The organism is Cupriavidus sp. UGS-1 (genome assembly GCF_021213615.1).
Lineage (GTDB): Bacteria > Pseudomonadota > Gammaproteobacteria > Burkholderiales > Burkholderiaceae > Cupriavidus.
The window spans coordinates 229,198-344,540 of sequence record NZ_JAJQJF010000001.1; the positions used below are offsets into that span (position 1 = coordinate 229,198).

Below are 115,343 nucleotides of genomic sequence, written 5' to 3' on the forward strand. Positions count from 1 at the left end.
CGGCGTCTTGAACGATCGTGCGAGCCGGATTGGCGCGCAGAATCAGCGGCCGCCGGCGGCGCGCACCATGCCCAGCCACCTGGCCGGGGGAATGCCGTACGCCCTGGTGAAGTGCCGGGTCATATGGCTCTGATCGGCAAAACCGGCGGCGGCCGCGCAGTCGGCCAGCCCGACGCCGCTCTGCATCAGCCGGCGTGCCGTCTCCAGGCGCCGCATCGTCAGGTAATGGTAGGGACTGGTGCCGTAGAACGTGCGGAAATCGCGCGACAGGCTCCAGCGGTCGCGTCCGCAGGCGGCGGCCAGCTCTTGCAGCGTGACGATGCGATGCGAGGAGGCATGCAGATAGTCGCGCGCGAGCTGGGCCGCCCGGAAGTCGCAGGAGGAGCGCAGCGGCCTGGCACCGGAAGCGGCGTCGAGCGCCAGCGCAAGCTCGACCATGCCGTCGTCCTGTTCCAGCGGATCGAGCCGCGTATCCGGCTGCTGCAGCAGCGCCGCGGTGGCCGCGAACAAGCGCGGGTCGTCGCTGATGCCGCCTTCGATGAATGGCAGCGGCTTGCCGCCGAGCACCGCCTGGAATACCGCGGGCTCGATATAGAGCATCCGGTAGCGAAAGCCCTCGTCGGTACCGGCCTGTCCGTCGTGCGGCTCGTCCGGATGCAGCACGATGGTCTTGCCCGGCAGGCTTGCGCGCAGGCTGCGCCGATACTGGAAGCATTGCACGCCGGCCAGCGTGCGCCCGATCGCATAGGTATCGTGCCGATGCATCGAATAGGCATTGCCGGTGAGAAAAGCCTCGATGCGCTCGACGCCTTGCGCCGGCTCGGCGCGATGTACCCAATCGGGGCTTTCGGCGCGGCGTGTTGTCATGATTGAGAAGGGTTCCAAGCGGCAATGATGCGCAGCATTGTCTGCAGAATGTATAGCCTTGCGCCCGCACCTGCAATCCGCTGTAATCCCGGGGGCTTCCTGTTCCCGCCGCCGAATAACAACCGCATAAAGAGACAAGCGAACCCGCCATGTTGAAAACCCGAATTGGCATTCTTGCCCTGGCGATATCCGCCCATGCCGTTCCCGCCTTTGCCCAATCCGCTGTCAATCGCGACGAATTCTATTGGCTGGGCGAGATCAACAAGGCCACCACCGTCATCAATACCGATGAGGGGCTATTGGACAAGTCGCTCGCACCGCGCATTGCATCGGGCATCGTCAAGGTGCTGGAGGACGGCAATCGGCCCGGCGGCAAACGACCGTCTACGGTGATTACCTTCGAGCCCTTGCTGATCCAGGCGGCCGGCGTCGAGGTGACGCTGCTGCATGCGGGGCGGTCGAGCCAGGACATGCACGCGACCTACCGCGCGGCGATCCTGCGCGACCACCTGCTGAGCCTGGCCGACCAGTTGAACAAGACCAGCCGTTCGCTGGTGTCGCTGGCCGAGAAGCACGCCAATACCATCGTGCCGAACTACACCAACGGCGTGGCGGCGCAGCCTAACAGCCTGGGCCACTATCTGCTGGGGCATGCGGCCGGCCTGGAGCGCGACGCGCAGCGGATTCGCGAGGCCTATGCGCGCATCGACCGCTCGCCGATGGGAACCACGGTATTGAACGGCACCAGCTGGCCGCTGAATCGCACGCGGATGGCCGACTATCTGGGCTTCTCGGCGATCGTCGACAACGCCTACGATGCCGCTCAGATCTCCTCGACCGAGCAACCGGTCGAGGTTGGCGCGATCGTCACCAGCATTGCGCTGCATGCGGGCAATTTCATCGAGGACGTGATGACGCAGTATGCGCAGTCGCGTCCGTGGATGCTGTTGCAGGAGGGCGGCAGCAATACCTACGTGTCCAGTGCGATGCCGCAGAAGCGCAATCCCGGCCTGCTCAATACAACGCGCCGGCACGCCTCGACCGCGGTCACGCTGGCGATGGGACCGGTCATCCAGGCGCACAACATCACGCCCGGAATGGGCGACGCCAAGGAGGTCAAGCCCAACAGCGAAATGGTGCAGAGCGCGATTCGCGTGCTGCAGGGCTGGGACAAGATCCTGAACGCGCTGGTGATCAGCCCTGAGCGTGCGCTGGAAGAACTGAACAGCGACTGGACCGCTTCGCAGGAACTGGCCGACGTGCTGATGCGCAAATACAAGCTGCCATTTCGCGTTGGCCATCACTTCGCGTCGGAGGTCGTCGATTACGCGAAGGCGAACAATATCCGGCCCAGCGAATTTCCGTATGCGCAGGCGCAGCGCATCTATGCGGAAGCGGTCAAGGGTCAGGGGCCGGCGCAATTGCCGATCAGCGAAGCGGAATTCCGCGCCACGCTCGATCCGGTGGCGATCGTTCGCCATCGCGCCACCGTCGGCGGCCCGCAGCCCGCCGAAATGGAGCGGATGCTGAAGGCCGCGAAGCAGACGTTGGCGCAGCAGGATGCCTGGATCAAGGAAAAGCGTGGCCGGATCGATGCATCGCTGGCCCGGCTGGATCGGGATTTCGGCAAGCTGGCCAAGGCCGCGAACTAGGTTGGGGGGCGGTGTTGATCGGATGAGATCCGTTCGATCAACCGCTGCGCATCGAATGGCGCCTTGACCTTCATGTCGTTATCGAAATAGCAGTACACGTCGCGCCGCGCCGCCTTGCGTGCCTTGATGTGAGAAATACGCTTGGCGTCGTCCGGTTCTCCGCCGCCGCCCCACGCGCTCAGGCGATCGGCCCAGCGATCGAGCGCGGGATCCGAATAGGAGCCGCCATACAAGGTCTCCGTGCCGTGCAGCCGCAGATAGACGAAATCCGCGGTCACGTCCTCGACGTAGGGCCAGTCCGCCACCGCATCGGAGACCACCAGCGCCACCCGATGCTTGCGCAGCAGCGCGGGGAATTCCGGCGTGCAGAAACTGGCGTGACGGATCTCGATGGCGTGGCGCAGCCGGCGTTTGCGCGTCGGCTCGAACCACGGTTGCTTGACGCGGCCATCGTGCTCCCGGGCGAGCTTTCTCGCCTCCTCGGTATTGCGAGGCAGCATCGCCAGGAAGCGCTCCAGCCGTTCGGGTTTGAAGCTGAAATTCGGCGGGAATTGCCACAGGAAAGGCCCCAGCTTTTCCTGCAACGCCAGCACGCCGGAGGCAAAAAAATTCGCCAGGGCCGGGCGCGCCTTTTCGTCGCGGAAGCGCAGCATATGGGTCAGATAGCGCGGCCCCTTGACGGCGAAGACGAAGCCCGGCGGCGTGGCCTCGTACCAGGCACGATAACTGCCGATGGTCTGCAGCGAGTAATGCGAGCCGTTGATCTCGATGGTGTCGACCGCGCGCGCGGCGAATTCGAGTTCGCGCGCCTGGGCCAGTCCCTTCGGATAGAAGGCGCCACGCCAGCCCTCGTAGCGCCATCCCGAGATGCCGATTCGAATAGTCATCGGATTGCGCCGGCGGCGGCCGATTCGCCTTGCGTCGTGGCGATGGCCTCGCTGGGCGACGAATGATCGATATGGACGATCATAGGCCGAATGCGCGCAACCAACAGGTGCCGCGACATCCACCGTGCGCGTAGGAACCGGCCTACGCGAGTCTCCGTTGCCGACCGATCCCTGCCGCGCGGCATGGCCCCTACATTGCACTTAAGCCGCAGCCGATCACGGCAACGCGCGGCAATTGCCAGGAGCTGGGTTATGTCGTTTGCACTATTCCTGATTGGACTGTTGATCCTCGTCGGCGGCATTGCGTGGGGCCTGATCACGGCCGGCGTGCCGGAGACCTATGTGGCCATCGCCTGTGTGATCGTGCTGGGCCTTGGCATCATGGGCGCGGTGTCGCGCACCCGTACCAAGGACCCGTCATAGCGCATCAGGCGCGGCCATTCCGCGCGGATCCGTGCGATTCGGATGAATGGGGCGCCTGCCGCAACGGCGGCGCCACCGTCCGGACCGCCGCCGCGCGTTGGCTCAACCACATGCTGGCGAGCACCAGCACCATGCCGGCCAATTGCGGCGCGCTGAGCCACTGATCCAGCAAGCCCCATCCCAGCAGCACCGCGCTCAGCGGGCTGAGAAATCCCAGCGACGCTACCACCGACGGTTCCAGCCGCGCGATGCCGCGAAACCACAGCACATAGGTCAGTGCGGCGCCGATCAATCCCAGATAGAGAAAGCCCGCCACGTTGGCCTGCGTCAGCTGCCCGAGCGGTGGCTCGATCCACAGCGCCACCGGCAGCAGCAACAGGCCCCCCGCCACCAGTTGCCATGCGGTGAAGGTCAGCGCGGACACGGGCGGTTGCCAGCGGCGCGTCAGCACCGTGCCGAGCGCCATCGATGCTGCGCCCAGCAGTCCCGCGGCGACGCCGGTGGCGTCCAGCGCGGCCTTCGGCGTCAGCACCAGCAGGGCCACGCCCACCATGCCGCCGATCGCGGCGATCATGGCAACGGGCCGGATTGCGCTGCCGAGCAGCAGCCGGGAGAACAGGATCACGATCAGCGGTTGCACGGCGCCCAGCGTCGCGGCCACGCCGCCCGGCAAGCGATAGGCGCTGACGAACAGCATCGCCCAGAACACCGAGAAATTCAGTGCGCCGAGCACCAATACGCGCAGCCACCAGCCGCGCTGCGGCAACTGGCGGACCCACAGCAACAGCAGCAGGCCGGCGGGAAGGGCGCGCAGCATGGCTACCGTCAGCGGATAGCCGTCGGGCAGCAGGCCCGTCGTGACGACATAGGTGCTGCCCCAGATCGCCGGGGCCAGGCCCGTCAGCAGCAGGTCGGTGGTGCGGTTCATGGTACGTGCCTCAGGCGAAATCCAGCACTTCGGCCAGCGGCCGGCGCGGCTTTTGCGGCCAGTTGCCCGGCGCCGCGTGGCCGACCGCCACCAGAATGGCTGGCACCTCGTCCGGGGCCAGCGCGAATTCACGGGCCACGCCCTGCGGATCGAAGCCGGTCATCGGGCCGGTCGCCAGCCCCATGCCCTGGGCGGCCAGCATCAACGTCGTGGCGCCCAGCGAGGCGGTGCGGATCGCTTCGTCACGCCGGCTCTGCGGCTGCTCCAGATATTGGCCGCGCGCCGCATCGACCCAGCCCTGCACCATGCCGGCCGGCATCAGGCCAGCTTGGACCATTGGCTGCAAGCGCTGCGCCAGCGTGTCTGGATCGGCCAGCACGCCGCAGACGATAAAGACGACCGCCGCATCGGTGACCTTGGGCTGGTTCCACGCGACCGCGCGCAGCCGTGCCTTGGCCTCGGCGGACCGGACCGCAATGAAGCGCCAATTCTGCAGGTTGTAGGCGGTGGGTGCCCGCGTTGCCAGCGCGGTCAGCGCTTCGATCTGCGCGTCGGATAGCGGACGTGAGGCATCGAAGAAATTGGCGGAGATACGTTGCTCGATGGCATCGATGACGGGATGGTTCATGGTCGTTCTGGTTTCGAAAAGTTCGTTGAATGTCGGACGGCGATTTGGGCAGTCATTGGGGTGACGTTTATTCACGGTCCAAGATTAATCGCGGTCCTCCCGCGTTGAAATATGCGATATGCTCACCACAATATTTACTGGCGGTGAATAATCGGGGGCGAAATCGACCGTGGACCATTTGACGGCGCTGCGCGTATTTCGGGAAGTCGTCGAGCGCAACAGCTTTGCCGCGGCGGCGCGGCGGCTTTGCCTGTCCCCCGCCGCGGTCAGCAAGAATATCGGCGAGCTGGAAGCGCATCTGTCGACGCGGCTGCTCAACCGCACCACGCGCCGGCTGAGTCTGACCGAGGCCGGCCAGCAGTACTACACGCAGATTGCACAGATCCTTGACGACCTGGACGAGGCCGACCGCGCGCTCGGTCCGATGCAGAGCGAGCCGACCGGCACGTTGCGTGTCAGCGCGCCGATGTCGCTGACGTTGACGCAATTGGCCGATGCGATTCCGCAGTTCCTCTGTCGCTATCCGCAGCTGTCGCTTGACTTGCGGCTGGACGATCGCCGCGTCGATCTGGTCAAGGAGGGCTTCGACGTCGCGATACGAGGCACGGACAAGCTGGAGGACTCGAGCCTGGTCGCGCGCAAGCTGATGTCGATGACGCACGTGCTGTGCGGCGCGCCGGCCTATTTCGCGCGCCATGGCGTGCCCGATTCTCCCGAGGCCCTGCGCCAGCACGAATGCGTGCAGTTCAGCCTGTCCGGCCACGCGAGGCTATGGAGCTTTCGCAAGGCGGGAGGGCGGGGAGACGTCGAGGGCGGCGTCCAGGTCGACGTGCCGATCGATGGCCGCTACAAGGTCACGTCGAGCCTCGCGGTGCGCGACGCGCTGCGGGCGGGATTCGGCATCAGCCTGATTCCGCTGATCTATGTCCGCGAGGATATCGAAGCCGGGCGGTTGGTCACCGTATTGAACGAATGGACCGCCGTCGAGACGCATGTCTATGCCGTCTATCCATCCAGGCGGTATCTCAATTCGAAGGTGCGCGCCTTCGTCGATTTCTTGATCGAGACGCTCGGCTGAATGGTGGAGGACTGCCCTCCAGGCTGCCTCAAGGCTGGCGCGCGTAGCTGACGGTCAGCATTTCCCATTGGTGCCCGTCGGGCTCGTTCCAGTAGACGATGCGCCCGCCTTGCCAGGTGTCGACCGCATGATCGACCGGGCCACGGACCCTGCTGCGGTAGGCAATGCCGGCCGCCTGAATGCGCTGCAGGATGCGGTCGAATTCGTCTTCGCTGACCCGGAAGCAATAGTGAATGCGCGGAAACGGCTCGTCCCATTGATCGAAATCGAGCGTCAGGCCGTCGTTCAGGTAGACCGGGCAGAACGGCCCAATGCCGGTTTCCGACCACGGCACGCCCAGCAGCTCCGCCACTTGCTTCGCCGCCGCGATCTTGTCGCGCGCGGGCACCATCAGGTGATCCAGTTCGATCGTCATCGTGGTCTCCGTTCTGGCGCGGCACGATGGCTGCGCATCGCGCCTGCGACCCTTAACCTGCGTTCAAGGCAGCCATGCCGCGGGGGGAGGGCAAGCCGTCCTAGACTGGCTTCGTCCTGTCCGATCCCACCAGAAAAGGCTGCGCCCCATGATCCGTCTTCCTTCCTTGCGCCGGCTTTGCGCCTGCCTGGCGCTGACCGTCGTCGCGCCGCTGGCGAGCGCGCAGTCGGCATCCTCGACGAGCGCCGGCTACCCGGAACGCCCGATCCGCTTGCTGCTGGGCCAGGCCGCCGGAGGCGCCGTCGATACCATCGCCCGCATGCTGGCCGAACGCCTGGGCGCCACGCTGCGGCAGCCCGTGGTGGTGGAGAACCGGCCCGGTGCCGGCGCAATGATCGCGGCGGAGGCGGTGGCGCGCGCGCCGGCGGATGGCTACACGCTGGCGCTGCTGGACGAAGGCGCGCTGACCGTCAATCCGGTGCTGCAAAAGAAGATCGCCTACGACGTCCTCAAGGATTTTAGTTACCTCGGCACCGTTGCGCGTATCCCGCTGGTGATGGTGGCGCACCCGTCCCTGAACGTCGCGACGCCCGACGATTTGACGCGCTACAGCAAGGCAAATCCGTCGGCATTGAGCTATGCGTCGGCGGGCGTCGGCAGCCCGCCGCATCTGGCCTTCGAGGCCTACAAGCAACAGTCGGGCGCCGTCGTTGCGCACCTGCCCTACCGCGGCGGCGCACCCGCGCTGGCCGATGTGGTGGCCGGCCACGTGCATCTGACCTTTATCGACACCAATCTGGGCAGCCAGTATGCGAAGACCGGGCGCGTCAAGCCGATCGCGGTGTCGACGCGACAGCGCAGTCCCTTGCTGCCCGCCGTGCCGACGTTCGAGGAGGCAGGCCTGAAGGGATTCGAATTTGCCCCATGGGTCGGGGTCGTGGGCCCGGCCGGGTTGCCGGCCCCGGTGGTCGAGCGTATTACCCAGGCGCTGCAGACCGTGCTGGCGGACCGCGATTTGCTGGCACGCGTGCGAGGCAGCGGCTTCGAGCCCTTCGCCACCGGCAGCGCGGCGTTCGCGACGCTGGTCCGGCACGACCTCGAGGCGCGCCGCACGCTGATTCGCGAACGCCATATCCGGCTCGAAAACTGAGCCGTCGCCACCCCCGCGCCCCTCGTCAATCGTCAATCGTCAATCGTCGACTGCTCCCTCCCATGACCAAAACCCTGTTGCTCGATGCCGTCCCCGGCGCCAACGCCGGCGCCGATCTCGATACCTTCGTCGATGCCTGTCTGATCCTTGCCGCCCAAGGCCATGCCGCGGGCTTGGCCGGTCAGATCACGATGCGTGACGCCCAATCCGGCGGTATGGTCACGCTCGCGCTCGGCACAGGGATGGAAGAGGCCAGCCCGGCCAATGCGCTGCTGGTTGACGCGGAACTGAACACGCTGCAGGGCAAGGGCAGGGCCAATCCCGGCGTGCGCTTCCACAGCTGGATCTACCGGCACCATCCGCAGGTCAAGGCGATCGTCCATACCCACCCGCCCGCGCTGTCGGCGCTGTCGATGCTGGGCATCCCGATGCCGGTCGCGCACATGGATGCGGCGATGTTCCACGACGATTGCGGCTTCCTGGCGCACTGGCCTGGCGTGCCGACCGGAGACGACGAGGGAGGATTGATCTCGGCCGCGCTGGCCGGCCGGCGCACGGCCTTCCTGGTCAATCACGGCGCGGTTTGCACCGGGGCGACGCTGCAGGAGGCGGTCTACCTGAACGTGTTCGCCGAGCGCAACGCGCGCATGTGCCTGGATGCGCTGGCCGCCGGGTCGTTGCAGCCGGTCGATCCGGCCGCCGCCCGCGAGGCGCACGACTTCCTGTTGCAGCCTGCGATCGTCAACGCGACGTTTGCCTACTGGGCGCGCCAGGCGAAGGCCGCGTTGCGTCGCTGATCCGCCGTTGATCGGCGGCCGCTATCGCGTCGCGATACGCGCCGCCGCCGACTCGATCGCGCGGATCGCGCGGCTGACCGCCTGGGTCGGCGTTGCGCCGCTGCGGTGGATCAGCACCACATGGCGATGCAGATTGGCCCCTTCGATGGCAAGCCGGTGCAGCCCGCGCGCCTTGATGGCGATGTCGGGCAGATCGCGCGGCAGGATCGTGGTGCCGACGCCCTGCATCGCCAGGTCGAGCGAGACGCTGACCGAATTGCTCTCCACCGCGATCGATAGCGGCCCCGGCAATTCGCGTTCGATCACGCGCCGCAGCGCGTACGGCCGCGGCGGCACGATCAGCGGCCGCTGCGCCAGCGCGCTGACGCTTAGCGTTGCCGGGTTCGGTGCACCCGGCTCGCGGCTATAGGCGGCGATCTGTTCGATGCACAGCCGCCGCAGCGTCACGGTGTCGGTATCGACGGCGAGGTCGTAGACCAGCCCGATATCGGCATGGCCGCGCTCGACCCGCTCGACCACATCGGGCGAGCTGGCGTTGAACACGCCGAGCGTGATGCGCGGATGCGATGCGCGCAGCGATGCGACCACCTGCGGAACCAGATAGGCCGCCAGCGTATTGACGGTGGCGATCATCACGCGCCCATAGCCGCCGGCCGAGGTCTGCCGCGCGACGTCCAGCGCGCTGTCCACCATGCCGAAGCCCTGATCGATCTCGCCGACGAGGCGTTCTCCCAGCGGCGTCGGCCGCATGCCGCGCCCATGCCGGTCGAACAACGGTGCCCCGAGGAAGGATTCCAGCGCGGCTACCTGCTTGCTGACGGCGGCCTGCGTGATGCCCAGCGAAGCAGAGGCGGCGCGCAGCGATCCGGCGCGCGCAACGGCGAGAAAGGTGCGAAGCAGGCGATCTTTGTCTTGCATCGAGCGGGGGCGCTGTGAGTATCTGCCGGAGCACGTGCTCCATGGCGTCTGCATTGGAATCGATTCAACCGGCGCTGTCCATCGGGGCGCGTGCTATGGTTGCGCCAACGCTCCTTCGATCCATGCCTGCCGGCCAATTCCAGCTCCTCCCTTGTGCGCTGCCGGGCGTGCTCGCCGTCCAGGCCAGCTCGCGGCACCGCTTTGCCCGCCATACGCACGAACAGTTCGGCATCGGCGTGGTCGAGCGCGGCGCGCAGCGTTCGGCCAGCGGGCGAGGCGAGGTTCAGGCGGTGGCGGGGGACATCATCACCGTCAATCCCGGCGAGGTGCACGACGGCATGCCGCTGGACGAGGCCGGGCGCTCGTGGCGCATCCTGTATTTCGATCCCGAGGTCGTCGCGCCGGTCTGTCACGATGTGAGCGAAGGGGCCGCGCGGCTCGGGGAATTCCTGCAGCCGGTGCTCAGCGATCGGTCCTCCGCCGCCGTCTTCCTGCAATTGTTCGATGCGATGACCGGCGGCAATGCAGACGATGCGGCCTTGCGCCGCGACAGCCTGCTGCTGATGCTGCTGGCGCGGACGATGGATTGCCGGCACGGCGGGAGAGAGCACGAGGGCACCCCGGCGACCATTGCCCATGCGCTGGCACGGATCGACGACGACCCTTCGGTGCCCGTGTCGCTGGACGATCTTGCCAACGCCAGCGGCCTGAGCCGCTTCCAGGTGCTGCGCGCCTTTACCCGCGCCACCGGGCTGACGCCGCATGCCTATCTGGTACAGCGGCGGATCGATCTCGCCCGCCGCCTGATCGCGCAGGGCGAGCCGCTGGCCGACGCGGCGATCGGCAGCGGGTTTGCCGATCAGAGCCATATGACGCGCATCTTCGTGCGCAAGTACGGGCTGTCGCCCAGCGCCTATGCCGCCATCGCCACCGGGCAATCGTCGCGCTGATGGGCATCGTCTGAAGACCGGCTCCCGCGCCGCTGCAATTTCGTTCAAGACGCCTGCCATGCCGCCGCCTAGCCTTAGGCATCCAACGATGCGGAGGCGGCCATGTCCGACAAAACCGAAGGTTATTTCTATCTGGCGCTGGCCATGATCCTGGTCGGCAGTACTGTCATTGCCAGCAAGGTCATCGCCGCCGGGCTGCCGCCGTTTACGGCGACGGCGTTGCGCTTCGCCATCGCGTTGCCCGGTTTCCTGCTGCTGATGAAGCTGACCGGCACGCGCCTGCCGCCCATCGGCCGTGGCGACCGACTGCTGCTGGTCCTGCAGGCCGTCGCCGGCAGCGTCGGCTATACCACCTTGCTGATCTCCGGCCTGCGGATGACATCGGCCGCGGACGCCGGCGTGATCATCGGCACGCTGCCGGTGGTATCGGCGCTGGTGTCGATCGTCCTGCTGAAGGAGCGTCCCGGTGTCGCCTTGCTGCTGGCCATTGGGTTGGCGACCGCCGGCGTGGTGGCGGTGGCGGTGCCGGGCGGAGGCGGCGACAGCGGTCGGGGCACGTGGCTCGGCAACGCGTTGGTGATGGGCGCGGTGTTCTGCGAGAGCCTGTTCATTCTGCTGAACAAGCGGCTGCGCCAGCCGCTGCAGCCGCTGACCCTGTCGACCGTGATGACGGCAATCGGCCTCGCGGCATCGATCGTGCCCGCGCTGTTCGAGGCGCCATGGCGGCATGGGTTGCCGAGCGGCGCGCTGACCGCGGTGCTGTATTACGCGCTGGTGCCGACCGTGGCGGGCTTCGTGCTGTGGTACGCGGGCTCGGCCCGCACCAGCGGCACCGAGGCCTCGCTGTTCACGGCGCTGGCGCCGATATCGGCCGTCGCGATGGCGTTCCTGCTGCTGGGCGAGCCGGTCGGCGTCAGCCAACTGATCGGCATCGCTTGTGTGGTGGTGGCCGTGCTGAGCCTGGTGCTGGTCGGCAAGCGCAATCCCGGCAGGCCGCGCACGGTGGCGCGCCGGGAACGCGGGTTCGACCGCGATTGCGACCGCCGCTGCGACCGCAAGTGCGAGCTAGCGCAGCGGCCGTGAGCGCGCGGCGCCGTCCGCGGGCATATACGCCCGCGGCGTCGTGCCGAGGTAGCGGCGGAACATCGCGATAAAGCTGCTGACGCTGGCATAGCCCAGATCGATCGCAATCGTCGTGACGCTGTGGCCCGCCGCCAGGCGCTCCATCGCCGCCAGCAGCCGCATCTGCTGCCGCCACTGGACGATCGTCCATCCCGTTTCGGCCTGGAAGCGCCGCGTCAGCGTGCGGCGGCTCATGCCGATGCGTGCGGCCCAGCCATCGAGATCGGTGTTGTCGTCCGGCGCGGCTAGCATCCGCGCCGCCATCCGCGCGAGGCGAGGCTCGCGCGGCATCGGCAGGAACAGCGTCTGCGCCGGCTCGCGCGCGAACGCATCGGCGAACACGGCGAGGTAGTGCTCGAGGGCCGTGCCGGTGGGCGCCTCATCGCCGGTCAGCGCCGCGAGCAGCGCGTCCAGCAGCGGCGACAGCCTTGCCACCTTGACCGTGTCCGGCATCGCGGCACGGCTCCACGCGCCGTCGAAATACAGGCCGGTGCCGGCCATGCCCCCCTGCACGCTCGCGCCATGCATCATTCGCGGTGGGATCCACGCGATGCAGCCGGTCGGCATGACCCAGCGGCCGCCCTCGGCCTCGATGGCGACCACGCCGGACCCGATCGTGAACAACTGTCCTTGTTCATGCCGATGCCGACGGCGCTCGCGGATGCCGGCATGCGACAGCCGGCGGATTTGCTTCAGCGACACGATCGATCGAATGGTGGCCCGATTGGAATATCGCCTGGCATTCTAGCGTTAGCGGGCAAGATGGGTCGGCTCTAGACTGGCTGCATCGCCAATACCACGGAGCCATTCGATGTCATCTGCCACGCCATCCCGATCGCTTGTCCGCAACCGCAGAGGCCGCGCATGAAGCCGGAAACCATGCTGCCGGACCATATCGATACCGTGCAGGCCAACGGCATCACCGTACGCAAAGGCAGTGTCGGCGCGTTCCTGGCGAGCTGGCGGGTGCTGTCCAATCCGTCGCAGTCCGACGACAGCCGTGCCGCGGCGAGGGAAGACCTGGTCGCGCTCCTCCCGGCCCTGACCGCGCTGGGTCTGTTCGATGTGTTCGAGGCCCGCGATCCGCGACTGCGCGAGCTGATCGCACAAGGCCGCGGCGGCGCGTGAGCGCCCGCCGCGGCCTCATGCCCGCCGGGTGCGGATGCGGTTGCCGCTGAAGATCAGACCAGCGTCAGCCGCACGTCGATGTTGCCGCGCGTCGCGTTCGAGTACGGGCAGACCACGTGAGCCTTGTCCACCAGCGCTTGCGCGGTGTCGCGCGCGACGCCGGGAATCGCGATCTGCAGCTCGACCTCGATGCCGAAGCCGGTGGGGATCTGGCCGATGCCGACGTTGCCCGTGATCGTGGTCTCGGCGGGCAGCGCGATCTTCTCGCGGCCGGCGACGAACTTCAGGGCGCCCAGGAAACAGGCCGAGTAGCCGGCGGCGAACAGTTGCTCGGGGTTGGTGCCCGGACCGCCGGCGCCGCCCAGTTCGCGCGGCGTGCTCAGCTTGACCTCGAGCGCGCCATCGGACGAGACGGCACGGCCGTCACGGCCACCGGTGGCTTGGGCTTGGGCACGGTACAGGACTTTTTCGATCGACATGGTTGGCTCCTTCAGGTTGATGGCTGGGTTGTTACTGCAACATAGTGCGCTATTGCATAGCGCGCGATATAAATTCGTCAAGACAAGACGGCGTCGTTGCCCCTTGCGGCTCAGTCCGCCGCGCTTTGGGCGATCTTCGCCGTCACGCTATCGAGCTTGCGCTTCAGGCCGGTCAGTTCCTCGACACTGCACGCCGACGCGCACAACACCGACTCCGGCACCTTGCCGGCCTGCGTCTTCAGCGCGCGGCCGGCCTTGGTCAGGCTCACGATGACCTGCCGTTCGTCCGCTGCCGCCCGTGCCCGCGACACCAGCTGCTGGGTCTCGAGGCGCTTGAGCAGCGGCGTCAGCGTGGCCGAGTCCAGATTCAGCTGCGCGCCGATTTCCGATACCGTCAAGCCGTCCCGTTCCCACAGCACCATCATCACCAGGTATTGCGGGTAGGTCAGGCCCAGCGGCCGCAACAGCTTGCGGTACAGCTTGTTCAGCGCCAGCGAGGCCGAATAGACCGAGAAGCAGAACTGCCGATCCAGCAACAGCGCGGTGGCAGGGTCGATTCGGGAGTTGGCTGCGGTGTTCATGGAACGGAATATAGATCGTGCGCGATTGAATAGCAAGAAATTTATTTGCTGGTACCGAAACATTGTTCCAAGCGCGCATGCCAACGTCCTCGTGTCCCCGCGCAGGCGGGGACCCAGCGGCTTCGAAAGACGCTGGATTCCCGCCTTCGCGGGAATGACTCGGTGGAATGCGAGTTCGGCCAGCGCACCTCGCTCGTCTCGATTCTCTCCCGTCAGCTCGCCACCTCCATCAGCGCATCGACCACCACGACGCCATCCGGACTCGCCATCACCGGATTCAGGTCGACCGAGCGGATCGCCCCGGCGGCGGCGTGGACCATCCTGCCGACCGCCACCGCGGTGCGGCACAGCGCGGGCATGTCCACGGCCGCTTCGCCTCGTACGCCGGCCAGCAGCGGCGCGATGCGCAGGGCCTGCAGCGCGCGGGCGACGTCGTCTTCCTCGCAGGTGGCCAGCAGTACCGCGGTGTCGCGCAGCACCTCGACATATTTGCCGCCGTCGCCGACCACCAGCACGGCGCCGAACACCGGATCCCAGTGCGCGCCGATCATGCATTCGCGCTGGCCGCGCACCATCTTCGCGACGATGACACCCTCGGCCTCGACACCCATGCCGGCCAGCGTGGCCATCTGGCGATCGAATGCCGCGACAATCGAAGCGGCGTCATTGCAGCCGAGTGCCACCAGCCCGTGTTCGCTCTTGTGCGGCACCGCGGCGGCGCAGGCCTTGACCGCGACCGGCCCGCCGAGCGCCCGCCATGCCGCCACCGCATCGTCGGCGCTGCGGCACAGGCGATGTGCGACGACGGGAACGCCGGCCTGCGCCAGCCTTGCAAGGCTGGCCGCTTCGCTCAGCGTGGCCGACGGCGACGAGACATCGAGCGCGGCCGCCGCCGGCGGTGCCGGCGGACGCGCGACCAGCTCCGCCAGCCGCAACCGGTGCCTGCGCCACTGGCTCAGCGCCGGCAGCGCCTCGCCGGCATTGGCATAGACCGGTACGCCGCGCTGCCGGAACGGGGCCGCCACGCCCTGCTGCCAGGCCGCCACCACGATCGGCTTGCCGCTGGTATCGGCAAAGGCCGCGGCATCGGTGGCAAAGCGTTCGATGTCGTAGCCCATGCCGGCCACCGGGATATCGAGCAGCACCATGTCTGCCGCCGCGTCGCCGGCGATCACCGGCAACACATCGCCGAACAGCGCGCTGTTGGTCAGCAGCGCGGCGGTCACGTCGACCGGATTGGCGGTGGCGGCGAAGCCGGGCAGGCGCTCGGCCAGCGCGGACTGGGTCTGCGCCGCCAGCGGGGCCATCGACAGTCCGCAGGATTCGGCGGCATCGGCCGCCATCACGCAACTGGCGCCGGAATTGCTGACCACCACCAGGCCACGGCCTTGCGGGCGCCAATCGCGCAGATACAGCGGCGCGCAGCGCGCCAGTGCATGGGCGTCGTCGACGCGCCAGATGCCGTGATGCGCGAGAAACGCATCGACGGCGCGATCCTCGTTGGCCAGCGCGCCGGTGTGCGAGGCCGCGGCGCGTTGGCCCGCGCTGGTGCGCCCGGCCTTGACCGCGACGACCGGCACGCCGCGCGCCCGCGCTACGGCGGCGGCCTGCGCCAGCGTGGCCGGATCGTTCAGCGTTTCCAGATACAGCAGCATCAGCCGCACGTCATCATCGTGCGCGACGGCGAGCGCCAGGTCGCTGACGGTGACGTCCGCCTGGTTGCCGGTGGCATGCATGTGCCGCACGCCGATGCCCTGGTGGCGCAGCAGGCCATAGACCATCGCACCCATGCCGCCGCTCTGGCTGATCACCGCGACCGGACCATCCTGCGGCGGCACCTCGATGAACATCGTCGAGAAGCTGGCGATCGCGCCGCTGCCGAAATTGGCCAGGCCCTGGCTGTTGGGGCCCACCATGCGCAGGTCTCCCGCGCGCGCGATATCGACCATCTTCTGCTGCTGGCGCCGGCCTTCCTCGCCCGCTTCGCCGAAGCCCGAAGCGATCACGATGGCCGCCGCCACGCCCAGCCGCGCGCAATCGGCGACCGCCTGCACCGCCGCGTCGCCCGCGACCACGACGATGGCAAGTTCCGGCGCTTCCGGCAGCGCGTCGAGCGACGCGTAGCTGCGCAGGCCCTGGATCTTGTCGCGCTGCGGGTTGATCGGATACAGCGTGCCGCGGTAGCCGTGCTGCTGCATGTAGTGGATCGGCCGGCCGCCGATCTTGTGGATATGGTCCGAGGCGCCGATCACCGCGATCGATCGCGGCGTCAGCAGGGCCTGCAGGCCGCGGGGGAGGGAAGCTGCCATGTCGTTTTCCTGTCAGTCCAATGGGTAAGGCCGAGCGATGGATAAGGCGGAGCGATGGATAAGGCGGAGCGATGAGTCAATCAATGGAAGGTCAGTCGATCGTCGCCCCGGACGTCTTGACCACGCCGGCCCATTTGTCGATCTCGGCGCCGAGGAAACGGCCCGTGGCGTCGGGCGACGTCCATTCCGCGCCGAAGCCCTGCGTGGCGAAACGCGAGCGGACCTCGGCATCGTCGAGTACGGTACGCAGCGCCTTGCTCAGTGTGTCGATCACCGGAGCCGGCGTGCCGGCCGGCGCCAGCAGCGCGTTCCATGCGGTGGCCTCGTAGCCGGCCAGGCCGGACTCGGCAATCGTCGGCACGTCGGGCGCCGCGGGCGAGCGCTTGCTGCTCGTCACGGCCAGCGCCTTGAGCTTGCCGTCGCGCACGAACGGCATTGCCGACAGCATCGTGTCGAACATTACCGTTGCCTGGCCGCCGATCACATCGGTCAGCGCTGGCGCGCTGCCCTTGTACGGCACGTGGGTCATGCGCACGCCGGCCATCGCGTTGAACAGCTCGGCCGACAGATGGGTCGATTGGCCATTGCCGGAACTGGCAAAGGTGACCTGACCGGGCTTGGCCTTGGCCAGCGCGATCAATTCGGCGACATTGCGCGCCGGCGTCGACGGCGCGGTCACCAGCACCAGCGGTCCGCGCGTCAGCAGGCTGACCGGCGCGAAGTCGCGGCGCGTGTCGTAGCCCGGCTTGCGGAACAGCGTCATGTTGATCGCGTGCGCGGTGGTGGCGACCAGCACGGTGTAGCCGTCGGGCGCGGCCTTGGCGACGGCCTCGGCGCCGATGTTGCCGCCGGCGCCCGGCCGGTTCTCGACGACCACCGGTTGCCCGAGCCGCTCGCCAAGTTTCTGCCCCACCACGCGCGCGACGATGTCGGTGGGACCGCCCGGCGGATAGGGCACCACCATCCGGATCGGTTTTGCGGGCCAGGTTTCCGCATGGCCAGGCCGCGGCAACACGGCGCACAGGGTGCCAAGCGCGAGCATCGACAGCAGGGCGCGCAACGCATGCCGCCTATGCCGCATGGATAGGGAAAACGAAGGGGCGAGCGCGGCCCGCCGATGCTGCTGATTCGGCTGCATAGGTGTCTCCATGTGGTTGTTGTGCTGTGCGGGGAATCCCGCCGGCGAATCACTGCCCGCCATTCCGACCGCTATTCCGGACCGCTATTCCGGACCGCTATTCCAAGCCGCTATTCCAAGCCGCTATTCCCGCTGGAATCGCAACAGCGTGCGCTCGCCATGCCGGAAAAAGCCCGCGCGTACACGGTCGCCGATTGCCACGCCGGCCTCGGCATGGCCCATCACGCGGGGCCCTTCATCGAGCGTGGCCAGCACCAGCGTGTAGGGGACCAGCGCGCGGAAGCTGTCGTCCGGCGCGCGCGCGACCTCGGTCACCGCAAAGACGGTCGCTGCGCCGGCGGCATCGCGCCACGCGAGCCGGACGCTGCCGCAGCGCTGGCAGGCATGGCGCTCCAGCGATTGGGCCGTGCCACAGTCGCCGCAGGACTGATAGCGAACGCGGCCGGCTTCCAGACCCTCGGTATAGGGGTGACGCCCCTGGGGCAGGACGTCATCGGCGGAATTGGCTGAGCTCGGCATCACAGGGCCTCCAGCACCAGGCTGACATGGGAAGACAGCACGCCGCCATCGGCATGGAACAGCGCGCGGCGACGCGGACCGATCTGGCGGTCCCCGGCACGCCCCGCGAGCTGCCGGGTCGCCTCGGCCAGATGCATCAGCCCGCCCGCGACGCCTGAGTGGCCGAACGCCAGCAGGCCGCCATGGGTATTGAGCGGCAGCGCGCCATCGATATCGAAGTCGCCGGCCAGCAGCCGCGCATGCGCGCCGCCGCGCGGCGCCACGCCGATCTCTTCGAGCAGCATCAGCAGCGTGATGGTGAACGAGTCGTAGATCGCCAGATAGTCGAGCCGGTCGACACCGATGCCGGCCTCGGCGAGCGCACGCGTGGCCGCGTCGCCGGCGCCGGTCGTCATCACGCTGTCGATCGCGCACAGATGCTGATGGCGGTGCGCCTGCCCCGCGCCGGTGATCCGTACCGGCTGGCCGGACCCCGGTTCCGCCGACACCACCAGCGCCACCGCGCCGTCAGAGATCGGACAGCAGTCCGACAGCAGCAGCGGCGTCGCCACCGGCTTGGCGGCGCAGGCGGCGGCCGCGCTCAACGGTTCGCGCAGATGCGCATCGGGATGCGCGGCCGCATGCTTGCGCATCAGCACGGCGAAGTCCCCCAGGGCGTCGCGCGGCAGGCCGGTCTCCATCAGATAGCGCGACGCCATCAGCGCGTAGTACGCCGGCACCGAGGCGCCGTTCGGCACCTCGACCTGCGGCTCGCCGACCTGGGCCAGCGTCTGCACCGACTGGTCGCGGCTCTGCCCGCTCAGGCGGTTCTCGCCGGCCACGACCAGAACATGGCGGCAGCGGCCGGCGCGCACCAGCTCGCGCGCCAGCATCGCCATCGCTCCGCCGGTGGCCCCGCCGGCGGCCATGCCGTGCGCATAGGCGGGTTGCAGAGACGCATATTCGCAGAAGCGGTCGGCCAGCATCAGATGCGGCAACGTGGTCGCGTAACCGCACAGCACGCCGTCGATGTCGCCGCGCGACAGCTCGGCTTCCGCCAGCGCGGCGTCGGCGGCCTGCGCCATCAGCGTCAGCGGCGTGCTGCCGGCCAGCCTGCCGAAGCGGGTATTGCCGGCGCCGCGCAACCAGGCGGCGCGTTGCGTCGATTCGCTCATGTCCGGCCCATGTCAGCGCTTCAGCAGCGGGCACTTCGACTTCGACGGCGGGATGAACGCCTGGTCGCCGGGCACCGTGGCGAGGACCTTGTAGTAGTCCCACGGATACTTCGATTCGGCCTGCGTCTTCACCTCGAACAGGTACATGTCGTGCACCATGCGTCCGTCTTCCCGGATACGGCCGTTGGACGTGAAGAAGTCCTGGATCGGCATCGCCTTCATCTGCTTCATCACCGCGGCGGTCTCGTCGGTGCCGGCGGCCTGCACCGCCTTCAGATAGTGCATCACCGACGAATAGACGCCGGCCTGGCTCATGTTCGGCATCTTCTTGAGCTTGTCGAAATAGCGGCGCGACCATTTGCGGGTGGCGTCGTTCATATCCCAATAGAACGCCTCGGTCAGCACCAGGCCCGCCGCGGTCTTCAGCCCGATCGCGTGGATGTCGTTGATATACAGCAGCAGGCCGGCCAGCTTCTGCTTGTTGTCGCGCGTCAGGCCGAACTCGTGCGCGGCCTTGATCGCGTTGACGGAGTCCCCGCCCGCGTTGGCAAGGCCCACGACCTGCGCCTTGCTGGCCTGCGCCTGCAGCAGATAGGAGGCGAAGTCGCTGGCGCCGATCGGATGGCGCGCGGCGCCGAGCACCTTGCCGCCGGTTTCGTTGACCACGGTGGTGGCCGAGTCCTGCAGCGTGTGGCCGAAGGCGTAGTCGGCGGTCAGGAAATACCAGCTCTTGCCGCCGCGCTGGACCATCGCGCGCGCGGTGGTATTGGCGAGCGCATAGGTGTCATAGGCGTAGTGCACCGAGATCGGCGTGCACAGATCGTTGGTCAGCCGCTCGGTGCCGGGGCCCGAGAACACCACGATGCGGTTCTTCTGCTTGGCGACTTCCAGCACGGCGAGCGCGGGCGCGGATGCCGCGACATCGAGGATCGCGTCGACGCGGTCCGTGTCGAACCATTCGCGTGCCTTGTTGGCGGCGATGTCGGCCTTGTTCTGATGGTCTGCGACCACCAGCTCGATCTTGCGGCCCAGCACCTTGCCGCCGAAATCGTCGATCGCCATCTGCGCCGCGGTGGCGCTGCCGCGGCCCGTCACATCGGCATAGAGGCCGCTCATGTCGAGGATCAGGCCGACCTTGACCAGATCGTCGGAGAGGGCCGCTTTCGGCTGGGCCTGGGCATAGGCGGGGCCGCCGAGCGCCAGGGCGCCACTGCCGAGCATCGCGGCCAGCGTGCGGGAAACGAGGCCGGCAATGCGCCGGCGTGCGGGAAATGGCTTCATGTCGTGGGTCTCCTCCGGATCGTTGGTGTCGCCGCTCAGTGTCGCCGCTCAGACGGTGGCGATCGGTGTGGTGGGCGAACCGACCGCCCCGGGCAGGCGCAGCGGCGGCGCCGTCAGCATGAAGCGGGTGCGGCCATGCTCGCGCAGCCATTGCGCCAGCTCGCGCAGATACCAGAGCTCGCCTAGCGGCAAGCCAAGCTTGAACAGGCAGTGGTGATGCAGCGGCAGCAGTGGATGCGGGCCCGGACCGCTTGGCGGTTGCGCCGGATAGCGCTCGACCGCGTAGTTGTCGGCGATCAGCGCGGCAATGCCGGCATCGGTGATCCACTGCAGCAGCTTGTCGTCGCGCCCGTTCAGCGCGCTGCAGCTGTGGTGCAGCACGTTCTCGTCGGGCTCGCGCTGCATCGACAACACCACCTCGGCAAAACCGGTGCGCAGCAGCAGCATGTCGCCGCGCTCGACCTCGACCCGGTCCGCTTCCATCGCACGCATCAGCTCGTCGTAGCCGATATCGCGGAAGTCGGTGCCGTAGCAGTGCGCCAGGTCGACCAGCACGCCGCGGCCCTGCATGCCCTTGACGGCAAAATTTTCGATGCCGAGCGCGCGCGCCTCGCTGTGTTCGTGATTGCAGCCGTGGGCGGCGAAATGATCGTCGTCGGCGTAGTCGACCGGCCCGACGATATGTTCGTTGGCGCGATAGCCGTTGTAATAGACCCGCTCGGCGCGGCCGTCGCCGTCGGCATCGAACAGCGCGCCGACGTGGGCCAGCGAATCCCATTGCGTCGAATATTGCAGCGACAGCAGCACCTGGTCGTCGCTGATCACGTCGGTGGCCTTGGGGTCGACCTTGGCGAGCGGGAAATTGACGTAGGGCAGGTCGTCGCGGAAGGTGGGACGCAGCACCGGCGGATGGCGGCGCGGATTGAGCTTGTTGCCGCCGGGATAGTCCAGCGGCAGCGACAGGCAAAAGCTCAGGCCCGCCTGGACCTCCTGCGCAGCCTTGCGTACCTGCTCGGCGCCGATCAGATTGAGCCGCCCGATCTGATCGTCCGGCCCGAAGTCGCCCCAGGTCGAACCCTCGGGACGTTGTTTCCAGCGCATGCCTGATGTCTCCATGTCGGTGGTCCTCCTTGTTGTTGTTCGGGATGTCCTTTGCGTGGCCGGCGTTTGCGGCGGCAGCCCGCCGGCATTGCGGGGCGGACTCGATTACGGCGTATCGGCTGGCGACAGCGCTGCAGCCGCCGTGCGCGCGGCGGCGCCACGGTGCGGCCAGCGGTCGGGCTGCGACGCCTCGATGGCGCCCAGATGGGCGACGATGCCGTCGGCCTCGCGCCGCAGCGCCTTGGCCATCGCGGCCTCCCGTTCGGTGATGCGCTCGTTCAGCGCGGCGATGCTCAACGCCCCGAGCGGATAACCGTCGGGCCCGGGCAAGGCGATCGCGATGCCGCCCATGCGCTCGACGACCACATCGAGCAGCACCGCATAGCCACGCTCGCGCGTCGCCTCGACATGGCGCAACAGCGCCCCCGTGCTCAGCCGCGGATAGCGCTTGAGCGCCGGTGCCACGCAGCGCAGCACCGCATCGATTTCGTCGTCGGGAAGGGCGGCCAGCAAGGCCAGGCTGCCGGCGCCGACGCCGAGCGGGCGGCGGCTGCCGATATCGAGATAGTTGGCGCGGATCGGGAAGTTGCCGAAGCGCAGCTCGGTGCAGACCGATTCCCAGCCGCTCGGCACCGACAGGATTGCGGTGTCCTCGAACGCGCAGGCGAGGCGGATCAGCGCCGGACGGGCCAGGGGCCGCATGTCGAGGCGCCGCAGCGCGGCAGCGCGCAGCACCAGCCATTCCGGCCCGGGACTGAAGGCCTTGGTGGCCGGGTCGCGCGACACCAGGCCCTCGGCGGCCAGCGTGTCGAGCAGACGCAGCGCCGACGCCTTGTCGACGCCCGACGCCTGCGCCAGGTCGGTCAGCCGCGTATTACGCGGATCCGACAGCGCCCGTAGCAGCTGGCAAGCCTTGCGCAGCGACGATCCCTGCGTCGTCATCCGGCCGTCTCCCTGTTCTGGTCATTTCGCGGAATGAAACCGCAGATGCCGTTATAGGGCGACTACAGGGCTGCGTCATTTTGCGACGCATCAAAGTTTCGCGGCGTGAAACTCGATCGGCGGACTCGCAACGACCTCCGGGCGATGTGTCGGCCGTGTTCGCTTTACCGGACATTTACCGGCAGGGCGGAGAAATGTCCGGAATTCCGGATCCGAAGAAAGCTGGCTGGAATCATCAGGCGCAACAACGGGCCGCGGGCTCGACGGCAATCCCTATCCCGCAAACACCGGCTCATCCCGATCGACCTTCGCCGCGGCCAGCAGCGCGTTCAGTTCGGGCACGCACGAACCGCAATTGCCGCCGGCCTTGACGCAGGCGGTGATCTCGGCCGCGCTGCGCAGGCCGTGCTGGCGGATCGCGTCGCAGATGGTATTGCGGCCCACGCCGAAGCACGAGCAGACCGTTGGGCCGGCATCGACGCCGGGTTGGGCCGCCTGGCCGATCAGCAGGCCGATGCGGTCCTCGTCATCGAGCAGGCTCTTGGCGAACAGGCTGCCGAGCCAGGCCCGAGCCGGCAGCAGGTCGGACCGCGTCGAGACATAGACGCAGGCCTGCACCTTGTCGTCGACGACCAGGGCGGCGTGGTAGATGCCGGCGGAACGGTCCTCGTACTCGAGCCAGTCGGCCTCTGGATCGGCCGCGCCGAGCAACTGGCGCGCCCAGGCCGCACGATCGCCGACCGATTCTCGGCCCGCGAATTCGTAGCGCTCGAACCGTTGGCCCGTCACGCGGGTCCACCAGGTCAGCGCACCGCAGTCGAGCCGCTCGCGCGTCAGCGCGAAGCCGTGCCACGAGACCGGAAACGGATCGACGCGCACCGGCGTGTGCTTGAACTCGGGCTCGCCGGACACTGGATCGACCACCGGATTGACCAGCGCGCCGACGCGCGCATCGGAGCTGAACTGTCCGTTCCAGTGGATCGGCACAAAGACGCTGCCGCGCGGGATGCCGCCGCCATGGCGCACGCGCACCACCATCGCGCCCCAGCGGGTCGACACCCGCGCGAGCCGGCCTTCGCCGACGCCGCACAGCAGCGCGTCCTGCGGATGCATGTCGACGAAGGGCTCGGGCAGGTGTTCGGCCAGCCGCGCCGACTTGCCGGTGCGGGTCATCGTGTGCCACTGGTCGCGCACGCGGCCGGTGTTCAGGATCAGCGGGTAGTCCTCGTCGGTCGCGTGGACCGGCTTGCGCGGCGCGGTGGCGACGAAGCGGGCGCGCCGATCCGGGTGCCAGAAGCCACCTTCGCCGAACAGGCGCGCGGTGCCGCCACCGTCCCCGAGCACCGGCCATTGCACCGGTTGCAGCGCGTCGTAGCCTTGTGCGTCGAGGCCGGCGAGGCCGCCGATGTCGAAGGCGCGCGGGACCACATCGTCGCTGCCGACGTCGCTGTGGTTGCCACCCTGGTTCCGATACGCCGACAGCCGCGCATGCTCGTCGAAGATCTCGCGCGGCGAACCGTAGTCGAAGCCGGCAAAGCCCATGCGGCGCGCCACCTGGCAGACGATCCACCAGTCGGCCCGGGCCTCGCCCGGTGCGGGCAGGAAGGCGCGCTGGCGCGAGATGCGGCGCTCGGAGTTGGTCACCGTGCCGTCCTTCTCGCCCCAGCCCAGCGCCGGCAGCAGGATGTGCGCGCTGTCGTTGGTATCGGTGCGGGCCACGATGTCCGACGCGATCACCAGTTCGCAACGCTGCAGCGCGCGCCGAGCCTGGTCGGCGTCGGGCAGGCTGACCACCGGATTGGTGGCCATGACCCACACCGCCTTGATGCGGCCCTGCTCGATCGCCTCGAACAGTTCGACCGCCTTCAGCCCCGGGCGGGCGGCGATGGCCGGTGCATCCCAGAAGGTCTGCACCAGCTCGCGATGGCGCGGCTCGGCCAGCTCCAGATGCGCGGCCAGCATGTTGGCCAGTCCGCCGACCTCGCGCCCGCCCATCGCGTTCGGCTGGCCGGTCAGCGAGAACGGGCCCATGCCGGGTTGGCCGATGCGGCCGGTCAGCAGGTGGCAGTTGATGATGCTGTTGACCTTGTCGGTGCCCGCGGACGATTGGTTGACGCCCTGAGAGTACGCGGTCACGACGCGCGGCGTGCCGGCAAACCATTGGTAGAAGGTCAGCAGGTCGGCCGGATCGATCTTGCAGGCACGGGCGACGGCCGCCAGATCGGCCTCGCCCGCGGCGGCCTGCAGTGCGGCCGCGAGCGCGTCGTCGCCATCGGTATGCGCCTGCACGAACTGCGCATCGGCCACGCCTTCGCAGTGCAGATACTGCAACAGGCCGTTGAACAGCCAGACATCGGTGCCCGGCCGTACCGGCAGGTGCAGGTCGGCGAGATCGCAGGTGGCGGTGCGGCGCGGATCGATCACCACCAGCTTCATCCGCGGGCGTTCCGCCTTGGCCCTGGCCAGCCGCTGGAACAGGATCGGATGGCACCATGCCGTGTTCGAGCCGACCAGCACCACCAGATCGGCGAGCTCCAGGTCTTCGTAGCAGCCCGGCACGACGTCCTCGCCGAAGGCGCGCTTGTGGCCGGCCACCGCCGACGACATGCACAGCCGCGAGTTGGTATCGATGTTCGCCGTGCCGATGAAGCCCTTCATCAGCTTGTTGGCGACGTAGTAGTCCTCGGTCAGCAGTTGCCCGGAAACATAGAGGGCGACCGACTCCGGACCGTGGCGGGCGATGATGTCGCGCAGGCCCGAAGCCGCGCGGTCCAGCGCCTCGTCCCACGACGCCCGCCGCAACGCGCCGTCGGCCTCGCGCAATTGCGGATGCAGCAGGCGGTCGTTCAGGTCGACGGTTTCGGCCAGCGCCGAGCCCTTGACGCACAGCCGTCCCGCGTTGGCGGGATGCGATGGATCGCCGGAGACCTCGACGGTGCCGTCGGCGTGCCGCTGCGCGCGAACGCCGCAGCCGACGCCGCAGTAGGGGCAGGTCGTCTGCACGCTCGCCACCGGCTTGGACCGCGCCGCGGCGTCTTCGGCGATAGCGACTGGAATATCGGAGAGTTTCACACCTTGCCCCTTGCTACTGGATTCCATGTTGGCGCCGTGATGTCACATTCGTCCCCGCGCACGCGGGGACGACGACGGTATCGCCCACCATGTCGTCACGCGGCCACCGCCTCGCACTGCGCCTTGCCGAACAGCAGCCGATTGCGGATCGCGCCGATCGGCGTGCCGTTCTGGATCAACTCGAAATACCACGGACCGTCCTGCACGTCGCCATACAGCACCGCGCCGGCCAGGCGGCCCTGCTGCAGCACCAGGCGCTTGTAGATGCCACGGCGCGGGTCGCGCAGCACCAGGTCCTCGCTGTCCTCGCCGCCGACGATGTCGCCGGCCGAGTACAGCTCGACGCCGCTGACCTTCAGCCGCGTGGCGGTGGCCTGCTGGACATAGCGCCGGTGCCCGGCGCCGGCCAGATGCGCCGCGCAGACGCGGGCCTGATCCCAGATCGGCGCGACCAGTCCGAAGGTGGCCTGGCGGTGCTGCACGCATTCGCCGACGGCATAGATGCGCGGATCGTAGGTCTGCAGCGTGTCGTCGACGACGATCGCGCGCTCGCAATGCAGGCCGGCGGCGCGGGCGAGTTCGGCGTTCGGACGCACGCCGGCGGCCATCACGACGAGATCGGCCGGGATCTGCGTGCCGTCTGCCAGGCGCACGCCGGTAACCCGCGTCTCGCCGAGAATCTCGCTGGTATTGGCGCCGAGCAGGATCCGCAGGCCGCGCCGCTCCAGCGTGCGCTTGAGCAGGGCGGCGGCGTTGGCGTCCAGCTGGCGGTCCATCAGCGCGTCGCCAAGATGCAGCACGGTGACGTCCATGCCCTGGCGCAGCAGGCCGTTGGCCGCCTCGAGCCCCAGCAGGCCGCCGCCGATCACCACGGCATGGCGATGGGCGCGCGCGGCGACCAGCATCGTCTCGACATCCTGGATGTCGCGGAACGCGATTACGCCGTCGAGCGCGTGTCCGGGCACGGGCACGATGAACGGGCGCGAGCCCGTGGCCAGCAGCAGCCGGTCGTAACGGATCTCCTTGCCGGACCGCGAGCGCACCAGCCGGCGCGCGCGATCGATCGCCACGACCGGATCGCCGGCCAGCAGCGTGATGCCATGGCGCGCATACCACTCGCGCGGATGCAGCATGATGTCGTCGACCGTCTTTTCCCCGGCCAGCACCGGCGACAGCAGGATGCGGTTGTAGTTGCCGTGCGGCTCGGCGCCGAACACGGTGATGTCGTAAAGGTCGGGCGCGAGCGCGAGCAGCTCCTCGACGGTGCGCATGCCGGCCATGCCGTTGCCGACCACGACCAGGCGGGGCTTGCCGGTGTGGGTCATGCCGCCACCCATACCTTGCCGTCGTAGACCCGAGCGGGGTAGGCGTGCACCGAATGCTCCGGCGCCTCGAGGCATTCGCCGGTGCGCAGGTCGAAGTGCTGCTTGTAGATCGGCGAGGCCACCACCAGCCGGTCGCCGAGGTTGCCGACCAGCCCGCGCGACAGTACCGCCGCATCGGCATTCGGATCGTAGTTGTCGATCGCGAAGACCTGATTGTCCGGGCCGACGCGGAACACCGCGATCTGACGATGTCCGACCAGCGCGCAGACACCGGTATTCGGCACGATGTCGCGCAGCGCGCAGACCGCGGTCCATTGTTCGGAGGCGTGGGTGGCAAGCTGGCTCATGGATGACTCCTGGTACGGCTGGGTTTGGTACTTGTTCGGTACGCGTTCAATACTCGTCGTCCCCGCGAATGCGGGGACCCAGTGACTTCGAACGTGGACTGAAGACGCTGGGCCCCCGCTTCCGCGGGGGCGAAGACCGAGGCCATCACGCTACCGGGTCCGCCTCGGCGACCCGATCGATGCGCACCAGCGGCACCGCCACCGGGCGCTGCGCCGGCATGCCGCCGCCGGCCACGCGTTGCAGGTTCCTTTCCTCCGGCGTGGCCGGACGGATCTGGCCGCGTTCCTGTACGAACACGACATGCTCGTCCCCTCGCTCGCTGTTGACGAAATGGTGGAAGCGCTGGCGCGTCTGCGGATCGGTGACGGCCTTCTTCCATTCGCATTCGTAGGTATCGACCACCAGCTGCATCTGTGCCTCGAGCTCGGCCGCGATGCCCAGGCTGTCGTCGACGACCACGGCCTTCAGATAGTCGAGGCCGCCTTCGAGGTTGTCGCGCCAGACGCTGGTGCGCTGCAGGCGGTCGGCGGTGCGGACGTAGAACATCAGCACGCGGTCGATGTAGCGGACCAGCGTATCGCGGTCCAGGTCGCTGGCGAGCAGCTCGGCATGGCGCGGCTTCATGCCGCCATTGCCGCAGACGTAGAGGTTCCAGCCCTTGTCGGTGGCGATCACGCCGATGTCCTTGCCCTGCGCCTCGGCGCATTCGCGCGTGCAGCCCGACACGCCGAACTTGATCTTGTGCGGCGCGCGCAGGCCCTTGTAGCGGTTCTCCAGCTCGATCGCGAGACCAACCGAATCGCCGACGCCATAGCGGCACCAGGTCGAGCCGACGCACGACTTCACCGTGCGCAGCGACTTGCCGTAGGCGTGGCCCGACTCGAAGCCGGCCGCGATCAGCTCTTCCCAGATCAAAGGCAGCTGTTCGACCCGCGCGCCGAACAGGTCCACGCGCTGGCCGCCGGTGATCTTGGTGTAGAGGCCGAACTTCTTGGCCACGCGGCCGACCGCGATCAGCCCGTCTGGCGTGACCTCGCCGCCCGGCATGCGAGGCACCACCGAATAGGTACCGTCCTTCTGGATATTGGCCAGGAAGTAGTCGTTCGAATCCTGCAGGCTCGCGTGCTCGGGTTTGAGCACGAACTCGTTCCAGCAGGAGGCCAGGATGCTGGCGACGGTGGGCTTGCAGATATCGCATCCGTGGCCCTTGCCGTGCGCGCCCAGCAGCGCGTCGAAGGTGCGGAAGCCGCCGACGCGGACCAGGTGATACAGCTCCTGGCGCGAGTAGGCGAAGTGCTCGCACAGGTGGTTGTTGACCACCAGCCCCTGCTTCTTCATCTCGGCCTTCATCAGCTGCGTGACCAGCGGCACGCAGCCGCCGCAGGCGGTGCCGGCCTTGGTGCAGGACTTCAGCGCGCCGATGCTGGTGGCGCCGTCACCGACCGCGGCGCAGATCTGGCCCTTGGAGACGTTGTTGCACGAGCAGATCTGCGCGCCGTCGGGCAGCGCGTCGACGCCGAGGCCCGGCTTTGCCTTGCCGTCGGAGGACGGCAGGATCAGGAATTCGGGCGATTCCGGCAGCGGCATCCGGTTCAGCATCATCTGCAGCAGCGTGCCGTATTCGGCCGCATCGCCGACCAGCACGCCGCCGAGCAGGTAGGTGCCGCACTCGGACACCACCAGCTTCTTGTAGACCTCCTTGCACTCGTCGGCGAACTGGTAGACGCGCGCGCCTGGGGTGTGGGCGTGCGGGTCGCCGAGGCTGGCCACGTCCACGCCCATCAGCTTGAGCTTGGTGCTCATGTCGGCGCCGGTGAAGGCCGCCTCGTCGCCGAGCAACTGGCTCGCGGTCACGCGGGCCATGTCGTAGCCAGGCGCGACCAGGCCGAAGATCTTGCCCTGCCACAGCGCGCATTCGCCGATCGCGAAGATGTCCGGATCGGAGGTGCGGCACTGGTCGTCGATCACGATGCCGCCGCGCTCGCCGATCGCGAGGCCCGCGGCGCGCGCCAGTTCGTCGCGCGGGCGGATGCCGGCCGAGAACACGATCATGTCGGTGTCCAGGTGCGTGCCGTCGGCGAAGCGCATCCGGTGCGTGCCGTCCTCGCCGTCGACGATCTCGACGGTGTTCTTGCCGGTATGCGCGGTGACGCCCAGCGCCGCGATCTTCCGCCGCAGCATCTGGCCGCCGGCATCGTCGACCTGCACCGCCATCAGCCGCGGCGCGAACTCGACCACATGGGCCTGCAGGCCCATGTCGCGCAGCGCCTTCGCGCATTCGAGGCCGAGCAGGCCGCCGCCGACCACCACGCCGGTGCGCGAGCGCGCGCCGCATTCGCGCATCGCTTCCAGGTCCTCGATGGTGCGATAGACGAAGCAGTCGGCGCGATCGCGGCCCGGCACCGGCGGCACGAACGGGTAGGAACCGGTCGCCAGCACCAGCTTGTCGTAGTGCAGCGTCTCGCCGGTCGAGACGGTGACCGTGCGGGTGGCGCGGTCGATCGCCGTGGCGCGCGCGTTCAGCCGCAGCACGAAGCCGGTCTCGTCGAAGAAGCCCGGCTCGACCAGCGACAGGTCGTCGGCGCTCTTGCCTGCGAAGAATTCGGACAGGTGAACCCGGTCATAGGCGGGGCGCGGTTCCTCGCACAGCACGGTGACCTGCAGGTTGGCGCCGCTTTCTTCGCGTGCCTGCGCCAGGCATTCGAGCAGTTTGTGGCCGACCATGCCGTGGCCGATGATGACGAGCTTCATGATGCGTTCCTTGTTCGTGGGCGCCTGCGTGGGCATCTCGTGGTGCGTTGTTGTCGGCAGTGGGGCAGGCGGTATTGGCTAGCTGGCGAGCGCGTTCTCGAGCAGTGCCTGTTCGCGGGCCTTGTGCTCCGCGGAGAAGCGCACCGCCACCGCGCACAGCGCCGACAGCACCACCAGCACGCCGAGCACCATCAGGGTTTGCTGCAGGCTGCCCAGGCCCTTCATCAGCAGGCCGGCGGCGACTGCACCGACATTGCCGCCCGCGCCGATGATTCCGGACACGCCGCCCAGCGCCTTGCGGTCGATGAACGGCACCAGCGCATAGGTCGCGCCGCAGGCCATGTGCGTGAACAGGCCGAAGGCCAGCATCGCGATCACCGCCAGCACGACCGAATTCGATTGCGAGAACCACAGCAGGCCAAGACCCTCGCCTAGCATCAGCACGAACAGCAGCGTGGTGCGAGCGCTCAGGCCGTGCGTGCGCGCAACCCTGTCCGAGGCCCAGCCTCCCAGCGCGCGGGCGAACAGCGCCAGCAGGCCGAAGCTCGCCGCGGCCAGGCCCGCGGCCTTCAGCGACAGTTCGAACTTGTCGACGAAGTACATCGCGGCGACGTTGTGGATGAAGATCTCGACGCCGAAGCAGGCGCCGTACGTCACGAACAGCAGCCATACCCGGTAGTTGGCGCTGGCGGCGACGAAGCTGGCCCAGCCGCCTTTCTTGCCGCCGTCGATGGCGACGCCGCGCGCGCGCAGATCGGCGTAGTTGCCCTGCGGGCAGTCCTGCGTGAAGCGCCAGTACAGCGCGGCCATCAGCAGCATCGCAACGCCGGGAACCAGCAGCGCGACCCGCCAGCCCATCGTCTCGCTGACGCCGAGCATCAGCACGCCGGCCAGCAGCAGCGGCATCAGACCCTGGGCCGCGCCGCCGCCGGCATTGCCCCAGCCGGCAGACGCCGCATTGGCGGTGCCGACGACGTTCGGCGCGAACATCACCGAGGTGTGGTACTGCGTGATCACGAAGCTCGCGCCGATCGCGCCGATCAGCAGCCGGAAAAACAGGAAGGCCTCGTAGGTCTGCGCCATCGCCACGCCCAGCACCGGAATCGAGCCGAGCACCAGCAGGCCGGTATAGGCCTTGCGCGGCCCATAGCGGTCGCAAAGCGGGCCGATGATCAGCCGCACCAGGATCGTCACCGCGACGGCCGCGATATTGATGTTGGCGACCTGATCGGGCGTCAGTCCGAACTCGCCGCGCAGCATCGGCATCAGCGGCGCGCAGGCGAACCAGGCGAAGAAGCAGATGAAGAACGCCATCCACGTCATATGGAAGGCGCGCATCTGTGGCGTGCGGAAGGTGAACAGCGCGATGCGGGTCGCTTTGCTTTCCGCGCTGGAATTCAGGCTTGCATCCGGGCTGAGGGTCGCTGCCATGCTGGCTCCAAGAAAACAAAAGGCGTCCCGAGAGCCGATGCAGGCGATGCGATCGGTTCAGGGGACGCCGTTGTCCTGACGTGGGCGGTGAAGACCGCCGACGCGCTGTGTGTCTGGAGCGGGCCGCCGTTGGTCCGCTCGCGTCACAATTCAGCAAGCGGCATGCCAGCGGGTTTTGTGCTGTTCGATGCGGATACGACGCTGCGGCAGCGCGGCAAAGGTCACGCGATGCGCGCTGTTGGGGCGGGGCGGCACGACGATGGTGCGCCGCAATGCGCGGCGGCGGTGCGCGGGGTCAGCCGGCGCTGGCGAGGTCTGGCGCGCCAGGGGTGACGTCCGCTTGCGGGGAGGAGGGCGAAGCGTTGGACTGGTCCAGCCGGGCCGGCATCGCATGACGCGATCGCACGGTCTTCAGTTCGTTCAAAGGCACTTCGTTGCCAGCCTCGTCGACCAACGCGGCATGGACCTTGAGACCACTGGTGGCCGAGCGCACCTCCACCAGGCCGCAGCCATCCCGCAGATGGCGGTCGCCCCACTGCATCAAGCCAATCAGCACGGGCAGCAGTTCGACGGCGGCGCGCGTAGGCCGGTAGGCGAAGCGCTCCCTCGCCCCCGGCTCGCGGTAGCTGACCCGCCGCAGCAGGCCGGCCTCGGTCAGCGTCTTGAGCCGGGCGGACAGCACGGCCGGGGAGCATTGGAGCCGGGACAGGAAGTCGTCAAAGCGGCTGACGCCGCTCAGCACGTCGCGAAGGATCAGCATCGACCATTTCTCGCCGATCAGGGCGAGCGTGCCGGCGATCGAACAATGACGGAGGTCTTCGGAGGTCGGTTCCATGATCGCAGCATAGCAGGCTGACTTCATTTGCAAAAGTCAGGATCTCGCCTATACTCTGGCTACGATAAATGAAGTCAGGATGCCAGCCATGCCCGCCGTCTTGCGTGCCGCCGAGATCGCTCCCTTCCTGTTTGCCAGGCCCTGGTCTTCGGCGACTTTCCGCAGACCTGGACCGTCAAGAGTGGCCAGATGCTGACGGCGCGCGCAGTACGTCTCGATGACTTCGTCCGCCAGCGGGCCTTCGTCGACGGCCTGTCGCGCGAAAGCCGCTACTACCGCTTCCTGACCGGTGGGTTGGTGTCGGACGACTTGATCGGGCAGTTCGTCCGCAGCCGCTCCGCGCTTGTGGTCACGGCCCGCGGCGATGGCGATGGCGGCGGCGAGGAAATCATCGTCGCGAATGGGGAATACGCGGTGGGGGAAGCGGGCGTCGCCGAACTTGCCCTCGTCGTCACCGACCGCTGGCAGGGGCGCGGCATCGGCCGCCGGCTGGTGCAGACCCTGGTGCAGGGCGCCAGCGCGCAACGCCTGCGTGCGCTGCGGGGTGAGGTATTGAGCGAGAACCGCCGGATGCTGGCGATCCTGCGCGAGCACGGTTTCTCGGTGCGGCTGCATCCGGACGACGCGTTACTGCACGAGGCCACGCTGACGCTGAATCCGCCGGCCCGGCACGCCACCGAGTGGCTGCCGGAGGACTGGTTCTCGATGCGCTGAGCCGCGGCGGCGCGTTCAGCCTTCAGCGCCTTCGGGGCCTTCAGCGAGGATCTGCCGGATCGCCTGTTCGAACGCTTCCGCCGGCTGACCGCCGGTGACCAGATAGCGATCGTTGAAGATGATCGAAGGCACCGATTGGATGCCCATCGACTGGTATTCCCGTTCCTCGGCGCGGACCTCGTCGGCATAGTCGCCGTTCTCGAGCACGCGGCGCGCCGCGGCACCATCGAGGCCCGCCGATTGCGCCGCCTCGACCAGCACGCCATGGTCGCTCGGATCCTTGCCGTCGCCGTGATAGGCCTGCAGAAGCGCCAGCTTCAGCGGCAACTGCCTGCCTTCGAGCCGGGCCCAATGCAGCAGGCGATGCGCGTCGAAGGTGTTGTAGACGCGCTCGCGCGGACCGAACGAGAACCCGACGTCGGCGCCGCGCTCCCGGATCATCGCCTGCGTCTCAGCGATCTGCGCCGGCGTGCGGCCGTACTTCTTGCCCAGATAAGTGACGATGGCCTCGCCACCGGGTCCCATGTCGGGGTTCAATTCAAACGGGTGCAGCACGACCTGGGCATCGACCTCGTCGCCAAGACGGGACAGCGCCAATTGCAGCGAGGAAAGGCCGATCGCACACCAGGGGCAGGCGATGTCGGAGACGAAATCGATTTTCAGCGGTTGGGGTTGGGGCATGTGGGGATTCCCGACAGAGGGATTGGATCCGAACGACGGTCGGAATCTTCAATTGGAGCGCGACAGGGTAGCGTGAATATCCGGACCCTGCAGGAGCGGCTCGCATGGAGCCATTCAGGTGCTGCTCCAACCCTGGACCTTCGCGGGAGGCGCAATCAAGCGCAATTCCAATGGTTGCTGCGTCTGTTCTGCTCGTGCAACGGCAAGCTCGCGCCAAGCCTTGGCGATGGCTTGGTACTGTACTTTTAGCGCTGCAGCACACCAGAAGTCATAAGGATCCTTCGCTAGTTGTTCCTCTGTTTCCCGGGCAACCGCAATCAAAGCCTTTACATGCTGTTCAAGAAATTCCGCGCTCACAATGCGATCTCCACGAATCCTTTCGCTGTAATCCGATCATGGCAAAAGCCAAAAACGCCAGACCAGTAAGCCTCTCGCTGGAAACGGTCGCCGCTCCAGGGTCCCTCCATAAAAAAATCCAGCCCAAACTCACTGTCTACATGGTTCTTGTCGATTAGCGGCGCAAGGAGTTCTTTTGTACCCTCCGTCATCTCGCCATCCACTCGGGGATTCCAAAGGATGCAATCGACGTCACGGGGGCCGGGTTTTTCCGTGGCGAACGACCCGTCGAGCCAGAGTGTTGCCTTGACACCGAGGGACTGAAGCTTCTTTATCCAGGCTTCCAACCGAAGATACAACTCTCGCCGCCGCCCGTCGCGCGGGAACCGTTCCACCGCGACGGCGCGAAAGTCCGAAAGCGTGATCCTGTGACGGCCGGGAGGCCACAACGGCGGATAGTCCTGCTTGGGCACGGTTTGGTCCCTTACCAGCGAGTGTCTGGGAGTTCGCGCGGTTGGGCACGGTTTGTACAGACGGAGCCATTTGCAACCCCTTCATTAGAGAAGGGAGGTCACGAATATACTGTGCATCCATACAGCTAGTGCGGCGCATCGGGACAAAAGCGAACAAGAATGCCGATTCGCAAAACTACCGACCTTCACCCTCCGGCGTCCGCTACTAGACGACCGGTCTAATTCTGGTATCATCGACCCCATGCCACCCTCCACCACCGCTGACGTCCGCCAGCACATCCTCGACACGGCCAAGCCGATCATGCTCCGCAAGGGATTTTCGGCGGTGGGGCTGAACGAGATCTTGCAGGCCGCAGGGGTGCCAAAGGGCTCGTTCTATCACTATTTCGGCTCGAAGGAAGCGTTCGGCGAGGCCTTGCTCGAATCCTATTTCACCGACTATCTGACGCACCTGGAGCAAATGCTGGTGCGCGGAGAGGGCGATCACGGCCAGCGGCTGTTGCGCTACTGGACCGTGTGGCAGAACGCGCAGAAGGCGGACGACCCGGAGGGCAAGTGCCTGGCGGTGAAGCTTGGCGCAGAGGTGTGCGACCTGTCGCAGGCGATGCGCGGCGTGCTGGAACGCGGCACCGGGCAGATCGTGCAGCGGTTGGGCGCCTGTATCGAGGCGGCCTTGCGCGATGGCTCGCTGCGTGGGATCGACGATCCGTACGAACTGGCGGCCACGCTGTACCAGTTGTGGCTCGGCGCCACGCTGTTGGGGAAATTCCGGCAGGACGGCAAGCCGTTCGCGCTAGCAATGGCCGCGACGCGGCAATTGTTGAAGCTGTCGTAGCAGAGCACGGCTGGCGGAAAGACACCGCCAGTGGCGACGCGGAAGGCGCGTCGCTTTTTTTGGATTCGTTACTAGACGACCGGTCTAATTCTCGGTCGCCGTTCGATTGAACCGACAAGGATTCGCATCATGAAACTGCTGATCGTACTGACCTCGCATGACCGTCTTGGCGACACCGGCCAGAAGACCGGCTTCTGGCTGGAGGAACTGGCGGCGCCGTACTACGTGTTCCGCGACCAGGGCGTCGATATCACGCTGGCCTCGCCGCTAGGCGGACAGCCGCCGCTGGATCCGAAGAGCAGCGACCCGGCCTCGCAGACCGACGCCACCCGGCGTTTCGAGGCCGATGCCGAGGCGCGCGCCGCGCTGGCATCGACGCGCAAGCTGGCCGACGTGTCGATCGACGATTTCGACGCCGTGTTCTACCCGGGCGGCCACGGCCCGCTGTGGGACCTTGCCGAAGACGGGCACTCGATCGCGCTGATCGAACGCGCTGTTGCCACCGGCAAGCCGGTCGCGGCGGTGTGCCACGCGCCGGGCGTCCTGCGCCATGTCAAGGGACCGGACGGCAAGCCGCTGGTCCAGGGCAAGACGGTGACGGGCTTTGCCAATACCGAGGAAGCGGCGGTCGGCCTGACCGACGTGGTGCCGTTCCTGGTCGAGGACATGTTGAAGGCCCATGGCGGCCGCTACGAAAAGGCCGCGGATTGGCAGCCGTATGCCGTCACCGACGGCCTGCTGATCACCGGTCAGAATCCGGCCTCCTCGGAGGCGGTCGCGCACGCGCTGCTCGGCGCCGTGGCGGCACGGGACCATTGAGCCCGCCGCGCGCTGCCGCCTTGCCACCTTGCCACTTGGCTTTACCGCTGTTTCGATCTCACTGAAGGAAAACGATAGATGTCCGCGCTGTTCCAACCGTTCCAACTGAAAGATGTCACGCTGCGCAACCGGATCGCGGTGCCGCCGATGTGCCAGTACGTCGCCGAGGATGGCGTCATCAATGACTGGCACAAGGTGCACCTGGCCGGCATCGCGCGCGGCGGCGCCGGTCTGGTGATCGCCGAGGCCACCGCCGTCTCGCCGGAGGGCCGCATTACCCCGGGATGCGCCGGGCTGTGGAATGACAAGCAGGCCGAGGCCTTCGCCCCCGTGGTCGGTGCCATCAAGGCCGCTGGCGCGGTGCCCGGCATCCAGATCGGCCACGCGGGACGCAAGGCGAGCGCGAACCGGCCGTGGGAAGGCGATGACCACATTGCCGAAGACGATCCGCGCGGCTGGCAGACGATCGCGCCTTCGGCGATCCCCTTCGGTGCCGGCCTGCCCAAGGTGCCGCGCGCGATGACGCTCGACGATATCGCCCGCGTCCGCGCGGACTTCGTCGCGGCCGCCGAGCGGGTGCGCGACCTCGGCATTGAATGGCTGGAATTGCATTTCGCGCATGGCTATCTGGCGCAGAGCTTCTTCTCGCCCCACTCCAACGAGCGCGACGACGCCTACGGCGGCTCCGCGGAGAACCGTGGCCGCTTCCTGGTCGAGACGCTGGCGGCGGTGCGCAAGGTCTGGCCCGAGCGCCTGCCGCTGACCGCGCGTTTTGGCGTGATCGAATACGACGGCCGCGACGAGGAAACGCTGAGCGAAGCCATCGCGCTGACGCAGCGGCTCAAGCAGGAAGGGCTGGACATGCTCAGCGTCAGCGTCGGCTTTTCGACGCCGGAGGCGAACATTCCGTGGGGCCCGGCATTCCTCGCGCCGGTGGCCGAGCGGGTCCGTCGCGAGACCGGCTTGCCGGTGGCTTCGGCCTGGGGCATCGATACGCCGCAGCTCGCCGAACGCGTCGTCGCCCAGCAGCAGCTGGATCTGGTGATGGTCGGTCGCGCCCATCTGGCCGATCCGCATTGGCCGTACCACGCCGCCAAGGCGCTCGGCGTGGACCGCCCTTCGTGGACCCTGCCCGCGCCGTACGCGCACTGGCTCGAGCGCTACAAGGTCGCCTGAGCGTGACCGAGGCCCCGCCACGGCGGGGCGTCGCGCGTGCTCAAGCGGCGGTGCCTGTGCCGCGCGCGTCCGTCTTGGCCGGGCGGCGCGCACCGGCCGTCGCGGTACAGCCGATCGAAGCGACGATGATGCAGCCGATCGCCAGCCATTGCGTGGCGCTCAGCTGCTCGTGCAACATCACCAGCCCCGCCAACGCACCCATTGCCGGCTCCATGCTGAGCAGGATGCCGAAGGTCCGCCGCGGCAGCCGCTTGAGCGCGACCATCTCCAGCGAATAGGGAATCGCGCTGGACAGCACGCCGACGGCCAGCCCCGCCAGCAGCAACGGCGGGCTGAACAGTGCCGTGCCCGCATGGGCGAGGCCAAACGGGAATACCACCAACGACGCCATCAGCAAGCCTAGCGAAGTCGCCTGGCCCCCATGCGCATTGCCGGCGCGTTGGCCGAAGATGATATAGAGCGCCCAACCGACCCCGGCGGCGAGCGCGTAGCCGATGCCGACGGGATCGAGATTGTCGGCGTGCTCCCGCAACGGCAGCAGCAACAGCAGCCCCGCCACCGCGAAGGCGATCCAGACGAAATCGAGCGCGCGCCGCGACGAGGCGATGGCCACGGCCAGCGGCCCGGTGAACTCGATCGCAATCGCCAGCCCGAGCGGCACCGTCCGCAACGACATGTAGAACATCAGATTGGTCGCACCCAGCGCCGCGCCGTACAGCGCAATGGCGCGCGCATCGGCCCCCTTCAGCGGCCACCGCCACGGCCGCCACGCCACCAGCAGGATCAGCGCGGAAAACCCGACCCGCAGCGCGGTGGTGCCCTGCGCGCCGACCGCATCGAACAGGCTTTTGGCAAACGACGTGCCGACGCACAGCGATGCCATCGATCCCATCAGGGCGAGCACGGCGAGCAGGGTGGAGCGGTCTTGGGACGATGCGGAGGACACGATTTCTTATTGTTCAACTCGGCCGGCGAGCCGAGGCCTGGAACGATGCCGGCACGGAATAGGAAAGCCGCAAGTGTAGTGGAAGGTGGGGTGCGGGGCACACCGCGGGATGGGTGGAGTCTGGTTGCGCGGAACGACGCTGATCCGCTACCGGGGCAATTCACTTGGGGCCACGGCTACTGCGCCTCCGCGCTCCCCGCCGGCCCCGGCTGCGTTTCCCCGTTCTGTTCGATCTGCCTGGCCTTGCGCATCCCGCGCAGATTGAGCGCGGCCAGCGCGAACTGCAGCACCACCAGCGCATAGGCGCTGGTGTGCAGGCCCCAGATGACCCACAGTGCGTTGCTCAGCAGGAAGACCCAGAAGCCAAGCTTCCGGCGCGTGGCGACTCGCGAACCGATCAGCCAGGTGGCCGCGACGGTGATGGCCATCGCGGGCCATTGCAGCATGTCGATCCAGTCCATCGCCTCTCCCGGTTGCGTGTCGGCCCATGCGGTCCAAACGTGGACCAGCATAGGCCGGGGCGGCGATCGCAGGACACCGGCGTCGGGCCGCATCGGCTGTCAGCCGATTCCGACACCGGCGCCTTTGGCGGCAGCGGTCAGCTGGCGAAGGTGACGTAGCCCTCGGGCGAGATCGGCCAGGCGGGGTTGTGGGCCACCTCCCACAGATGCCCGTCCGGATCGGCGAAATAGCCGGAATAACCGCCCCACGACAAGGCGCGCGCCGGCGACACCAGTGTCGCGCCGCTGGCGACGGCCTTGGCGATCAGCCGGTCGACTTCCTCGGGCGATTCGACGTTGTGGCCCAGCGCCGAGCCGCGCGCGCCCGGGCTCGATGGGCCATGGATTTCCGCTTCGAACGAGCTTTGGGTCCACAAGCCGACGATCAATCCGTTGAACTGGAAGAACGCGATATCGCCGTTGTCGAATACCGGCGACCAGCCCAGTCCACCGCAATAGAACGCCTTGGCGCGGTCGAGATCGGCGACGGGCAAGGTAACGACGGAGATGCTTTGTTTCATGATGGCCTCGCTGAATGGGCGGACCGGCATGCCGATGCGGCAGCCGGACCAGCGTCGAACGAAAGGCTTCGCCGCAAGAAGCGGGCAGGGATCGAGGCGGCAGGCGAAGTAGACGCGCGCGACCCGCCCGCTCGGATGCAGGCGAAGGTCGCGGGTCGGCGGGCGCCGACAGAACTCCGGGAACCGGAGCGGGCGGACTAACCGATACCGCCGCTGTCTTTTTCGACGGTGCGATTGTAGCGCTGGCGGGTGGCATCACAGGCAAAACCTGCTTGCCTTTGTCTGCAATGTCAGGGATCCGGCGTGGCTTTACATTTGCCGACCTCGTGCCTTAAATGTTCCGCACCAGCGCCCTCCGCCGATCCCGCCTCCCACCCTCATCCCTCGCAGGTCGCAGACCGATCGATCCGGGCACACATACCACGTGATGGCCATCACCGCGCCACCGCGCGGCCTCCAGGCCGGACAGCCTGTCGAGGACGCTGCATCAAGAGCAAGACGAGAGGTGCGCCATGACCAGTGTGACCAGGGAAACCATCGACCAGTGGAAGTCGGGGATGCGGGGAGCGGTATTGCAGGCCGACGATCCGGGTTATGAAGAAGCGAGAAAGGTGTGGAATGCCACGGTGGATTGCCGGCCGACCGCGATCGCGCGCTGCGCCGGCGCCGCCGACGTGATCAGCGCGATCGGGTTTGCGACAAGACATGGCATGCGCGCGGCGGTGCGGGGCGGCGGCCACAATATCGCCGGCACCGCGGTCTGCGACGAGGGGCTGGTGCTCGATTTATCGGGGATGCGATCGGTCGTGGTCGATCCGCAGGCACGGGTCGCATGGGTCGAGCCAGGTGCGACGCTGGCCGATTTCGATCATGAGGCGCAAGCCTTCGGGCTGGCGACGCCGCTGGGCATCAACTCGACGACCGGCGTCGCGGGGCTGACGCTGGGCGGGGGGTTCGGCTGGATCAGCCGCAAGTACGGCACGACGGTGGACAACCTGCTCGGTGCGCACATGGTGACTGCCGACGGAAGGCACCACCGTGTCGATGCCGACAACGATCCCGATCTGTTCTGGGCCATCCGCGGCGGTGGGGGCAATTTCGGCGTGGTCACGCAGTTCGAGTTCGAGCTGCATCCGGTCGGACCTGAAATCTACGGCGGCCTGGTGGTCTATCCGTTCGAACAGGCGGCACAGGTGCTGCCGCGCTATCGGGAGTTCATGGACTCGGCGCCGGACGACGTGACGGTATGGTCGGTGTTCCGCCTCGCGCCGCCGCTGCCGTTCCTGCCGGCCGAGGTGCATGGCAAACCGGTGATGGTGCTGGCCTGCTGCCATATCGGCCCCTCGGCGCAAGGTGCCGACGCCATCGCGCCGATCCGCGAATTCGGCCAGCCCTATGGCGAGCATCTTGGGCCCATGCCCTATGCCGCCTGGCAGAAGGCCTTCGATCCGCTGCTGACGCCGGGGGCGCGCAACTACTGGAAGTCGCACAATTTCGCGCGGCTCGACGACGGCATGCTGGCCGTGCTGGAAGACGGGCTGGCGACGTTGCCGTCGCCGGAATGCGAAATCTTCATCGGTGCGCTGGGTGGGCGGGTCGGCCGCGTGCCGGTCGACGCCACGGCCTACGCGCATCGCGACGCCAACTTCGTGATGAACATCCACGGCCGCTGGCAGCAGCCCGCCGACGATCAGCGCTGCATCCAGTGGACGCGCGGCCTGTTCGATGCGCTGACGCCGTTCGCGCTGGGCAGCGTCTACGTCAACTTCCTGACGCAGGACGAGACCACGCGGGTCGACGCCGCCTATGGCGCCAACTACGCGCGGCTGGCGCAGATCAAGCGCGAATACGATCCGGACAATCTGTTCCGCGGCAATCAGAACATCCGTCCGGCGCAGTAACGCCGTCGCGCCATCCCGGCACGCAACCCCGCCCGGTGGCGCGGCCTAGGCCGTCGCCACCTGTGGCGGCCGCGGCCGCGTCGCCACGGCGAACGCGATTTGCGCGAGGCCCGCGGCCAGGCCCAGCGATACGCCGACCTGCCATGCCAGCGTGTAGGAGCCGAGCGCGTCGAACAGCAGGCCGCCGCCGAAGGCGCCGACGAAGCTGCCGATCTGGTGGCTGAAGAACGCCACGCCGCCCAGCATCGCCTGCCAGCGCAGCCCGAAGGTCTCGGCGATCCAGCCCGCCACCAGCGGCGCCACGCCGAGCCACAGGAAGCCCATTACCGCAGCGAACAGCAGCGTGCTTTCCGGCGTCGGCGCCGACGAGAAATACCAGATCAGCGCCAGCGAGCGCAGCGTGTAGATGCCGCCGAGCAGCAGCAGCTTGTTGACGCGCCCGCCGGCCCAGCCGAAGAACAGGCTGCCGAGCACGTTGAAGCCGCCGATCACGCCGAGCGCCTGCGCGCTGAGCATCGCATCCATGCCGCAGACATCGAGATAGGACGGCAGGTGCGTGGTCAGGAAGACCAGCTGCATGCCGCAGACGAAGTACGCCATCGCCATCACCAGGAAAGGAGCATGGCGCAGCGCCGTGCCCAGCGCCTGGCGGGCGTTCTGCTCGATGCCGCTCGGCGACACGGGCGCCGGCAGCCGGTCGACCCGGCCGGCGAACCACGCGGCTGGCAGCATCGCCAGCGCCAGCACGACGAAGGCGACCATGCCGACACGCCAGCCGTAGCCTTGCGCGACCACCTGTCCGATCGGCGCGGCGATCAGCGCGCCCAGCGATCCCGCGGCCGACACGATGCCGAGCACCGTGCTGCGCAGCGTCGGCGAGATCGGCCGGGCGGCGACCGCCATCGCGATCGCGCTGCCGGTGCAGGCCATCGAGGCGCCAATGGCGACGCCGGCGCCAAGCGTGACGCCGAGCATGCCTTGCGCCCCGGCCAGCAAGGCGAGCCCGAGCACATAGAGCGCGGCGCCGCTCATCATCAGCGGGCGGAATCCGATCCGCACCGCCCACGCGCCGGCGATCGGCTGCAACAGGCCCCAGGCGAGGTTCTGCACCGCGATCGCCGCGGTGAAGTCCGATACCGAGATGCCGATATCGCGCGTCAGCGGCGGCATGAAGATGCCCAGGCTTTGGCGCAGGCCCATCGCCAGGCTCAGCATCACGGAGGCGCCGATCAGGATCGGCAGGGCGGGGCGCAACTCGCTGAGCAGCGAGGGATTCAGGCGGGAGGAAGGCACGGCGAGGCTGTCTCGAAGAGATTTGTCGTTATGGGTATGGGGGACTGCGGTGCCGCAAGGGCTTGCGGCGCGGCGGCGCGAGGCGGCGTGCGGGGCATGTCCAGGGACGACCGAGCGTAAGTCCGTCCGTTCGGGGGTGTCAATTTTTCTCAAAGACGGACCGCGGCGGCCGGATCGTGGAACCGGCGCGGGGGGGCGCGTGCGGCATGGAAATTGCAGCCGCCGCTCGGACATGACCACCACGCTGCCCGATTCCGTCCGCCGCCTGCTGCGCGAGCGCTTCGACATCCAGCGCCTGCGCCCCGGCCAGGCCGAAGTCATCGACAGCGTGCTCAAGGGGCACGACACGCTGGCGGTGATGCCGACTGGCAGCGGCAAGTCGCTGTGCTACCAGGTACCGGCGCTGTGCCTGGACGGCCTGACGGTCGTCGTCTCGCCGCTGATCTCGCTGATGCAGGACCAGGCCGAGAAACTGGAAGGGCTCGAGCTGGACCCGGCGGTCGTCAACAGCGCCGTCGGCGACGCCGCCGCCGATGCGGCGCTGGACAGCGTGGCTCGCCGCGACGAGCGGATCGTGCTGACCACGCCGGAACAGCTGCAGGACCCCGAGGTCATCGCGTCGATCCAGCGCAATCGCATCGCCTTGCTGGTCGTCGACGAAGCGCACTGCATCTCGCAATGGGGACATGACTTCCGTCCGGCGTATCTCGGCATCCCTGACGCGGTCCGTGCGCTCGGACGGCCGCCGGTGCTTGCGCTGACGGCGACCGCCACCGACGCGCTGATCCACGATATCGCCGCGCAGCTGGACCTGCAGTCGCTGTGCGTGGTCAAGGCCGGCCTGTACCGGCCCAATCTGATCTATGCGGTCCAGCATGTCGCCGGCGACGACGAGCGGCTGGCGCAGGTGCGCAGCCTCGTCGCGCGCGAGAAAGGCGCCGGCATCGTCTATACGGCCACGGTTCGCGAAGCCGAGCGGCTGCATGCGGGCCTGAAGGAGGCCGGGCAGCAGGTCGCGCTCTATCACGGCCGCTGCACGGCCGGGCAGCGCCGCGACAGCCAGGCCGCCTTCATGACCGGTGAATGCCGCGTGATGGTCGCCACCAATGCGTTCGGCATGGGCATCGACAAGCCCGACGTCCGCTTTATCGTCCACGCGCAGCTGCCGGGCAGCCTCGACGCCTACTATCAGGAGACCGGCCGTGCCGGCCGCGACGGCGAGCCGGCGCGCTGCACGCTGCTGCATGACGAACGCGACAAGCGGGTGCAGCAGTTCTTCCTGTCGAATCGCTATCCCAGTGCCGATACGCTCGAGCAGATCGTCGCAGAGATGCGGGACATCGATGCCGCCGAACCGCTGTCGCTCGACGCGCTGCATCAACGGCTGCCGAACGTGGCGAGGCGCAAGCTGCAGGTCGCGCTGACGATGCTGTGCGAGGCCGAAATCGCGCGCCGCCACAAGGACGGCCGCTACAGCCGGCAGCCGGGCAAGAACGATGCGCAGGCGGTGCAAACCATCGCGGCCCGGTACGCCGAGCGCAGCGACAAGGACCGCGCCACGCTCGAGGCGATGCTGCACTATGCGCGCAGCGGCCGCTGCCGCTGGGCGATGCTGCTGGAGTACTACGGCGAACATGGCGGCCCGGAACGCTGCGGCACCTGCGACAGCTGCGTGCGGGCGGCCGAGGCGGCGCGCCATCCGGTCGAGCCGCTGCCCGAATCGAAAGCCGGCGCGGGAGCGCCGCGTTTCGCCGAAGGCGACAAGGTGCGCGCCCGCCGCCATGGCGTCGGCACCGTGGTGGCGACCACGCGCGAACGCGTCGATGTGCGCTTTCCGGATGGCGCGATCCGCCGCTTCGTGCCGCGCTATCTGAAGCGCGAGGCTATGCCTGCGGGCCGTACCACGGATAGCTGACGAAACCGTCAGCCTGGCGCCAGCGCCGTGACCGGCATGGACGGATAGCATCGGTGCCGCCCGATGTTCTCCGATGCCGCCATGCCTGCCGACCCTGTCTTCAACACCTCCCGTTCCCTGTCGTTCGCGGCAACGCCCGCGATCGCGCTGGTCCTGCTGACGGCATTGACGCTTGCCGCCTGCGGCAGGCAGGATGCCCCCGCCGCTGCCCGCACTCCCGAGGTCGCCTATGTCACGCTGCAGCCCCAGCCGGTGGCGCTCAGCACCGAACTGCCCGGCCGCACCGTGGCCTACCGCGTCGCCGAGGTTCGGCCGCAGGTCGACGGCATCATCCTGAAGCGGCTGTTCAAGGAAGGCAGCGAGGTCCGGCAGGGCCAGCAGCTGTACCAGATCGATCCGTCCACCTACCAGGCCGCGCACGCCAGCGCCGCCGCGACGCTCGAGTCGGCCCGGCAGACCGCACAGCGCTACGAGCGGCTGGCACGCGAGCGGGCGGTCAGCCAGCAGGAATACGAGCAGGCGCGAGCGGCCTGGCTGACCGCGCAGGCGGCGGTGGACCGCGCCGCGATCGACCTGCGCTACACCCGGGTGCTGGCGCCGATCTCCGGGCGCATCGGCCGCTCCTTCGCCAGCGAGGGCGCGCTCGCCACCAACGGCCAGGCCAACGCGCTGGCCACCGTGCAGCAGCTCGATCCGATCTATGTCGATGTCACGCAGCCCTCGTCCGCGCTGCTGGGCCTGCGCCGCGATCTCGCGGCCGGTCGTCTGGAAGCGGCGGGGGAGAACGCGGCCCGCGTGCGGCTGATCCTCGAAGACGGCAGCGAGTACACCGAGCCGGGCCGGCTCGAGTTCACCGAGGTGGCGGTGGACACCGGCACCGGCTCGGTGACCTTGCGCGCGGTGTTTCCGAATCCGCGGCACGAGCTGCTGCCCGGCATGTTCGTGCGCGCGCGGATGCAGCAGGGCGTGCGGCCCGCCGCGATGCTGGCGCCGCAACGCGGCGTGACGCGCGACGCCAAGGGGCAGGCCACGGCGCTGCTGGTCAATGCGAACGACGAGGTCGAACTGCGCCGGATCGACGCCGAACGCGTGATCGGCGACAACTGGCTGGTCAGCGCGGGCCTGCAACCGGGCGAGCGCCTGATCGTCGATGGGCTGCAGTTTGTGCGTCCGGGCATGAAGGTGCGTGCGCTGCCGCTGGCGGCGGCAGCGCCGGCCAGCGCGCCCGCCTCCGCAGTCGCGGCCACCCCGGGGCGCGCCGCCGTCTCGCAGCGTTGAACGGAGCGCCCCGATGTCCCGCTTCTTTATCGAACGCCCGATCTTCGCCTGGGTCATCGCGATGGTGATCATGCTGGCGGGCGCGCTGTCGATCGGCGCGCTGCCGGTCAGCCAGTATCCGGCCATCGCGCCGCCGACCATCGCGATCCAGGTCAACTACCCCGGCGCCTCGGCGCAGACCGTGCAGGACACCGTGGTGCAGGTCATCGAACAGCAGCTCAATGGGCTGGACCGCCTGCGCTACATCGCCTCCGAGAGCAACGGCGACGGCAACATGACCATCACCGTCACGTTCGAGCAGGGCACCAATCCGGACATCGCGCAGGTGCAGGTCCAGAACAAGCTGCAGCTCGCCACGCCGCTGCTGCCGCAGGAGGTGCAGCAGCAGGGCATCCGCGTGACCAAGTCGGTGCGCAACTTCCTGATGATCGTCGGCGTGGTGTCGAGCGACGGCAGCATGACGCGCGAGGACCTTGCCAACTACATCGTGTCGAACATCCAGGACCCGCTGTCGCGCACGCCGGGCGTCGGCGACTTCCAGGTATTCGGCGCGCAGTACGCGATGCGGATCTGGCTCGATCCGGCGAGGTTGACCGCGTATCAGCTGACGCCGTCCGACGTCCGGGCCGCGATCCAGGCGCAGAACGTGCAGGTGGCCTCCGGCCAGCTGGGTGGGCTGCCGTCGGTCGCCGGCCAGCAGCTGAACGCGACGGTGGTGGGCAAGACGCGCCTGCAGACGCCCGAGCAGTTCCGCGAGATCCTGCTCAAGGTCAACGGCGACGGCTCGCAGGTCCGGCTCAAGGACGTGGCCGAGGTCGGCTTCGGCGGGCAGGACTACAACATCAATGCCCAGTACAACGGCCGGCCGGCCTCCGGCATCGCGATCCGGCTCGCCAGCGGGGCCAACGCGCTCGATACCGCCAAGGCCATCCGCGCGACGCTGGACGAGCTCGAGCCGTTCTTTCCGCCGGGCATGCAGGTGGTCTATCCGTACGACACCACGCCGGTGATCTCCGCGTCGATCGAAGGCGTCGTGCGCACGCTGCTCGAAGCCGTGGTGCTGGTGTTCCTGGTGATGTATCTGTTCCTGCAGAACGTGCGCGCTACGCTGATTCCGACCATTGCGGTGCCGGTGGTGCTGCTCGGCACCTTCGGCGTGCTGGCGGCGTTCGGCTATTCGATCAATACGCTGACGATGTTCGGCATGGTGCTGGCCATCGGACTGCTGGTCGACGATGCCATCGTGGTCGTGGAGAACGTCGAGCGGCTGATGGCCGAGGAAGGACTGCCGCCGAAGGAGGCGGCGCGCCGTTCGATGGGCCAGATCCAGGGCGCGCTGATCGGCATCGCGCTGGTGTTGTCCGCGGTGTTCCTGCCGATGGCGTTTTTCGGCGGCTCCACCGGCGTCATCTATCGGCAGTTCTCGATCACGATCGTGTCCGCGATGGTGCTGTCGGTGCTGGTCGCGCTGGTGCTGACGCCGGCGCTGTGCGCGACCATGCTGCGCCCGCTGCCGCAGCACGGTCATGAACATGGGCACGGCGCGGCGAAACGCGGCCCGCTGGGCTGGTTCAACCGCGGCTTCGAGGCGGCCACGCGCGGCTACGAACGCGGCGTGGTGGCGGTGCTCAAACGGCGCGGCCGCTACTTCGCCGTCTACCTGCTGATCCTGGCGCTGGCCGCATGGATGTTCACGCGGATTCCGACCTCGTTCCTGCCGGACGAGGACCAGGGCGTGCTGTTCGCCCAGGTGCAGACGCCGCCCGGCGCGTCGGCGCAGCGCACGCAGCAGGTGCTGGACCGGCTGCGCGAGTATCTGCTGCAGGAAGAGGGCGGCGTGGTGCAGTCGCTGTTTACCGTCAACGGCTTCAACTTCGCCGGCCGCGGCCAGAGCTCCGGCTTTGCCTTCGTGCTGCTCAAGCCGTGGCAAGAACGCATCGGCGAGGCGACCAGCGTGTTCGATCTCGCCCGGCGCGCGCAGGCCCGGTTCAGCGGCATGCGCGATGCGATGGCCTTCGCCTTCGTGCCGCCGGCCGTGATGGAGCTCGGCAATGCGACCGGCTTCGACGTCTATCTGCAGGACCGTGCCGGTGTCGGGCGCGAGGTATTGATGCAGGCGCGCGACCGCTTTCTGCAGCTCGCGGCCCAACGTCCCGAATTGCAGCGGGTACGGATGAACGGCCTGAACGACGAGCCGCAATATCGGCTGGAGATCGACGACGAGAAGGCGCGCGCGCTCGGTGTGTCGCTGCCCGAGATCAACAGCACGGTGTCGATCGCCTGGGGCTCGAGCTATGTCAACGACTTCATCGACCAGGGCCGCGTCAAGCGCGTCTATCTGCAAGGCCGCCCCGATGCGCGAATGCATCCCGACGACCTCGCCAAATGGTTCGTGCGCAACGACCGCGGCGCGATGGTGCCCTTCACCGCGTTTGCCAGCGGCAGCTGGGGCCATGGCTCGCCCAAGCTGCAGCGCTACAACGGCGTCGCGGCAATCCAGATCCTGGGCGAGCCGGCGCCGGGCCACAGCTCCGGCGAAGCGATGGCCGCGGTCGAGGCCATCATGGCGCAGATGCCGGCCGGCGTCGGCTATTCGTGGAGCGGGCTGTCGTACGAGGAGCGGCTGTCCGGCGCGCAGGCCCCGGCGCTGTATGCGCTGTCGCTGCTGGTGGTGTTCCTGTGCCTGGCCGCGCTGTACGAGAGCTGGACCATTCCGTTCTCGGTGATGCTGGTTGTGCCGCTGGGCATCGTCGGCGCGCTGGCGGCGACGCTGTTGCGCGGGCTGCCCAACGATGTGTTCTTCCAGGTCGGCCTGCTGACGACGATGGGGCTGTCGGCCAAGAACGCGATCCTGATCGTCGAATTCGCCAAGGCGCTGCACGAGCAGGGCAAGGGCATCGTCGAGGCCGCGATCGAGGCAAGCCGGATGCGTTTGCGGCCCATCGTGATGACCTCGCTGGCCTTCGTGCTGGGCGTGGTGCCGCTGGCCACGTCGTTCGGCGCGGGCTCGGGCAGCCAGCATGCGATCGGCACCGGCGTGATCGGCGGGATGATCACCGCGACGGTGCTGGCAATCTTCTGGGTACCGCTGTTCTATGTCGCGGTGCATCGCTGGTTCGGCGGAAAATACGCCCAGCGGACCAGCGAAGCGCCGGCAAGGACCGCGTGAAGAACCTTACCGGCCGGGTATTTGTTACTCACGGGTCCGGTGCCCGGGCGCGAGCCGATGCCGGCGGCACAGGCCTTGCTCCGGCCGCAGGCGCGTCCTGACGCGGTTTGCGGCCCCTGCTGCGCATGCGCCGCCGCCAATGGCAGGGTTCTTGCAGCTTGCCTGCAGGCATCGTGACGTATGGAGGACACCATGGCACAGCAACCGCAGGGTGGACAGCGCGGACAAGCCGGGCAAGGCGGCGACGCAAGACAGCAGAACGCCGCCGCGGACCCGGCGCAGCGTCCCGATCCCGAGGGCGCCAATACCGATGAAACCGTACAGGCAGAGGAGCGCGCCGCCGGAGGAGTCTCCGGCAGCGGCAATACGCTGGGCGACGGCATGACCGCCGGTGGCGCCGAGAACGTCGAGCAGCGCAAGGTCTTCAAGCAGGAGGACCAGCAGGATGAACAGGGCCAGCAGGGCAACAAGCAGCAGGGCCCGGTGAAGATCGCTGTCGCGGGAGACGAACACGGGGACGAGGACGCGACCAGCCAGTAGGACGCGATCGCATCGATCCCATCGACAGGGGCCACCACGTCCCGCGTCGGACGTCGGGCACCCACAGCAGAGGAGCATCCGATGAAAACCACCTGGGTCCTGGTGGCCGACGAGGCCATCGCCCGTATTCTCGAAGGGCACAAGCCCGGCCAGGAACTGGCCTGCATCGATGAACTGACCGACGCCGGCGCGCATGCGGATGCCGCCGACCTGCGTCGCGACGCGTACGGACGCCGCGCGGGCGCGGGAGCGGGTCCCGGCGCGGGGCCAGCGGTGGGCGGTGGCACCGGCCGCCAGCGCGCGCCGTCGAGCGTCACGTCGTCGGCCGGCGAGGACGAACTGCATCTCGAGGCCGAGGGCTTTGCCCGGCGCGTTGCCGAGCATCTGGCCGATGCACTGCAGAAGCAGCGCTATGACGAGTTGCGCATCGCCGCGGCGCCGCGCTTCCTCGGCCTGCTGCGCAAGCACCTGCCCGCGCAGGTCGCCAACGTGGTGACCGAGGAAGTCGACAAGGACCTGGTGCATCTGCCCGAGCGCGAACTGACCGAACGGCTGTTTGCCGCCAGGTTTGCCGGCGATCGGTCCGGCGGCCAGGCCGCGGGCTGAGCGCGAGGCCGCCATGCCGCGCCGCGCGGTGGGCGCGGTCCGTAATCTCTACGGACTGCTGAAGGATACGGTCAGCGCCTGGATCGACGACTACGCGCCCAGCATGGGCGCGGCGATCGCCTACTACACGGTGTTTTCGGTGGCGCCGCTGCTGCTGATCGTCATTTCGGTGGCGGGCGTGGTGTTCGGCGCCGAGGCGGCGCGCGGGGCCATCGTCACCGAGCTGCAGGGCTTTATCGGCACCGAGGGCGCGAAGGCGATCGAGGACATGCTGGCGGCGGTCAGCGAGCCGGCGACCAGCACGCTGACGACGCTGGCCGGCCTCGTCACGCTGCTGATCGGCGCGACCACGGTATTCGCGGAACTGCAGAGCGCGCTCGACCGCATCTGGCGCGTGCCGGAACGGCAGAAGAGCTCCGGGCTATGGGGACTGCTGCGCGCGCGCGTGCTGTCATTCGGCATGATCCTCGGCATCGGCTTCCTGCTGATCGTCTCGCTGCTGGCCAGCGCCGCGCTGGCGGCACTGTCGCGCGGTTGGGCGCCGCTCTTCGGAGAGGAAGAAGCGGTGGCCCATATCGTCGATTTCGTCTTCAGCCTGGCCGTGATCACCACGGGGTTCGCGATGATCTACAAGATCATGCCGCGCGCCCGCGTGCGCTGGCCCGACGTCTGGCTCGGCGCGCTGGTGACCGCACTGCTGTTCACGTTCGGCAAGTTCCTGATCGGCCTGTATATCGGCAAGACCGGCGTGGCCTCGGGCTACGGCGCGGCGGGGTCGCTGGTGGTGCTGCTGGTCTGGGTCTACTACTCCGCGCAGATCTTCCTGCTGGGGGCGGAATTCACCTGGCTGTACGCGCACCGCTACGGCTCGCTGCGCGGGCAGCAGCCGGCCGAACGGACGGTGCAGGTCAAGACTGGGCGCTTTGTCGAACGGCAGCCGGCCGAGCATCCAGGCGAGCGCCCGGGCCAGTCCTAGGCGCGGTTCCGGCGGCCGCCGCGGCGGGACGCCATGGTAGAGTACCTGCGGCCGCTGCCCTGTGCGGCGGTGCCCCTCCGCCGAGCGCCCGCACCATGCCGATCACGTACCTGCGCAATCTGACCGGAAAGGACAGGAGTACCCTGGCCAACTGGCAACTGGCCCGCTACCTGGCCTTCGTCGCCGGGGCCATCAATGCCGGCGGCTTTCTCGCGGTACACCAGTACACCTCGCACATGACCGGCATCGTGTCCGCGATGGCCGACGACCTGGCCGTCGGCCATGCCGCGCTGATGCTGGCCGGATTGGGCGCGTTGATCTGCTTCGTGGCGGGCGCCGCACTGTCGGCGATGCTGGTCAATTGGGCGCGGCGGGTGCGGCTGCACAGCCAGTACGCGCTGCCGCTGATGGTCGAAGCTGCCCTGCTGCTGTGCTTCGGTCTGCTGGGCGGCAATCTCGAACGTCGCGAATGGCTGTTCGTGCCCGCCACCGTCGCGGTGTTGTGTTTCATCATGGGTCTGCAGAACGCGTTGATCACCAAGCTCTCGCGCGCCGAGATCCGTACCACACACGTGACCGGCATGGTCACCGATATCGGAATCGAACTCGGCAAGCTGTTCTACTGGAACCTGACCGAAGGTGAGGGCGCGGCGCGCGTCGTCGCCGATCGGCGCAAGCTCGTCATGCTGGCCACGCTGGTTGGCCTGTTCTTCGTCGGCGGCGCCGCCGGTGCGTTGGGTTTCAAGCAGGTCGGTTTTGGCATGACGGTGCTGTTCGCGGCGCTGCTTGGCGCGCTGGCGGCCGTACCGGTCTGGGATGATCTGCGCCGGCTCGCGTCGCGCCGCTAGTCCGCCGCAGGCTCGCGGCGCCGCTCGCCGAAGCGGGCGAGGTAGTGCCATAGCTTCTTCAACTCCTGCGAGTCATGCTGTCCGCCGCGGGCCGCTTCGCCGATCAGCGCGGGCGTCAGCCAGCCGCCGCGCGCCAGCGCGCAGCCCAGTTCGACGTAGCGCGGGCCGCGATACTCCGGGTGGCGGCGCAGCTCGTCCACCGACAGCATGAAGCCCGCATGCCATTCCAGCGCGCAAGGCAGCGCGCGGGCCATCGCCTCGATCTCGGTGCCGCGATAGCAGGGATCGAGCACCAGCGCCTCGACATCGCGCGCCAGATCGACCGGTCCGTGCACCTGCGCCTCGATATAGTCGTCGAGCGGGTCGGGCTGCGGCGTGGCGGCCAGCGCCATCAGGCCCATGCGCTGGGCCACGCCGAACGCGGCGGGCTCGTAGACGCTGTCGGGATAGCAGAAGGTGGTGCGGCCCAGCACCGCGCCGGTCAGCCGCAGATGCGCCGAGCCGAAGCGCGGCGAGCCGCCGGTGGCTCGGCGGCGGAAATTGAGCGCGCCGTACTTCGGGCGCTCGGCCGGCGCAGCGTCATCGTAGACGCCGCCGAACAGCCGGCTCTCCCACTGCCAGCGGTCGCCGCCGGGGTGCGCGGTCAGTCCGCCATTGCTGGTGCCGGTCTCGAACTGCGAGCGATAGACGCCGTCGTTGGCGAGCGCCTGCAGGAACGGCACGCCGCGGTGCAGGCGGTCGGGATGGAAATTGAGCGTGACGCGCAGCGCTGGGTCGATCGGCTCACCGAGGCTGCGTGCGGCGACATGGGCGAGGGCGCGCGCCTGCGGAGAATCCGGGGGCGGCACCCATGCATTGCGGGCATCGATGGCGTGGACGGGCATGACGGTCGCTCGGCGTTCGGCTTGCTGGCGGCTTGTTCTTGCGCTCACCGCGTCGGCGCTCACGGCGCGCCCTGCATTCTAACGTCGCCGATGCCGATGCCGATGCCGATGCCGATGCCGATGCCGATGCCACGCCTGTCCTTCGTTCCATCAAGCCTGGATGCCGTCCAGTACCTTGTCCAGCGTCAGCGGATAGCTGCGCAACCGGATGCCGGTGGCGTTGAACACGGCGTTGGCCAGCGACGCCCCGGCCCCGCAGATGCCGAGCTCGCCGACGCCCTTCGCCCCGAGCGGATTGGCCTTGTCGTCGTATTCGTCGAGGAAGACCGCGTCGATGGCCGGGATGTCCGCGTGCGCTGGCACGTGGTAGCCGGCCAGGTCGCGGTTGACGAAGGCGCCGTAGCGCGGGTCCACCATGGTCTCTTCCATCAACGCCGCGCCGACGCCCCAGATCATGCCGCCGATCATCTGCGAGCGCGCCGTCTTCGGGTTCAGGATGCGGCCGGCCGCAAACACGCCCAGCATGCGCCGCAGCCGGATTTCGCCGGTATCGATGTCGACGCCGACCTCCGCGAAATGCGCCCCGTAGGCGTGCTGCGAATAAGTCTGGTATTCCGGACCGCGCTGCACCTCGCCGGTGACGCTGAGCCCCTCGGGCATCGCACGGGCCAGCAGCGCGCCCACCGGCTCCGATCTGCCGCCGGCATGCAGGCGGCCGTCCGCCAGGCGAGCCTGCGCCGGGTCGGTGCCGAACAGCGGCGAGGCGCGGTCCGCCGCGGCGACGTCCGCGAGCCGGCGGCACAGCGCGGCGCAGGTATTGAACACGGCCGAGCCGGTGCTGGCCGCACCCCAGGAGCCGCCGGAGCCCGGTGTCGGCGGAAAGTCGCTGTCGCCCATCTCGACCAGCACCGCCTGCAGCGGCAGGCCCAGTGATTGGGCCGCGATCTGCGTCAGGATCGTATAGGTGCCGGTGCCGATATCGGTCATCGATAGCCGCACGCGGGCAGTGGCGTCGCGATACAGCGTGACCTCGGCCCTGGACGCCTGCAGGTAGTTGGGCCGGATCGCCGCCGACATGCCGTAGCCGATCAGCCAGCGTCCGTCGCGCATATTGCCCGGCGTCGTGGGCCGGCGCGACCAGCCGAATCGTTCGGCGCCCTCGCGCATGCAGGCGACCAGTCCGCGCGTGGAGAAGGGGACGTTGCGCTCGGGATCGACGCGCGGCTCATTGCGGATGCGCAGTTCGATCGGGTCCATTCGCAGCGCATGCGCCAGCTCGTCGACCGCGCACTCCAGCGCCAGCGCCCCCGGGGCCTCGCCCGGCGCGCGCATGATGTCCGACGGCGGCAGGTCCAGCCGCACCAGCCGATGGCTGGTGCGCCGGTTCGGCGCCGCATACAGCGAGCGCGTGAAGGCCGCGGTCTGCTCGGCGAATTCGTCGTACATCGCGGTCTGCTCGATGACGTCGTGCGCCAGCGCGGTCATCCGTCCATCGCGGCCGGCGGCCAGGCGGATGCGCTGGCGTGTTTCCGTGCGGTGGTTGGTGTTGGCGAACATCTGCTGCCGCGTCAGCGTGACCTTGACCGGCCGCCCTGTCATGCGCGCGCCGATCGCCGCCAGGATCGCGTCGGCATGGGTCGGCACCTTGGAGCCGAAGCCACCGCCGACATGCTTGCAGACCACGCGCACATTCTCGGTCGGCAGATTCAGCGTGCGCGACACCGCGATCTGGCAGGTGTCGACCATCTGTGTCGAGGTATGGATCAGCAGCCGGTCTCCCGACCACTGCGCGACAGTGCCGTGCGGCTCCATCGGGTTCACGTGTTCGTACGGGGTCGTATAGGTGGCGTCGATTCGCACCGGCCCGGCGGCGAACGCGGCATCGAAGTCGCCGACCGCGGTGTCGTGCGGCATGCCGGCATTGATGCCGTCCGGCACGTAGGCGTTGCGCAGCTCGGCGGTCATGTCGAATTTCGCGCCCCATTCGGGCGTGTACCGCACCCGCACGCGCGCCGCGGCATCGCGCGCGGCCTCGAACGAGTCGGCGATCACCAACGCCACCGGCTGGCCGTAGTGGCGCACCTGGTCGCTGTCGAGCATCGGCTTGGGCCGCTCGAAGCGCCGCGCGACCTTGGGCGGCCCATAGGGCGACTGCGCCGGCGCGTTGCGATGCGTGACGATCAGGATCACGCCGGGCATCTGCGCGGCGTCCTCGGTATCGATGGCGGCGATGCGGCCGCGCGCGATCGCGCTTTCGACGAGGTAGCCGTAGGCGAGCGGGCCGTTGGGCACGTGATCGCAGGCGTAGACGGCGCGTCCCGTGACCTTGAGGCGCCCCTCGACCCGGTCGACCGGCGTGCCGATCCATTGTGGACCGGCGTTTTGATCTCTCCGCTGGCGCTGCTGAAGTTCATCCATGGTGGGCTCCGTCGCGTTGCGATGCCTGCGTCAGGCTGGCCTGCAATACCCGCCTTGCCAGCGGAATCTTGAAGTCGTTGCCGCCGAAGCCGCGCGCGCCGGCCAGCGCCGTATCGGCGGCGCGGCCGAACAGCTGCGCGGACGGCGCCTTGCCGGTCAGCATGGCCTCGGTCTCCGGCACGCGCCAGGGACGATGCGCGATGCCGCCGAACGCCGCGCGCACGTTCTGCAGGCGGCCGCCTTCGACCTGCGCGATCAGCGCCACCGACACCAGCGCGAAAGCGAACGAGGCGCGGTCGCGCACCTTGCGGTACGACTGCACGCCGGGCGGGGGCGGCGGCAGCACGACCGCGCCGATCAGCTCGCCGGGCGCCAGATGGGTTTCCAGATGCGGTGTCTGTCCCGGCGCGCGATAAAGCTGGTGGATCGGGATTACCCGCATGCGCCCATCGGGCTGCACGGTCTCGATGCGCGCGTCGAGCGCGCTCAGCGCGACCGCCATGTCGGACGGATGCACGGCGATGCAGGCCTCGCTGTGGCCGACCACCGCATGCATGCGGTTGCTGCCGCGCAGCGCCGCGCATCCCGAACCCGGCTGCCGCTTGTTGCACGGCATCGCCGTGTCGTAGAAGTAGGGACAACGCGTGCGCTGCAGCAGGTTGCCGGCGGTGGTGGCCTTGTTGCGGATCTGCGCGGAGGCGCCCGACAGCAGCGCGCGCGTCAGCAGCGGATAGCGTTCGCGCACCAGCGGATGGGCCGCCAGATCGCTGTTGCGTACCGTTGCGCCGATGCGCAGCGTGCCGTCGACGCCGGCCTCGATGCCCTGCAGCGGCAGCGCATTGACGTCGACCAGCCGGGCCGGGCGCTCGATCTGCAGCTTCATCAGGTCGAGCAGATTGGTGCCGCCGGCGATGAAGCGCGCGTCGGGCTGTGCCGCCGCCGCGATCGCTTCTCTGAGCGCGGTCGGGCGCTCGTAGCTGAATGGCATCATCGCTGGCTCCCGGCCGCGCTGCGGATCGCGGCGACGATATTCGGATAGGCGCTGCAGCGGCACAGGTTGCCGCTCATGCGTTCGCGCACCTCGGCCTCGCTCAGGTCCTGCAGCGACACCGTGCGGGCGCCGCTCAGATCGGCGCTGGCATGGCTCGGCACGCCGTCCGCGACCTCGCGCAGCATGCCGACCGCGGAGCAGATCTGCCCGGGCGTGCAGAAACCGCACTGGAAGCCGTCGTGCGCGATGAAGGCGGCCTGCACCGGATGCAGTTGCCCGTTGCGCTTGAGCCCTTCGATCGTGGTGATCTCGTCCTGCTGGTGCATCACCGCCAGCGTCAGGCACGCGTTGATGCGGCGGCCGTTCAGCAGCACCGTGCAGGCGCCGCATTGCCCGTGGTCGCAGCCCTTCTTGGTGCCGGTCAGATGCAGCGTCTCGCGCAGCGCGTCGAGCAGCGAGGTGCGGACATCGAGCGCGAGCCGATGGCGTTTGCCGTTGACCGTCAGTGTGACGGGCTCGTTCGGGGTGCCGCCGGCGGCCGGCATCGGCTCGCTGGCGGCGGCGCCTGCGGTTTGCGCGCCGGCCGGAGCGGAGGGCAGTACCGTGATGCCGCCGGCGGCCACCGTGGTGCCGAGAAACGCGCGCCGGCTGAGCCGCGGCGTGCCTGTATCGTCGTTGCGATCTCTCATGTGGGGGCTCCCGAGTCGAGGTGACGGGCGCGGTGCTGGCGTCGATGGATCGGTGTGGAACCGACGCGGCAGCAGCGCATTCGGGCGCAGTTTGCGCAATCGGCTGATCGCCTGGTAGCCTCGGCGCGGTTGAAACCTCTTCAACCGAATGACACGGAACGAGGCAGGGCCTGGGGTTGGCGGCGATGGCGTCAGCGCATCGTCACGGCACTGTCAGCGTGGTGACAGTTTGGGGTCAGCGGCCTGTCAGCGCATTGCCGCGATACTGCAAGCCAGGGTGACGCCGGGCGCGACGCCGGGCGCTATGAAGCCCCGCGCGACGGGCGGCACGTTCCCCACTTTCAACCGCATCGACAGGAAGGCGCGATGGACCGCTTGCGAGCGCTGACGGTATTCGTGCGCGTGGCCCAGGCTCGCAGCTTCAGCCAGGGCGCGCGCGAGCTTGGCATGACGCCGCAGGCGGCGAGCAAGCAGGTGATGCTGCTGGAACGGATGCTCGGCGTGCGGCTGCTGCACCGTACCACGCAGAAGGTCGGGCTGACCCGCGAAGGCGAGTTGCTGCTGGCGCAGTGCCAGCGCCCCGTCGAATCGCTCGAGGTGGCGCTGCGCCATATCGATGGCGACCGCGAGCAGGTGGCGGGCGTCGTCCGCGTCGCGGCGCCGTATTCGCTGGCGCATCGCTATGTCGCGCCGGCGATCGGCGAATTCGTGCAGACGTATCCCGACGTCGCGGTCGAGCTGATGGTCGGCGATCATCTGACCGATGTGATCGAGCAGGGCATCGATATCGGCCTGCGTACCGGCACGCTGCCCGACAGTTCGCTGGTCGCGCGGCGCATCGCGCCGCTGCAGCTGATCGTCTGCGCGGCGCCGGCCTATCTGGAGCGGCACGGCGTGCCGAAAAGCATCGCCGAGCTGGAGCGGCATCGCTGCACCAGCTTCCTGCATCCGCGCACGGGCAAGGTGTTTCCGTGGGAGTTCCTGGTCGGCGGCGAGATCGAAACGCGCATCTTCGCGCCGTTCGTCGCGACCAACGATGTCGATGCCGAGGTCGAGGCGGTGGCCAGCGGCGCCGCGATCGGGCAGTTCTTCCAGTATGCGGTGGCGCAGCATCTGCGCGCCGGGCGGCTGGTGCCGGTCCTGCCGCAGCATGTGACCGAGCGCTACGGCGTGTTCCTGTACATGCCGGCGCGGGCGCATGTGCCGCGGCGCAACCGCCTGCTGGCGGATTTTCTGGTGCAGACGCTGGCAGCGCATCCGGACTTCGCGCGGCTGTCGCTGGGGACGGTCTTGCCGGTCAGGCGGCGGGCGTGACTGATCGGTTTGCGGGCGCCGCTTGCCCTCTCCCCCGACCCCTCTCCCGCAAGCGGGAGAGGGGAGCAGAGCGTCGGTCTATCCGTGTGGTCGGCTCCCTTTCACCTCTCTCCCGCTTGCGGGACAGAGGAGCAGAGCAGCGGTTTGCCAGTGTCGTCGCGCGCCGCTTTTCTCCCCTCTCCCGCTGGCGGGAGAGGGGCGGGGGAGAGGGCAGCGGCGCTCGACGTGCCACAGCGCCTCACCGTGCCATCACGACGCCGGGCACGGCAATGCCGCCGCGATCTGCGGGCGGGCCTGCGCGACGCCAGGCGAATCGTCCGCGCTCACCGTGTTGTCGGTGAACCTGCAGCCGTAATCCGGCCGCGCCACCGTGGCCGCGTCGAGCACGTCGTCGCCCGCGGGTCTCGGGCCGCCCTGTTCCCACTGCACCATTGCCTCGAACGCCGCCTTCTGCTCGGCCACGGTGAAATCGCAATGGCTGACGCCACGGATCGCGCGCTGCACCAGCCACTGCGCGGTGCCCTGCGCATCGGCCCGCCGCTTGTAGATCTGCTGCATGCTGAACGGCACGTACATGTCCCCCAGCGTATGCAGCGTGACCACCGGCACGTTGATGCGCGCGTTGGTCTTCGGAATCCAGCGCAGGCCGTCGCGCCGCAGGCGGTTGGCCTCGGGATCGGCCCTGGCCCGCAGGATGGTGTTGTTCAGCGTGGTTTCCTCAGGCGACAGCGCCGGATCGCTGTCCAGCTGATACACGATGCCGGTGGTCGACACGCCGTTGCGGTTCAGGATGCCGTTGATGGTGCCGTCGCCGCCGAACGTGCCCCACACCGTGTTCTGCACCGGGCCGGCGAAGCCTTGATCGAACATGGGCCGGGCGCCGCCGGTCAGGTTCTGCACGATCGCCTTGACCTTGTCGCCCTGCGCGGTGGTCGCGCTCGGGAAGGTCGTGAACAGCGCGTCGCGCACCGCCGGCCCGATCTCGGCCCAGTTGGTCACCGGCCATGCGGTGGCCGGACGGCCGGCATACTGCTGCGCCGCCAGCTGATAGGCCGCGAAGTAGTCGAACAGTTCGGTGTCGCCCATCACGCCGCACATCGGCACCGCGCCGTGATAGCGGACCTTGTTGTTGGCGGTGTCCAGCGTTTCCTGGTCCACCGCAGCGGCCGCGATATGGCCGCCCATCGAGTGGCCGACGATGTAGACGCGGCTGGGCGGCGCGAGCGGGCGCCGGTTCTGCGCGGCGATCTGCACGAAGGCCAGCGCCAGCGCATTGGTGTCCTCGACGCCGGCGCGCACGTCGTAGTAGTTCTTGCTGTAGCTGGACGCGGCCCACGCATAGCCGGCTTCGATCAGATGGCGGCGGATGCTGGGCGTGGTGACGCCCAGCGCCGCGCCGGTGCCGGCATAGCCGTGCGCGTACATCACCAGCTTGCCGTTCCACTGCTTCGGAACCTCGATGCGATAGCCGGAGCCCTTCAGCGTGCCGGTCCAGCGGTCGGTCTCCGGGGCATTGGGCAGTGCCTCGAAGGCGAGGGCGGCTTCGTTGACGGTGAAGGTGCGGCTGTCCTGGGCGCGGGTCTCTTCTGGCTGGCGCGGGGGATCGTCGTCGTCCCCGCCGCAGCCGGCGAGCGGCAATGCGGCGGCCAACGCCAGCGCCAGGGCGGCGCGCGTGGTGAGCTGCATGGTTCGTCTCCTCGTTATCTCGTTTTCGACTTCGGGAGGCCTTCGCCTTCATGCCGCACTGCCACATCGCTTCGTCACGAAAACGAACGACCGTGCACGAAGTCTAAAGACGAGGAGACAAAAAGTAAAAGAAAAGCCGCCCGGTGTTTCGCGTGGCGAAATAAACGCCGGGCGCTTCGTCGTTCCCGCGAAGGCGTGGACCCGGCGACTAGTTGGAGGCCCAGTCGCTGAAGCCACTGGGTCCCCGCCTGCGCGGGGACGACGGGGAGGGATGCAGTGTTCAGCCGCGCTTCGGAATCTCCAGGCCGCGGATCACCGCCGGCCGCGCGACAAAGGCGTCGAGCACGCGTTGCACCTGCCGGAAATCGTCGAAGCCGACGAGCTCGCGGGCCTCGTAGAAGCCGATCAGGTTGCGGATCCACGGGAAGGTCGCGACATCGGCGATGGTGTACTGCTCGCCCATGATCCAGTCGCGGCCGGCCAGGTGTTTGTCCAGCACGCCGAGCAGGCGCCGGGATTCGGCGACGTAGCGGTCGCGCGGGCGCTTGTCCTCGTATTCCCGGCCGGCGAACTTGTGGAAGAAGCCTAGCTGGCCAAACATCGGGCCGACGCCGCCCATCTGGAACATCACCCACTGAATGGTCTGATAGCGCGCGGCCGGATCGGCGGGCAGCAGCTTGCCGGTCTTCTCGGCCAGGTACAGCAGGATCGCGCCGGATTCGAACAGGGCCAGCGGCTTGCCGCCCGGGCCGTCCGGATCGAGGATGGCCGGAATCTTGTTGTTCGGATTCAGCGACAGGAATTCCGGCGACAGTTGATCGTCGGTGTCGAACCGCACCAGGTGCGGCTCATAGGGGAGCCCGATTTCCTCCAGCATGATCGACGCCTTGACGCCGTTGGGCGTCGGCAGCGAATAGAGCTGAAGCCGGTCGGGATGTTGGGCGGGCCATTTGCGGGTGATCGGGTAAGCGGAAAGATCGGGCATGGTTCCTTGGGTTGGGCTTGAGCTTGGGCTTGAGCTTGGGCTTGCTCTGGACGGACGCTCGCCGCCACGGCGGGCAGAGGCGATCATAAGCGCATTGCCGATGACGCGCCGGGCGGCGCGCGGCCGGAGCCACTGGCCGTTTTGGTACGATGCATGCTTCCCGAATCCGCAGTACTCCGTGTGAAGCGTCTCTTCCTACTCAGCGCCGGCCATGCCGGCGAGCGCGCGCCATGATGCGCGACCGACTGCGCAGCACCCTCGCCGACTGGCGTGCGCGGCTGCGCCGGCCCACCGGCCGCCAGATCGCCTGGGGCGCGGCCGCGGTGCCCGTCCTGTTTCTCGCCTATACGCTGGTGCTGGTGCCGTTCACGCCCGGCATCAGCGACATCCGCAAGGCCAAATCCGAACGGCCGGCCCAGGTGCTGTCGGCCGACGGCAAGCTGCTGGCCGAGTTCAAGCGCGCCAACCGCGACTGGGTGCCGCTGGACAAGATCTCGCCGAACGTGGTGGCCGCATTGATCTCGACCGAGGACCACCGCTTCTACCAGCATTTCGGCCTGGACTGGCGGCGCACCGCGGCGGCGGCCTGGTACACGCTGTCCGGCGACCGGCAGGGCGGCTCGACGCTGACCCAGCAGCTGGCGCGCAACCTGTATCCGGAGGAAATCGGCCGCGCGGCCAGCGTGACGCGCAAGATCAAGGAAGCGATCACCGCGCTGAAGATCGAGGCGCTGTATTCGAAGGACGAGATTCTCGAGACCTATCTGAATACGGTGCCGTTCCTGTACAACGCGACCGGCATCGAGATGGCGGCACGCACCTATTTCGACAAGCCGGCCGACCGGCTCGACGTGCTCGAGAGCGCCACGCTGGTCGGCATGCTCAAGGGCACCAGCTACTACAACCCGGTGCTCAATCCCGAGCGCGCGGTGGAGCGCCGCAATACGGTGCTGGCGCAGATGGTCAAGCGCGGCAAGCTCAAGAGCGCGCAATTCGAGGCGCTGAAGAAGCGCCCGCTGCGGATCGACTTCGAACGCCAGACGCCGGAGGAGGGACCAGCCCCGCATTTCGCGCAGCAGCTGCGCAAATGGCTGATCGACTGGGCCGACCGCAACGACTACAACATCTACACCGACGGACTGGTGGTCCATACGACCATCGATTCGCGGCTGCAGGCGATGGCCAACCAGGCGGTGGCGCGCCAGGGGGCGCGGCTGCAGGGCATCGCCAACGCCGCGTGGTCGCCGCGCGGCGGCTGGAGCGCGAATCGCGCGCTGGTCGAGGCCTTCATGCGCGAGACCGTCCAGTACCGGGCCGCGCGCGAGGCGGGCCTGAGCGATGCCGACGCGCTGGCGCAGCTGCGCAAGGACGGCGAAGCGATGCACAAACTGCACGAGCAGAAGACCCGCATCCAGGCCGGCTTCTTGGCGCTGGATCCGCGCAGCGGCGAGATCCGCGCGTGGGTCGGCAGCCGCGACTTCGCCGATGACGCCTTCGATCACGTACAACAGGCAAGGCGCCAGCCCGGCTCGACCTTCAAGCCCTTCGTCTATGGCGCGGCCTTTGCGCAGGGCATCGGCCCGGACACGACGTTGCGCGACGAGGCGGTCGAGATCCGGCTGGCCGGTGGCGAGGTCTGGCGCCCGACCGACGGCGGCCCGCCGAGCGGGCGCGACCTGACGCTGCGCGACGGCCTGGTCTATTCGAAGAACACCATCACCGCGCAGCTGATGCAGCAGGTGGGCCCCGTGCGCGTGGCCAACTTGGCGCGGGCCATGGGCGTGCGGCAGAGCCGGCTCGATACGGTGCCCTCGCTGGCGCTGGGCACCAGTCCCGTGACGCTGAAGGAAATGGTCGCCGCCTACGGCACCATTGCCAATGGCGGCGCCTATCTGCAGCCGACCATGGTGACCCGCATCGAGGACCGCGACGGCCGGGTGCTGGAGTCCTTCCGACCGGCGTCGCCGGAGCGCGTGTTGCCGCCCGCGGTCGCCTACACGCTGCTCGACGTGATGCGCGACGTGGTCGACCGCGGCACCGGCGCCAGCATCCGCAGCCGCTATGGCATCCGTGCCGACGTCGCCGGCAAGACCGGCACCACGCAGGACAACGCCGATGGCTGGTTCATCCTGATGCATCCGCAGCTGGTGGCCGGCGCCTGGGTCGGCTTCAACGACGCACGCGTGACGCTGCGCAGCGACTATTGGGGCCAGGGCGCGCACAGCGCGCTGCCGATCGTCGGCGACGTAGTCCGCCGCGCGTTGCAGACGCGGACCATCGACCAGCGCGTGCGCTTCGAGAACCAGCAGCAGCCCGGCATGCTGGACCCGTGGCTGAAGTCGGTGGAGGGCTGGTGGGCGCGTACCTTCGGCCCGGCGTCCGAGCCCGAGGCCACGGCCGAGGTGCATGTCGCGCCCGCGCCGGCAGAGCGGCGGCAGGCGCCGGTGGACGACGGCATGGCCTCCGAGCCGGAAGTCCTCGACGAGCCCGAGCCGCTGCCGATGCCGACCGATCCGCAGGCGTCGGCGCCGTTCGGGGAACCGGTGCCCGGGTCCGGCCAGCCGGCATCGGCCGGGGCAGCGCCTGGGGCGATCAATGGAACAAACGGTGCGGCTGGCGCGGCCGGCACGAATGCGGGGCCGAATCCGGAGGGCTACCCGGGCACCTATCCGGGAGCGGCTGTCGGTACCGGCACCGGCGCTGGCACCGGCACCGGCAACCCCGCGCCGCCCGCGGTGCAGGGCAATGGAGCCGCGCAAGGCGCGGCCAACGGAGCGGCCGGGGCACGGCCATCGGCAACGTCGCCCACGCCGTCTGTTGCGCCGTCGCCGCAAGCGGCACCGCCCGCCGTGCCGTCGGCACCGCCATCCACGCCGGCCGCATCGCCGGCACCGGTTCCAACACCGGCCCCGGCGCCGCCGGCCACCAACGGCACGGCGAGCCCCAATGCCCCCGGCTGACCGCAGTAGTCGCCGCAGTGCCCCATGCGCTATGCTTGCGCGATTTGGTGAGGATAGGCGCGCACAATGGGCATCCTGAGCTTGAGCAATCTGGTGGCGGAGTTCCTGCTCGCGTTCTCCGCGCTGCTCAGTATCATCAACCCGTTCGGCATGGCCTTCGTGCTGTTCGACCGGACGCGCTTCCTGACCGTCGAGGAGCGCCGCAAGCTGAGCCGCCAGGTCGCGATCAATTCGCTGATCGTGCTGCTGGTGACGTTCTTCCTCGGCACCGCGATCCTCGGCTTCTTCGGCATCTCGCTGCAGGCGCTGCGCCTGGCCGGCGGCTTCGTGGTGGCGTTCAGCGGCTGGACCATGCTGAACGCGCCGACGCAGCCCGCCGAGAAGCGCATCGAATCGGTATCGACCGGCGATGTCACGCAGATGGCGTTTTTCCCGCTGACAATCCCGCTGACCACCGGCCCCGGGTCGATCGCCACCGCGATCGCGCTGAACGCCAGCCGCAGCCGCGAATGGCGCGATGCGATCGAGTCGGCGGTGGTGTCCGTGACGGTCAGCGTGGCGGTCGCGATCGTCGTCTACGTCGTCTACAGCCGCGCCGAGCTGCTGGCCCGCGTGCTCGGGCCGGAAGGCACCAATGTCGTCACGCGGCTGTCGGCCTTCCTGCTGCTGTGCATCGGCGTGCAGATCATGATGACCGGCATCAGCGAATACCTGACGTCGTTGCCGGGCCTGGGCTGATCCGCACGGCGGCCCGCAGGTTCGATCGCACCGACGGCAGGCCGGCCGCCGGCTAGTCCAGGCGGAACTGTCCCACCGCGCCGGTCAGCCTCGCCAGTTGCCGCTGCTGGCGCGCGACCTCTTCGGCGGTCTGGTCGACATGGTCGGCGTTCTGGCGCGCCGCCGCGTCGATGCCGGCGATATTCCCATCCACCTGATCGATGCCGGCGCGCTGTCCCCCGGTGGCGAGCGCCATCTGGTCGACGATGGCGGCGAGCCGCGCGACGCTGGCCTCGAGCTCGCCCATCGTGCTGCCAGCGGTACCGACCAGCTCGGAGCCCGCGCGTGCGCGATCGACCGATTCGCCGATCAGCGCGCGGATCTCCTTGGCGGCCGCTGCGCTGCGCTGGGCCAGCGTGCGCACCTCGCCCGCCACCACGGCAAAGCCGCGGCCCTGCTCGCCCGCGCGCGCGGCCTCGACCGACGCGTTCAACGCCAGGATATTGGTCTGGAACGCGATGCCGTCGATCACGCCGATGATGTCGGCAATCCGTTCGCTGGCCGCGTGGATCTCGCCCATCGTGCGGATGACCGAGCCGATCACCTGGCCGCCCTGCGCCGCCACCGCGCGCGACGTGCCCGCCAGCGTATGCGCCGCCTGCGCGTGGTCGGCGTTCTCGTGGGCGCTGCGGCGCAGCTCGCTCATCGCCGTGACGATTTCCTCCAGCGCGTGCTGCTGGCCGTGGGTGCGTTCGGCCAGCACCGTATTGCGCTGCAGGATGTCGCCTGACGCGGCCGCCGCCTCGGCGGCGCTGTCGCGGACCTGCAGCAGCGTGCCGCGCACCGCGTCCAGCGTGGCCTGGAACGAGCGCGCCAGCGCGCTGACGGGCTGCGGCTCGCCTGCGCGCGCCGGCGTCAGCGTCAGGTAGCCGGGATCGCGGCCGATGCGCGCGGCCAGCGCCGCCAGTTCGCCGGCGGAGCGGGCGTCGGCCTCCATGCGATAGGCCAGCACCACCAGCACCGCGGTCTGTACGACGACGAAGGCAGCATGCAGCAGCACGATGCCCAGGCCCGGTTCGGTGAAGCAGATCACGCCCCAGCCCCAGGTCTGGAAGTAATTGAAGCTCAGGTGGTGCACCGCGATCAGCGCCGCGGCCAGCAGGATCGGGCGGAAGTCGCGATAGGCGAGCAGCACGGACAGCAGCACGAACACCGCGAAGTGGTACTCGGCCTGTCCGCGCGCCTGGTGGATCAGCAGCCCGACCATCGCCATCGAGATCGCCGCGGTAGCGAGCCGCGTGCCCAGCCGGCCCGGCAGCGCTGCCGCCCACAGGCTGGCCGCCACAGACAGCGGCAGGCCGACCGCGAGACTCGGACCGATCGTGCCGTAGCGCCAGCCGGCCAGCAGCGAGGCGGCCCACAGCAGCCAGATCGTTCCGACCAGCAGGCGGTCGGCGCGCCGGTGAACGGCGGCCAGCAGCGTGCCGGCGGCCTGCGTCTCGGGCATGCGTGGATCCGGTCGCGCTGCGGTGCGATCCGCTTCGGCGCGCAAAGCCAGTGTGCTGCTACCCATTCGATCCCCCCTGTCGTTGCAATCAGTTCGCATTCGTTGTGGATGTTGTTATCGCGGCTGCACGACGGCATGCCGCCGCACCGACGATATCGGCAGATTCGGGGTGGACCTGAGGCCGGATGCGGTCATGGTTTACCCGCAGGAAAGACGGATTTTGCCGGTAAGGATTGCCAGCCCGGTTGTAAGGAGGCATCGGCAAGGCTAGCGGTCCGGCTCGTTGGAAGGGAAGCGCAGCCAGCCTGGCAGCGCAGGGAACGGATATGGCGGTGGCGGCATGAAAGTTGCGGCCGCACGGCCAGGTGCCGCGCGACAAGGCGTGGCGTTCGCCAACCTTTGCCAGACAGGAGAAAGCCCATGGCCAGACCCGAGCAACTCCCGCCGCAGCATCAGGACCGGCAGCCCGGCCTGGAGAGCGAAATGCACCCGAAGCCCGACAGCGGCGCCGACGACTATGTCGGCAGCGGCCAGCTGACCGGCAAGGTCGCGCTGATCAGCGGGGGCGACAGCGGCATCGGCCGCGCCGTCGCGGTGGCGTTCGCGCGCGAAGGCGCCGATGTCGCGGTGGCCTATCTGAACGAGCACGAGGATGCCAAGGAGACCGCGCGCCTGGTCGAGGAAGCGGGCCGCCGCTGCCTGCTGATGGACGGCGATCTGGGCGATAGCGCCCATGCCGCGCAGGTCGTCGAGCGGACCGTCAAGGAGCTCGGCAAGCTCGACATCCTCGTCAACAACGCGGCCGAGCAGCATCCGAAGCAGCAGCCCGAGCAGATCGACGAGGGCCAGGTCGAGGCGACCTTCCGCACCAACGTCTTCGCGATGTTCCACCTGACCCGCGCGGCGCTGCCGCACCTGCAGCCGGGCTCGGCCATCGTCAATACCACGTCGGTCACCGCCTATCGCGGCAGCGCGCACCTGCTCGACTACTCGTCGACCAAGGGCGCGATCGTCTCGTTCACGCGCTCGCTGGCGCTGCAGGTGGTCAAGCGCGGCATCCGCGTCAATGGCGTGGCGCCGGGGCCGATCTGGACCCCGCTGATTCCGTCGACCTTCTCGCCGGAGCAGGTCGAGAAGTTCGGCAAGGAGACGCCGATGGGCCGCCCCGGCCAGCCGTTCGAGGTGGCCGCCGGCTTCGTCTTCCTGGCCTCGCGCGCGGCCAGCTACATCACCGGGCAGGTGCTGCATATCAACGGCGGCGAGGTGATCAACGGCTAGCGCAAAGGCAAGTTTCGTTGTGGCAAGGGACCGATGGGCCGGACCGGCGCCGGCCCATCGGGGTGGCGCTCGCGCTTGACGTTCAGGGCTCGGCGTCTAACCTGAAGGCTTGCTGGGGTAAGCTGCGCATTCGTGCAGTGGCCGCTATCGCGGTTGCCCGGTCCAGCCCTTGCCACCATGCCCCACAGCTATCTCGGTACGCGCCACTACTTCGCCACGCAGCGCCGCACGCTCGTGGCGCTGCTGTTCGGCGCGATCCTGTTCCCCGCGGCGGTGCTGGCGACCTGGGCGTGGCTGTCGCTGCGCGCCGACGTGGCCGAGGCCGAGCAGCGCTCGGCGCGGCTGGCGCGGGTGATCCAGGAGCACGCCAGCAAGGTCTTCGAAGCCAATCACCAGATCAACAGCCGCATTCGCGATGCCACCGCGGGCTGGAGCAACGCGCAACTTCGCCAGCACGAGGACGACATCCACACCCGTCTTGCCGATATCGTTGGCGGCCTGCCGCAGGCGTCGTCGCTGGCGGTCTACGACGAGCACGGCATGCTGCTGGCGAGCAGCCGCTTCTATCCGGTGCCGCGCGTATCGATCAGCGAGCGCGAGGATTTCCGTGCGATCGTCGGCGGGCTGCGTCCGTTCGACGTGACCGGTGTCGTCATCGACAAGGTGGTACCCGAGCGGGTCATCAACGTCAGCATGCCGCGCGTCGGCCCCGCAGCGGAAGTCGCCGGGCTGGTGTCGGTGGCCCTGCGCCCGTCGTACTTCGCCGACTTCTATCGGGACGTGTTGAGCCAGGAGACCGGCGCCGAGGCCGCGCTGGTGCGCAGCGACGGCGTGGTCCTCGCGGCGTATCCGGACAGCGTGCCCGAGCAGGCGCCCGATGCGGTGCGCGAATCGCTGCAGCGGATATCGGAAGGGTCGGGCGACAGCGTCTCCAGGATGACGGGCCTGGGCGGCGACGACAGCATCGTCGCCAACTGGTCGATCGGCAGCGGACTGCTGCACGCGGTGGTTGGCATTCCGATGCGGGTGATTCACGCCCAGTGGCGGCACCGGCTGTATATCGGCGCGACCGTCGCCGCGATTCCCGCCTTCGCGCTGTGGGCGCTGGCCTGGATGAGCCTGCGCCGGCTCAAGCGCGAAGAGCAGTCGTATCTGCGCTGGCAGGAGGAGGTCACGCGGCGCCAGGAGGTCGAGGAACGCTATCGGCAGTCGCGCAAGCTCGAGGCGGTGGGGCATCTGATCACCTCGGTCGCGCACGACTTCCGCAACGTGCTGTCGGTGATCTCGTTCAATACCGATCTGATGATCACGCGTCCCGACGTTGCCCGCGAGAAGGCGCTGGCCGGCATCAAGCGCAGCGTGGCGAGCGGCGTCGCGCTGAGCAACCAGCTGATCGGCATGGCCCGCAAGCGCCAGCACCGCAAGGAGGTGCTGCTGCTGGCGCAGGAGGCGGAGGGGTGGACGCCGCTGATCCGCTCCGCGCTCGGTCCGCGCGTGCAGTTGCGCTACGAGATCGATCCGGCCTGCTGGCCGGTCTGCGCCGACAAGAACGAGCTCGAGCTGGCGATGATGAACCTTGCATCGAATGCGCGCGACGCGATGCCCGGCGGCGGCCAGTTCGTCGTGGCAGCATCGAACGTGACGCTGGACGGCAGCCGTCCCGGCGGCATGCGCGGCAACTATGTTTGCCTGTCGGCGCGCGACAACGGCAAGGGCATGCCCCCCGAGGTGGTCGAGCGCGTCTTCGAGCCGCTGTTCACCACCAAGACCGCGGGGCTGGGCAGCGGCCTCGGCCTGGCGCAGGTACACGACTTCTGCCGCGAAGTCGATGGCGTGGCGGTGATCGAATCCGAGGTCGCCAAGGGCACCACGGTGCGCCTCTATCTGCCGGCCTGGGAGCATGGCGACAGCCATGCGCGCACACGGTGGGGCGCCGGCGCCAGCGCGGTGCTGATCGTGGCCGATCAGCCGCGCAGTGTGCAGAGCGCCGTCGAATCGTTGCAGGCGACCGGCCACCGGGTCACGCTGGTGCGCGACGAGGCCGAGGCGATGGCGGCGACCGACCGCTACGGCTTCGATCTGGTGATCGCCGATGCGCGCCTTGGTCCCGCCCTTGGCGGACTGGCGCTGCGCGATCGTTTGACTCGCAGCTTTCCGTTCCTGCCAGTGATCCTGATGACCGACGACGCCGACATGATCGCGCTGGCGTCGGTGTCCGGGCTGCCGTTCCTGCTCAAGCCATGGAACGCGCAGACGCTGGTCAAGGCCGGCATCCTGGCGCCGACCCGGGCGGTGGACGGACAGTCGAGCCCGTCGCGGCTGTAGCGCGCTGCCGCGCCCGCCCGCTGCCGATCAACCGGTACGGCGCAGCAGCGCGACCGGCAGCGGATCGAGCACGTCGGCGACGCGCAGCCGGCCATTGGGCGCGGACAGCGTGCGGCCGGTCAGCGCATCGGTCCAGCGGCTGGCGCCGGGCTCGCCGACGCACAGCAGCGTGTCGCCCCATGCCGCCTGCGCAATCGCCGGCCGGTCCTGCACCAGCCGTGCCGCGAGCCGCGCGGTGATCGCGATCACGCGATCGTCGCCGTGGCGCCGCTCGAACGCCAGCAGATGCGACGCCGCCGGTCCTTCGCCATGCAGCTGCCGATAGCCGCCGTCGCGGAACAGCGCCGGCTGTTCCTGCCGCGCGGCCAACAGTGCGCGCACCAGCTGTACCTTGATGCGGCCGTCGCGCCATTGCTCGAGCCAGCTCTGCCAGCCCGCGGTGCAGGCGAGCGCCGCCCGCAGCGCGTCGTAGTCGACCGGGCGGCGATTGTCGGGATCGACGAGGCTGAAGTCCCAGCCCTCCGTGCCCTGATAGCGGTCGGGGACGCCGGGCGCCGTCAGCTGCAGCAGCGTCTGCGCCAGGCTGTTCAGCGCGCCGGCCGGGGCGATGCGCTGCGCGAAACGCGCCACGTTGCCGAGCAGATCGCTGTGCGCCATCGCCTGCAGCAGTCCCGCATAGGCCTGCTCGTAGGCTTCGTCGGGCCGCGTCCAGTGGCCGTGCCGCTTCGCTTCGCGCACTGCCTTGATCTGCCACGCGCCGACGCGCTCGAGCAGCGCCTGCACGGCCGGGTCGCCGGCATCGCGGTCGGCGGGCAGTTCGGGTGGCCACATGCCCACCAGCGTCTGGTACAGCATCAGCCGGTCGGCGCCATCGGGACCGGCGCGCTCGGCGGAACCGGCCAGCCGCAACGCCCGTGCCTCCCACTCGGCGACGGCCGCCTGCCATTCCGGCGCGAGCTCGCTGAGCACCGCCAGCCGCATCCGCATGTCCTCGCCGCGCTTGTGATCGTGGGTCGCGGTCGCCAGCATCGCGTGCGGCCAGACCTGCGCGCGCACCGTCATGCGGGCATGGAAGCGATCCGGCGGCATCGCCAGCGTGGCGGGGTGGCTACCGACCTCGTTGCGCGACAGCAGCCGGCCGTAGCGGTAGAACATCGTGTCTTCGGCGGCCTTGGCAGCCAGCGGCGGCATCAGCTGCTGCACGCGGGCGCGCGCTTCGCGCAGCCCGGCGCTGGCGTGCGGACCCGCGCACAGCCAGGCCAGCAGCCGATCGACGGTCGCGGTGTCGTCCGGACGGACCGCGCGGCGGGCCAGTTCGGCGGCGGTCTCCAGCCGCAGCCGATCCTCGCGCGACCACGCGTGTTCGCCCAGATAGGTGCGATAGACCTCCAGCGGTTCGAGCAGCGCGGCCAGCGCGCGGCGCCAGCTCGCCAGCGTCAAGTCGCGCGTGGCGGGCTCGGCGCGGGCGCACGCGTGCAGACGACGGCAGGCACCTTCGAATTCGGTGACGAGGAAGCGCGACAGCAGATGGCGGCGCGCCTCGCGCACCTGATCGCCGTATTCCCGGCTGTCGCCGCTGACCTGCTGCCACAGCGTGGTCAGTGCCGTTTCACCGGCGCCGTCGTGCAGCACCGCGCCGACCTCGTCCATGAAGTCGTAGCCGGTGGTGCCGTCGATCTGCCATTCGGTGCGCAGCGTCTCGTGCTCGGCCAGGATCTTCTCGATCACGATCCAGGGCCGTGCGCCGCGCGCCGCCATCGCGGCATTCAGGTGCCCGCGCAGTTGCTGGCAATAGCCGCCGGGGTCGGCCAGGCCATCGACATGATCGACGCGCACGCCGTCGATCAGGCCATCGCGCGCGAGCCGCAGCACCAGCGCATGCACGTCGTCGAACACCTGCGGCTGCTCGACCCGCACCGCGACGAGCTCGCTGACCTCGAAGAAGCGCCGCCAGTTCAGTTCGTCCGCCGCGGTGCGCCACCAGGCTAGCCGATAGTTCTGCTGCTCGAGCAGCGCGTGCAGCCGCTCGAGGCCGCCGGGCGTCGCCGTATCGAAGCCGCTGCCGTTGCCGCTGCTGCTGTCGCCGCTGGCGTCGAACGCGGCCATCGACTCGTCGGACAACGGTACCTCGTGCTCGCCGTACTGCAGCCAATGACGCTGCCCGTCGCTGCGGACGGCGATCTTGCCCGCCTGCAGCGTCTCCCAATACGGGCGCCCAAGGATCGGCAGCAATACCTTGCCATGCAGTTCGGGGTCGGGCGAATGCCAGTCGATATCGAAGTGTCCGGCGTAGGGACTCTCCGCGCCGCGCGCCAGCACGTCGGCCCACCAGCGGTTGTGGGTCGAGCTGGCCGCCATATGGTTGGGCACGATATCGATGATCACACCGAGCCCCGCGGCGCGCGCGCGTCCGGCCAGCGCCCGGAAGCCGGCGTCTCCGCCGAGCTCGGGGTTGATCCGCTGGAAGTCGGTCACGTCGTAGCCGTGCGTCGATCCCGGCTTGGCCGCGAAGATCGGCGACAGGTACAGATGGCTGACACCGAGCGAGGCCAGATAGTCGACCTGGCGCTCGGCGTCGGCGAAGGTGAAGCCGGCATGCAGCTGCAGCCTTGCGGTGGCGCGCGGCACGATGGTGTTGCCGCGGTCGGCAGCATGATCGACAGTGTGCGGGGCCGGGTGAGCAGCGCCGGGGTGTGACGCGTTGGCTGGGGCTGACGACATGGTGGCAAGCGTGCGGCGTTCAGCCGGTGGTATTGACGGATGGTTGCTGCTGCCCGGATTGCAGATAGGCGACCGTGGCGCCGGCGGGCAGCGTGCCCGCTTCGAGCAGACGGGCGGCGCCGGGCTCGCTCTCGGCCAGCAGCTCGCCTTGCGGCGCGTCGCCGCAGGAAACGACGGCGTCGCCGAGATTGGCCCACAGCGTCAGCAGCGCGCCGTCGCCCAGGCGCCAGCTGGCACGCACCGCCGCGTCGCCGAGCACGGCGGCGCCTTCGCAGCGCGTGCCGGGCAAGCGCGGCAACAGCTCGCGCCGGCGCAGCGTGATCAGCGACTTGTAGTACTGCGCGTATTCACCGTCGGGGTCGAACTCGGGCCGCGATGCCTCGAAGGTGGTCGGCGCATTCGGGTCCGGAATGCTGTCCGCGCGCGCGCCGTCGGCAAAGCCCGCCATCGAGCCGAACTCGCGGCGGCGCCCTTCGCGCACCGCATCGGCCAGTTCCGGCGGATGGCTGGTGAAGTAGAGGAAGGGCGTCTGCGTGCCGCCTTCCTCGCCCATGAACACCATCGGGATCTGCGGACACAACAGCTGCAGCGCGATCGCGGCGCGCAGCGGGCGCGGCTTGGCCAGCGCCGTGATGCGCTCGCCGAACGCGCGATTGCCGATCTGGTCGTGGTTCTGCAGGAAGCTGATGAACGCGGTCGGTGGCAGGTCGGCGCTGCGCTGCCCGCGATGGACGGGCTTGTCGCCGCCCGATTCGCGCGTGCGATGCGGCGACGCCTCGCCCTGATAGGCGAAGCCCTCGGCCAGCACGCGCGCCAGATGGCGGGTGGTGGGGCCGAGCGGCTGGTGGTCGCCCCGCGGTGCCGCGTCCTGGTCATAGGCGCGGCCGTAGTCCGGACCGGGATGGCTGCCGGAATCGGCGCGATGCGCGGCATCGGCGCCGGCGCCGAATTCGGGCGCGACCACCGCGCCATAGTCGGCGTAATAGCCGTCGTGTTCGCCGGTCAGCAGCACGTGCAGCACGTGGTGCGCGTCATCGTTCCACTGCGCGTCGTAGCCGCCGGCGAGCAGCGCGGCATCGTTGTTGTCGTTCTCCAGCACCAGATGAATCTGGCGGCCGGCGCAGCGCTGCCGCAGCGTGGGCGCCAGTTCGGCCAGCCAGCCCTCGTCGGCGATGGCGTGCACCGCATCGAGCCGCAGACCGTCGAAGCGGAAGTCCTGCAGCCAGTAGCTGGCGTTCTCGGTGAAGAAGTCGCGCACTTCCTGGCGGCGGAAGTCGATGGCCGGGCCCCAGGGGGTGCGCACATCCTCGCGGAAGAAGGCGCTGGCGTAGCGCGGCAGATAGTTGCCCTCGGGGCCGAAGTGGTTGTAGACCACATCGAGCAGCACCATCATGCCCAGGCCGTGCGCCGCATCGATCAGCGCCCGCAGCTGGTCGGGCGTGCCGTAGCTCGATTCCGGCGCGAACGGCAGCACGCCGTCATAGCCCCAGTTGCGGCTGCCGGGAAACTCGGCCAGCGGCATCAGCTCGACCGCGGTAAAGCCGAGCGCCGCCAGCCGCGGCAGTTCGCGCGCCGCGCCGGCGTAGCCGCCGCACAGGCCGACGTGCATTTCATAAATGATGGCTTCGTGCCAGGGCCGGCCTTGCCAGTACGGATGGCACCACTGATAGGCGGCCGGATTGACGACCACGCTGGCGCCGTGCACGTCGCCGGCCTGCGCGCGCGACGCGGGGTCCGGCACGATGGTGCCGTCGCCAAGACGGAACCAGTAGCGCGCGCCTTCGCAACAGGCCACGGTGGCCTCGAACCAGCCGTCGGCGGCCGGCGTCATCAGCACCGGGCCGGCGTCGTGGATCTCGAGCCGGGGAATCTCGCCCTCGGCCGCCATATCGGGCGCCCACAGCCGGAAGCAGGTGCGGCCGTCGGCCAGCCGCAACGGTCCGAAGCGCGGCTGGCTGGCCGGCGCCGCTTCAGGCGCGCTGCCCAGCGGCGCGGCCGCCGGCGCGGTGCCCAACGTTTCCCAGCCGCCGCGCGGCTGGGCCGCGGCCGCCGCGGCAGCGGGATTCGGCTCTACGCTCATGATGATTTCCGTATCGATGAAAGGCGGGCGGCGGCAGCGGCGACGGCGCGCGGCCCGCGCACCGTGCCGTCCCGCCGGCTTGGGACATCAGGCGGCCGCCGTCGGCAGCGCATCGCCGAACCCGCCGTTGTTGGCAGTCGCACCGGCCTGCGCGGGAGCCGCGCCGCGGTCGACGCGTGCGCTCCGGCTGCGCCGCCGCGACGGCGAGGCCTGGATCGCCAGTTCTGGCGCCGGCTCCGGCGCCATGACCGGCGCCATCGCGGAAGCGATGGCCGGCGTGGAGCGCGGCGCGCGCTGCGGGACGCGTTGCGGCTGCGCGGATTCGGCCTGCGCCACCTCTGCTGCGCACTGCGTGGCGCGCTGCATCGCCAGCGCCGATGCCAGCGCAGGCGACAGCGCGCTGTACAGCGACAGGTATTGCTCGGCCGGCCGGGTCCAGCAGAACAGCGACTGCATGCCGGCGCGCTGCAGCACCTTCCACGCGCGCGGCCGCCGCAGCCATTGCAGCGCGCGCTCGATCGCCGCGCTCATCGCCTCGACGGTCTCGCCGTCGAACAGGAAGCCGGTGGCGCCAGGCCGCGGGGTCGAGCCGTGGCCGGCGTCGCGCACGGTATCGACCAGGCCGCCGACGCGCGAGGCGACCGGCACCGTGCCGTAGCGCATCGCATAGACCGGGGTCAGCCCGAAGGGCTCGAAGCGGCTGCCGTGCAGCAGCACGTCGGCGCCCGCGTGCAGCAGATGCGCCGTTTCCTCGCGGTAGCCGATCGACACGCCGACGCGCTCGGGATAGCGCGCGGCCAGCGCCTCGAAGCCGCGCTCGATCGCGGCGTCGCCACAGCCGAGCACCGCGAACTGCACGGTGTCGTCGGCCTGCAGCGCGCGTTCGATGGCACCGAGCGCGACATCGGCCATCTTCTGATGGGTCAGCCGGCTGCCCATCGCGACCAGCGGCGCGGCGGGATCGGCCGGCAGCCCGAAGCGGTTTTGCAGCGCCGCCTTGCAGGCGCGCTTGCCGGCCATCGAATTGGACGTATAGCAGTGCGGCAGCAGATCGTCGCTGGCCGGGTCCCAGTCCTCGGTGTCAATGCCGTTCGGGATCGCGCCCAGCACATCGCGCCGGGCCTGCAGCAGTCCTTCCAGCCCGTGGCCGAACTGCGGCGTCAGCATCTCCTGCGCATAGTTGTGGCTGACCGTGGTGACGCGGTCGGCGTAGCGGATGCCTGCCTTCAGGAAATTGAGCTTGCCCCAGAACTCGACGCCGTCGGAGGTCAGGCAGTCGTCCGGCAAGCCGAGCTGCCGCGCCAGGCACAGCGGGAAAATGCCCTGGAAGCCCAGGTTATGGATCGTCAGGATGCTCGGCGTGTCCAGCCCGGCGGCGCGCATCAGCAGCGGCGTCAGCCCGGCATGCCAGTCGTGCGCGTGCACGGCCGCGGGCATCGGCAACGGTGTGCGGCCCGCGGCAATCGCGGTGGCCGCATGCGCCAGCGCCGCGAAGCGCTGCGGGTTGTCGGCAAAGTCGCGCCCGGTCGGGTCGGTGTACGGCGTGCCGGCGCGATCGTAGAACGACGGGCAATCGAGCAGGGCGACCTGCACGTTGCTTCCCGGCATTCGGCCGAGCATCAGCCGCATCGCGCTATGCCCGGGTGCCAGCGCCAGCCCGGGCGCGCTCTCGGCAAGCTTCAACGCGCCGAGGCTGCGCAGCCCCACGGCGCCGGCCAGGGCCTGCGGATAGCCCGGCATCAAGATCGTGACATCGAGGCCCCGCTGCTGCAGGGCGCGGGCCAGCCCGCTGACGACATCTCCCAAGCCGCCTGTCTTGGCCAAGGGCATGGCCTCGGCCGCCACGAATAGCACGTTCGTGTTCAAGTTGATCTCCGCCATTCTGAATGCGCTGGTGGTGGGGCGGCGGTCGGGCTGCACCGCCGCTGTTGCACTTCACTTGCGGAGCGTTGTCGCGAGGCCCCGGCGCGTGAAGCGTTGGAGCCATGCGAATGGCATGCCAGCGTGGCGTGAGTTTCGCAAAGGCTTTGCGTTCAACGGTTTGCGTAACTGGTTCGTAACTGTTGAAACAAGCGCTGCGTAAAGGCTCCGCCGGCCGGTGTAAGAACTACATGCCCGGGCCGCCCTTGTGGCGGGTGCCCGCGGTGCTCATCGCGGCGCGATGCAGCAGCGGCACCGGCACCGGCTCGACGCGCCAGATCCGCTCGCAATACTCGCGAATCGCACGATCAGACGAAAAACGCCCCGAGCGCGCGCACGACAGCACCGACATCCGCTGCCAGCGCGTCTGGTCGGTGAACGCAGTGGACACGTCCTGCTGGCAATGCAGATAGGAGGCGAAGTCGGCCAGCAGCATGTAGGGGTCGTGCTGCAGCAGTCCGCCGAAGATCGGCTGGAACACCGACGGATCGCCGCGCGAGAAGAACCCCTGGGCGATCAGGTCGATCACCGCGCGCAGCTCGGCATGGCTCTCGTAGCAGGCGGCCGGCCGGTAGCCGGCGGCCTTCAGCGCGTAGACCTCCGAGGCCGACAGCCCGAACGGGAAGAAGTGATCGGCGCCGATCGCGTCGCGCAGCTCGATATTGGCGCCGTCCATCGTGCCGATCGTGATCGCGCCGTTCATCGCGAACTTCATGTTGCCGGTGCCGGACGCCTCCTTGCCCGCCAGCGAGATCTGTTCGGACAGGTCGGCGGCCGGATAGATCTTCTGCCCATAGGTCACATTGAAGTTCGGCAGGAACACCACCTTGAGCCGGTCGCGGACCTGCGGGTCGCGGTTGATCACGTCGCCGACGGAGGTGATCAGCCGGATCATCAGCTTGGCGTAGTGGTAGCCCGGGGCCGCCTTGCCGGCGAACAGGAAGGTGCGCGGCACGATGTCGGCGTTTGGATCGGACTTGATCCGGTGGTACAGCGCGACGATGTGCAGCACCGCCAGATGCTGGCGCTTGTACTCGTGGATGCGCTTGACCATCACGTCGAACATCGACGCCGGATCCACGACGACGCCGGTGGTCTCGCGCACCAGCCGCGCCAGGTCTTCCTTGTTCTCGCGCCGCGCCGCCTGCCACCGGTCACGAAAGCCGGTGTCGTCGGCGTACGGTTCCAGCTCGCGCAGTTTTTCCAGGTCGCCGATCCAGCCATCGCCGATGGACTCGCACACCAGCCGCGCCAGCCTGGGATTGGACAGGGCCAGCCAGCGGCGCGGTGTGACGCCGTTGGTGATGCTGGTGAACTTCTCCGGCCACATGGCGTAGAAGTCCTTCAGTACGTCCTCGCGCATCAGCCGCGAATGCAGCTCGGCCACGCCGTTGATGGTATGGCTGCCGACGCAGGCAAGATGCGCCATCCGCACATGACGCTGGCCGCGTTCGTCGATCAGCGACAGGCGCGACAGCTGCGACTCGTCGCCGAAGAAGCGGATCCGGACCTCGTGCAGAAAGCGCGCGTTGATCTCGTAGATGATTTCGAGATGGCGCGGCAGCGTGCGCTGGAACAGCGGCAGCGGCCACATTTCCAGCGCTTCGGGAAGCAGCGTGTGGTTGGTATAGGCGAAGGCTCGGCGGGTGATCTCCCAGGCTTCGTCCCAGGCCACATCGTGCTCGTCGACCAGCAGCCGCATCAGTTCCGCGATGCCGATGGCCGGATGGGTGTCGTTCAGCTGCACGGCGAACTTCTCGTGAAAGCGCGTGACGGGAATGCCATGCGCGTCGAGCAGCCGCAGCATGTCCTGCAACGAACAGGACACGAAGAAATATTGCTGCTCCAGGCGCAGCTCCTTGCCTTGCTCGGTCTCGTCGTTGGGGTAGAGGACCTTGGTCAGGTTCTCCGAGGTCACCTTCTTGCTGACGGCGCCAAGATAGTCGCCGCGATTGAACACGCCGAAGTCGAACGCCTCGGTCGCCTCCGCCCGCCATAGCCGCAATGTGTTGACCGTGTTGACGCGATAGCCAAGGATCGGCGAGTCGAAGGGCACGCCGACCACCGTCTTGGCCGGCACCCAGCGGACCCGATAGTGGCCGCGATCGTCGGTGTAGTGCTCGGTCTGGCCGCCCAGCTTGACCTGGACCGCCCATTCGGAGCGCTGGATCTCCCACGGATTGCCGTGGCGCAGCCAGGTGTCGGTGCTCTCGACCTGCATGCCGTCGATGATCGACTGATGGAAGATGCCGTACTCGTAGCGGATGCCGTAGCCGAGCGCGGGGATCTGCATCGTCGCCAGCGAATCGAGGAAGCAGGCCGCCAGCCGGCCCAGGCCGCCGTTGCCCAGGCCCGGCTCCAGTTCCTGTGCCAGCACCGTGTCGAGATCCAGGCCGAGCTCGGCCATGGTTTCCTTGACCTCGTCGAAGATGCCCAGATTGACCAGGTTGTTGCCCAGGTGGGGGCCCAGCAGGAATTCGGCCGACAGATAGGCGACCGTGCGCGAAGGCTGGCCCAGATAGGTCTCCGCCGTACTGATCCAGCGCTGCACCAGCCGGTCGCGCACCGTATGGGCGAGCGCCTGATACAGGTCGTTGGGACTGGCAAGGCCGGGCAGCTTGCCCTGCGTATAGAAGACGTGATCGAGGAAGGCGCGGCGGATGGTCGCGCCCGACATCGCGGTGCGAGTGTCCTCGTGGCTGTCTGGGGGCATGGTTTCGGTGAGCTGCGCCCGGGCGGCTTGCGGCATGGCGGTCCTCCGGTTGGAAAACCGCAAACAGCTGCAAGAGACGTACCTTGCCGTCGGTAAGCGCGTTTTGCTTGACCAGACGGGCATCGGCGCCCTGGCGGTTTTGCCAATTATTGGTGAGTTTGTAGAAAACGGTTAGATCTGATGCGGGATGCGGTCGGCTCCCCTCTCCCGCTGGCGGGAGAGGGGTTGGGGGAGAGGTAGGGCGGCCGATCCGCAACGTCACCAGCCATCCTGCCGCCCGATTCCCTCTGCCCGACCCTCTCCCCGGCCCTCTCCCCGGCCCTCTCCCCTCAGCGGGAGAGGGGGAACACCGGCGTCGATGTCGTCCGTTTCCTACAAACGATTGCGCTAGCGGCGGGATGCATCGGGCGCCGCCCCGGACTAATGTCGGAATGCCATCCCGGACAACGGCGCAACGACGGCTCGACACGGCGCCGGAGGGGAAGGGCGGAGAGGGGAGACACGATGCGCGCTTCGACGCCAGCCGCCGACAGCGTGACGGCAGGGACGACAGCAGGGACCACGGCAGCGGCCGCGGCAACGACCGCGGCGGCGCGCGACGCAATGCCGCGCGGCGTCCGCTATGTCAACGACACCGGGCCCGGCATTACCCGGCGCCAGCTGCGCGGCCGCTTCGCCTACTTCGCCCCCGACGGCACCCGCATCCGCGATCGCGACACCATCGCCCGCATCGATGCGCTGGCGATTCCCCCCGCCTACCAGGACGTCTGGATCTGTCCCGATCCGCGCGGCCATATCCAGGCCACCGGCCGCGACGCCCGCGGCCGCAAGCAGTACCGCTACCACCCGGCCTGGATCGCACTGCGCGACGAGAACAAGTACGACCGCCTGCTGGCATTCGGCCGCGCGTTGCCGCGGCTGCGCCGGCGCGCGCGGCGCGACCTGCAGCGCAACGGCATTCCGCGCGAGAAGGTGCTGGCCGCCGTGCTGCTGCTGCTCGACGCCACGCTGGTGCGGGTCGGCAGCCGGCGCTACGCGCGCCAGAACCGCACCTACGGCCTGACCACGCTGCGCCGCCGCCATGTGCAGGTGCGCGGCAGCCGGCTGCGCTTCCTGTTTACCGGCAAGAGCGGCGTCGAGCATGACGTGACGCTGCAGGATCGCCAGCTCGCGCGGCTGGTGCGCACCTGCGCGGACCTGCCGGGCCAGCATCTGTTCAAGTACCGCGACGAGGACGGCCAGCTGCGCGAGGTCGGTTCCGACGATGTCAACGTGTACCTGCGCGAACTGGCCGGCGAGGACTTCACCGCCAAGGACTTCCGCACCTGGGCCGGCAGCGTCCATGCGCTGGCCGAACTGCGCAAGGCGCCGGCGGCCGAGTCGGAGGCTGCCCGCAAGCGCGCGGTCGCCGCGACGATCAAGATCGTGGCCCGGCGGCTGCGCAATACGGTCGCGGTATGCCGGCAGTGCTATGTCCACCCGACCGTGGTCGACGCCTATATGAACGACAGCATGGCGGCCTGCGTGCAGTGCCGCCGCTCGGTCGCGGCGCTGAGCATGGACGAGACCCGGCTGCTGGCGCTGCTCGAAGCGCAGGGCGCGGCGGCCGGCGAGCGCGGTTAGCGGATTCGGGGCAAGGGCGTCAGGGCGCTGGCGCCTCGGCCTAGCTCTGTTCGAGCAGTTCGTCGATCGTGCGGATCAGCGTGTCCGGCGCGCAGGGCTTGCGGCAGTAGCGCACGATCGGATTCGGCACCTCGGGCAGCGTCTGGATGCTGGTGAAAACGACAATCGGTGTATGACTTAGCGACGCGTCGCCGAGCAGCAGATGACACAGCAAGGCGCCGTCGCCGCGCGGCATGACCCAGTCGGTGACAACCACCGACGGGTGCAGCCGCTGTGCGGCATCGAAGCCGGCCAGTCCATCTTCGGCCAACTCGACGGTAAATCCCGCGCGGCTCAGGGCGCTGGCCATGGCATGGGCTACGGCGGGATCGTCGTCCACGACGAGTACGGTTCGCACGGTCAGACCTTGTGTTTGCAGATCGCAATCGTTTCGACCGTGCCATGCAAACCGCGCGCCAGGGGACGCCGTCCGCGACTCAGCCCTTCGGCGCACGCCCCGTGCGCAGCGCGTCGATGCGCCGCTGCACGCCCGGCTGGCTGAACAGCGCCTGTACATCAAAGCGCAGCCGGCGCTGCCAGTTCGGATGGCCGCTGGTGGTGCCCGGCAGGTTGGGCTGTTCGACGTCGGCCAGCAGGTCCTCGACGGGCACCAGCCGCAGCGGCGTGCGGGTGCGCGACAGCCAGGCAAGGATCGTGGCCACCGGCGCGCGGTCGGGGTCGGGCGCCTCGCCCTTGGCGAGCCCGGCCTCGCACAGCGCCTGCCAAAGCGCCTGCCGGTCGCGGGCGCGCTCGGCGCGCGCGCTGGCCTCGGTGACATCCGGGCCAAGCTGGTCCAGGCGCGCGCGCCACGTGATGTCCTGCCCCGCCCACCAGCCGGCGATGGTCGGCAGGTCGTGCGTGGTGGAGGTCGCGACCGCGTTGGTCGGCCAGCGCTCGGGCGGCACGAACGCCGCGGGGCCTGCGTCCGCCTCGTCCCCCTCGTCCACCTCCTCGGCCTTGTCCGCCTTTTTTCCCTTGCCGCCAGCTTCGCCCTCCGGCTGCGCGCGCTCGAACCACAGCACGTCGATGCCGAGCATGCCGCGCTCGGCCAGCGTGGTGTTGAAGGTGTCCGGCACCGTGCCGAGGTTCTCGCCGATGATGATCGCGCGATGGCGCCACGATTCGAGGGCGATCAGCCGCAGCAGGTCGTCCATCGGGTAGCGCAGATAGGCGCCGGATTCCGGCGGCATGCCTTCGGGCACCAGCCAGACGCGCGCCAGCCCGAGCGCGTGGTCGATGCGCAGCCCGCCGACATGCGCGAGGTTGGCCCGCAGCATCTCGATGAAGCCGGTGTAGCCGTGCCGGCGCAGGCCCCGCGGCGAAAACACCGTGATGCCCCAGCTCTGCCCCAGCGCGTTGTACACGTCGGGCGGGGCGCCGGCGGAAAACCCCTGCAGCATCTCGTTCTGCCGGGTCCAGGCATGGCTGCCGGTGGGGTCGGTGCCGACCGCCAGGTCGCCGATCAGGCCGATCGCCATGCCGGCATCGCGGGCGCTGCGCTGCGCGGCGCGCAGGCCGTCGTCGGCCAGCCATTGGAGGAACACGTGATAGCCGATCTCGTCGGGACAGGCGCTGGCGAAGGCCGACAGCGCCGCGTCCTGCGGCGAGCGATGCGTGACGGGCCAGCGCCGCCAGTCGCCGGCCACCTGCAACTCGGCGCGGGTGCCGGCCTGCGCCACGTGCTGGGCCTGCAGCGCCTCGAAGGCGGCGTGCGCCAGCAGCGGCGTGCCGCCATTGCTGCGGAATTTCGCCAGATCGTCGGCGGCGTCGGCGGGCAGCAACTGGTCGCGGTGCTCCCATAGCCAGCGCGTGATCTTCAGCCGCGCCTGCGCGACCGCCGGCCAGTCGATCTCGGCCTTCGATTCCAGCGTCTGCATCACGCCGCCCAGCTGCAGCGCCGAGATCGCGCGCGCCACCGCCGCCTGGCCGAACACCGGCGCCGGGTCGGCATAGAGCACGTTCAGGAACAGCCGGCTGGACGGCGAATAAGGGCTGTAGCGTTCGGGAAAGGCCGCAAAGCCGGCGTGCAGCGGACTGATGGCGACGGCGTCGGCGCCTTCGCGGGCGGCCGCTTCGGCGAACATCGCCAGCGCGCTCAGGTCGCCGATGCCGGCCGGCGCGCCGCGGCGCAGGCCGTAGACCTGCACGGACGGGCCCCAAGGCTTGCGGCTGATCCGCTCCTGCTCGGACAGGCCGATGCCGCGCAGCGCGTCCTGCACGCCGAAGCAGCGCAATGGCGCGACGGCCACCTTGACCTCGATGTCGCCCATCAGCAGCCGATGGTAGCCATGGCTCTGCACCGCCGGCACGATCAGCGCGCCGTGCGCATCGCGCCGCGCGACGCCGGTCTGCACGCTGCCGTCTTCCAGTTCGAGCCGGAACGGCTGCTCCTGCCGGGTATGGACGAGCGGCACGCGGATCGGCTTGCCCTGGTCGGCCGTCAGCAGCGGCGCCAGCGCGGTGGCGGCATCGTCGGCCAGCATCCGGGCGCGCGAGGCCTCGCACTGGCCGATGGTCTTGCAGGGCAGCTCCAGCCGTTCGAGCACGGCCCGCAGCGATGCCTCGGGGACCACGCGTTCGCGCCCCTGGGCATCCTGCCAGTGGACCAGCAGGCCGGCGCGCTGGGCGAGCAGATGCAGCGATGCGAGCGCGGCATCGGGATTGGCTTGGCGCGGCATGGTGAGACTCCTTTGTGGCTGGCTGGTCGGGATGGCGGACGATGGCAAGGATGGCCGTTGAACCGGGTCCGTCCGCTACGACGGCCCCGACGGCGCCAGCGTGGCGGCCAGCAGCACCGCGGCGTGCGGCGCGACGGGCTGGACCGGGTGATCGAGCGGCGCTTCGGGCAGCTCCGGCCGGGCGCTGTCGAACAACCGGGACCAGATCAGCGCCGGCGGCGGCAACCGGTATTCGACCGGCTCGGTGCCGGCGTTCAGCAGCAGCACCGTCACATGGACCTGACCGTCGGCGTCGCGCGTCGCGCGCCTGAGCGCCAGCGTCCGCTCCTCGGGATTGGACCACTGTTCGGGCGTCAGCGGTTGGCCGTCGACGCCGAACCAGCCGATATCGTGAAGACCCGGTGCGAATTCCTGACGACCGTGCAGGAAGTGGCGTTCCGCGTAGGCGGGCAGCCGCGCGCGCAGGCCCAGCAGCCGGCGCACGCATTCGACCATGCCGCGCCCGGTCGGCGTGCGCGCCTCGTCCCAGTTCAGCCACGACAGTTCGTTGTCCTGGCAGTAGGCGTTGTTGTTGCCCTGTTGCGTGCGCAGCCACTCGTCGCCGGCGGTCAGCATCGGCGTGCCTTGCGACAGCAGCAGCGTGGCCATCATCGCGCGCGCGACCTGGCTGCGGGTGGCAAGGATGGCCGGATCGTCGGTCGGGCCTTCCACCGTGCCGTCGGGGCTCCAGTTGGCACTGGCGTTGTCGTCGGTGCCGTCGCGGTTGTCCTCGCCGTTGGCCTCGTTGTGCTTGGTGGCGTAGCTGACGAGATCCGCCAGCGTGAAGCCGTCATGCGCGGTGACGAAGTTGATCGAGGCCCAGGGCTTGCGGTGGCGCCGGTCGAACAGGTCCGCCGAACCGGTCAGCCGCGCGGCCAGATCGCCGCGCTGGCCGGGGTCGCCGCGCCAGTAGCGCCGCACCGTGTCGCGGAACTTGTCGTTCCATTCGGCGAAGCCTGGCGGCTGGTTGCCGACCTGATAGCCCCCCGGACCGAGATCCCACGGCTCCGAGATCAGCTTGACGCGCGACAGCACCGGGTCCTGCAGCACCGCGTCGAAGAAGCCGGCGCCCGGATCGAAGCCGTTGCCCTCGCGGCCGAGCGTGCTGCCCAGGTCGAAGCGGAAGCCGTCGACGTGGTAGCACTGGACCCAGTAGCGCAGCGAGTCGAGCACCATCTGCAGCACGCGCGGATGCGACAGGTTCAGCGTGTTGCCGCAGCCGGTGTCGTTGATGTAATGGCGCTCGTCGCCCGGCACCAGCCGGTAGTAGCTGGCGTTGTCCAGTCCCCGCCACGACAGCGTCGGACCCAGCTCGTTGCCTTCGCAGGTGTGGTTGTAGACCACGTCGAGAATCACCTCGATGCCGGCTGCGTGCAGCCGGCGGATCGCCACCTTGACCTCGTTGAGCTCGCCGCCGCTCAGATAGGCCGGCTCGGGCGCGTAGTAGCTCAGCGTGCTGTAGCCCCAGTAGTTGCGCAGTTCCCGCTGTACCAGGAAGCGGTCCTGCAGGAAGGCGTGGATCGGCAGCAGCTCGATCGTCGTCACGCCAAGGTGATGCAGATGATCGACGAAGCGCGGGTCCGCCAGCGCGGCGAAGGTGCCGCGCTGATGCGGCAGCAGGTCCTCGCGCCGCATCGACAGCCCGCGCAGGTGCGCTTCGTAGATGACGGTACGTTCCCACGGCACCGCCGGCGGCCGGTCGTCCCCCCAATGGAAGCTCTCGTCGACGACGATCGCCTTGGGCATCATCGGCGCGCTGTCGCGACGGTCCGGCGTCAGGTCGGCGCGCGGGCTCTGCAGCCGGTAGCCGAACAGCGCATCGGCCCAGCGCAGCGGGCCGGTCAGCTTGCGCGCATAGGGGTCCAGCAGCAGCTTGGCGGGATTGAAGCGATGGCCGTGGTGCGGTTCATACGGGCCGTGCACGCGATAGCCGTAGACCGTGCCGAGCGCGGCGTGCGGCAGATAGCCGTGCCAGACCTCGTCGGTGCATTCGGGCATCGTCAGCCGTGCCAGCTCCTTGCGGCCGTTGCGCGAGAACAGGCACAGCTCGACCCTGGTGGCGTTGGCCGAGAACACCGCGAAGTTGATTCCGAGGCCGTCCCAGTGGGCGCCGAGCGGGTAGGGTTTGCCGGGAAGGAGCGTGCTGGCGATCGGGGAACGCGACAAGCAGGACCCTCCTAGTCGGGCAGATGGCGCAGCAGCAGCGTCGCCAGCGGCGGCAGCGTCAGCGACAGCGAGGCGGGCAGCCCATGCGACGGCTCGGCCTGCGCGAACAGTTCGCCGCCGTTGCCGACATTGCTGCCGCCATAGCAGGCGGCATCGGTATTGAGGATTTCCTGCCAGCGTCCGGCATGCGGCACGCCGAGCCGATAGTCGGGCCGCGGCACCGGCGTCATGTTGACCACCGCGAGCACCACGTCGCCGCTGTCAGGCGCCGCGCGGCGCAGATAGGCGAACACGCTGTTATGGCTGTCGTCGCCGATCACCCAGCTGAAGCCGCCCGGATCGTGGTCGCAGGCGTGCAGCGCGGGCAGCTCGCGATAGACGCGGTTCAGGTCGCGGATCAACATCTGCATGCCGCGATGGCTGGGATGGTCGAGCAGCGCCCAGTCGAGCGCGCTCTCGTGGTTCCATTCGAGCCATTGCGCGAGCTCGCCGCCCATGAACAGCAGCTTCTTGCCGGGGTGGGTCCACATGAACCCGAAATACGCGCGCAGGTTCGCCAGCTTCTGCCAGTGGTCGCCCGGCGCCTTGTTGATCAGCGAGCCCTTGCCGTGCACCACCTCGTCATGCGACAGCGGCAGCACGAAAGCCTCTGACCACGCGTAGACCATGCCGAACGTCATGTCCTGGTGATGCCAGGCGCGGTGCACCGGATCGTGCGACAGATAGCGCAGCGTGTCGTGCATCCATCCCATGTTCCACTTGAAGGTGAAGCCCAGCCCGCCGCTGTCGACCGGCGCGGTCACGCCCGGCCACGCGGTCGACTCCTCGGCGATCGTCATCGCGCCGTGGCAGCGTTCGCGCACCACGGTGTTCAGCTCCCGCAGGAACGACACCGCTTCCAGGTTCTCGCGTCCGCCGAAGCGGTTCGGCACCCACTGGCCGGCCTTGCGGCTGTAGTCGCGGTACAGCATCGAGGCGACCGCGTCGACGCGCAGCCCGTCGATATGGAACTCGCGCAGCCAGTGCAGCGCGCTGGCCAGCAGGAAGCCGCGCACCTCGTTGCGGCCGAGGTTGTAGATCAGCGTGTTCCAGTCCTGATGGAAGCCCTCGCGCGGGTCCTGGTGCTCGTACAGCGCGGTGCCGTCGAACTGCGCCAGGCCGTGCGGATCGGTCGGGAAGTGCGCCGGTACCCAGTCGAGAATCACGCCGATGCCGGCCTCGTGGCAGCGGTCGACAAAGGCGGCAAAGGCCTGCGGCGGCCCGAAGCGCGCGGTGGGCGCGAACAGCGACAGCGGCTGGTAGCCCCAGGAGCCGCCGAACGGATGCTCGGTGATCGGCAACAGCTCGATATGGGTAAAGCCCAGGTCGCGCACATAGGGGATCAGGCGCTCGGCCAGGATCTCCCATCCGCGCGAAGGATCGTTGACCTCGCGCAGCCACGAGCCGGCATGGACCTCGTAGATCGACATCGGCGCCGAATACGGGTCCTGGCTCGAGCGGCGGCTCATCCAGGCCTGGTCGGTCCAGCCGAACGGCGGCGCGGAGACGCCGGCCTGCGTGACCACCGACGCGGTGCCTGGCGGCAGCTCGGTGGCCAGCGCCAGCGGATCGGCCTTGTCGGGCAGCGGATGGCCGTTGGCGTCGCTGAGGTCGAACTTGTAGCGGCTGCCGGGCTGCACGCCGAGCCCGGCCGGCACGAACAGCTCCCATACGCCGGCGCCGTAGCGCAGCCGCATCGGATGGCGCGCCGGATGCCAGCCGTTGAAGTCGCCGATGACCGAAACGCGGCTGGCGTTCGGTGCCCACACCGCGAAGCGCACGCCCTCGATGCCGTCGACCGTCATCCATTGCGCGCCCAGGCAGCGGCCGAGTTCGAAATGCCGGCCCTCGCCGATCAGGTGCAGGTCCAGCTCGCCGAGCAGCAGGTCGAACGAATATGGATCGGCGCTCAGCTGGCGGGTGCCGTCGCCCCAGGTGATATCGAGCCGGTAATCGCGCCGGCCCAGCCTGTCGGGCAGCGTGCCGGCGAAGATGCCGCCGGCGTGGATGCATTGCATCGGACCGATCGCGTTGCCGACGTTGTCGGCCAGCGCGACCGACTGCGCGCCGGGCAGGCAGGCACGCACCACCATCCGATCGCCCTCCCGGTGCGGACCGAGCAGCGAAAACGGATCGGCATGCCGCGCGCCCAGCAGGGCGTCGTATTGGGCGGCGGTGTGTTCCGATTGCCCGTGCTGGCCCCGCGTCGACGCGGGGCCGGAGGAAGTCATGGTGACCATGGTTGCGTCTCAGACGTGAGGGGGCGGGGGCGGCGAGGCCGGCGGCCCCGCAGTGCCGGCGGGCGCGCCGGTCAGCGTACGGATCAGCCGCGCCAGGCCGTGCACCGGCAGGTCGATCCACGTCACCCGATTGTCGGCCTCGTACTTGACCTCGTAGGCGGCGCGCTCGAGCAGGAACAGATCGAGCAGCGGCTGCATCTGGCCGGGGGCGACCCACGGGTGCAGCGCGGTCTCGGCCACCTCGCGGTAGCCGCCGAGGAAGGCGTCGGTGGCGGTCTGCCGGAAGCGCTCGAGCAGCCCCTCGCGCCGCTCGGCCTGCGCCGGCGGCAGCGCCGAATGGGTGCGCTCGCTGCGGTCGGTGCCGACCGTCGCGGCGGCATAGTCGAACGAGCGCAGGATGCCGGCCACGTCGCGCAGCGGCGACGTCTTGCGGCGGCGGTAGGCCAGCGGCAGGCCCGGCTCGCCCTCGAAGTCGATGATGTAGGTGTCGTTCTGCGCGATCAGCACCTGGCCCAGATGCAGGTCGCCGTGAATGCGCGTCTGCAGGCTGCCCGGCGCTGCCGCGGCCAGCGCGGCGACCAGGTCGGGCAGCCGTTCGCGGCTGTCGAGCACCGCCTGCACGTCGGCGCGGTAGCGCTCGCCGATCGCGCCCTGCGGCGGCTGGCCGGCGCCGGCGCCGATCAGCTGCAGCGCGGTGTCCAGCGCGGCCATCGCGTCGTCGGTCCACTCGCGCACCTGCGCCTCGCCCGCCGGCACCGGCGTGAAGGCCTCGTCGTCGCTCGGCCGCGCCAGCACCGCGTGCAACTCGGCCAGGCGCCGGCCCAGCGTCGCCGCCATCGCCGCGAAGCCGTGCATCGCCTCGGTGAACTCGTCGTCGCCGTTCTCGTTCTCCATCGGCAGCGCATCGTCGATCGCGCGGCCGATATAGTCCAGCGTCCAGTTCCAGCCGTCGCCCTGGTTCAGGATGTAGCCCTGCAGCAGCATCAGCGTATGTGGCGTGCCGTCGGCGCCCGTGCGTACCACTTCGCCGAGCAGCGCGGCGGCATTGGCATAGCCCTGCTCGGTCAGGTAGCGCGTCATCTCGGCTTCCGGATGAATGCCGCCGGAGACGCGGCGCACCAGCTTGAGCACCGCCGAGTTGTTGAACGACAGCGAACTGTTGGACTGCTCCGCCGACATCCACTGGACCGGATCGTCCTCCAGCGCCAGCGCCGCCAGGCCCGGTCCGCCGCGGAAGTGGATCTGCCCGCGCGGCGTGGCGATCTCCGTGCCGGCGCGCAGCGCCTTGACCACCTCACGGGCGAAGCGTTCGACGACGAAGCCGTCGGTGGCCAGGCCGACCCGGCTGCCGCGGCGCACGCGGGCCATCGCCAGCCCGTGCGCCAGTTGCGGCACGCTCGCGCCGGGCGCGTCGTGGTCCCACAGCACGCTGACCGGCAGCTGGTAGCACTCGCTGCGCTCTTTCAGCGCGACCTCGACCTCGGACAGATAGATCGCTTCGCCGGGCGCGGCGGCGCCGAACGGCACCGCGTAGGCAATGGTGACGCCCTGGATCTTCTCGCTCTTGGCGCCGAACCAGCGGCGCCGCGCGATGTAGTCCGGCAGCACTTCGTTCGACAGGATGCGACGCGACGCTTCGGTCAGGTCGGCTTGCGCGGTGTTTTGCATGATCAGCGTGATCAGCTCGGGCATCTGCTGCGGCGCGTCGACGTGCCAGGACGGCGGCTGCGCCTCGGTGGACAGCACGAACCAGTAAAAGCCATAGGGCGGCAGCGTCAGCAGATAGGTCAGCTGGCCGATTGCCGGGAACGGGGTCGCGCCGAGCATCTCGACCGGCACCCGGCCTTCGAATTCGGACAGGTCCAGCTCGACCGCCTGCGGCGCGCGCGACAGATTGGCCACGCAAAGAATGTGCTCGCCCTCGTATTCGCGCAGATAGGCCAGGATTTTCCGGTTGCCGGGGAACAGGAAGCGGAAGCTGCCGCGGCCGAACGCGCGGTGCTGGCGCCGCAGCGCCAGCATGCGGCGCATCCAGTTGAGCAGCGAATGGGTGTCGCGCGACTGCGCCTCGACGTTGACCGCCTCGTAGCCGTATAGCGGGCCCTGCAGCGGCGGCAGCACCAGCCTTTCCGGATCGGCATGCGAAAAGCCGCCGTTGCGGTCGGGCGACCACTGCATCGGCGTGCGCACGCCGTCGCGGTCGCCCAGGTGGATGTTGTCGCCCATGCCGATCTCGTCGCCGTAGTAGATCACCGGCGTGCCCGGCATCGAGAACAGCAGGCTGTTCATCAGCTCGATGCGGCGGCGGTCGCGCTCCATCAGCGGCGCCAGCCGCCGGCGGATGCCCAGGTTGATGCGCGCGCGGCGGTCCGACGCATAGACCTCCCACAGGTAGTCGCGCTCGCTGCTCGTCACCATCTCCAGCGTCAGCTCGTCATGGTTGCGCAGGAAGATCGCCCACTGGCAGTTCGGCGGAATCTCCGGGGTCTGGCGGATGATGTCGGTGATCGGGAAGCGGTCCTCCCGCGCGATCGCCATGTACATGCGCGGCATCAGCGGGAAGTGAAAGGCCATGTGGCATTCGTCGCCGTGCGCGGGCCGCTCGCCGGTGGCCGGCGCGCCGCCGAAGTACTGCTGCGCGTCCTCGGGCCACATATTGGCCTCGGCCAGCAGCAGCCTGCCCTGGTAGTGGTCGTCCAGATGCTTGCGGATCTGGCGGATCACCGTATGGGTCTCGGGCAGGTTCTCGTTGCTGGTGCCCTCGCGCTCGACCAGATAGGGCACCGCGTCGAGCCGCAGCCCGTCGATGCCCATATCGAGCCAGAACCGCATCACCGACAGCACGTCGCGCAACACCAGCGGATTGTCGAAGTTCAGGTCCGGCTGGTGCGAATAGAAGCGGTGCCAGAAGTACGCCCCGGCCACGGGGTCCCAACTCCAGTTGGACTTCTCGGTGTCGCAGAAGATGATGCGCGTGCCGCTGTAGGCCTGGTCGGTGTCGGACCAGACGTAGTAATTGCGCGCGGCCGAGCCCGGCTTGGCATGGCGCGCGCGCTGGAACCACGGATGCTGGTCGGAGGTGTGGTTGATCACCAGCTCAGTGATCACGCGCAGCCCGCGCGCATGCGCGGCGGCGATGAAGCGCCGCACTTCGGCCAGCGTGCCGTATTCCGGATGGACGTTGCGGTAGTCCGCGATGTCGTAGCCGTCGTCGCGGCGCGGCGAGGGATAGAAGGGCAGCAGCCAGATCGTGTCGACGCCGAGGCTGACCAGGTAGTCGAGCTTCGCCAGCAGACCGGCGAAGTCGCCGACCCCGTCACCATTGGCGTCGTAGAACGACTTGATGTGCAGCTGATAGATGACCGCGTCCTTGTACCACAGCGGATCGGCGTTCAGCAGCGCGGTGCTGCCGCGCTCGGAGAGGCGCTTCATGCAGACTCCTCGCGTCTTGGCTTGACGTGCCAGAGGGCGAACGGCAGCGCATGCGGATCGAGCCGGATGCGCTGATGCTTGCCTTGCCACTGGAAGCGATGGCCGTGCATCAGATCCTCGGCGGCCAGTGCGCCGTGATCGGGCAGGCCCCATTCCCACAGCGGCAGTTCGATATCGGCCTCGCGCACCGCGCGCGGGTCCAGGTTCACCGCGGCCAGCAGCACGTCGTCGCCGAAGCCGGCGTCCGCATCGTGCGAGGTCGGCACATAGCGCGCGAAGTACAGCACCGCGTCGTCGCTCGCGTGCAGGAAGCGCAGGCCGAGGTGGTTCTGCAGCGCCGGATGGCTGGCGCGGATCTGGTTCAGCCGCGTGATTTCGGCAACGATATTGCCGGGCCGGTTCCAGTCCCAGGCGCGCAGCTGGTACTTCTCCGAATCCAGATACTCCTCCTTGGTCACGCCGTTGACGACCAGCGGCGTGCCTTCGCACAGCTCGAAGCCGTTATACATGCCCCAGAGCCCGGACAGCAGCGTCGCCAGCGCGGCGCGGATCAGGAACCCGGGCCGTCCCGAGTCGTGCAGGAAGTAGGGGTTGATGTCGGGCGTGTTGACGAAGAAGTGCGGCCGGAAATATTCGCGCAGCGGCGAGCGCGTCAGTTCGGTCATGTACTCGATCAGCTCCCGCTTGTGGTTGCGCCAGGTGAAGTAGGTGTACGACTGGCTGAAGCCCAGCTTGGCCAGCCGCGCCATCATCTTCGGCCGCGTGAAGGCCTCGGCCAGGAAGATGGTGTCGGGATGGCGCTCGCGCACGTTGGCGATCATCCATTCCCAGAAGGGCAGCGGCTTGGTGTGCGGGTTGTCGACGCGGAAGATGCGCACGCCCTCGTTGACCCAGAACATCACGACGTCGCGCAGCGCGATCCACAGCGCAGGGGCGGCGCCGCCCTTGGCGTAGAAGTCGACGTTGACGATGTCCTCGTATTTCTTCGGCGGATTTTCCGCATAGCGCAGCGAGCCGTCGGGCCGGTGCGCGAACCATTCGGGATGCTCGCGCAGCCACGGATGGTCGGGCGAACACTGGATCGCGAAGTCGAGTGCCAGCTCGAGCCCCGCCTCGGCGCTGGCCGCGCGCAGCCGGCGGAAGTCCTCGATCGTGCCCAGTTGCGGGTGGATCGCGTCGTGGCCGCCCTCGGGCGAGCCGATCGCGTACGGGCTGCCGGGATCGTCCGGCGCGGCGCGCAGGCTGTTGTTGCGGCCCTTGCGGTTGGCGCGGCCGATCGGATGGATCGGCGGGAAGTACAGCACGTCGAAACCCATCGCGCGGATCGCCGGCAGGCGTTCGATCACGTCGTCGAAGGTGCCGTGGCGCTCGGCGTCGCCGCTCTGCGAACGCGGGAACAGCTCGTACCAGCTGGCGAAGCGCGCCGCCAGCCGGTCGGCCTCGACCGGCATCGCGACCGGATGGCGCGTGGCGAAGTGGCGCGGATCGGCCGCCTGCATCAGCGTGCGGGTATGCGGCGACAGCAGGATCTCCAGCCGGCGCAGGTCGTCGCCGGCGGCCGCCTCCAGTTCCGCGGCGACGTCGCGCAGCGCGCGCGTGGCGTCGCGCTCGCCGCTGCGGCCGTGCCGCAGCGTATTGGCGACCAGGCGCGCGCCTTCCTCGATTTCCAGCGTCACGTCGACCCCGGCCTGCTTCTTCTTGGTGACCTCGTCGCACCAGGTGGCGAATGCATCGTGCCACGCCTCGACGGTGAATTCGTGCCGGCCCAGCGCGGTCAGCGCGAAGCTGCCGACCCAGCGGTCGTTGACGGTCGGCGCCATCGGCGCCTCGTGCCAGCTTTCCTCGCCGGGGCCGCGCCACAGCACGACGGCGGCGAGCTTGTCGTGGCCATCCATCCAGATGTCGGCGCTGACCTCGACGCGCTCGCCGGTCACGCGGCGCACCGCGAAGCGGCCGTTGTCGCAGGCGGGCGCGACGTTCTCGATGGCGATGCGCGGCGCCTGTACGGCGGCGGCAACGCTGCGCTCCAGTGCGGCGCGCACCGACGCGCCGAAGCGCTTGCCTTCGCGCCGGGCCGGCTCGGCGAGCGCCGCCGACGGGGCGGCATGGAACAGCTGCACGCCGGCCGGGGCCAGCGTGATGTTGTCCAGCGCATCGAGCAGCGTGCCCGCCTCCACGCCGCCGCCGGGTCCGCCGTCGGCCGCCAGCAGCGTGCCCGCGCCATGCGGCAGGGCGCTGAGGATGCGATCGGCCCCGAGGCTGGCGGGCTGCTGCGTATCGGGATTGATCACGATGGCCAGCGGCAGCGGCGCGCCGGCGGCGGGCATCGGCAAGCGCGCCAGCGCGATCAGCGCGCCATCGGCGCCGCTCAACTGGCGCACGGCCAGCGCCGGGGCCGGACCGCGCGCGGCGATCCAGGCGTTGGCATGGATCAGTTCGTGCGACAGGTCGTAGCTCAGGCCCTGGTCGGCATCGCCATCGCGGGAGCCCGGCTGGTCGTAGGGCTGGTCACGTTGTGGGTCCTCCTCGCAATCGCCGCCGCATTCGAAGCCGGCCGGCACCAGGATGCCGTCTCCCAGCGCGGCCGCGGTCCATAGCGCGCGGCGCGCCGCCAGCGCGTCGAGGCCGCGGGCCTGGATCGCCGGTGCGGCCAGCACCGCGCCGAAGGGCCGCAGCCGGGCGATTTCCTCGGTCAGCCAGGGGCTGCGGTAGTCCCACCACGGCAGCGAGCAGAAGGCGCCATCGAAGCCGCCGCCGCTCAGATCGGCCAGTTGCGCCGGGCTGGTGCCGGGCGTCCACGCCAGCATCAGCGGCGGGCGCCGTGCGCCCGTGTGGCTGCCGCTCACGCTTGTGTCACCGGCGCCCTTCAACGCGGCGCTCAGCCTGGCCCAGTGCCGTCCCGCCACGCGGGCCGGCGCGCGGCACACATAGCCGGCGATATCGAGCTCGGCCAGTCCCTGCAGCCGCTCGGTCCACCACGACACCAGCGCGGCAGCGACCCCCTCGTCGTGCCAGCGCAGCCGTGTGCCAGGCAGATGGTTGTCGGTATCGCGCGGATCGGGCATCGCGCCGTCGTGCCGCCAGAGCGGATCGATCGGCGCGGCGCCGTCGGGATAGCGGTCCAGCGCGAGCTCCAGCAGGCAGGCCAGCCCTTGCGCCCGGCAGTGGGCCGCGAGCGCGGCCAGCGTGTCGGGCGGGGTATGCAACGCGGAGGCGCCTGTCAGCAGCACATGATCGAAGCCGAGCGCCTTGGCCCGGGCCAGGGCCCCGAGGGCGCCGTCATTGGCCTGGTGGACAAAATTCGGATCGATCTGGCAGATGCGCACGGATTGGCTCGTCGGAGGCGAAGGACAGTCCGGGCACTGATGCGAAGCGCGTGCCAATATACCGGCGCGTCGGACAAGCACCGACGCGCCGGCAGAGCCTCCCCTTGCCGGGCAAGGCGCCGAGCACGATTGCGGCCGGGAAGCCGCTTGCCGATATGACAAGCCCCGAAATGTGGCCTGTAAAAACTACAGTGCCGCGCTGGCAGAAAGTATCCGAAGGAGTATCCGCCGCGTGTAGCCGCGGCAAAGCATTCGAGCCGTCGGCGGGACCGGGTTCAGGCGGCAGGACGTCCGGTGGCCGCACCGCGCCGGCGCCGGCCGCTGCTGGCGGGCCGCCGTGCGGCCGCAACGGGGCGGCTGCGGTCTCCATCGGCGGACATCGCGGCAACCGCGGCGCCATCGACTGCGGCGGGGGCCGGCAGCGCGGCGCGGCCAGACGCCGGCACGGTGCATTCGCAACTGCGGCGGCACACCAGCACGCAGCCATGGCCGGCCTGCCGGCAGTAGTCGCGATGCAGCACCGCGGCAACGATGGCCGGATGGCAGGCCATCAGGCCCGGATAGGACTCCAGCGCCCACGGCCACGACAGGCCATCGTCATGCAGCACCAGCAGCGCCTGCGGCGGCCAGCCGGCCTGCGCCTGCGCCAGCGGCCCGCGCACCATCGCGCCGCCATCGACCAGGGCCTCGCGCTGGCGCAACAACGGTTGCACCGTGAGCGGGCCGGTCACTTCGGTGCCTGCCTGGATCACGCAGGCGCAGAAGCGGCCCGCACCGGCGACGCGCACGTGGCCGGCCTGTGCTTCGATCTGGGCGGCCGCCAGCGCCATGTCGCCGCCCCCGGGAAGCGTGGCGCGCACGCGGTCGATCTGCTGCATCTGGGCGCCGAAGCCCTGCAGCGCGGCGACCCGGCGCGCCGCTTCGGCGCCGCGCCCCAGGCCCAGCACCACCGTCGACAGTCCGCGCGCGGAATGGATGTTCAGACCTCCCGGTGCGAGATCGCCGTCGGCCGGGGCCCACACCACGCCCACCGCCACGGCGGGCAGCGAGACCGGGCCGGGCCGATCGGCGGGGGACAGCGTCATCCGGATGACCGAGCCGGCGGGGCCGTCGTAGCGGTCCAGCGCGGTCACCAGTTCGTACAGCGCGGCAAGCCTGCCCCCCGCGCGGGCGCCGGCGTGCCTGCCGTCCGCACCGCGCGACGAATCAACCGACCCATCGCGCGACCGATCGCCCAACCCATCGCGCGGGCGCGGCCGGTCCACGGCCAGGATCTCGACCTGCGGCGCGGCGGCGCCGGTCACCTCTTCCTGCAGGGGCCGCAGATGCAGCACGCCGCCGCCGGCGTGGTCGAGCATGCCGGTGGCCGCCGCGACGGCCGCGCGGCCGAGCCGTTCGGTGGCGATTTCGCCGAAGCCGCAGCGCACCGCCAGTTCCGTAGCCGCGTCATGCGCGTGGGCGAGGTCGTCGGTCGCGTCGATCGCAAGTCGAGTCTGCATGGCTGCGTGGCGGGGTAAACAGGGGTGAACAGCGATGAACCGGCGTGATCAGATCTGGCCGGCGCGGGCTTCGCTGCCCTGCGCCGCGCGATTGCCCAGTTCGGCAAACAGCGTGACGATCTGCTGGTTGAAGGCGGGGATATCGTCCGGCTTGCGGCTGCTGACCCAGTTGCCGTCGCGCACGACCTCGCGATCGACCCATTCGCCGCCGGCATTGCGGATATCGTCGGCCAGCGACGGCCAGCTGGTCAGCGTGCGGCCCTTGACCAGACCGGCCGACACCAGCAGCCAGGGACCGTGGCAGATCACTGCAATTGGCTTGCCGTCGTCCTGCATTTTCTTGACGAAGCGCTGCGCGGCCTGGTCCATGCGCAGCGCGTCGGCATTCATGGTGCCGCCGGGCAGCACCACGCCGTCGAAGTCGTCGGGATGGGCGTCGGCCAGCGTGGCCTGCACGCCGAAGCGGTCGGCCTTCTTGTCGTGCTGGGCGCCTTGTACCTCGCCATCGTGCGGCGCAACGATGACGGTTTCGGCACCGGCCTGTTGCAAGGCCTGGCGCGGGCCGGTCAGTTCGACCTGTTCGAACAGATCGGTAACCAGGAAGGCGATGCGCTTGCCCGTCAGCGGATGATTGGCGTCGGGGGACGTGTTCCGGTTCATGTTGCGGTCCTCGTTGCACAGGGAAGTCGATCCGTCGATTCATCGAATCGCCGAAATGGAGCGGGACGCGGTCCGACCTTGTAGCTTTTGCGGCCGGCGGTAAAAAAGCGCTCGCCGCCGCGCCGCGGGTCTTGCGGGATGGCGGCGTCCGCGTCCACTTCGGTCCAGAGCGGCAAGAAGCGTGCCCCGAGGCCCGGTGCCGAGCGACGTCGGCCTGAGTCCGATGGGCCCGCAGCGGCCGCTGGCATAACATCGTCTTATCGATGTGCCGGCCGATGGACCCGATCGGCAAGGCCATCGCAGCCGGAGTCCGCATCCATGGACCTTGTCGTAGCGCGGCCCGAGGGCCTGTACTGCCCGCCGGGCGACTTCCATATCGACCCGTGGCGCCCCGTGGCGCGGGCTGTCATCACCCACGCCCATTCCGACCATGCGCGCGCGGGCAGCGGCCACTATCTGTGCGCGGCGCCGGGACGCGGCGTGCTGCTGTCGCGCCTGCCCGATATTCACCTGGACAGCCTCGACTATGGCCAGGCCATCGTGCACAACGGCGTTCGCATCAGCCTGCATCCGGCCGGGCACGTGCTGGGCTCGGCCCAGGTCCGGCTCGAATACCGCGGCGAGGTGTGGGTCGCATCGGGCGACTACAAGCTCGCGCACGACGGCACGTGCGCGCCGTTCGAGCCGGTGCGCTGCGATACCTTCATCACCGAGAGCACCTTCGGCCTGCCGATCTATCGCTGGCAATCGCAGGCCGACCTGATGGCGCAGATCCTGTCGTGGTGGCGCGCCAATGCCGAACAGGGCCGGGCCAGCGTGCTGTACTGCTACGCCTTCGGCAAGGCGCAGCGCATCCTGCATGGCTTGATGACGCAGGCAGGCGAGGCGGGGCTGCCGGGCCCGATCGTCGAGCATGGCGCAATGACGGCGCTGAACCGCGCCTATGCGGCCGCCGGCGTGGCGCTGCCGGCGACGGTGCATGCGTCCGAGCTGCCGGCGCGCAGTCCGCTGCTGCGCCAGGCGCTGGTGATCGCGCCGCCGTCGGCGCAGCGCTCGCCGTGGCTGCGGCGCTTCGGCGATGCCTCGCAGGCCTTCGCCAGCGGCTGGATGCGGATTCGCGGCACGCGCCGGCGGCGCGGCGTCGATCGCGGCTTCGTGATTTCGGACCATGCCGATTGGCCCGGCCTGCATGCGGCGATCGAGGCGACCGGGGCGCAGCGGGTGTTCGTCACCCATGGTTATGTGCATGCGATGGTGCGCTATCTGTGCGAACGCGGTCTGCAGGCGCAGGGTTTCGAGACGCAGTACGGCGACGAGGAGGACCACGATCGGGACGAGCCGGAAGGCGCGGCCGGCGCGAACGGCGGGCCCGGAGCAAACGGCGAGGCGGCGGACGGCGCGATCGACGCAGCGGACGGCAAAGCGGACGGCAATGCGGACGGCAATGCGGACGGTGTATCCGCCGATCCAAGGGGCGTCTCATGAAGGCTTTCGCCGAGCTGTACGCCGCGCTCGATGCAACGACCTCGAACAACGCCAAGCTGGCGGCGCTGCGCGGCTATCTGCAGGCCGCGCCGCCGGCCGACGCCGCCTGGGCGGTCTATTTCCTCGCCGGCGGCAAGCCGCGCCAGCTGGTGCCGGTGGCGATGCTGCGCACGCTCGCCGAGCACGCGGCGCGTTTGCCGACCTGGCTGTTCGAGGAGAGCTACCAGGCCGTCGGCGATCTGGCCGAGACCATCGCCTTGCTGCTGCCCGAGTCCGAACATACCGACGATGCGGGTCTGGCCGAATGGGTCGAGCAGCGGCTGCTGCCGCTGCGCGGCCTGCCGCCCGACGTGCTGCTGCCCAGGCTCGACGCGCTGTGGCGGCCGCTCGACGCGCAGGCGCGGCTGGTGCTGTTCAAGCTGATCACCGGCGCCTTTCGCGTCGGCGTCTCGCGGCTGCTGGTCACGCGCGCGCTGGGCGAGGTGGCCGGTATCGATCCGAAGCGCGTGGCCGAGCGGATGGTCGGCTATACCGATATCTCGGCGCGGCCCGACGCCGAGCACTATCTGGCACTGATCGCGCCCGACGGCAGCGGCGAGCACGGCGGGGACGGAGAGCGCGTAGGCGATGGTGCCAACGTTCCACGCAGCCGCGGCGGCCAGCCCTATCCGTTCTTTCTCGCCCATCCGCTGCAGGCGCCGCTCGAGCAGTTCGACGCCGTGCTGGGCCCGGTCTCGCAATGGCAGGTCGAATGGAAATGGGACGGCATCCGCGCGCAGATCGTGCGGCGCGACGGCCAGACCTGGATCTGGTCGCGCGGCGAGGACCTGATCACCGAGCGCTTCCCCGAGCTGGCAGAAGCCGCCGCACCGTTGCCCGACGGCACGGTGATCGATGGCGAGATCGTGGTCTGGCGCGACGAACGCGTGCAGCCATTCGCCCTGCTGCAGCAGCGCATCGGCCGCAAGAACCTCGGCGCGAAGCTGCTGCGTGACGCGCCGGCGGTGCTGCTGGCCTATGACCTGCTCGAATGGCAGGGCGAGGACTGGCGCCGCCGCGCGCAGGGCGAGCGCCGCGCCGCGTTGGAGCGCGTGCTGGCCGCGCATCCGCATCCGTCGCTGCGGCTCAGTCCGCTGGTGCAGGCGGACGACTGGCCCGGGTATGCGGTGCTGCGCGAATCGTCGCGCGAGCTCGGCGTCGAGGGCTTCATGCTGAAGGCGCTCGATGCCGCCTATGGCTCGGGCCGGACCAAGGATGTCGGCGTCTGGTGGAAATGGAAGATCGATCCGTATGCGGTCGATGCGGTGCTGATCTACGCGCAGCGCGGCCACGGCCGCCGCGCGAGCCTGTACACCGACTTCACCTTCGCGGTATGGAGCGCGCCGCCGGGTACCGAGGGCCGGGTGCTGGTGCCGTTCGCCAAGGCGTATTCGGGCCTGACCGATCAGGAGATGCGGCAGGTCGACGCGATCGTGCGGCGGACCACCATCGAGACCTTCGGGCCGGTGCGCAGCGTCGAGCCGACCCAGGTATTCGAGCTGGGCTTCGAGGGCATCGCCCGCAGCAGCCGGCACAAGAGCGGCATCGCGGTGCGCTTTCCGCGGATGCTGCGCTGGCGTACCGACAAGACGATCGAGGAGGCCGACACGCTGCAGACGCTGCAGGGCATGCTGCCGTCCGCCGAAAGCGGCGACCGAGGGAAAGCGGCATGAGCGCGCGTGGGGCCGACGCATTGGCCTTGCCCGCGGCGCCGCTGGCGCAGGCGCTGCCGCAATGGTTCGCGCGGCGCGGCTGGCAGCCGTTTCCGTTCCAGCAACAGGTGTGGCAGGCCATCGCCGCTGGCCGCAGCGGCCTGGTGCATGCGACCACCGGCACCGGCAAGACCTATGCGGCCTGGCTCGGCGCGCTGCTGCGCCATGGCGAGCCGGTGGCACAGACCGCCACCGCGCCGCCGCTGACCGTGCTGTGGCTGACGCCGATGCGCGCGCTGGCCGCCGATACCGCGCGCGCGCTGCAGGCGCCGCTGGCCGAGCTCGGACTGAACTGGACCGTCGGCCTGCGCACCGGCGATACCGGCAGCAGCGAGCGCGCCGCGCAAGCGCGGCGGCTGCCGACCGCGCTGGTCACCACGCCGGAGAGCCTGTCGCTGCTGCTGACGCGGGCTGATGCGAAGGAAGCGCTGGGCCGCGTGCGGATGGTGGTGGTCGACGAATGGCACGAGCTGATCGGCAACAAGCGCGGCGTGCAGGTACAGCTGGCGCTGGCGCGGCTGCGCCGCTGGTGTCCCGACCTGGTGGTCTGGGGTTTGTCTGCCACGCTGGGCAACCTCGAACACGCCAGCGAGGTGCTGCTGTCCGGCACGCCGGCCGATCGGCGCGAGCTGGTGCGCGGCAAGATTCCCAAGGAGCTGATCGTCGATACGCTGCTGCCCGATGCCGCCGGGCGGTTTCCGTGGGCCGGGCACCTGGGCCTGTCGATGCTGCCGCATGTGGTGCGCGAGATCGACGGCAGCAGCACCACGCTGGTCTTCCTCAATACCCGCTCGCAGGCCGAGCGCTGGTACCTGGCGTTGCTGGAGGCGCGGCCCGACTGGGCCGGACAGCTGGCGCTGCATCACGGCTCGCTGGATCGCGATGTGCGCGAATGGGTCGAGGCCGGCCTGAAGACCGGCGCGCTGAAGGCGGTGGTCTGCACCTCCAGCCTCGATCTGGGCGTCGACTTCCTGCCGGTTGAGCGCGTGCTGCAGGTCGGCTCGCCCAAGGGCGTGGCGCGGCTGCTGCAGCGTGCGGGCCGCTCCGGCCACGCGCCGGGGCGGCCCTCGCGCGTGACGATCGTGCCGACCCACAGCCTTGAACTGGTCGAGGCGGTCGCGGCGCGCCACGCGGTCAGGGCAGGGCGCATCGAGGCGCGCGAGTCGCCGGTCAAGCCGCTCGACGTGCTGGTCCAGCATCTGGTCACGGTGGCGCTGGGCGGCGGCTTCGTTCCCGACGCGCTGCTCGACGAGGTGCGCGGCGCCTATGCCTACCGCACGCTGACCGACGCCGAATGGCAGTGGTGCCTCGACTTCGTGCGGCAGGGCGGCAGCAGCCTGTCCGCCTATCCGGACTACCGGCGTGTGCAGCCCGACGAGGATGGCGTCTGGCGCGTGCCGGACGTCCGCCTTGCCCGCCGCCATCGGATGAGCGTCGGCACCATCGTCAGCGATGCGACGATGCAGGTGCGCTACTGGAGTCGCGCGGGACGCGGCGGCGCCTCGCTTGGCACGGTCGAGGAGGGCTTTATCGCGCGGCTGTCGCCGGGCGACTGCTTCCTGTTCGGCGGCCGGCTGCTCGAGTTGGTGCGCGTGCAGGAGATGACCGCCTATGTCCGGCGCGCCGACAAGGGCCGGCCCGTGGTGCCGCGCTGGAACGGCGGGCGGATGCCGCTGTCGACCGAACTGGCCGACGCGGTCGTCGCCACGCTCGAGGATGCCGCCGCGCAAAGGCTCGATCCCGCGGATACGCCGGAGCTGCCGTTGATCCAGCCGCTGGTCGAACTGCAGCAGCGCTGGTCGGCACTGCCGACGCGCACCACGCTGCTGGCCGAGACGCTGAACTCGCGCGAGGGCTCGCATCTGTTCCTGTATCCCTTTGCCGGGCGCTCCGTGCATCTCGGCCTGGGCAGCCTGCTGGCGTGGCGGCTCGGCTCGCAGTTGCCGACGACGATCTCGGTCGCCGTCAACGACTACGGGCTGGAACTGCTGTCGGCCGCGCCGCTCGACTGGGCGCACTGGCTGCCGCTGGTGCTGGCGCAGGAACGGCAACGCGATCTGGTCGCCGACGTGCTGGCCAGCCTCAATGCCGGTGAGTTGTCGCTGCGGCGCTTTCGCGAGATCGCGCGGGTGTCGGGGCTGGTGTTCCAGGGCTATCCCGGCGCGCACAAGAGCGCGCGGCAGCTGCAGGCCTCGTCGAGCCTGTTCTACGAGGTGTTTCGCAAGCACGATCCCGAAAACCTGCTGCTGGGCCAGGCCGAGCGCGAGGTCCTGAACCAGGAGCTCGATGCCGCGCGCCTGTCGCGGACGCTGGATCGGCTCGCGGAGCTGCGGCTCGATCTGCGCGTGCTGAAACGGCCGACGCCGCTGTCATTCCCGTTGATCGTCGAATTCCTGCGCGAGAAGCTGAGCACCGAGAAGCTGGCCGACCGCATCGCACGGATGCTGGCCGATCTCGAACGGGCGGCGGGGCCGGAGGGCGAGGGCGACGGAGTATTGGTGCCGGCGAACGAGCCGCCGCCCGATCGCGTCGCGGAGATCGCGCGCTTCGGCATGGCCGATCACGCCGGCCGGTCGCCCTCGTCCTCGTCCTCTTCCTCGTCTTCGTCGTCCCGGCGCCGGCGCCCACGCAAGGTGTCGAAGCCGTTGCCGCCGCTATGAGCGTGCCGATGTCGTCCGCTCCGTCGTTCTCGCCCTCGTCGGCTTCTTCATCCGCGCGTCAGGTCGAGGTTGCCGGCGAGACACTGTGGCTGCTGCCGGAGCGCGCGCTCTGGTGGCCGGCCGCCGCGATGCTGCTGGTGGCCGACGTCCATTTCGGCAAGGCCGCGGCCTATCGCGCGCTGGGCCAGCCGGTGCCGGCCGGCACCACGCGCGACAACCTGGCACGGCTGGCGGATCTGGCGGCGCGCTATCCGGCGCGCGAGCTGGTCTTTCTCGGGGATTTTCTCCATGCCCGCGCGAGCCGCACGCCGGCGGTGCTGGCGGCCCTCGCGGATTGGCGCCGCGGGCTTCCGTCGACGCTGCGCTGCACGCTGGTACGCGGCAATCACGATGCACGGGCCGGCGATCCGCCGCCCTCGCTCGATATCGCGGTGGTCAGCGAACCGTGGCGGCGCGGACCATTCGCGCTGTGCCACTTGCCGGGAGCGGCGAACGGCGGCTACGAACTGGCCGGGCACCTGCATCCCGCCTATACGCTGCGCGCCGGCTCCGACTCGGTTCGTCTGCCGTGCTTCGTCTTCGATGCGCATGCCGGCATCCTGCCGGCGTTTGGCGCCTTTACCGGTCACGCGCCGGTCAGGCGGGCGCCGGACCGGCGCCTCTATGTGATCGGCGACGACCGGGTCTGGGCCGTGCCGGCGCGCTAGCGCAACGGGTGAGCCGTCGCGGTCGGCCTCATGGATGCCAGGTCGCCGGTGCTTCGATGCGCGGCGCCGGCCGCTGGCTTCCCGCCATCGCATAGGAAAGCCGGTTCGCCGCCTCCACCACGGTCTTGGCCATCTTCAGCAACCGGGCTTCCGTCAGCCGGGAGGTCGGCCCCGAGATGCAGATCGAGCCGAGCAGCCGCCAGTGCAGCCCGAACACCGGCGCCGCCACGCTGGACACCTCGGGCTCGCGTTCGCCCATCGAAAGATGAAAACCCCGCTGCCGGATGGCTTCGTACGGCCGGCCCGACGCCCCGGAGAAGGCCAGGATCACGCGGCCGGGCGCGCCCTTGTCCAGCGGCAGCGTGGAACCGATCCGCACATGGTGCCGGATCGCCTGCGGCCCTTCGACGCGCAGCAGGCAGGCCCGCTCGTCTCCCTCTCGCACGTAGAACGACGCGCTCTCGCCGGTCTTGCGCGACAGTTCGCGCAGTACGGGCTCCACCACTTCCTGCACGTTGAACGTGGCCTGATAGCAGGCGCCGAGCCAGCCCGCCGCGCGCCCCAGGCGCCAGTTCCCGTCTTCCTTCTGCACCAGGTAGTTGTGCGCCGCCAGCGTCCTGGCGAGGCGAAGCACGGTGGTCTTGTGGATTCCCGTGCGCCGGCTGATCTCGGCCAGCGGCAGATCGGCATCGTTGACGCCAAACGCCTCCAGCACCATCAACGCCCGCGAGACGGCCGTCACGCCGCCGGCGGCGTCATCCCCGCGCTCTGTCGAGCCCTTCATCGCTCCGCTCCGATATGAAATGCGTTTTGCACAACGAAACGGCATTGTATGAGGTGAAACGACGCAACACAATGCGCGAAAACCAAACGGAGACAACCATGCAAGGCCCCTGCCGATTTTCGATCGCCGCCATCTGCCTGGCGAGCGCCTTCCTGACTTCCACCGCTGCCACCGCCACTACCGCCGCTGCCGGCTATCCCGCCAAGCCGATCCGCGTGGTCGTGCCGTTTCCCGCGGGCGGCGGGACCGACATCATTGCCCGCGAGGTAACTAACCGGGTGGCGCTGTCGACCGGATGGACCTTCGTCGTCGAGAACAAGCCCGGCTCGGGCGGCAATCTCGGCATCGATGCCGTGGCCAAGGCGCCCGCGGATGGCTACACGATCGCGCTGGGCCAGACTAGCAATCTGGCCATCAACGCCACGCTCTATCCCCGCCTTCCGTACAAGCCGCTGACCGACCTCGCGCCGATCGCGCTGGTGGCCAGTGCGCCGCTGGTGCTGGCGACGTCGACGACCTCGCCCTACAAGACCCTGGGCGAAGTCATCAGCGCCTCGCGTGCCAGGCCATCGGCCATCAATTTCGCCTCGCCGGGCAACGGCACCGTGGCACACCTCGCCGGCGAGCTGTTCCAGAAAACGGCCGGCATCGAACTGACCCATATTCCGTACAAGGGCGCGGCGCAGGCGGTCAATGACCTGATCGGCGGCCAGGTCGACCTGTACATGGCCTCGGTGCCCAGCCTGCTCGGCCATATCCGCAACGGCAAGCTGCGGGCGCTGGCCGTCACGTCGACCGGCCGCGTCGCCGACCTGCCGCAGGTGCCGACCTTTGCGGAGTCCAACGTGAAGGGCTTCGAGGCCTCGACCTGGTTCGGTTTCGTGGCCCCGGCCTCCACGCCAAAGGACATCGTCGTGCGCCTGAACGCCGAGTTCAACAAGGCGCTGCAAGCGGCCGAGCTGAAGAAGAAGCTGAACGACCAGGGCGCAACCGTGCTTAGCGGTACGCCCGATCAATTCGGCGCGCTGATCCGTCAGGACATCGCGCGCTGGGCAGCGGTCGTCAAGGCGTCCGGCACCACGCTGGATTGACGTCTTCGATCATCCCGCCCGCCGTCCCCATCCGATCCGATTCCATCCGATTCCATCCGATTCCATCCGATTCCATCCGATTCCATCCGATCCTTTCTGCCTCACGGAGTAGCACCATGGCCCTGCCCAACATCCTGAAGTCGTTCGAGCGCGTGTCGCCCGATATCGTCGCGCGCGCCGCCCGATTCCAGCCTGCCATCCTTGCCGACGTCGCGGGTCGCCGCGGCGCGGTGCACGGCCGCATCAAGCCGCTGCGTCCGCAGATGAAGCTGGCCGGGCCCGCGTTTACCGTGGAAGTGCGGCCCGGCGACAACCTGATGATTCACGCGGCGCTGGCGCTGGCGCAGCCCGGCGATGTGCTGGTCATCGACGGGAAGGGCGACCAGACCTCCGCGCTGATGGGCGCGATCATGATGAACGCGGCGCGTCAGCGCGGTCTTGCCGGCGTGGTGATGGATGGCGCGGTGCGGGACAGCCTCGAGATCGAGGCGCTCGATTTCCCGGTGTTCTCGGTGGGCACCAATCCCAACGGTCCGACCAAGGAAGTGGCCGGCCGCATCGGCCACCCGGTCTCGATCGGCGGCGTCACCGTGAATCCGGGCGACTTCGTCAGCGGCGACGCCGATGGCCTGGTGGTGGTCGAGCGCGAGAAGATCGAGTCGCTGCTGCCGCTGGCCGCGCACAAGGAAGAGGCCGAGGCCCGCCGGATTGCGCAGATTCGCGAGGGCAAGACCAATGCGCCGTGGCTGCTCGCCGCGCTGGTGACCGCGGGCGTGCTGAAGGAAGGGGAGGTGCTGTAATGACCCGCTCCGTCATTCTCGTCACGGCCGCCGATCTCGCGCAGCCGGCGCTGGACCTGCTGCGCGACTACGACGTCGTGTTCGCCGGCAAGGCGCCGCAGCCCGACGATCTCGTGGCGCTGGCCAGGCAAACCAATCCGGCTGGCATCATCGTCCGCTACGGCAAGGTCGGGGCCGACATCATGGACGCCGCCCCGGCGCTGAAGGTCATCTCCAAGCATGGCAGCGGCATCGATGTGATCGACCAGGTGGCAGCCGCCAGGCGCGGGATCGCGGTGAAGGCAGCGGTCGGCGCAAACGCGGCGGCGGTCGCCGAACATGCCTGGGCGCTGATCCTTGCCTGTGCCAAGTCCGTGCCGCAACTGCATGGCAGGATGCGGGCCGGGCACTGGGACAAAGCCGCCCACAAGACGATCGAGCTGTCCGGCCGCACGCTGGGCATCGTCGGCCTCGGGGAGATTGGCCGCCGCGTGGCCGTCATCGGGCAGGCGATGGGCATGCGCGTGCTCGCCTTCGATCCCTTTGCCCGCACTGTGCCGGAGGGCGTCGAACTGGTGGAACTGCCGGCGCTCTACCGCAACGCCGACGTGGTGTCGCTGCATTGCCCGCTGACGGACGAGAACCGCCGCATGCTCGATCGCGAAACGCTGGCGACCTTCAAGGATGGTGCGATCCTCGTCAACACGGCGCGGGGCGGATTGATCGACGAGGCGGCGCTGGTCGAGGCGATGGCGGCCGGCAAGCTGTATGCGGCCGGGCTCGACAGCTTCGAGAGCGAACCGCTGCCGTCTCCTCACCCGTTTCGCGACATTCCGCAACTGATTCTGTCGCCGCACATCGGCGGGGTCAGCGATGCCGCCTACGTGAAGATGGGCATCGGTGCCGTGCGCAACGTACTGGACGTGCTGGAGGCCACGGTCGCCACCTGAGGACTTCTTGCTGCTGGCGCCGCCATCGCGTCGCGCCAGCCGCGACACAAGATCGCCGCGGCCAACCGCGTTATGGAGACAACTGTGAAAACGACTTACCGCCTGGCTGCCGCCGCAGCCGCTATCGGCCGCACCGTGCTGCTGGCCACGACCCTGATCAGCGCCGGCGCCGCATTCGCAGCCTATCCCGACAAGCCGGTGCGCATCATCGTGCCGAACCCGCCCGGTGGCGCAGTGGACGTCGTCACCCGCAAGGTGGCGCAGCAACTGTCGGTCCAACTCGGCCAGAGCTTCGTCGTCGAGAACAAGCCCGGCGCGTCGGGCACCATCGGCACTGGCACGGTCGTCAATGCGCCGGCCGACGGCTATACGCTGCTCGCCAACGACAATTCGTACACGACGCTGCCTTACGTGTTCCGCAAGCTGAACTGGGATCATCAGTCCGCGCTGGTGCCGATCGCACCGTTTGCGTTCTCTCCGGTGGTGCTTGGCGTCAAGGCGGATTCCCGTTTCAAGGACCTGGCCGCGCTGGTCGCCCACGCGCGTGCGCACCCGGATACCGTGACGTTCGGCTCGGGCGGGGCCGGCAGCGCGCCGCACTTCGCGACCGAGGCGTTCCAGCAGGCGGCCGGCATCCAGCTGATGCATGTACCGTACAAGGGCGCGGCAGACGCCATGGTCGGGCTGTTGTCGGGCAACATCGACGTGCTGGTGCTGTCGACGCCCAGCGTGCTGTCGCAGGTCAAGGGCAAGCAGATCCGCCTGCTTGCGATCAGCGGCACGCAGCGGGCGGCAGCGCTGCCCGATGTGCCGACCTTCGCCGAGGGCGGCGTGCCGGGCTTCAGCCAGTTCAATTGGTCGGGGCTCGCCGCGCCCAAGGGGACGCCGCCCGAAGTCGTGCAGACGTTGCAGAAGGCAGTCCACCAGGCGCTCAGCACGCCGGACATCAAGGCGTTTCTCGCCAATATGGGTGCTCAGCCGGGCAATCTCGACACCGCCGGCTTTGCCAGCCTGATCCAGCGCGAGACCGCGCAATGGGCGACGGTGGCGCAGCGCGCCAACATCGAGAAGCAATGAGCCGGCGCGGGCCGACGCACAACAGGGAGCCGAACCGATGCTGTTACTGACCCAACCCGCGCTGCGCGATGCCGAAGTGTTTACGTCGCTTCCCGATGCCCTGCGATGCCGGGGCGTTGCCTCCGATTGGGCCCGTGCCAATCGCGGCGGCGCCGCGATCGACGCCTTCCTCGAAGGGCCGGTATGGGCCAACGGTTGCCTGTGGGTCACCGACATCCCGTTCGGGCGGATCTTCCGGATCTCGCCACGCGGCGATTGGGAACTGGTCGCGCAGTATGACGGCGAACCGAACGGCATGAAGTGGCTCGGTGGCGACGCGTTCCTGATCACCGACTACCGCAACGGGCTGATGCTGCTCGATGCCCGTTCGGGCACCGTGCGGCCCTGGCTGGAGCGGCGCAACAGCGAGCGCTTCCGCGGCGTCAACGACCTGACCTTCGACTCGCGCGGCAACCTGTACTTCACCGACCAGGGGCAGACCGGCATGCACGATCCGAGCGGCCGCGTCTATCGGCTGGCGCCGGACGGAAAACTCGACGTGCTGATCTCCAACGCGCCGAGCCCGAATGGACTGGTGCTGTCGGCGGACGAAACCGTGCTGTTCGTCGCCATGACGCGCGGCAACTGCGTCTGGCGCGTTCCGCTGCAGGCCGACGGTTCGGTCAGCAAGGTCGGCCAGTTCTTCACGAGCTACGGGCCCAGCGGCCCGGACGGCCTGGCGATGCGTGCCGACGGTCATCTGCTCGTCGCCAATCCGGGATTGGGCTATCTATGGGTGCTGAACCCGCGCGCCGAGCCGGTGGAGGTGATCCGCAGCCCCGTGGGGACATCGCTGACCAATGCCTGCTTCGGCGGCGACGACGGCAGCACGCTGTTCATGACCGAATCGACCTCCAGCTCGATCCTGCGGATCGAGATGCCGCAGCGCGGCGCGCCGGTGCATGGCGCGGGGAGCGGCCGGTATGGCAGGTGAGGGTGCCGCCGTGCTGGCGCACGCTTGCGATTGCCACATGCACGTCTACGACCGTCGCTACCCGGTCGCCGCCGGTGCGACGCTGCGGCCGCCGGACGCCACCGTGGCGGCGTATCGGATCGTGCAGCGGGCACAGGGTACGACGCGGACGGTCGTCGTGACACCGTCGACCTACGGCAGCGACAACCGCTGCACGCTGGATGCAATTGCGCAATTGGGCGCGGAAGCCCGCGGCGTGGCCGTCGTCGGCGCGGACGTGGACGATGCCGAGCTGGACCGGCTGCATCGAGGCGGCATCCGTGGGATCCGTTTCAACCTGACGATGCCGGGGCCGGTCGATGCCGGTGCGTTGCCGGCGCTGGCCGCGCGCATCGCGCCCTTGGGCTGGCACGCGCAGCTCAATCTGCCGGCGGGGTGGCTGCCCGATATGGCCACGACGCTGCGGCGGCTGCCGGTGCCGATGGTGTTCGATCACTACGGCCATTTGCCGTTCGGCACCGCGGAGGCCGAGCGCGGCTACGGCGTGATTGCCGATCTGGTCCAGGCCGGCAAGGCATGGGTCAAGCTGTCGGCCCCCTATATCGAGTCGCGCGATGGTCCACCGCACTATCGCGACGTCGCCGAACTGGCATCGAGGTACATCGCGCTGGCGCCGCAGCGCATGGTCTGGGGCTCGGACTGGCCACACCCGACGCTGCGCGCGGCCGGTGCCGCGCCGATCGACGATGCGGCGATGCTGGTGCTGTTTCGAGACTGGTGCGGCAACGAGGCCGTCTGCCGGCAGATTCTGGCCGACAACCCGCGACAGCTATACGGCTTCGGTCGATCGTGAAGAACATCAAGACATCAACAACATGAACAAGACAGAACAGGAGACCCTTATGGCAGGGAACCGCGGCATCCGCCGGCACCTTTGCTCGTCGCTGGCCTTCGCGATGCTAGCCGCATCCATCGGCGCACCGCTGTCAGCCTCGGCGCAATCCGACTGGCCGAGCAGGCCGATTACCTATGTCGTTCCCTATCCGGCGGGCGGGACCACCGACATCATCGCGCGGCTGGTTGCGCAGAAGCTCGGCAAGGCGTTGCAGACCACCGTCGTCGTCGAGAACAAGCCGGGGGCCACCGGGGCCATCGGCTCGGCCTTCGTTGCGCGGGCACAGCCCGATGGCTATACGCTGCTCGGCGCATCGACCGCGTCCCATGCCATCGGGCCCGCGTTGAACCCGCGGCCAACGTACGATGCCGTCAAGGGATTCACGCCGATCGCTCTGGTGGGCACGATTCCGAGCGTGCTGGTGGTCGGGGCCGACAGCCCGTATCGCGATGTCGCCAGCCTGCTTGCTGCCGCGCGCAAGCAGCCGGGCAAACTGAGCTATGCCTCCGGCGGTACCGGCACGATCCTGCAGATGTCGGCCGAGCTGCTGAAGGAGCAGCAGAAGCTGAACATCACCCACGTGCCGTACAAGGGCGATATTCCGGCGATCCAGGACGTGATGGCCGGGCATGTCGACTTGATGTTCGCACCGACGGCGCCCATTCTGCCGCTGGTGCAGTCTGGCAAGCTGCGGGCCCTGGCCGTGGCGACCAAGGCGCGCGTCGCCAACCTGCCCGCGGTGCCGACCATGGCCGAGGCCGGCGTGCCCGACTTCGAGGCGGAGCATTGGCAGGGAATCTTCGCGCCGGCGGGGACGCCGTCCGCAGTGGTGCTGCGGCTGAACACCGAGATCAACCGTGCGCTGAAGGACCCGGAGGTCGTGGCGCAACTGGATCGGCTCGGCATCAACGTAGTGGGCGGCACGCCGCAGCGGCTTGCCGACTTCCAGAAGGCGGACATCGACAAGTGGAGCCGGGTCGGGAAGGCGGCTGGCGTTGTTCTGGAATGAGGTCGGACCGGCGATCAATCGACCCCTGATCGACCCTCAATCGGTGCGCGACCAGCCGCCCCCCATCGCCTGGTACAACGCCACGCTGGCATTGAGCCAGTCCGCCTGTGCCTGGATCAGGCTCAGCTCCGCGCTCAGCAGTCCGCGCTGCGCATCGAGCTGCTCCAGATACGGCGAATAGCCGGCGCGATAGCGGTTGGTTGCGTGGCGCAGCGCGGCCGCGAGGGCATCGCGCTGCTGGCCCAGATGCAGCACCTGCGCCTCCAGCTGGCGCAGCGCCGCGAGGTTGTCGTTGACCTCCCGAAAGGCGGTCAGCGCGGTGCGGCGATAGGCGAAGGCGGCCTGATCGCGCTGGGCCGTGGCGACCTGCGCGCCGGCCTCGATGCGGCCGCCCTCGAACAGCGGTGCCAGGATGCTGCCGCCGAGCGACCAGATGCGGACCGGGCTGGCGACGCCGCTCGCATACAGCAGGCCGGCCGATCCCGACAGATGCAGCCGCGGCAGGAAGGCCTTGCGCGCGGCGTTCAGGTTGGCATCGCTCGCGGCCAGCTGGAATTCGGCCTGCGCGACGTCGGGCCGCCGCCGCAGCAGGTCGGCGGGCAGGCCGTCGGGGACCGGTGGAGGCCGCAGGGCGGACAGCGCGGCGCCGCGCGCGATCTCTCCCGATGGCGAGTCGCCGATCAGCAGCAGCAAGGCGTTCTCCTGGCGGGCGACGGCCAGCTCGGCCTGCGGCACCGCCTGCGCGGTGGACTCGTACTCGGCGCGCGCCTGGGCGTACTCCAGCTGCGAGGTGTAGCCGGCCTCCGCCCGGCGCCGCGCCAGCCGCAAGGCGTCCTCGCGGGCGGCCAGCGTCTGGCGTACCACGGCAAGCTGGGCGTCGAGCGCGCGCAGCGTCAGATAGGCGCGCGCGGTGGCCGCGGCGACCGACAGCACCGCCGCATCTCTTGCGGCTTCGCTGGCCCGTGCGCCCGCAAGCGCGGCCGCCGACAGGTCGGCCAGGCGGCCGAACAGATCGATCTCATAGGCCGCCTGGAACTGCGGTTCGAACGAATTCGAAATCGACTCGCGTCCGAGCGCATTGAGGCTGCGGGAGCGTCCGCCCGTCGCGGTCGCATCGAGCGTCGGCAGCAACTGGGCCTGCGCGAGCCGCTGCTGGGCGCGCGCTTCGGCGACCCGCGCGGCGGCGACGCCAAGGTCGGCATTGCTCGCCAGCGCGCGCTCGACCAGTTGTGCCAGCACCGTGTCGCCATAGCGGCGCCACCAGTCGCGCTCGAGCGGCACGCTGGGACCGGGTTCGACGCGCCACGCCGGTGGCGGCGTCAGCGCGGCGGCGGCCGGTGGTGCGGGCCGCGGGCCCATGCAGCCGAACAGCAGCGGCAGCGCCGCGGTGCACAGGACCACGCGCAACGCTGTCCGAATACGTGGGAGGCAAGTGCCAGCCGTCATCGCGTGCGGGACTCCGCTCCCCGCGTATCGACCTCGACCCGCACCGACATGCCGGGCCGCAGCCGCGCCGCGAGAGGCTGGTCCGGATCGATGGCGATACGCACCGAGATCCGTTGCGCGACCTTGACGAAGTTGCCGGTCGCGTTGTCCGGCTGGATCACCGCGAACTCCGAGCCTGCCGCCGGCGCCAGCTGTTCGACATGGCCGGTCAGCCGCGCGTCGTCGAGCCCGTCGACGCGGAAGCTCGCCGGCTGGCCGGGCGCCATGTGCGAGGTCTGCGCCTCCTTGTAGTTGGCGATCACCCACAACGTCGGCGGCACCAGGAACATCGCCTGCGTGCCGGCCGTGACGTACTGGCCCAGGCGCGCGCCGATCTGGCTCAGTTGTCCATCCTGCGGGGCGCGCAACACGGTGTTGGCCAGGTCGATCTCGGCCAGCTTCAACGCGGCGCGCGCCGCTTCGACCGCCGCCTGCAGCCCCTCGCGGCTGACCGCGACGGCCTGCACGTCCTGGCGGGCAATCTCGGCGGCGGCGCGGGCCTGGCGCACCGCGGCTTCGGCCTGCCGCAGCGCGGCGCGCGTCTGGTCGCGCTCGCGCAGCGACACCGAACCGTCCGCCACCAGTTCGTCGACCCGCCGCATATCGGCCTGCGCCCGCAGCAGTTGCGCCTGCGCGTTGGCGAGGCTGGCCTGCTGCGCCAGCACCGTGGCCTCGCGCGAGCGGCGCGTCTGGTCGGTGTTGTTCAGGTTCGCGACCTGCGTGTCCAGATTCGCGCGCGCCTGCTCGACCCGCTGGCGGTAGATGCGGTCGTCGATCTTCAGCAGCACCTGGCCGGCCTTGACACGCTGAAAGTCGCGCACCGGCACATCGGTGACGTAGCCGCTGACCTGCGGGCTGATCACCGTCGTCTGCCCGCGCACATAGGCGTTGTCGGTGCCCTGGATCACGCGCGTAAACGGCGGCAGTCCCCATGCGTACAGGATGATCAGGATGCTGGCGAGCGCGATCGCGACGACGATCACGGTGGCCCGCCGCGTGCCCTTGGGCGGCGACCAGCCGGTCGGTGGCGCCGAGGGCTGCTGCGGTACCTCGACGGGGTCCTGCAGGCGCTCGTGCGACTCGGCCTGACCGGACTTCTGGGCGGAAGGGGTGGGGCCGGGCTCGCGGGGCGGCGTTGGGTCGGTCACCGGTGGCTCCAGAGATCGTTGTTGTTGTCGCGGCTATTGCTGACGCTGCCGCATTCTTGCCATCGCTTCGAGCGGCTCGGCCATCGGGTTGTGGCCGCGAATCCGATCGCGGATATAAAGTGCCAGCAGCCAGGCGAAGGTCACCGAAGCAATGATGCCGATCATCAGGAAGACATCGTTGAACGCCAGCACATTGGCCTCGCGCGTGACCTGCTGCGCCAGCAGCGCCGAGCCTTCGAATTGCCGCAGCGTGGGGTCGGACAGCACGCGTCCGTAAGCGCCGCCCAGCGCCTGGATGCGTGCCGCGTCGAGCGGGTCGGTCAGCGTGATCGACTGCACCAGCGAATGCGAATGGAACTTCTCGCGATAGACCTGGAACGTTCCCAACAGCGCAGAGCCGGCCAGGCCGCCAAGCGATTGCGTGATGCCGAACAGCGCCGAGAAGCTGACGATATGGCTCATGCCCCTGGACAGCGCGCGCAGCATGCCGATCAGCAGCGTCGGGCCCATGAAATAGACCGCGGCGAACGCGATCAGCGCCTGGCTCAGGTACATGTTGGCCGGCCGCGTCAGATTGTTCGAATGCGCGTCCATGAAGGCGCCGATCGCGATCAACAGCAGGGAAATGCGGATCGGCCGCTCGAGATTCAGTGGGTTGACCGTCAGCGCGCTGACGGCCAGGCCGGCGATGGTCGCCAACGAGACCACGACGTACAGCGGAACCAGCTGGTCGTTGCCCATGCCCAGCGCCGTCAGCAGGCCGACCGCGCCGTAGGCCTGCTCCGACAGCAGCACGCGCACGGCGATCGCCACCAGCGCGAAGCGCAGCATTGCGCGACTGCTCAGCCAGCGCGTGTTCAGCAGCGGGTTGGCACGGTTGTGTTCGATCCACAGGGCCGCGGTGATCAGCGCGACCGCGCCGCACAGCGCATAGCCGAGCCAGGCGGCCTCGGTCCACCACAGGATGCGGCCCTGGCTCAGTACCGCGCACAACAGCGCCATGCCGGGCGCGAACAGCGCGAAGGTCAGGAAATCGAGCTTCTCGAAGGCGCGGATGCGCTCGCTCGGTGGCAGCCGCAGCAGCGCCACCGCGACCAGCGACAGCAGCGCCAGGCCGAGTTCGAACAGATACAGCGCCTTCCAGTTGCCGGCTTCGAGCATGCCGGAGGTGAGGACGCGGGCCAGCGGCGTGGCCAGTTGCGGCACGCCGATGCCCAGCACGATCCCCTTGAGCCGGTGCGCCGCCGGCATCGACTGGATCATGTAGTACAGCGCCAGCGTGCTCAGGCCGCTGGCCGCGATGCCATTGGCCGCACGCACCAGCAGCGCCGTCTCGAAGGTATGGACGAAGATGTGGGCGAGCGTGACGACGACATAGCCCAGCAGGAACAGCCGGGCGAAATGCTGCAGGCCGTATTGCTGCCGGAACTTGATCAGCAGCATGCTGGCGCAGACGTTGGTCATCACGTAGACCGTCGACAGCCAAGCCGCCTGATCGCTGTAGAGGCCGAATACCCCCTGGATATTGTTCAGGTTGGCGATCACCAGCGCGTTGCCGAAGCCGGCGGTCAGGCCGATCAGCACGCCGACGCAGAAATAGCCGACGCGCCGTGGCGCCGGATGATCGGGCGTCGCGGGAGAGCCCGGAATGGTGGGCCGCTCATGCGGCTTGAACTGGTATTCGGCCGTGGCAGCGCCCATTGGCATGACGGGAAGCGGGTTCAGCGAAGGTCCAGCGGGTTTGATGATTGCCGCTGCCGGGCTGAAGTGTCAAGCCATCGTTTGGGTGTCGGGGCAGGCAGTACGGAACGAAGTCCGACACCGGTTGGCCATCAAAAGCGATGGCCGGGACGTGAATCCCGGCCATCGCTCGAGGGAAGGCGGTCCGCTGTCAGGCCGCCATCG

The 115,343-nt window shown here is 69.0% G+C and carries 89 protein-coding genes and 1 pseudogene (1 of these 90 running past the window's edge); 37 read left to right on the forward strand and 53 right to left on the reverse strand.

Annotation, left to right across the window (positions count from 1 at the left end):
• Nucleotides 1-42: 42 nt before the first annotated feature.
• Nucleotides 43-867 carry an AraC family transcriptional regulator gene (locus LRR16_RS01025; RefSeq protein WP_232204478.1) on the reverse strand — a complete coding sequence of 275 codons (825 nt, stop codon included), beginning with the start codon at nt 865-867 and terminating at the stop codon, nt 43-45.
• Nucleotides 868-1,016: 149 nt separating this feature from the next.
• Between LRR16_RS01025 and LRR16_RS01030 the strand changes: the two genes are divergently transcribed.
• Complete coding sequence (locus LRR16_RS01030; protein ID WP_232204480.1) at nt 1,017-2,519, forward strand: argininosuccinate lyase; 1,503 nt, start codon at nt 1,017-1,019, stop codon at nt 2,517-2,519.
• On the opposite strand, the gene LRR16_RS01035 is transcribed toward LRR16_RS01030, so the two are convergent.
• Nucleotides 2,516-3,406 carry a DUF72 domain-containing protein gene (locus LRR16_RS01035; RefSeq protein WP_232204482.1) on the reverse strand — a complete coding sequence of 297 codons (891 nt, stop codon included), beginning with the start codon at nt 3,404-3,406 and terminating at the stop codon, nt 2,516-2,518. The two genes, LRR16_RS01030 and LRR16_RS01035, sit on opposite strands and share 4 nt — an antisense overlap.
• 252 nt (nt 3,407-3,658) lie before the next feature.
• Here LRR16_RS01035 and LRR16_RS01040 point away from each other — a divergent pair, with 252 nt between their 5' ends.
• A complete protein-coding gene (locus tag LRR16_RS01040) occupies nt 3,659-3,829 on the forward strand; it encodes a hypothetical protein (protein WP_006576660.1) in 171 nt (56 codons plus the stop codon).
• Nucleotides 3,830-3,833: 4 nt separating this feature from the next.
• On the opposite strand, the gene LRR16_RS01045 is transcribed toward LRR16_RS01040, so the two are convergent.
• Both LRR16_RS01045 and LRR16_RS01050 read right to left on the reverse strand, forming a co-directional pair.
• Nucleotides 3,834-4,757, reverse strand: coding sequence for an EamA family transporter (locus LRR16_RS01045; protein ID WP_232204483.1), 924 nt, complete (start codon nt 4,755-4,757; stop codon nt 3,834-3,836).
• 10 nt (nt 4,758-4,767) lie between these two features.
• Complete coding sequence (locus LRR16_RS01050; RefSeq protein ID WP_232204485.1) at nt 4,768-5,385, reverse strand: nitroreductase family protein; 618 nt, start codon at nt 5,383-5,385, stop codon at nt 4,768-4,770.
• A gap of 169 nt (nt 5,386-5,554) precedes the next feature.
• Here LRR16_RS01050 and LRR16_RS01055 point away from each other — a divergent pair, with 169 nt between their 5' ends.
• The gene (locus tag LRR16_RS01055) at nt 5,555-6,463 is read left to right on the forward strand and encodes a LysR family transcriptional regulator (protein WP_232204487.1); all 909 of its coding nucleotides are present in this window, start codon (nt 5,555-5,557) and stop codon (nt 6,461-6,463) included.
• Between the two features lie 28 nt (nt 6,464-6,491).
• Here LRR16_RS01055 and LRR16_RS01060 read toward each other — a convergent pair whose 3' ends face one another.
• The gene (locus tag LRR16_RS01060) at nt 6,492-6,878 is read right to left on the reverse strand and encodes a VOC family protein (RefSeq protein WP_006576665.1); all 387 of its coding nucleotides are present in this window, start codon (nt 6,876-6,878) and stop codon (nt 6,492-6,494) included.
• 148 nt (nt 6,879-7,026) lie between these two features.
• Here LRR16_RS01060 and LRR16_RS01065 point away from each other — a divergent pair, with 148 nt between their 5' ends.
• Complete coding sequence (locus LRR16_RS01065; RefSeq protein ID WP_232204488.1) at nt 7,027-8,028, forward strand: tripartite tricarboxylate transporter substrate-binding protein; 1,002 nt, start codon at nt 7,027-7,029, stop codon at nt 8,026-8,028.
• A gap of 62 nt (nt 8,029-8,090) precedes the next feature.
• Nucleotides 8,091-8,825 (forward strand): aldolase, encoded by a 735-nt coding sequence (locus LRR16_RS01070; RefSeq protein WP_232204490.1) that lies wholly within the window; start codon nt 8,091-8,093, stop codon nt 8,823-8,825.
• A gap of 21 nt (nt 8,826-8,846) precedes the next feature.
• Here the strand turns inward: LRR16_RS01070 and LRR16_RS01075 are convergent, their stop codons facing one another.
• Nucleotides 8,847-9,743 carry a LysR family transcriptional regulator gene (locus LRR16_RS01075; protein WP_232204491.1) on the reverse strand — a complete coding sequence of 299 codons (897 nt, stop codon included), beginning with the start codon at nt 9,741-9,743 and terminating at the stop codon, nt 8,847-8,849.
• Nucleotides 9,744-9,865: 122 nt separating this feature from the next.
• On the opposite strand from LRR16_RS01075, the gene LRR16_RS01080 reads away from it, so the two are divergent.
• A complete protein-coding gene (locus tag LRR16_RS01080; RefSeq protein ID WP_232204493.1) occupies nt 9,866-10,693 on the forward strand; it encodes an AraC family transcriptional regulator in 828 nt (275 codons plus the stop codon).
• Between the two features lie 102 nt (nt 10,694-10,795).
• Complete coding sequence (locus LRR16_RS01085; protein ID WP_232204495.1) at nt 10,796-11,776, forward strand: DMT family transporter; 981 nt, start codon at nt 10,796-10,798, stop codon at nt 11,774-11,776.
• On the opposite strand, the gene LRR16_RS01090 is transcribed toward LRR16_RS01085, so the two are convergent.
• Nucleotides 11,759-12,517, reverse strand: a complete 759-nt coding sequence (locus LRR16_RS01090; RefSeq protein WP_232204497.1) for a helix-turn-helix transcriptional regulator — start codon at nt 12,515-12,517, stop codon at nt 11,759-11,761. The two genes, LRR16_RS01085 and LRR16_RS01090, sit on opposite strands and share 18 nt — an antisense overlap.
• 162 nt (nt 12,518-12,679) lie before the next feature.
• On the opposite strand from LRR16_RS01090, the gene LRR16_RS01095 reads away from it, so the two are divergent.
• A complete protein-coding gene (locus LRR16_RS01095) occupies nt 12,680-12,943 on the forward strand; it encodes a hypothetical protein (RefSeq protein ID WP_232204498.1) in 264 nt (87 codons plus the stop codon).
• A 53-nt stretch (nt 12,944-12,996) separates the two neighbouring features.
• Here the strand turns inward: LRR16_RS01095 and LRR16_RS01100 are convergent, their stop codons facing one another.
• The 15 genes from LRR16_RS01100 to LRR16_RS01170 all read right to left on the reverse strand — a co-directional run bounded on the left by LRR16_RS01100 (nt 12,997) and on the right by LRR16_RS01170 (nt 32,236).
• Nucleotides 12,997-13,422, reverse strand: coding sequence for an organic hydroperoxide resistance protein (locus tag LRR16_RS01100; protein ID WP_006576673.1), 426 nt, complete (start codon nt 13,420-13,422; stop codon nt 12,997-12,999).
• Between the two features lie 110 nt (nt 13,423-13,532).
• The gene (locus LRR16_RS01105; protein WP_232204499.1) at nt 13,533-14,003 is read right to left on the reverse strand and encodes a MarR family winged helix-turn-helix transcriptional regulator; all 471 of its coding nucleotides are present in this window, start codon (nt 14,001-14,003) and stop codon (nt 13,533-13,535) included.
• A 212-nt stretch (nt 14,004-14,215) separates the two neighbouring features.
• Complete coding sequence (locus LRR16_RS01110) at nt 14,216-16,312, reverse strand: acetate--CoA ligase family protein (protein WP_232204500.1); 2,097 nt, start codon at nt 16,310-16,312, stop codon at nt 14,216-14,218.
• Between the two features lie 91 nt (nt 16,313-16,403).
• Nucleotides 16,404-17,354 (reverse strand): tripartite tricarboxylate transporter substrate binding protein, encoded by a 951-nt coding sequence (locus LRR16_RS01115; RefSeq protein WP_232204710.1) that lies wholly within the window; start codon nt 17,352-17,354, stop codon nt 16,404-16,406.
• Nucleotides 17,355-17,573: 219 nt separating this feature from the next.
• Nucleotides 17,574-17,969: a Zn-ribbon domain-containing OB-fold protein gene (locus tag LRR16_RS01120; protein WP_232204501.1), complete on the reverse strand. Its 396-nt coding sequence runs from the start codon at nt 17,967-17,969 to the stop codon at nt 17,574-17,576.
• On the reverse strand, nt 17,969-19,123 hold the full coding sequence (locus LRR16_RS01125; RefSeq protein ID WP_232204503.1) for a thiolase family protein: 1,155 nt from the start codon (nt 19,121-19,123) through the stop codon (nt 17,969-17,971). The genes LRR16_RS01120 and LRR16_RS01125 overlap by 1 nt, the downstream gene beginning before the upstream one ends.
• Nucleotides 19,124-19,135: 12 nt before the next feature.
• Nucleotides 19,136-20,404, reverse strand: a complete 1,269-nt coding sequence (locus LRR16_RS01130) for an ABC transporter substrate-binding protein (protein ID WP_006576287.1) — start codon at nt 20,402-20,404, stop codon at nt 19,136-19,138.
• Nucleotides 20,405-20,452: 48 nt separating this feature from the next.
• A complete protein-coding gene (locus LRR16_RS01135) occupies nt 20,453-21,505 on the reverse strand; it encodes a cyclase family protein (RefSeq protein ID WP_232204505.1) in 1,053 nt (350 codons plus the stop codon).
• A 105-nt stretch (nt 21,506-21,610) separates the two neighbouring features.
• Nucleotides 21,611-22,447 (reverse strand): IclR family transcriptional regulator, encoded by an 837-nt coding sequence (locus tag LRR16_RS01140; protein WP_232204506.1) that lies wholly within the window; start codon nt 22,445-22,447, stop codon nt 21,611-21,613.
• Nucleotides 22,448-22,720: 273 nt separating this feature from the next.
• Nucleotides 22,721-25,519, reverse strand: a complete 2,799-nt coding sequence (locus LRR16_RS01145) for a molybdopterin-dependent oxidoreductase (RefSeq protein ID WP_370646742.1) — start codon at nt 25,517-25,519, stop codon at nt 22,721-22,723.
• 95 nt (nt 25,520-25,614) lie between these two features.
• Nucleotides 25,615-26,844 (reverse strand): NAD(P)/FAD-dependent oxidoreductase, encoded by a 1,230-nt coding sequence (locus LRR16_RS01150; protein WP_232204512.1) that lies wholly within the window; start codon nt 26,842-26,844, stop codon nt 25,615-25,617.
• Nucleotides 26,841-27,191 (reverse strand): nitrite reductase small subunit NirD, encoded by a 351-nt coding sequence (nirD, locus tag LRR16_RS01155; protein WP_232204514.1) that lies wholly within the window; start codon nt 27,189-27,191, stop codon nt 26,841-26,843. The genes LRR16_RS01150 and nirD overlap by 4 nt, the downstream gene beginning before the upstream one ends.
• 145 nt (nt 27,192-27,336) lie before the next feature.
• Nucleotides 27,337-29,943, reverse strand: a complete 2,607-nt coding sequence (nirB, locus tag LRR16_RS01160) for a nitrite reductase large subunit NirB (RefSeq protein WP_232204516.1) — start codon at nt 29,941-29,943, stop codon at nt 27,337-27,339.
• Between the two features lie 78 nt (nt 29,944-30,021).
• Nucleotides 30,022-31,374 (reverse strand): MFS transporter, encoded by a 1,353-nt coding sequence (locus LRR16_RS01165; protein ID WP_006576280.1) that lies wholly within the window; start codon nt 31,372-31,374, stop codon nt 30,022-30,024.
• 295 nt (nt 31,375-31,669) lie between these two features.
• On the reverse strand, nt 31,670-32,236 hold the full coding sequence (locus LRR16_RS01170) for a helix-turn-helix domain-containing protein (protein WP_023264380.1): 567 nt from the start codon (nt 32,234-32,236) through the stop codon (nt 31,670-31,672).
• A 162-nt stretch (nt 32,237-32,398) separates the two neighbouring features.
• Between LRR16_RS01170 and LRR16_RS01175 the strand changes: the two genes are divergently transcribed.
• Nucleotides 32,399-32,923, forward strand: coding sequence for a GNAT family N-acetyltransferase (locus tag LRR16_RS01175; protein WP_232204517.1), 525 nt, complete (start codon nt 32,399-32,401; stop codon nt 32,921-32,923).
• A gap of 15 nt (nt 32,924-32,938) precedes the next feature.
• Here LRR16_RS01175 and LRR16_RS01180 read toward each other — a convergent pair whose 3' ends face one another.
• From LRR16_RS01180 to LRR16_RS01190, 3 genes are all read right to left on the reverse strand, one after another.
• Nucleotides 32,939-33,604, reverse strand: coding sequence for a DsbA family oxidoreductase (locus LRR16_RS01180; RefSeq protein WP_232204521.1), 666 nt, complete (start codon nt 33,602-33,604; stop codon nt 32,939-32,941).
• Between the two features lie 114 nt (nt 33,605-33,718).
• Nucleotides 33,719-33,961 (reverse strand): hypothetical protein, encoded by a 243-nt coding sequence (locus LRR16_RS01185; protein WP_156526538.1) that lies wholly within the window; start codon nt 33,959-33,961, stop codon nt 33,719-33,721.
• Nucleotides 33,958-34,413 (reverse strand): hypothetical protein, encoded by a 456-nt coding sequence (locus LRR16_RS01190; RefSeq protein ID WP_156526539.1) that lies wholly within the window; start codon nt 34,411-34,413, stop codon nt 33,958-33,960. Before LRR16_RS01190 ends, LRR16_RS01185 begins: the two co-directional genes overlap by 4 nt.
• Nucleotides 34,414-34,654: 241 nt before the next feature.
• Here LRR16_RS01190 and LRR16_RS01195 point away from each other — a divergent pair, with 241 nt between their 5' ends.
• The 3 genes from LRR16_RS01195 (at nt 34,655) to LRR16_RS01205 (ending at nt 37,243) form a co-directional block, all read left to right on the forward strand.
• Nucleotides 34,655-35,248: a TetR/AcrR family transcriptional regulator gene (locus LRR16_RS01195; RefSeq protein WP_232204526.1), complete on the forward strand. Its 594-nt coding sequence runs from the start codon at nt 34,655-34,657 to the stop codon at nt 35,246-35,248.
• 129 nt (nt 35,249-35,377) lie between these two features.
• Nucleotides 35,378-36,067: a type 1 glutamine amidotransferase domain-containing protein gene (locus tag LRR16_RS01200; RefSeq protein ID WP_232204527.1), complete on the forward strand. Its 690-nt coding sequence runs from the start codon at nt 35,378-35,380 to the stop codon at nt 36,065-36,067.
• A 78-nt stretch (nt 36,068-36,145) separates the two neighbouring features.
• Entirely contained in the window at nt 36,146-37,243 is a 1,098-nt protein-coding gene (locus LRR16_RS01205; protein ID WP_232204528.1) for an NADH:flavin oxidoreductase/NADH oxidase, read from the forward strand.
• A gap of 40 nt (nt 37,244-37,283) precedes the next feature.
• Here the strand turns inward: LRR16_RS01205 and LRR16_RS01210 are convergent, their stop codons facing one another.
• The 3 genes from LRR16_RS01210 to LRR16_RS01220 all read right to left on the reverse strand — a co-directional run bounded on the left by LRR16_RS01210 (nt 37,284) and on the right by LRR16_RS01220 (nt 39,210).
• Nucleotides 37,284-38,135: a DMT family transporter gene (locus tag LRR16_RS01210; RefSeq protein ID WP_052511374.1), complete on the reverse strand. Its 852-nt coding sequence runs from the start codon at nt 38,133-38,135 to the stop codon at nt 37,284-37,286.
• A 230-nt stretch (nt 38,136-38,365) separates the two neighbouring features.
• Nucleotides 38,366-38,650, reverse strand: coding sequence for a hypothetical protein (locus tag LRR16_RS01215; RefSeq protein ID WP_006576270.1), 285 nt, complete (start codon nt 38,648-38,650; stop codon nt 38,366-38,368).
• 137 nt (nt 38,651-38,787) lie between these two features.
• Complete coding sequence (locus LRR16_RS01220) at nt 38,788-39,210, reverse strand: VOC family protein (protein WP_043439785.1); 423 nt, start codon at nt 39,208-39,210, stop codon at nt 38,788-38,790.
• 512 nt (nt 39,211-39,722) lie between these two features.
• On the opposite strand from LRR16_RS01220, the gene LRR16_RS01225 reads away from it, so the two are divergent.
• Nucleotides 39,723-41,111: an FAD-binding oxidoreductase gene (locus tag LRR16_RS01225; protein WP_232204530.1), complete on the forward strand. Its 1,389-nt coding sequence runs from the start codon at nt 39,723-39,725 to the stop codon at nt 41,109-41,111.
• 45 nt (nt 41,112-41,156) lie between these two features.
• On the opposite strand, the gene LRR16_RS01230 is transcribed toward LRR16_RS01225, so the two are convergent.
• On the reverse strand, nt 41,157-42,326 hold the full coding sequence (locus LRR16_RS01230) for an MFS transporter (RefSeq protein WP_156526544.1): 1,170 nt from the start codon (nt 42,324-42,326) through the stop codon (nt 41,157-41,159).
• Between the two features lie 310 nt (nt 42,327-42,636).
• On the opposite strand from LRR16_RS01230, the gene LRR16_RS01235 reads away from it, so the two are divergent.
• The 7 genes and pseudogenes from LRR16_RS01235 to LRR16_RS01265 form a co-directional block, all read left to right on the forward strand.
• Nucleotides 42,637-44,319, forward strand: coding sequence for an ATP-dependent DNA helicase RecQ (locus tag LRR16_RS01235; protein WP_232204537.1), 1,683 nt, complete (start codon nt 42,637-42,639; stop codon nt 44,317-44,319).
• Nucleotides 44,320-44,400: 81 nt separating this feature from the next.
• The gene (locus LRR16_RS01240) at nt 44,401-45,597 is read left to right on the forward strand and encodes an efflux RND transporter periplasmic adaptor subunit (RefSeq protein ID WP_232204538.1); all 1,197 of its coding nucleotides are present in this window, start codon (nt 44,401-44,403) and stop codon (nt 45,595-45,597) included.
• A 13-nt stretch (nt 45,598-45,610) separates the two neighbouring features.
• Nucleotides 45,611-48,766: an efflux RND transporter permease subunit gene (locus tag LRR16_RS01245; protein ID WP_232204544.1), complete on the forward strand. Its 3,156-nt coding sequence runs from the start codon at nt 45,611-45,613 to the stop codon at nt 48,764-48,766.
• A gap of 192 nt (nt 48,767-48,958) precedes the next feature.
• Nucleotides 48,959-49,306 (forward strand): hypothetical protein, encoded by a 348-nt coding sequence (locus LRR16_RS01250; protein WP_064576319.1) that lies wholly within the window; start codon nt 48,959-48,961, stop codon nt 49,304-49,306.
• Between the two features lie 81 nt (nt 49,307-49,387).
• Nucleotides 49,388-49,912, forward strand: a complete 525-nt coding sequence (locus tag LRR16_RS01255; protein ID WP_053824242.1) for a host attachment protein — start codon at nt 49,388-49,390, stop codon at nt 49,910-49,912.
• A 13-nt stretch (nt 49,913-49,925) separates the two neighbouring features.
• A complete protein-coding gene (locus tag LRR16_RS01260; protein WP_232204545.1) occupies nt 49,926-50,888 on the forward strand; it encodes a YihY/virulence factor BrkB family protein in 963 nt (320 codons plus the stop codon).
• Between the two features lie 95 nt (nt 50,889-50,983).
• Nucleotides 50,984-51,715: pseudogene (locus LRR16_RS01265) on the forward strand (YoaK family protein); the annotation flags it as partial.
• A gap of 17 nt (nt 51,716-51,732) precedes the next feature.
• Here LRR16_RS01265 and LRR16_RS01270 read toward each other — a convergent pair.
• The 4 genes from LRR16_RS01270 to LRR16_RS01285 form a co-directional block, all read right to left on the reverse strand.
• A complete protein-coding gene (locus tag LRR16_RS01270; RefSeq protein WP_232204546.1) occupies nt 51,733-52,620 on the reverse strand; it encodes a DUF3626 domain-containing protein in 888 nt (295 codons plus the stop codon).
• Nucleotides 52,621-52,770: 150 nt separating this feature from the next.
• Nucleotides 52,771-55,038, reverse strand: coding sequence for a xanthine dehydrogenase family protein molybdopterin-binding subunit (locus tag LRR16_RS01275; RefSeq protein ID WP_232204547.1), 2,268 nt, complete (start codon nt 55,036-55,038; stop codon nt 52,771-52,773).
• Nucleotides 55,031-56,029 (reverse strand): xanthine dehydrogenase family protein subunit M, encoded by a 999-nt coding sequence (locus LRR16_RS01280; RefSeq protein ID WP_232204548.1) that lies wholly within the window; start codon nt 56,027-56,029, stop codon nt 55,031-55,033. Before LRR16_RS01280 ends, LRR16_RS01275 begins: the two co-directional genes overlap by 8 nt.
• A complete protein-coding gene (locus LRR16_RS01285; protein ID WP_232204549.1) occupies nt 56,026-56,718 on the reverse strand; it encodes a 2Fe-2S iron-sulfur cluster-binding protein in 693 nt (230 codons plus the stop codon). The genes LRR16_RS01280 and LRR16_RS01285 overlap by 4 nt, the downstream gene beginning before the upstream one ends.
• A gap of 366 nt (nt 56,719-57,084) precedes the next feature.
• Here LRR16_RS01285 and LRR16_RS01290 point away from each other — a divergent pair, with 366 nt between their 5' ends.
• Complete coding sequence (locus LRR16_RS01290; protein ID WP_232204550.1) at nt 57,085-58,032, forward strand: LysR family transcriptional regulator; 948 nt, start codon at nt 57,085-57,087, stop codon at nt 58,030-58,032.
• A gap of 249 nt (nt 58,033-58,281) precedes the next feature.
• Here LRR16_RS01290 and LRR16_RS01295 read toward each other — a convergent pair whose 3' ends face one another.
• Together LRR16_RS01295 and LRR16_RS01300 are read right to left on the reverse strand one after the other, a co-directional pair.
• Nucleotides 58,282-59,718, reverse strand: coding sequence for a S9 family peptidase (locus tag LRR16_RS01295; RefSeq protein WP_232204551.1), 1,437 nt, complete (start codon nt 59,716-59,718; stop codon nt 58,282-58,284).
• A gap of 280 nt (nt 59,719-59,998) precedes the next feature.
• Nucleotides 59,999-60,703: a glutathione S-transferase N-terminal domain-containing protein gene (locus LRR16_RS01300; protein WP_232204552.1), complete on the reverse strand. Its 705-nt coding sequence runs from the start codon at nt 60,701-60,703 to the stop codon at nt 59,999-60,001.
• 230 nt (nt 60,704-60,933) lie between these two features.
• Between LRR16_RS01300 and LRR16_RS01305 the strand changes: the two genes are divergently transcribed.
• Both LRR16_RS01305 and LRR16_RS01310 read left to right on the forward strand, forming a co-directional pair.
• Nucleotides 60,934-63,663: a penicillin-binding protein 1A gene (locus tag LRR16_RS01305; RefSeq protein WP_232204553.1), complete on the forward strand. Its 2,730-nt coding sequence runs from the start codon at nt 60,934-60,936 to the stop codon at nt 63,661-63,663.
• 66 nt (nt 63,664-63,729) lie between these two features.
• Nucleotides 63,730-64,401, forward strand: coding sequence for a MarC family protein (locus tag LRR16_RS01310; protein ID WP_006578648.1), 672 nt, complete (start codon nt 63,730-63,732; stop codon nt 64,399-64,401).
• Between the two features lie 52 nt (nt 64,402-64,453).
• Here LRR16_RS01310 and LRR16_RS01315 read toward each other — a convergent pair whose 3' ends face one another.
• Nucleotides 64,454-65,887, reverse strand: a complete 1,434-nt coding sequence (locus tag LRR16_RS01315) for a methyl-accepting chemotaxis protein (protein WP_232204554.1) — start codon at nt 65,885-65,887, stop codon at nt 64,454-64,456.
• A 420-nt stretch (nt 65,888-66,307) separates the two neighbouring features.
• On the opposite strand from LRR16_RS01315, the gene LRR16_RS01320 reads away from it, so the two are divergent.
• A complete protein-coding gene (locus tag LRR16_RS01320) occupies nt 66,308-67,165 on the forward strand; it encodes an SDR family oxidoreductase (RefSeq protein WP_232204555.1) in 858 nt (285 codons plus the stop codon).
• Between the two features lie 177 nt (nt 67,166-67,342).
• Nucleotides 67,343-69,490 carry an ATP-binding protein gene (locus LRR16_RS01325; protein ID WP_232204556.1) on the forward strand — a complete coding sequence of 716 codons (2,148 nt, stop codon included), beginning with the start codon at nt 67,343-67,345 and terminating at the stop codon, nt 69,488-69,490.
• Between the two features lie 27 nt (nt 69,491-69,517).
• Here LRR16_RS01325 and treY read toward each other — a convergent pair whose 3' ends face one another.
• The 4 genes from treY to LRR16_RS01345 form a co-directional block, all read right to left on the reverse strand.
• Entirely contained in the window at nt 69,518-72,211 is a 2,694-nt protein-coding gene (gene treY, locus LRR16_RS01330) for a malto-oligosyltrehalose synthase (RefSeq protein WP_255673987.1), read from the reverse strand.
• Nucleotides 72,212-72,230: 19 nt separating this feature from the next.
• Entirely contained in the window at nt 72,231-74,291 is a 2,061-nt protein-coding gene (locus LRR16_RS01335) for an alpha-amylase family glycosyl hydrolase (RefSeq protein ID WP_232204557.1), read from the reverse strand.
• 87 nt (nt 74,292-74,378) lie between these two features.
• Nucleotides 74,379-76,157 (reverse strand): glycogen synthase GlgA, encoded by a 1,779-nt coding sequence (glgA, locus tag LRR16_RS01340; protein ID WP_232204558.1) that lies wholly within the window; start codon nt 76,155-76,157, stop codon nt 74,379-74,381.
• 241 nt (nt 76,158-76,398) lie between these two features.
• Complete coding sequence (locus LRR16_RS01345) at nt 76,399-78,888, reverse strand: glycogen/starch/alpha-glucan phosphorylase (RefSeq protein ID WP_370646743.1); 2,490 nt, start codon at nt 78,886-78,888, stop codon at nt 76,399-76,401.
• A gap of 639 nt (nt 78,889-79,527) precedes the next feature.
• Between LRR16_RS01345 and LRR16_RS01350 the strand changes: the two genes are divergently transcribed.
• Nucleotides 79,528-80,547: a DNA topoisomerase IB gene (locus LRR16_RS01350; protein WP_232204712.1), complete on the forward strand. Its 1,020-nt coding sequence runs from the start codon at nt 79,528-79,530 to the stop codon at nt 80,545-80,547.
• Nucleotides 80,548-80,587: 40 nt separating this feature from the next.
• Here the strand turns inward: LRR16_RS01350 and LRR16_RS01355 are convergent, their stop codons facing one another.
• The 8 genes from LRR16_RS01355 to LRR16_RS01390 all read right to left on the reverse strand — a co-directional run bounded on the left by LRR16_RS01355 (nt 80,588) and on the right by LRR16_RS01390 (nt 96,665).
• A complete protein-coding gene (locus LRR16_RS01355) occupies nt 80,588-80,944 on the reverse strand; it encodes a response regulator (RefSeq protein WP_172682431.1) in 357 nt (118 codons plus the stop codon).
• Between the two features lie 79 nt (nt 80,945-81,023).
• Nucleotides 81,024-83,264, reverse strand: coding sequence for a 4-alpha-glucanotransferase (gene malQ / locus LRR16_RS01360; RefSeq protein WP_232204560.1), 2,241 nt, complete (start codon nt 83,262-83,264; stop codon nt 81,024-81,026).
• 75 nt (nt 83,265-83,339) lie between these two features.
• Nucleotides 83,340-85,469 (reverse strand): glycogen debranching protein GlgX, encoded by a 2,130-nt coding sequence (gene glgX / locus LRR16_RS01365; RefSeq protein ID WP_023263416.1) that lies wholly within the window; start codon nt 85,467-85,469, stop codon nt 83,340-83,342.
• An 11-nt stretch (nt 85,470-85,480) separates the two neighbouring features.
• Entirely contained in the window at nt 85,481-87,748 is a 2,268-nt protein-coding gene (gene glgB, locus LRR16_RS01370; RefSeq protein WP_232204561.1) for a 1,4-alpha-glucan branching protein GlgB, read from the reverse strand.
• Between the two features lie 9 nt (nt 87,749-87,757).
• A complete protein-coding gene (gene treS / locus LRR16_RS01375; RefSeq protein WP_232204562.1) occupies nt 87,758-91,180 on the reverse strand; it encodes a maltose alpha-D-glucosyltransferase in 3,423 nt (1,140 codons plus the stop codon).
• A complete protein-coding gene (locus tag LRR16_RS01380; protein WP_232204563.1) occupies nt 91,177-94,506 on the reverse strand; it encodes an alpha-1,4-glucan--maltose-1-phosphate maltosyltransferase in 3,330 nt (1,109 codons plus the stop codon). The genes treS and LRR16_RS01380 overlap by 4 nt, the downstream gene beginning before the upstream one ends.
• A gap of 275 nt (nt 94,507-94,781) precedes the next feature.
• Complete coding sequence (locus LRR16_RS01385) at nt 94,782-96,005, reverse strand: hypothetical protein (RefSeq protein ID WP_232204564.1); 1,224 nt, start codon at nt 96,003-96,005, stop codon at nt 94,782-94,784.
• 48 nt (nt 96,006-96,053) lie between these two features.
• On the reverse strand, nt 96,054-96,665 hold the full coding sequence (locus tag LRR16_RS01390; RefSeq protein ID WP_006577504.1) for a type 1 glutamine amidotransferase domain-containing protein: 612 nt from the start codon (nt 96,663-96,665) through the stop codon (nt 96,054-96,056).
• A 318-nt stretch (nt 96,666-96,983) separates the two neighbouring features.
• Here LRR16_RS01390 and LRR16_RS01395 point away from each other — a divergent pair, with 318 nt between their 5' ends.
• From LRR16_RS01395 to pdeM, 4 genes are read left to right on the forward strand one after another with little or no spacing between them, the layout of a single operon-like run.
• Nucleotides 96,984-98,150, forward strand: a complete 1,167-nt coding sequence (locus LRR16_RS01395; protein ID WP_232204565.1) for a ligase-associated DNA damage response exonuclease — start codon at nt 96,984-96,986, stop codon at nt 98,148-98,150.
• On the forward strand, nt 98,147-99,862 hold the full coding sequence (locus tag LRR16_RS01400; RefSeq protein WP_006580160.1) for an ATP-dependent DNA ligase: 1,716 nt from the start codon (nt 98,147-98,149) through the stop codon (nt 99,860-99,862). Before LRR16_RS01395 ends, LRR16_RS01400 begins: the two co-directional genes overlap by 4 nt.
• A complete protein-coding gene (locus tag LRR16_RS01405) occupies nt 99,859-102,561 on the forward strand; it encodes a ligase-associated DNA damage response DEXH box helicase (protein WP_232204566.1) in 2,703 nt (900 codons plus the stop codon). The genes LRR16_RS01400 and LRR16_RS01405 overlap by 4 nt, the downstream gene beginning before the upstream one ends.
• 8 nt (nt 102,562-102,569) lie before the next feature.
• On the forward strand, nt 102,570-103,268 hold the full coding sequence (pdeM, locus tag LRR16_RS01410; RefSeq protein ID WP_232204567.1) for a ligase-associated DNA damage response endonuclease PdeM: 699 nt from the start codon (nt 102,570-102,572) through the stop codon (nt 103,266-103,268).
• 28 nt (nt 103,269-103,296) lie between these two features.
• Here pdeM and LRR16_RS01415 read toward each other — a convergent pair whose 3' ends face one another.
• Nucleotides 103,297-104,052 (reverse strand): IclR family transcriptional regulator, encoded by a 756-nt coding sequence (locus tag LRR16_RS01415; RefSeq protein WP_006577273.1) that lies wholly within the window; start codon nt 104,050-104,052, stop codon nt 103,297-103,299.
• A 98-nt stretch (nt 104,053-104,150) separates the two neighbouring features.
• On the opposite strand from LRR16_RS01415, the gene LRR16_RS01420 reads away from it, so the two are divergent.
• The 7 genes from LRR16_RS01420 to LRR16_RS01450 all read left to right on the forward strand — a co-directional run bounded on the left by LRR16_RS01420 (nt 104,151) and on the right by LRR16_RS01450 (nt 110,805).
• Nucleotides 104,151-105,143: a tripartite tricarboxylate transporter substrate binding protein gene (locus LRR16_RS01420; protein WP_043442744.1), complete on the forward strand. Its 993-nt coding sequence runs from the start codon at nt 104,151-104,153 to the stop codon at nt 105,141-105,143.
• 116 nt (nt 105,144-105,259) lie between these two features.
• On the forward strand, nt 105,260-105,943 hold the full coding sequence (locus LRR16_RS01425; protein WP_006577275.1) for an RraA family protein: 684 nt from the start codon (nt 105,260-105,262) through the stop codon (nt 105,941-105,943).
• A complete protein-coding gene (locus LRR16_RS01430) occupies nt 105,943-106,872 on the forward strand; it encodes a hydroxyacid dehydrogenase (protein ID WP_064576341.1) in 930 nt (309 codons plus the stop codon). The genes LRR16_RS01425 and LRR16_RS01430 overlap by 1 nt, the downstream gene beginning before the upstream one ends.
• An 84-nt stretch (nt 106,873-106,956) precedes the next feature.
• Nucleotides 106,957-107,949, forward strand: a complete 993-nt coding sequence (locus LRR16_RS01435) for a tripartite tricarboxylate transporter substrate binding protein (RefSeq protein ID WP_006577277.1) — start codon at nt 106,957-106,959, stop codon at nt 107,947-107,949.
• Nucleotides 107,950-107,986: 37 nt separating this feature from the next.
• Complete coding sequence (locus LRR16_RS01440; RefSeq protein ID WP_232204568.1) at nt 107,987-108,922, forward strand: SMP-30/gluconolactonase/LRE family protein; 936 nt, start codon at nt 107,987-107,989, stop codon at nt 108,920-108,922.
• Nucleotides 108,912-109,754, forward strand: coding sequence for an amidohydrolase (locus tag LRR16_RS01445; RefSeq protein WP_043442750.1), 843 nt, complete (start codon nt 108,912-108,914; stop codon nt 109,752-109,754). Before LRR16_RS01440 ends, LRR16_RS01445 begins: the two co-directional genes overlap by 11 nt.
• A gap of 49 nt (nt 109,755-109,803) precedes the next feature.
• Nucleotides 109,804-110,805, forward strand: a complete 1,002-nt coding sequence (locus LRR16_RS01450; protein ID WP_006577280.1) for a tripartite tricarboxylate transporter substrate binding protein — start codon at nt 109,804-109,806, stop codon at nt 110,803-110,805.
• Nucleotides 110,806-110,841: 36 nt separating this feature from the next.
• On the opposite strand, the gene LRR16_RS01455 is transcribed toward LRR16_RS01450, so the two are convergent.
• The 4 genes from LRR16_RS01455 to LRR16_RS01470 all read right to left on the reverse strand — a co-directional run.
• Nucleotides 110,842-112,206, reverse strand: a complete 1,365-nt coding sequence (locus LRR16_RS01455) for an efflux transporter outer membrane subunit (protein ID WP_232204569.1) — start codon at nt 112,204-112,206, stop codon at nt 110,842-110,844.
• A gap of 41 nt (nt 112,207-112,247) precedes the next feature.
• Complete coding sequence (locus LRR16_RS01460; RefSeq protein ID WP_232204570.1) at nt 112,248-113,438, reverse strand: HlyD family secretion protein; 1,191 nt, start codon at nt 113,436-113,438, stop codon at nt 112,248-112,250.
• Nucleotides 113,439-113,471: 33 nt separating this feature from the next.
• A complete protein-coding gene (locus LRR16_RS01465; protein WP_232204571.1) occupies nt 113,472-115,139 on the reverse strand; it encodes an MFS transporter in 1,668 nt (555 codons plus the stop codon).
• A gap of 190 nt (nt 115,140-115,329) precedes the next feature.
• On the reverse strand, nt 115,330-115,343 hold the final stretch of the coding sequence (locus tag LRR16_RS01470; RefSeq protein ID WP_232204572.1) for a sterol desaturase family protein. It continues 793 nt past the right edge of the window; 14 of the gene's 807 nt are visible here — the last part of the coding sequence; the start codon falls outside the window, past its right edge — the gene reads right to left on this strand; the stop codon is at nt 115,330-115,332.

Excerpts from the sequence above, each read along its gene's own strand:
- LRR16_RS01025 (WP_232204478.1), bottom strand. The coding sequence starts at position 867 with ATGACAACACGCCGCGCCGAAAGCCCCGATTGGGTACATCGCGCCGAG.
- LRR16_RS01030 (WP_232204480.1), top strand. The coding sequence starts at position 1,017 with ATGTTGAAAACCCGAATTGGCATTCTTGCCCTGGCGATATCCGCCCAT.
- LRR16_RS01035 (WP_232204482.1), bottom strand. The coding sequence starts at position 3,406 with ATGACTATTCGAATCGGCATCTCGGGATGGCGCTACGAGGGCTGGCGT.
- LRR16_RS01040 (WP_006576660.1), top strand. The coding sequence starts at position 3,659 with ATGTCGTTTGCACTATTCCTGATTGGACTGTTGATCCTCGTCGGCGGC.
- LRR16_RS01045 (WP_232204483.1), bottom strand. The coding sequence starts at position 4,757 with ATGAACCGCACCACCGACCTGCTGCTGACGGGCCTGGCCCCGGCGATC.
- LRR16_RS01050 (WP_232204485.1), bottom strand. The coding sequence starts at position 5,385 with ATGAACCATCCCGTCATCGATGCCATCGAGCAACGTATCTCCGCCAAT.
- LRR16_RS01060 (WP_006576665.1), bottom strand. The coding sequence starts at position 6,878 with ATGACGATCGAACTGGATCACCTGATGGTGCCCGCGCGCGACAAGATC.
- LRR16_RS01065 (WP_232204488.1), top strand. The coding sequence starts at position 7,027 with ATGATCCGTCTTCCTTCCTTGCGCCGGCTTTGCGCCTGCCTGGCGCTG.
- LRR16_RS01070 (WP_232204490.1), top strand. The coding sequence starts at position 8,091 with ATGACCAAAACCCTGTTGCTCGATGCCGTCCCCGGCGCCAACGCCGGC.
- LRR16_RS01075 (WP_232204491.1), bottom strand. The coding sequence starts at position 9,743 with ATGCAAGACAAAGATCGCCTGCTTCGCACCTTTCTCGCCGTTGCGCGC.
- LRR16_RS01080 (WP_232204493.1), top strand. The coding sequence starts at position 9,866 with ATGCCTGCCGGCCAATTCCAGCTCCTCCCTTGTGCGCTGCCGGGCGTG.
- LRR16_RS01085 (WP_232204495.1), top strand. The coding sequence starts at position 10,796 with ATGTCCGACAAAACCGAAGGTTATTTCTATCTGGCGCTGGCCATGATC.
- LRR16_RS01095 (WP_232204498.1), top strand. The coding sequence starts at position 12,680 with ATGAAGCCGGAAACCATGCTGCCGGACCATATCGATACCGTGCAGGCC.
- LRR16_RS01100 (WP_006576673.1), bottom strand. The coding sequence starts at position 13,422 with ATGTCGATCGAAAAAGTCCTGTACCGTGCCCAAGCCCAAGCCACCGGT.
- LRR16_RS01105 (WP_232204499.1), bottom strand. The coding sequence starts at position 14,003 with ATGAACACCGCAGCCAACTCCCGAATCGACCCTGCCACCGCGCTGTTG.
- LRR16_RS01110 (WP_232204500.1), bottom strand. The coding sequence starts at position 16,312 with ATGGCAGCTTCCCTCCCCCGCGGCCTGCAGGCCCTGCTGACGCCGCGA.
- LRR16_RS01115 (WP_232204710.1), bottom strand. The coding sequence starts at position 17,354 with ATGCTCGCGCTTGGCACCCTGTGCGCCGTGTTGCCGCGGCCTGGCCAT.
- LRR16_RS01120 (WP_232204501.1), bottom strand. The coding sequence starts at position 17,969 with ATGCCGAGCTCAGCCAATTCCGCCGATGACGTCCTGCCCCAGGGGCGT.
- LRR16_RS01125 (WP_232204503.1), bottom strand. The coding sequence starts at position 19,123 with ATGAGCGAATCGACGCAACGCGCCGCCTGGTTGCGCGGCGCCGGCAAT.
- LRR16_RS01130 (WP_006576287.1), bottom strand. The coding sequence starts at position 20,404 with ATGAAGCCATTTCCCGCACGCCGGCGCATTGCCGGCCTCGTTTCCCGC.
- LRR16_RS01135 (WP_232204505.1), bottom strand. The coding sequence starts at position 21,505 with ATGCGCTGGAAACAACGTCCCGAGGGTTCGACCTGGGGCGACTTCGGG.
- LRR16_RS01140 (WP_232204506.1), bottom strand. The coding sequence starts at position 22,447 with ATGACGACGCAGGGATCGTCGCTGCGCAAGGCTTGCCAGCTGCTACGG.
- LRR16_RS01150 (WP_232204512.1), bottom strand. The coding sequence starts at position 26,844 with ATGACCCACACCGGCAAGCCCCGCCTGGTCGTGGTCGGCAACGGCATG.
- nirD (WP_232204514.1), bottom strand. The coding sequence starts at position 27,191 with ATGAGCCAGCTTGCCACCCACGCCTCCGAACAATGGACCGCGGTCTGC.
- nirB (WP_232204516.1), bottom strand. The coding sequence starts at position 29,943 with ATGAAGCTCGTCATCATCGGCCACGGCATGGTCGGCCACAAACTGCTC.
- LRR16_RS01165 (WP_006576280.1), bottom strand. The coding sequence starts at position 31,374 with ATGGCAGCGACCCTCAGCCCGGATGCAAGCCTGAATTCCAGCGCGGAA.
- LRR16_RS01170 (WP_023264380.1), bottom strand. The coding sequence starts at position 32,236 with ATGAAGTCAGCCTGCTATGCTGCGATCATGGAACCGACCTCCGAAGAC.
- LRR16_RS01175 (WP_232204517.1), top strand. The coding sequence starts at position 32,399 with ATGCTGACGGCGCGCGCAGTACGTCTCGATGACTTCGTCCGCCAGCGG.
- LRR16_RS01180 (WP_232204521.1), bottom strand. The coding sequence starts at position 33,604 with ATGCCCCAACCCCAACCGCTGAAAATCGATTTCGTCTCCGACATCGCC.
- LRR16_RS01195 (WP_232204526.1), top strand. The coding sequence starts at position 34,655 with ATGCCACCCTCCACCACCGCTGACGTCCGCCAGCACATCCTCGACACG.
- LRR16_RS01200 (WP_232204527.1), top strand. The coding sequence starts at position 35,378 with ATGAAACTGCTGATCGTACTGACCTCGCATGACCGTCTTGGCGACACC.
- LRR16_RS01205 (WP_232204528.1), top strand. The coding sequence starts at position 36,146 with ATGTCCGCGCTGTTCCAACCGTTCCAACTGAAAGATGTCACGCTGCGC.
- LRR16_RS01210 (WP_052511374.1), bottom strand. The coding sequence starts at position 38,135 with ATGGGATCGATGGCATCGCTGTGCGTCGGCACGTCGTTTGCCAAAAGC.
- LRR16_RS01215 (WP_006576270.1), bottom strand. The coding sequence starts at position 38,650 with ATGGACTGGATCGACATGCTGCAATGGCCCGCGATGGCCATCACCGTC.
- LRR16_RS01220 (WP_043439785.1), bottom strand. The coding sequence starts at position 39,210 with ATGAAACAAAGCATCTCCGTCGTTACCTTGCCCGTCGCCGATCTCGAC.
- LRR16_RS01225 (WP_232204530.1), top strand. The coding sequence starts at position 39,723 with ATGACCAGTGTGACCAGGGAAACCATCGACCAGTGGAAGTCGGGGATG.
- LRR16_RS01230 (WP_156526544.1), bottom strand. The coding sequence starts at position 42,326 with ATGCTGAGCCTGGCGATGGGCCTGCGCCAAAGCCTGGGCATCTTCATG.
- LRR16_RS01235 (WP_232204537.1), top strand. The coding sequence starts at position 42,637 with ATGACCACCACGCTGCCCGATTCCGTCCGCCGCCTGCTGCGCGAGCGC.
- LRR16_RS01240 (WP_232204538.1), top strand. The coding sequence starts at position 44,401 with ATGCCTGCCGACCCTGTCTTCAACACCTCCCGTTCCCTGTCGTTCGCG.
- LRR16_RS01245 (WP_232204544.1), top strand. The coding sequence starts at position 45,611 with ATGTCCCGCTTCTTTATCGAACGCCCGATCTTCGCCTGGGTCATCGCG.
- LRR16_RS01250 (WP_064576319.1), top strand. The coding sequence starts at position 48,959 with ATGGCACAGCAACCGCAGGGTGGACAGCGCGGACAAGCCGGGCAAGGC.
- LRR16_RS01255 (WP_053824242.1), top strand. The coding sequence starts at position 49,388 with ATGAAAACCACCTGGGTCCTGGTGGCCGACGAGGCCATCGCCCGTATT.
- LRR16_RS01260 (WP_232204545.1), top strand. The coding sequence starts at position 49,926 with ATGCCGCGCCGCGCGGTGGGCGCGGTCCGTAATCTCTACGGACTGCTG.
- LRR16_RS01270 (WP_232204546.1), bottom strand. The coding sequence starts at position 52,620 with ATGCCCGTCCACGCCATCGATGCCCGCAATGCATGGGTGCCGCCCCCG.
- LRR16_RS01275 (WP_232204547.1), bottom strand. The coding sequence starts at position 55,038 with ATGGATGAACTTCAGCAGCGCCAGCGGAGAGATCAAAACGCCGGTCCA.
- LRR16_RS01280 (WP_232204548.1), bottom strand. The coding sequence starts at position 56,029 with ATGATGCCATTCAGCTACGAGCGCCCGACCGCGCTCAGAGAAGCGATC.
- LRR16_RS01285 (WP_232204549.1), bottom strand. The coding sequence starts at position 56,718 with ATGAGAGATCGCAACGACGATACAGGCACGCCGCGGCTCAGCCGGCGC.
- LRR16_RS01290 (WP_232204550.1), top strand. The coding sequence starts at position 57,085 with ATGGACCGCTTGCGAGCGCTGACGGTATTCGTGCGCGTGGCCCAGGCT.
- LRR16_RS01295 (WP_232204551.1), bottom strand. The coding sequence starts at position 59,718 with ATGCAGCTCACCACGCGCGCCGCCCTGGCGCTGGCGTTGGCCGCCGCA.
- LRR16_RS01300 (WP_232204552.1), bottom strand. The coding sequence starts at position 60,703 with ATGCCCGATCTTTCCGCTTACCCGATCACCCGCAAATGGCCCGCCCAA.
- LRR16_RS01305 (WP_232204553.1), top strand. The coding sequence starts at position 60,934 with ATGATGCGCGACCGACTGCGCAGCACCCTCGCCGACTGGCGTGCGCGG.
- LRR16_RS01310 (WP_006578648.1), top strand. The coding sequence starts at position 63,730 with ATGGGCATCCTGAGCTTGAGCAATCTGGTGGCGGAGTTCCTGCTCGCG.
- LRR16_RS01315 (WP_232204554.1), bottom strand. The coding sequence starts at position 65,887 with ATGCCCGAGACGCAGGCCGCCGGCACGCTGCTGGCCGCCGTTCACCGG.
- LRR16_RS01320 (WP_232204555.1), top strand. The coding sequence starts at position 66,308 with ATGGCCAGACCCGAGCAACTCCCGCCGCAGCATCAGGACCGGCAGCCC.
- LRR16_RS01325 (WP_232204556.1), top strand. The coding sequence starts at position 67,343 with ATGCCCCACAGCTATCTCGGTACGCGCCACTACTTCGCCACGCAGCGC.
- treY (WP_255673987.1), bottom strand. The coding sequence starts at position 72,211 with ATGTCGTCAGCCCCAGCCAACGCGTCACACCCCGGCGCTGCTCACCCG.
- LRR16_RS01335 (WP_232204557.1), bottom strand. The coding sequence starts at position 74,291 with ATGAGCGTAGAGCCGAATCCCGCTGCCGCGGCGGCCGCGGCCCAGCCG.
- LRR16_RS01345 (WP_370646743.1), bottom strand. The coding sequence starts at position 78,888 with ATGTCGGGCGCGACCATCCGCCGCGCCTTCCTCGATCACGTCTTCTAT.
- LRR16_RS01350 (WP_232204712.1), top strand. The coding sequence starts at position 79,528 with ATGCCGCGCGGCGTCCGCTATGTCAACGACACCGGGCCCGGCATTACC.
- malQ (WP_232204560.1), bottom strand. The coding sequence starts at position 83,264 with ATGCCGCGCCAAGCCAATCCCGATGCCGCGCTCGCATCGCTGCATCTG.
- glgB (WP_232204561.1), bottom strand. The coding sequence starts at position 87,748 with ATGGTCACCATGACTTCCTCCGGCCCCGCGTCGACGCGGGGCCAGCAC.
- treS (WP_232204562.1), bottom strand. The coding sequence starts at position 91,180 with ATGAAGCGCCTCTCCGAGCGCGGCAGCACCGCGCTGCTGAACGCCGAT.
- LRR16_RS01385 (WP_232204564.1), bottom strand. The coding sequence starts at position 96,005 with ATGCAGACTCGACTTGCGATCGACGCGACCGACGACCTCGCCCACGCG.
- LRR16_RS01390 (WP_006577504.1), bottom strand. The coding sequence starts at position 96,665 with ATGAACCGGAACACGTCCCCCGACGCCAATCATCCGCTGACGGGCAAG.
- LRR16_RS01395 (WP_232204565.1), top strand. The coding sequence starts at position 96,984 with ATGGACCTTGTCGTAGCGCGGCCCGAGGGCCTGTACTGCCCGCCGGGC.
- LRR16_RS01400 (WP_006580160.1), top strand. The coding sequence starts at position 98,147 with ATGAAGGCTTTCGCCGAGCTGTACGCCGCGCTCGATGCAACGACCTCG.
- LRR16_RS01405 (WP_232204566.1), top strand. The coding sequence starts at position 99,859 with ATGAGCGCGCGTGGGGCCGACGCATTGGCCTTGCCCGCGGCGCCGCTG.
- pdeM (WP_232204567.1), top strand. The coding sequence starts at position 102,570 with ATGTCGTCCGCTCCGTCGTTCTCGCCCTCGTCGGCTTCTTCATCCGCG.
- LRR16_RS01415 (WP_006577273.1), bottom strand. The coding sequence starts at position 104,052 with ATGAAGGGCTCGACAGAGCGCGGGGATGACGCCGCCGGCGGCGTGACG.
- LRR16_RS01420 (WP_043442744.1), top strand. The coding sequence starts at position 104,151 with ATGCAAGGCCCCTGCCGATTTTCGATCGCCGCCATCTGCCTGGCGAGC.
- LRR16_RS01425 (WP_006577275.1), top strand. The coding sequence starts at position 105,260 with ATGGCCCTGCCCAACATCCTGAAGTCGTTCGAGCGCGTGTCGCCCGAT.
- LRR16_RS01430 (WP_064576341.1), top strand. The coding sequence starts at position 105,943 with ATGACCCGCTCCGTCATTCTCGTCACGGCCGCCGATCTCGCGCAGCCG.
- LRR16_RS01440 (WP_232204568.1), top strand. The coding sequence starts at position 107,987 with ATGCTGTTACTGACCCAACCCGCGCTGCGCGATGCCGAAGTGTTTACG.
- LRR16_RS01445 (WP_043442750.1), top strand. The coding sequence starts at position 108,912 with ATGGCAGGTGAGGGTGCCGCCGTGCTGGCGCACGCTTGCGATTGCCAC.
- LRR16_RS01450 (WP_006577280.1), top strand. The coding sequence starts at position 109,804 with ATGGCAGGGAACCGCGGCATCCGCCGGCACCTTTGCTCGTCGCTGGCC.
- LRR16_RS01465 (WP_232204571.1), bottom strand. The coding sequence starts at position 115,139 with ATGGGCGCTGCCACGGCCGAATACCAGTTCAAGCCGCATGAGCGGCCC.